The sequence below is a fragment of the Bacillus sp. AR13-1 genome, from assembly GCF_008042285.1.
In the GTDB taxonomy this organism is placed as follows: Bacteria; Bacillota; Bacilli; order Bacillales; family Bacillaceae_G; genus Bacillus_A; species Bacillus_A mycoides.
In genome coordinates this window covers 1-115,343 of record NZ_QNUA01000040.1, presented here as the reverse complement: position 1 = coordinate 115,343, position 115,343 = coordinate 1, and the positions used below count along the sequence as shown (strand labels likewise).

Here is a 115,343-nt window from a genome sequence, read left to right as displayed (position 1 = left end):
TTAATGCGCGGAGAGCACGATCCGTTTGTACAAGCTGCTAAATTAGAGAGCGGAATGACAGTATTAGATTGTACGCTCGGTATGGCATCAGATAGTATTGTAGCTAGTTATATTGTTGGTGAAAGCGGAAAAGTAACGGGACTTGAAGGCAATGAATATATGGCTTATATTATGGGAAATGGTTTAAAAACATGGTCTTCATCTGTTTCTGAAATTGATGAGGCAATGCAACGAATCGATGTGAAGCAAACGGAGCATTACTCATTTTTAAAACAATGTGAAGATAATAGTTATGATGTCGTTTACCTTGATCCAATGTTCGAAGAAACTGTCATAGAATCAGATGGAATTAAAGGATTAAAACACTTCGCTTTGTATCATGATATTACTGACGAAACAATTGCGGAAGCGAAGCGTGTGGCGAGAAAGCGTGTCGTTCTGAAAGATCATTTCCGTAGTTCTAGATTTGAAAAACATAATTTTCACGTATACAAAAGAAAAAGTGCTAAGTTTCACTTTGGTGTAATTGACCCTTGCTAATTGTTTGAAAAGATGTATAATAAGCAATAATTAATTAAATATACTGTCTGTGATGAAGAGAGTAGTCTTTTTCAGAAGGAAAGCGAGCTAGGGATGGTGTGAGCCTAGTGCAGAAGAAAAAGATGAAGCGCACTTCGGAGATGCTTCTTGAACGAATAGTAGAGTAAGCCGAGGCCCCCTGTCCTCGTTATAAACGGGAAAGTGGTTCGAAATGAACAACAAGGGTGGTACCACGGGTTAAAACTCGTCTCTTTTTTAGAGACGAGTTTTTTGTGTTTTAAAAAATAAGGAGGTTATAGTATGAATTATAAAACGCAGTTTGCGAAAAGTTTATCGAATATTTTTACGAATGAATTAACACAAAATCAAATTTTAGATTTAATCGAAACACCAAAACAAGATGAATTCGGAGATGCAGCGTTCCCATGCTTTTCACTAGCGAAGCAATATAAAAAATCACCAGCTATTATATCGAAGGAATTGGCGGAGAAATTAAATGATCCGTTCTTTACGAAAGTAGAGGCTGTTGGTCCTTATGTAAATGTATTTTTTAATCGTGAAACAGTAAGTGATGAAGTATTAAAAATAATTTTAGCGGAGAAAGAAGAGTACGGTCAAAATCACTTTGGATGTGAAAAAACGGTAGTTATCGATTATTCCTCTCCTAATATCGCGAAACCTTTTTCAATGGGGCATTTACGTTCTACAATGATTGGTAATTCGCTGAAACATATCGCCGAAAAATGTGGGTATGAAGTTGTCGGAATCAATTATATTGGCGATTGGGGCACGCAGTTTGGAAAGTTAATTACCGCATATAAAAAATGGGGAAATGAAGAGTTAGTTAAAGAGGATCCGATACGTGAGTTATTTAAGTTATATGTTCAGTTTCATGAAGAAGCAAAAGAGAACAAAGAACTAGAAGAAGAAGGACGATCATGGTTTAAAAAACTAGAAGAAGGAAATGAAGAAGCAGTCGAACTTTGGAATTGGTTCCGTTATGAGTCTTTAAAAGAATTTTCTCGTATTTATGAACTTCTCGGTGTGGAATTTACAAACTTTCAAGGAGAAGCTTTCTATAACGATAAAATGGAAGACTTTATTGGGATTTTAGAAGAGCACGATTTACTTGAAGAATCAGAAGGCGCATTAGTCGTTAATTTAGAAAAAGAAGGTATGCCGCCATGCTTAATTAGAAAATCAGATGGTGCAACTATTTACGCAACACGTGATTTAACGGCGGCTTTATATCGCCAAAACACATATGGATTTGATAAAGCACTTTATGTAGTTGGACCAGAACAAAGTTTACATTTTAATCAATTTTTCACTGTATTAAAAAAGCTAGGCTATACTTGGGTTGATGGAATGGAACATGTACCGTTCGGGTTCATATTAAAAGATGGTAAGAAAATGTCGACACGTAAGGGCAGAATTATTTTATTAGAAGAAGTGTTAGAAGAAGCTGTTGCGCTTGCGGAACAAAATATTGAAGAGAAAAATCCGAATTTAAAACAAAAAGAAGACGTGGCAAAACAAGTCGGTGTTGGAGCGGTTATCTTCCACGATTTAAAAAATGAGCGTATGCATAATATCGAATTCTCATTAGAAAATATGTTGAAATTTGAAGGAGAAACAGGACCATATGTACAGTACACACATGCGCGTGCTTGTTCAATTTTAAGAAAAGAAAGTGTAGAATTTGAAACTTGTACGTTTGCATTAAAAGATGATTATAGCTGGAGTGTCGTAAAATTACTTAATAAATTCCCGCAAGTAATTGAAGCGGCCTTCAACAAAAATGAGCCATCTACTATTTCAAAATACGTATTAGATGTAGCACAAGCGTTCAATAAATATTATGGAAATGTTCGTATATTAGAAGAGAACGAAGAGAAAGAGAGTAGACTCGCATTAGCTTACGCTGTGACGGTTGTATTAAAAGAGGGATTACGTTTACTTGGGGTAGGGGCACCTGAGGAGATGTAAATATGAAAAGAATTATTATGAACTTAGTAATAAACTGACAAACCGGGTCTAGTATGAACCTGGTTTGATTTTTTATTGGATATATAATTTTTTTGCAAAATCAATTAAAATCTATTTAGAGAGGGTGATTCATATTGATTCGAACTTTTATTTTACAAATTCCTTGTCATAGAAGATCGGAAAGAAGTTTCCTTAAACTACAAAAATACATACCTTTATGTGCGCGTTGTACAGGCATGCTTATCGGTATTTTAATGTTTCCAATTTATTTTTATATGACACCTTCGTTTCTACTTGCAATAATACTATCATTTTCCGCTCAAATTCCGTTACTTATTGATGGATTCACCCAAAAATGGAAATGGAGAAGCAGCACAAATTTACTAAGAGTAACGACCGGTTTATTAAGCGGTAATGGTATGGGGCTATTTATTGCCTCTAGCATTATATGGATAACATCTAAAAGCATATATTAATGGAAGGAGAACTTTACATGTTTTGAATTTACTCAGTTCTAATTCTTATTTCAGGAGGAAGCGGGATTAGTTTTCTCATTCATGAAAGAAATATAGAAGCAGTAATTGCTTTTGTTATTTGTACAATATTTATTGTGTTACTCTATTTTCACCTAAAAAGAAATGACGAACATAGAAACTGTGATTGCAGTACATTAGCTTGTACTGATTATACTGATTGTAATTGTTAAATTATGTGAGTGGGAAAGTTAGTGTATCGTTTAAGGTATACTAGCTTTTTTTATTAGAAGTGTAGGAATGTGACTATTAAATGGAGAACTTTAGTTTTGTATATCAAAGGAGGTGTTGGACCTGGAAGAGTATGATTGGAATAGTAAGCTAGCATATTTAAGAAATACGAGAGATTTATATTATAACGATGATTATTTAAGTTTTTTAGTCAATTCAGTTTGGAAGATTACTGATCCTATACATATTGTTGATTATGGTTGTGGATATGGTTATTTAGGTTTAATTTTGTTGCCTTTACTTCCAATTGGATCAAAGTATACAGGGATTGATAGGGGAGAAACATTAATAGCTGAAGCGAGAGAGTTGTTTCGTGCACTCCCATATGAAACAGAATTTATTGAGGGGGATGCGACAGAAATTGAATTGAAAAATAAATATGATATAGCTGTCAGTCATGCTTTCTTATTACATATGAGTTCCCCAAAAACGATGCTAGAGAAGATGATACATTCAATTAAACAAGGTGGTAAAATAATCTGTTTTGAACCACATTGGATGTCAAATATGTCTTCATACGTATTAGATGGAGAGAATCAATCGGAAATTATCCAGCTAGGTGTTTTGCAGAGATTATTTGAAAGAGATACACAGAGAAACGGTAAAGATGGAAATATCGGTATGAAAATACCTATGTATTTAAGTGAATTGGGTGTTAAAAATATTGAATGTAGAGTAAGTGATAAAGTGAATTTTTTAGATTCTAATTTAAATCAAAATGATAAGCAAGGATTATATAATTCTCTAAAAGAAGAGGGGATTGCAGGCAATCCGGGTGATAAACAGCAATTTATAGAACGTTTAATGAGTCGGGGATTAACATTTGCTGAAGCGCTCGCTCAATATGAAGCAGAACTACGATTTTTTGAAGTGTTTCATATACATGCATCTTTAGTTTATGCTCCGAATATGAAAATTACATTTGGTGAAATAAAATGTTAAATTGTAGTGATGTAATTCGAATTGCTACTTTCAATATATGGAATCACGAGAGTTTTTGGTTTGAGAGATTAGAAGCCATTTGTGAGGAGGTTCGCAATATTTCCCCGCATATTCTTGCTCTACAGGAAGTGGGAAGTTGTGCTAAGTATGAATTGAAGAAAAATGTTGCGCAGTATATAGCGGATCAATCTGGATATCCGGTCTGTGTATTTAAAGAGTATCCAGATTCTCCAGATGAAGGCTTAGCTTTTTTAAGTAAAGTTCCTATTTTAGCTGAAGAAGCTATTTGGGAAACAGATATAGAGGAATCGAATTATTGTGCCATTCGAATTATGTTAAAATATAAAGAGTATAAGCTCGGGATAACGAATGTTCATTTAAATTGGAAATCTAGTAAGGTAAGAAAAGAGCAATTGGATACGGTGAATAATTGGATTAAAAACAGAGGTAGTGGCTACGAATTATTATGTGGTGATTTTAATGATGAACCACATTCAGGGGTGCATCAATACTTAATAAGTAATCAATGGATAGACGTGGCTCAGCTTAAAGAAAATCAAGATAACATTCTTGCTCAGCCAACTTTAGATTATGGAAAGAATACAAATTTAATAGGGGATGAAAAGCAAGAAGAACGATATGATTGGATTTTGATACAAGAGAAGGATTCGTTTGAATCTCTAAATATAGAAAATGTATCTGTATTTGGAGATTTAGCATTAACTTCATCACACGTATTTCCAAGTGATCATTACGGTGTTTTTTTAGATTTAAAATTTGATAAGTGAAATAAAAGATAGGATGATTGTCATTTTTTTAGGTAAATCGATATATCTTATCAAATCGTTGATCTATTGTAAGTTACAATAGATATTCAGGAAATCGTTAATATAATTTCATCCACTGAATGAAGCCTCAAAAAAGAAGATAAAACCCATCTTCGAATAATATATGTTATTTCATCAAATTAAACAAAATAACGAGAAAAAGTATCGTTTTTAAGATATTTAGTTATAAACTTGAATAATATTAAATAATATCGTTCATTATATGAGGTTTTAGTTGAATGCATACTATATGATGTGTAAAATCTAAGCAAGTAGGTTAGAATACTGCTTGCAAATGGCAGTATAAATAATAATTTGAGGTGAATGCATGCTAGATTTTAAGCAATTAGAGATTTGTTTGAAAGAAAAGAGATTCCTAGATGGATTACATGAGATAAATAATGAAATTGCGCATATAAAAGAAACGAATAAGTTATCATACGTGAAGAACTGGCTTTCTAACGTCTCGTCACCTAAGGAGTTTGATACATTAATTCGTCTTGCTGATGAAGGTTTGATGCATCAATATAGCTCCTTTTTAATTCGTTATACTTATAAAAAATTCCCAAATATGAGAACGCTCTCTTTATATTGTGATGAATTAATTGATGAGCGTAAAATCCTTGATGCTGAACAATTGTTAAAAGATTCTTTGGAAAAGGTAAATGAAGAGGAAACTGATGCGGATGTTTTAACGAAAACATACTTTACGTTAGTTAGATGTTTGCTAGATATGAAGCGAAATGAAGAGGCCTATGCCTATATGCAAAAAGCGGAAAAGCATAGTACGCGTGCAGTTTTTGATAAATGGGGTTACTTATATATACAGACTGGTGAGTGGGAGAAGGCAGAGGAACAACTTTTATCCGGTCAGCAGCATAAAGATTGTGAAGAGTTAGCTACGTACTTATTGGCGCAATTATATGCATATAAAGGTGAACAGCAGCGAGCGTTACAACTCATTAATGATGCGATTGCAAAGTTCCCTCAAGTACCATATTTCTATTTTGAAAAAGTAAAATATTTATTAGATTTAGAGCGCTATGAAGAAATGTTAGCGGTAATAGATAAAATCAATCATATGCTTCCGCATCATGCATATACAACTTATTTTATACATTTACGTGCAGAAGCATTTTATAAAATGAATAATATTCACGATTTGCAAGCACTATTGAAAAGTGAAAAGAGTTTAAAAAATTCTCTATATCATCATATAGAAAAAAATCCTGATGGAAAAAAGGTTCGTTTACCGATAGTTCCGGTTGTACAAAAGGATAACTATTGCGTTCCGACAAGTTTGGAAATGATGTTAGGGGTATGGGGAGAAAAACGTACGCAAGATGAAATTGCACAACATATTTTTGATGTAACAGGTTCTAAGTTTTCAGATACAGTTACATATATAGAAGAGCAAGGTTACGAATATCGTTATTTTCAAGGGAATGAGGAAAATTATAAGAGATTACTCAATCAAGGTATTCCCGTTTTATTAAGTATAGATATTGAGCACGCTTCCCATGTACAAGTGCTTTCTGGTTATGACGATGTACTGCAAGCTTTTTATATTCAAGATCCGAATTTCTTGGAACCGATTCTTGTGGAATATGATAAGTTGCAAGAAAAATATCGTTATACAGATTGTTTAGCTATTACGTTTATACCAAAAGATAGAATGGAACAACTTTCATTTTTAAATGAGAAAGAACACACTTATTATAAAACAATCTTTTCTCTTACAGATCATTTAGGTGAGCAAGATAAAGAGGGAATTGAAAAGTTAGTACTATTTTTAAAAGAAACAAGTGAAAACCCAAACACTTGGTTATATACGATTAAACATTTAGATGCTGAAGTAGATAAAGATTTTATTCAGTTTTGTATAGAAAAATTAATGAAAAAGTTTCCGAGCTCTGACTTTGTGAAATTGCATAGTGCACAGTGTTTTATTCGTCTGCAGGATATGGAAAAAACAGGACAGATGCTTCAAAGTGTGGAGAAGAAAAGCAATCAAGCGTTGTATCATTTTATAAATGGACGTTATTCTTTTGAGCAAGATAATTATGAAGAATCGATTGCTAGTTTTCGTTCATCATTACAATTGGATGCAGATCAACCAGTTGCGTGGAGTTTCTTAGCATTATCATACATGTATATGGATCAATCCGAAAAGGGGCTAGAGTATTCTCTAACAGCTATAGAACGTAGTCCAGAAAGGTTTACACTTGTAAATCACGGTTTAATTTTAATAGATTTAGAACGATATGAAGAAGCATATGGATTCTTTAATGATTTATTAAAAGAATATAAATATGAAGCGCACATATGGTATGAACGTGCAAGATGTGCTCAGTATTTAGGGAAAGTGTATTTGGCGGTAAAAGGACTTAAAGTGGCGATTCAATTAGATAAAACAGCAGCCTATTTATATACGAAGCTTTCGGAAATCTATGAATCGGATTTGGATGATGAGAAAAATACGAAGGAAATTTTATTACAAGGAATTCAAAATTGTGAAGATCAGGCGTCTTTATATGTTCGTTTAGGAGATTTTCATTTTCAAAATGATGAACTTGAAGAAGCGGAAACTATATATAAGCGTTCTTTAGAAGAAAATAATGAAGATGTATATTCTCATTTCGGTTTAATTCAAGTTTATATGGCAAAGGAACAATATAAGGATGCAAAAAACTATATTGTCAGTATTAATAAGCAATTTGAAGACAATCAAGATTTCCTTATGAATGCTGGTATGGTGTTATGGGATGCTGAAATGGCATTAGGTGAGGATGAAAAAGAGTTAAAACTTGCACTTTCTAAATTAGAGAACGGTATACGAAGCGTATACGCTAATATAGCGAGCGTGTTGGATGAGTATGTAAATCGAATAAAAGACACAGCTTTTGTGCAACGAGGCATAGCATTTTTAAGAACGTTAGAAAAAGAAAAAGAGGATGTAATTGAATACGGTTGTTACGCAGGTGTTTTATATGAATCTATTGGACAGTATGATCAGGCGATAAAACGGTATAATGATGCACTTAAGAAAAAACAAGATTCATTGCCGTATTTCCGTATCGGTGAAACATTCATGGCGTTAGGGCAATTTCAAGAAGCAAAGCATGCGTATGAAACATGTTTAGAAAGGGATAAGAACTTCTTAGGTGTACATTTGCAGCTTGCTGAAATATACGAAAAAGAAGAGAATCGTTCCAAAGAACAAAAGCATATGGTCCAGGCGATGAAAGAAGAACCAATGCATATAAATATGGAATATTTAGCGCAGCTTTCAGTAGAAATGAATCTTCAGGAAGAATTGCTAGTTGAACTAGAAAAATTGGAGGAAGAAGTTCCTGAAACATGGCGTTTAGATGCGATTGCATACGTGTTTGGCGCGATGAATGACATAGATAAAGAAAAAGAATATATCGAATGCGCAATGAAAATAGATGAAGCGCATGTGGAAGTACTATATCATTATGCGAAATTGCTAGTTAAAAAGCAGAGTGCAGAAGCAATCGAAGTTGCGCTGAAAGTAATGCATAAAGATTTGGAAAGTGAACGTATTTTTGGTGTGTACGTAAAAGCAATGGAACAACATAAAAAATTATCCCAGATACGAGACGTACTTCATACGCTAAAGGTGAAAAAAGCAGAAAGAAGTACAGCGTTTATGTATGCAGCTACAGCGGTTGCCGAAAGATTAGTAGAAAGACAGCAAAATGAGCAACCGAAAAAATCTATATTTACAAGAGCATTTTATCGCATGAAAAATCGTGCGAAGGAAATTTCAATGATTACAGTTGTTATCGATTTATTTGAAATCTCCTTAAAGTTAAATCCGAAAAATAGTATGGCAGCGCAGCGTTTCGCAATATTTTATGAGAATGCGGCGATGAATGAAGAAGCTATAGAGGTTTTACAAACATCGTTAGAAAATAAGTGGGATTATGATGTAGCGAAGCAACTTGTAAATCTTTTCATTGAGTGTGAAGAAGAAGATATGTTACGAGATGCTTTTGAATTAACGAAACAAATGGTTCGCGAGCTACCGGATGATTATGATACACTTCTTCTACAAGCGAATGTATTATGTAAGCTAGGCGAAGAAAGAAAAGCCGAAAAAATTCACTTGCAATTAATTGAGAAAACGCCATTTGTAAGTAGAGGATTCCTTGCTTTAGCAGAAATATATCAAAGTCAAGAGAGAATTGAGGACTCGATTCAGTTATTAGAAGACGCTTCTGTACATCATCCAAATGAAATAGCAATTCTTCTTGCTTTAGCATCTTCGTATCATAGAGCTGGGCAAACGACAAAGGCAGAAAAAATAACAAGTGAAATATTAGCAATTGATGCTACTGACTTGCTAGCAAGATACGATCATGCTTGTTATTTAACATCATTAAACAGAAATGAAGAGGCAAGAGATGAACTTGAAATTGTGCTTCGTGAAGATGAAACAGGATTTTTCGCTGAACTTGCAGAGGAAGATGAAGATTTAGCAGGATTGCGAGAATTTGAAAAGTGATTGTATAAGAATAGAGAAAAAGGGTATAAATAAAAATATATTTCGAATTAGTTGACAATTAATTGTTTAATGGCATAAAATAACTTTTAATAAAGTATACAAATCTGAAGACGAGAAAGAGTAAAATAGTGAGCTGTTCTCCAGAGAGCCGGTGTATTGCTGAAAGCCGGTGTGCAGACGTTATTTGAAAATCATCTCCGAGGAGCCGTGGCTGAATAAAGTAAGCTCGGACGGATGTCTACCGTTACAAAGAACGCGTATATTAGTACGTTGCTAAGTGCTATTAGTGAAAAGCTAATAGAATTAGGGTGGTAACGCGGGTAAACCCGTCCCTACTTCATAGGGGCGGGTTTTTTGTGTGCTTTTAAAACATTCAAAGGAGTGATTGTACATGAAGAAAGTAGATGTAAAAGAGTCAGCTGTAGGGAGAGAAACACGTATTCGTAAGCAGTGGAACGAACAGGGCATTTTTGAACAATCAATTCAGAATAGAGAAGGCGCACAATCGTTTGTGTTTTATGAAGGACCACCAACGGCGAACGGTTTACCACACGTCGGCCATGCACTTGGTCGGGCAATTAAAGATTTAGTAGCAAGATATAAAACGATGGCTGGATATAAAGTGTTAAGAAAAGCTGGCTGGGATACACATGGATTACCTGTAGAATTAGGCGTTGAAAAACAACTTGGTATTTCAGGTAAGCATGAGATTGAAGAGTACGGCATTGAGCCATTTATTCAAAAGTGTAAAGAGAGTGTATTCACATATGAGAAGCAGTGGCGTGAATTTACGGAGAGCATTGGATATTGGGTAGATATGGATGATCCATACGTTACTCTAGAGAATCCATATATCGAAAGTGTATGGAATATTTTAGGGACGATTCATGAAAAAGGCTTGTTATATAAAGGGCATAGAGTTTCACCGTACTGTCCAAGCTGTCAAACATCGCTTAGTTCACATGAAGTTGCACAAGGATATAAAACAGTGAAAGATTTAAGCGCAACGGTTAAGTTTAAAGTAAAAGATAGTGAAAATGAATATTTCCTTGGATGGACGACAACGCCGTGGACACTTCCAGCGAATGTTGCACTTGCCGTACATCCAAATATGGAATACGTTAAAGCGAAACAAGAAGGGTATGTATACATTGTTGCGAAAGAGCGTGTACAAGAAGTACTAAAAGAAAACTATGAAGTATTATCCGTTCATAAAGGCGAAGAATTAGTAAACACATCTTATACAGCACCGTTTCCGATGAAGGAAGTTACAAATGGGTACCACGTAATTGCAGCAGATTTTGTAACTGCAGATAGTGGTACAGGACTCGTTCATATCGCTCCAGCATATGGGGAGGACGATTATAAAGTCGTTCAAAGTGAAGGATTGTCGTTCTTACATGTTGTAGATGAGAAAGGTGAGTATACGGATGCAGTACCATTTCTTAAAGGTAAGTTTGTAAAAGAATGTGACGTTGATATCGTTCGTTATTTAGCTAAAGAAGGTTTGCTATATCATAAAGAAAAATATGAACATAGCTATCCGCATTGCTGGCGCTGTGATTCACCATTACTTTATTATGCAGGAGAAAGCTGGTTAATCCGAACAACTGAGATTAAAGAAACATTTTTACGAAATAATGATTCTGTTAAGTGGTATCCAGACCATATGAAGCATGGACGGTTTGGTAAGTTTTTAGAAAACATGGTGGACTGGAATATTAGCCGGAATAGATATTGGGGAACACCGTTAAACGTATGGGAATGTGAAAGCTGCGATCATCAATTCTCACCGAAAAGCATCGCCGAATTAAGAAAGCATAGTACGAAAGAAACACCTGAAGATTTAGAATTGCATAAGCCGTATGTAGATGAAGTGCAAGTTTGCTGCGAAAAATGCGGAAGTACAATGAATCGTACACCAGAAGTAATCGATGTTTGGTTTGATAGTGGTTCCATGCCGTTTGCACAATATCATTATCCATTTGAAAATAAAGAGTTATTTGAAGAACAGTTTCCAGCAGATGTAATTGCAGAGGGAATTGATCAAACACGCGGCTGGTTTTATAGTTTATTAGCAGTATCAGCACTATATACAGGAAAAGTACCTTATAAACGAGTGTTATCACTAGGGCATGTTCTAGACGAGGAAGGACAGAAAATGTCTAAAAGTAAAGGAAATGCACTAGATCCAGTTGATTTAGTAAATCAGTTTGGTGCAGATGCTTTAAGATGGGCTCTACTTGTTGACAGTGCTCCGTGGAATGCGAAGCGTTTTTCTGAAAGAACAGTACTGGAAGCAAAATCTAAATTTGTAGATACGTTAGTCAATGTATATAGCTTCTACGTTTTATATGCAAATTTAGATGAGTATAATCCGAATGAAACCTATGATGTGAAGCGAACGAAATTGGATGAATGGGTATTATCAAGATTGCATAGCACAACGAAAAAAGTGAGAACAGCACTTGATGATTATCAATTTACGAATGCAGCTCGTGAAATCGCGGCGCTTGTAGATGAAGTGAGTAACTGGTACGTAAGACGATCACGTAATCGTTTCTGGGAATCTGGTATGAATCCTGAAAAAGCAGCTGCGTATGAAACGCTTCATGAAGTGCTTGTAACAATTAGTAAATTAATCGCACCATTTACACCGTTTGTAGCTGAGGATATTCATCTGAATTTAGAAGGAAGCAGCGTTCATTTAGCAGATTATCCGGTTGTAAACGAATCACTTATCCAGCCTGAGTTAGAAGCAGAAATGGATGCTGTTTTACAAGTTGTTGAACTTGGAAGAAGTAATCGTAATCAACATTCATTAAAAGTAAAACAGCCGTTAGCAGAACTTGTATTACTAGCGCATAATGAAAATGATATGGATTGGGAATCTTATCGTGATATCATCATGGATGAGCTAAATGTAAAAGCGTTCCATGTTGAACTCGATGAAACGAAATATACGTCCTATCAATTAAAGCTGAATTTTAAAACGGCTGGGCCGAAGTTTGGTAAAAGTGTGAATGCAGTAAATGGCTGGCTAAAACAATTATCAAAAGAAGAAGTACAACACTTTGTATCTACAGAAAGAGCAGTTTACGAAGTAGCACCAAGAGAAGAAGTAGTTGTAACAGCTGAAGATGTATTAGTAGAGAAAGTTGCGAAATCAGGATTTTCAAATACGACTAACGGTCAATATACGGTAATGTTAGATACGAATGTAACGGAAGAATTGTTACAAGAAGGAGTAGCACGTGAATTTATTCGTGCAGTTCAAGAATATCGTAAGCAGTTGAATTTACCAGTTAATTTACGAGTGGATGTAATTCTTGATACAGAAGCAGAACTACAGCAAACGTTAACGAATCATAAAGATTTATTGGAAGAAAACTTACTCGTCAAGCAATTTACATTTGGTCACTTAACGAATGAGGACGATGAACTTTCTTTAGGTGAGACAAAAATCCGAATTAAATTAAACGCGGCTAATTAAAGAAAAAAGGAAGTTGGAATCATTCCAACTTCCTTTTTTGTATGAAGATAAATTAATCAGTTATTTTCCGCATAATCCATTCGATAGGTCCTCTAGAAAAGTTCCTTCGCCATAATACGCTAAATAAAATACTGAAAATGAAAAATGCAGTAGCAAATAATAAAACGAAAAGTAGTGTTTGATGTTCCATACGATTTAATACAATCAATGCGCCAATACCGATAAATACATGACTTACATAATGCGTTAATGTTAATTGTCCTGTTTGTATAATGGAAGTAACAAACCAATTATTTTCATATTTTTCAGCAATGTAGAGGCAAATTATTAATATAGCAATAGCAGATCCTGTAGCGGATGCGACGTATAATATATTGGGCAAAATGGGTCCTGTGTTAAACAAAAATGTAGAGGCTGCTTCACCAATGTATGGGATAAAAAGGTGTGTTAACCCTTTTGATAATAGCTCTATAATTACGGTTACTGTTAAACCCAGTAAGAACAACCAATGTCTAATTTTCCTATTATGAAGATCTAACCTGCCAATTATCATACCGATTAAGAAGAAAGAAAACCATGGGAAAATAGGGTGATAGCCATTAAAAAATAAGTTGCGAAGAAAACCTGTTAAGGTCCAAAAGTCTATATAGTTTATAAATGGGATTGTGCCTCCCCATCCTTCGAAGGCGTTGAAAGTAAGTTGGAGATATTGTGCAGCAATTAAAATAATGATAGAAAGCCATATTAGTATAGTTCTTCGTACAGTAATTAGTAATGCAGCGATGAAAAGGTAAACGCCGTAGTAGTGTAAAATATCACCCGTCCATTCCATTACATACAATAATAATCCTAAAATAAATAAGAATAGTGATCGTTTCCAAATCAATATTCGGCTGGTATTGATTTTTATTTTCTCTTGGCTAGCAACAGATGATTTAGTCATTAAAGTTATGCCAATCCCAGCAAGTATAACAAACAAGGCAGAAGCTCTACCTTCAAAAAGCGTCATAAAGGTTTTTAACAGAGGAGGCCCATTTCCTTCCGCCCCTGTTATCACCATGAAATTAACTAGTAACATTCCAAACATTGCCCACGCTCTAGCAAAATCTAAGCCGAAAATTCGTTTTTTAGTTTTCATACGAATCACTTCTTTCGAATATGCTGTGGACAGCTTCAATCCATATTTGTTTATAATTCATATTTACATCAAACATCATGAAGTTTCCGATATTATCAAGTACTAATGCTAACATATGAGCTTTTGAAACTAGATTTTTATTTTGAATGAGTTGAAGTTCATTTGCTTTTGTTAGGAGTGATTCAAATCCGTTTAAATATTCTGTTTGTACAGTTAGTAATCGATCTTTGTACATATCGTTTCTTGAAGAAAGTAATACATATTCTTGTAATACACGATTAAAATAAGGATCTTTCTGTTGTTCGTTTATCATTTTAAAGCCAATTTCAACACATTTCTCAATGAAATTCTCTTTCGTAAACTCTTCTGTATGAAAGAATGAGGAGAACTGCATCGCTGCACATAATTCATTAAAAATACTTTCAATTAATGCATCTTTAGATTTAAAGTAATAATAAATAGATGGCTTGGCAATACCAACTTCTTCAGCAATCATTGTGTAGGTCGTTTTGGCAATGCCGTGTCCGGCAAATAGTCGATAACTTGCTTCGACTATGGAAGAGAGTGTTTCTTCACTTTTGCTCATGATAAGTCCTCCTAATAAAAAAGTTACATAAATCGTATCATTCATTAATATTATTTTCAACCTATCGTTAGGTAAAAAATAACTTATTTTTTTACACATTACTTTAAAAAGCATAATGTAAAGAAATTTACAAAAGAAATATATTTCTACAGTATTTTTCTCGTTTTACACATAAATATTGAGAAAATTTCACTTACCCAAAATGTAAAGGTAATAGAATTGTTTGTATAGAATTACTCGTAGATTCAATTTATCTCGTTACTTGTGGACAGTAATAGCTTTATAGGAATGGGGTAAAGGATTCAATTTATTAGGGGGAGTGGTTTTATGTTAAACAAAAAAATGGTGGCAATGGCAATGACTGTGCCATTAGTAATGGGGACGATTTCTACGGTTTCGGCATTGGAAAAACAACAGCAAGTAAAGCTAGAAGCTTATTCACCACAGAAAAAAGCAATTGAATATTTAAAAGGACATGCTACGGAATATGGATTGAAGGCAGACCTTTCAGACTTGCAATATATTTCTACAACAGAAACATCAGTAGCTTCATATGTTAGGTTCCAACAAGTGGTCAATGGTGCGCCTGTATTTTCAAAACAAATTACAGTTACTCTTAACGGAGAGGGAAAAGGCTTACTTGCGGTTTCTGATTATCAGCCTGTTACAGGTGTGAAGGAAGTTACGAAAAAAATTAGTGAAAAAGATGCAGAACAAAAATCGATGGCGTATGTTGGAGGAGAAAGTGAGCAAAACTTATGGGCTCCTACAGAAAAAGAATTCGGATATATTGTTGAAGAGGGAGTCGCTATTCCTGTATATAAAGTGGTAGTCCATTCTAATAATCCATTCGGTGCATGGGAAACATTCATTGATGCGGAAAATGGAAAGTTAATTAAAAAAGTTGATATAAACCGAAAAGCAGAAGGAACAGGAAAAGTATTTTTACCTAACCCTGTCGTATCTAGTGGAAGTTTAGCAGGGTTAAAAGATAATAATGATGCAGATTCAACAGCATTAACGAATCAATTGAAAACTGTTACGTTAAAAGGTTTAGATGGTACAGGATTTTTAATTGGTGAGTATGTTACGATTTCTTCAAAAGCGAAGACGAAATCTACAAACTTACAATTTAACTATACACGTGCAAATGATAGTTTTGAAGATGTTATGTCATATTATCATATTGATACATTACAGCGTTACATTCAAGGATTAGGCTTTCAAAATATTAATAAACGTTCGATTAAAGTGAATGTAAATGGTACAACTGACGATAATTCATTCTATTCTCCATCAACGAAAGCTTTAACCTTCGGTACTGGCGGAGTAGATGATGCAGAAGATGCTGGCATTATTGCGCATGAATATGGTCATTCTATTCAAGATAATCAAGTGCCAGGCTTCGGAAGTTCACCAGAAGGTGGAGCGATGGGAGAAGGATTTGGAGATTTCTTAGGTGCTACTTATGAAGATGCAGTTTCGACAACAGGATACGGGAAAGCATGCATTGGAGAATGGGATGCGGCTGCTTATTCTAGTTCAGATCCGACGTGCTTACGCCGATTAGATACGAATAAAGTATACCCGAAAGATATAACGAATGAAGTGCATAATGATGGGGAAATTTGGGCTCAAGGTCAATACGAAATGGCGCAATCTTTTGGACGTGATGTAGCAACAAAAATTATTTTACAATCACATTGGTCATTAACGCCAAATGCGAAATTCCGTGATGGAGCGAAAGCAATTAAGCAAGCGGATGCTCTTTTATACGGCGGACAACACGCGACTGAAATTGATCGCATTTGGGCAGCGAGAGGGATTAGTACGAATTAATATAAAAAGTCGTGGCTTTTATAAGCCACGACTTTTTTATTTGCTTAAGAACTGGTACTAGAAAATTTATTGGTAGCGGTAATAATGTACATATACCGATAAGTTCACTTTACTGCTTCTTTAAAAACAAAATGCTCTTTAAATTTTCTAGATTCAACTTTTTGACCGTTTCTCATGGAGCGGAAAGGATGTTCTTGCCACGTAATGATCACGTCAACCTTATCCGCTTTTGTAGAAACTGGAAAATTAGCGTGTTCAAATCCAGTTTTACCGCCCGCTAGACGACTTTCTTTTAGGGAAAAGAGTTCATATTTTGTTTTCGTATTTGGTTCATTCCGAAAAACTTCAACTTGTACATTATACACTTCACTTTTCCCAAGATTTTTTACAGAGAAATGATATGTTTGAAATACACCTTTTTTTGGTTGTAACAATTTTTCACTCGTTCTTTTTACTTCATCAATATTTACTTGCCATTGATCAGAATTTTGAGAGATTGGTAAAGATTTTGGTGAATAGGCATATGCTTCATTAACTACAACTAAGCATAATAATAGGAGAAAGAAACTAATTGTTTTTTTCATATGTACACCTCCGATAAAACTTTAATAATAATATGCGTGGGAAACGTGTAACTTATGTAATAAAATGAAAAAAACAAGTTCGATTGAAAGAATTTGAGAAGGATAAAACATTTCTAAGCTGTCAAATGATAATTATATAGAGTTCAATGTTCATGTTACATATCTTTAGAAGGGGCCTGTTTAGTGAGAAATCGCAATATTTTTCTAAAAGGGCTTGCGTTTTATAAAATAAAAAGATAGAATACTCTGTAAATACAAAAAGTGATGATTAGGAAAAGTACATGATGCAAGGGTCTACAGAGAGCAATCGATTGCTGGGAAGATTGCGATACCGCATGATGGAAAGACACCTGTGAGTGTTGCTTTGAACGTGATAATTAGTAAAAGCAAACGGTACCTACCGTTATCAGGGCTAAGATGGTCATTATGACAATTTGGGTGGTACCGCGGAAAAATCCGTCCCTATTTATAGGGGCGGATTTTTGTATTCTTTGAAAGGAGGTGAGTGACCGTGGATGACGACGATGACAACAATAATGTAAATAAAAATAAAACTATTGGAGGGAAATGTAATGGATCAAATAATGAAGCGTTCACTCACACGAGAATGTACGGAACATGGCGGGAAGGTTGTATTACTACAAGGATGGGTAAAAAAGATTCGTCATCTAGGGAATGTTAGTTTTTTATTATTAAGAGACCGAACGGGAGTTATTCAATGTGTATTAGAAAACAAGTTAGCCGGATACAAAGTTGATGTTGAAAGTGTGGTCCAAATAATTGGAGAAATAGTAGAGACACCGAAAACAGAATTAGGTGTTGAAATACTTGCACATGAAGTGAAAGTACTAAATGGAGCAGAATCACTCCCATTTGAAATAAATAAAAAAAAGTTACAAGTTGGCCTAGATCAATTATTGAATGAGCGAGTATTATCGTTAAGACATGAGCGAATCGCGGCGATATTTAAAGTGAAATCTATACTCGTTCAGAGCTTTAGTGAATTTCTGATAGAGAACGATTTCACACGTATATTTACTCCGAAAATTGTTTCGCAGGGGGCAGAAGGAGGCGCGAATGTTTTTAAACTTCCATATTTCCAAAAAGAAGCGTATTTAGCTCAATCACCACAGTTTTATAAACAAATGATGGTAGCCGGAGGACTCGAACGTGTTTTTGAAATTGCTCCTGTGTACCGGGCTGAACATCATAACTCTTCAAGACATTTAAATGAATATATATCGTTAGATGTAGAACTTGGATTTATTCATGATTTTCATGAAGTAATGCAATTAGAAACGGATGTTTTACGATATATGTTTCAACAAGTAGTAAAAAACTGTGAAAAAGAATTACAACTACTACAAATAGAAGTACCTGTCATTACAGAAATTCCTAAAATCACATTGGCAGAAGCGCAAGAAATTTTGAAAATGAAGTATCGGAAAGAATCTCCTGAAGGGGATTTAGATACAGAAGGTGAAAAGTTACTAGGGAAATATGTGAAAGAAACATATAATAGTGAATTTGTATTCATTACACATTATCCGAAAGAAGCGAGACCGATGTATACGATACTGAATAAAGAAAATCCAACTATTACTGATTCATTCGATTTATTATATAAAGGATTAGAAATTACATCAGGTGCACAGCGAATTCATAACTATGATATGTTACTTGCTTCTTTTAAAGAAAAAGGATTACATCCAGAGAAATTTCAATCTTATTTAAATACATTCCGATACGGTTGTCCACCACATGGTGGTTTTGGGATAGGATTAGAAAGGGTTGTATATAAACTTTTAGAGTTAACAAATGTCCGAGAGGCGAGTGCTTTTCCGAGAGATTGTACACGTCTTATACCATAAAAAAGCATCTTCGCGATTATTGCGAAGATGCTTTTTTACTGTTCTTTCATTTTTACATTGAAAGTTTATAAAAATCCTTTTCGACAAAAAAATAATATATCCCTTGACAGTTATAAATATAACCGATATACTTCATATTAATTTCAAAAGAAAATATATTCTAAATATTAAAATGTGTTGAATAGGAGTAGTAAGGTCATGTATTTGTGCAGAGAGCTATGGGTTGGTGCGACATAGTCAAATGACATCCTGAACTCGCCTAGGAGCAGTAAGGTGGAACGGAATCACATTCTTAGTAAATCTTAACGGTTAACCTTCGATATTAGGTTTGTAATCAAACGATTACTACTAAGGTGGATTCATAATGGAATCAATAAGGGTGGTACCGCGTTAAGTAAATGGCTTAGCGTCTCTTTATATAGAGACGTTGGGCCATTTTTTTATTTTATAGAAAAAGAAATGGAGGTTTTATTCAGATTGATCAATAATATTTATTTATTAATATAAAATGATTTTAACAGGAGGAAAATAGGATGAAACAGACGGAGCAATGGACTTCGAAATTAGGTTTTATAATGGCAGCAGCAGGATCAGCAATTGGACTTGGCGCAATATGGAAATTTCCTTATATCGCTGGGAAGAGCGGGGGAGGAGCATTCTTTTTAATTTTTATATTATTTACTGTATTAATTGGATTACCGTTACTTATAGCTGAATTTATGATTGGACGCAGTACACAGAAACAAGCAGTTGGAGCATTTAAAAGTATCGCACCAAATACAGGATGGCACTGGATTGGACGTCTTGGCGTTGGAACTTGTTTTATATTACTTTCATTTTATAGCGTTGTAGGTGGATGGGTTTTAATATATTTTTTCAGGGGAGTAACAGGACAGCTTATTACTCCGGGACAAAATTACGGTTCGTTATTTACTGAAACAATTGGAAATCCGCTTTGGGCTATTACTGGACATTTCGCTTTTATGTTCATTACGATATGGGTTGTATCAAAAGGTGTACAAAATGGAATTGAAAAAGCAAGTAAATATATGCTACCAGCATTGTTCGTTTTATTTGTCGCTCTTATTATTCGTTCATTAACACTGGATAATGCGATGCAAGGCGTGAAGTTTTTCTTACAACCAGATTTCTCGAAGATTACTTCAGAAAGTATTTTATTCGCAATGGGCCAATCATTCTTTGCGATTAGTATAGGGATTTCGATTATGGTTACGTATAGCTCGTATTTAAATAAAAAAGAAAGTTTACCAAAATCAGCAGTTACGATTGTCGGATTGAATTTATTCGTTTCTTTATTTGCAGGTCTTGCTATATTTCCAGCAGTATTTTCATTAGGAATGGAGCCGACAGAGGGGCCGGGCTTACTATTTATTGTATTGCCATCTGTATTTAGCCAAATTCCATTCGGAGGATTGTTCTTAACTGTATTTCTTGCGCTATTTACATTTGCCACATTAACCTCGGCATTTTCTCTACTAGAGACGGTTGTTTCAGCATTAGCAAATGGTGAACAAGAAAGAAGAGCTAAACTTTCATGGATCATCGGTTTCTGCATTTTCCTAGTAGGTATACCATCGGCCTTATCATTTGGAGTATGGAGTGATATTACGATTTTTGGGAAGAATATTTTTGATGCAGTAGACTTCTTATCTAGTAATATATTAATGCCGCTTGGAGCGCTATTCATTAGTATTTTCGTATCATTCAAGATGGAAAAGAAAGTGCTAGAAGCTGAATTTTTTGTAGGTGGAAATTACGGAAAGAAAGTATTTACTTGCTGGGCGTTTTTACTTCGGTTTGTAGCACCACTTGCAATAATTATTGTCTTTTTAAATGTAATAGGAATTATTTAACAATAAATGTTAAGATATTCAGTAAAAAAGAAGGTGATGATTATAAAGGCGAATTTGATGGAAACAGGGAAATACATGAACATTAGAGGGAAAAAGCTATACGTTGAAACACATGGAAGTCCTAAAAATAAACCAGTATTATTTTTACACGGTGGTCCAGGTGAAAGCTGTTATGATTTTTCATTTCATCAAGCGGAACGATTAAAAGATTCCTTATATGTAATTATGATAGATCAAAGAGGGGTTTGTCGGTCAGAAGGAATTACTGAGGAAGAATCTTTTGGATTAAATGATTTAGTTGAAGACTGTGAGGAAATAAGAAAACTACTACAAATTGAGAAATGGTCTGTAATCGGGCACTCTTTCGGTGGATATGTAGCATTGTTATATGCAAGGGCGTATCCAAATTCAATAGAGAAAATAATATTTGAAGGTCCGACTTTCGATTTTGCATTAACAAGTAGGGCTCTATTACAAAGGACAGGAACGTTATTAACAAAGTATGGAAAAGAAGAAGTAGCAGAAGAGTGCCTCGCTTATTCATCTAGCAATACTAGTTCAGAGGAGTTGCTAGAAACCTACATAAGATTAAGCGATGAATTAGAAGAAAAAAGAATGGAGATTTATGAAAATAAGGAGTTTAAAACTGACTATAGTTTATATAGTGATGAAGAGTGGGAAGAATTTTCAAAGCGTTCCGAAATCCATTTTGATAGATTAAAAGCAGAAAGAGCATTTCATACGTCATTATTATCAAAAATAAAAGATGTAGAAAATCCAATGTTATTAATTGTAGGAAAATATGATGTAGTAACGTGTGAAAAACAAATTGAAACATTTAATAAAGATGCTCGAAATGGGAAGCATATCATATTCGAAGAGAGTGGCCATACACCACATTATGAGGAAGCTGATCGATTTGCTGAAACAGTCATTCATTTTTTGAACTAAAAAAGAAAGAGCGCTTCGTATAATGCGAAGCGCTCTATTTTAAATTTCTGGATAAGTGATTGTAATATTGGGCCATTTACTTTGCCATTTCTTTTGATTAACTCTTTTGTTGTACATATGTATTCGTTCTTTCGTTTCAAGAAAATGAAGTGTAGGTTTCACTTGTAATGAAAGTACATCTTCAATTCCACATGGAGCTGTTAATATGACATTGTTTTGCTCGTCAAGCGTAACTCCTAAAGCGGTTGCTGTTTCAGGAAATTTAGAAATAGCATCAACAGAAGAAGAGTATGGTGGCATTCCATTCACTACATGCATGCGAGTTTGATTTTTTACTGACCAAGGGATAGAGGCATCCATATTCGCCAGCTTCTGTTTTAATGATTGTTCGTACGCCTCATCTTTATGTAATGGATCATAATAAATGACATCGACATCTGGCGTAGCCGTTCTTACTTCGTAGTTATGTAAAGTATCCCAAATTTTAGAACGGACAAACCCAGCGCAAATCCACCAATCAGGTAGCTCTAGTGATTTTGCCAATTGTAATACATTCATCATCCATTCGTCGTTTTCTATTAAGTGAATTAAATCTTGCTCTGTTTTTATATTCATTGATAAATACACCTTCCTAGTAGATTAATGCATCAGCTCAATAATCCATAAAATCCAGTGAGCACCTGGTATAAATAAAAGTTGTGCTAATAAGGTGCCGAGAAGTCTAGAAATCATTAGCCAACCATACATTTTACTCATAGATTCAGCGCCATTTTCTGATTGTAAAGCACGTTCTGTCAAAAGTGCTATACGTGGATCGAGTAACACTGTTAATAAAATTGTAGCAAAACCATTCACAAGGCCAGAAGCTGTACTTGCATTTGTTGCGTAATCTGGATTTAGAAAAGAAGCATAAAGGGCAGAAAGAACACCTGCTGTATAAATTGCAGTAGCAAACATGTTAATAAGCATAATACGCTTTGGGATACCACCGATACGCAATCTATGAATCATTTCAAATCTTGGAAAGCGCACATATTTTTTTGTGTACTTTAATTTTTGAATGTTATTTGTTTTCATCATTCGAATGAAAGAACCATCTGTTTCAAAGTTTTGAATGACATATCCAAATAGTTTTGTCAAAGTTGGATAAAGAATAATCGCAAGTAATGTACCGATGGAAGCTGATAATAGTACAAGTCGTATAGTATACTCTAAATTAATAGAAACATCTCGTTTTGCGTCATCGACAATCCCGCCAATTAAAAAGGCTTGTAGTAAATTTGACGTTCTTGAAATAAGTAATACCATTCCTACGACAGATAAGGCAACGACAATCTTTTTTAAACGAACACCAGCTAATCGAATACTATAAGAACTAGTTTCGACTGCGTGGATGACAATTGTGAAAGCCATTATAAAAATTAATGTAATTGACATTTGTTTCACCAGTTTCTATTGAATTAATTGTAACTTTTTTACTTTATCATATCTATCCGTATTTTGTAACTGAAACTATGTAACATAGAAAAAGTAATTTTTCGAAAAATAAATAATGATAGTATAGTAGAGGTAGAGTAGTAAAAAACCTTCAGTATTACATGTAAAGTAGGATGAGTGGGGGATTAAATATGTATACAACATTTTTATTTGATTTAGATGGAACAGTAACGGATCCTAAAAAGGGGATTGTAAATTCAGTTTTGTACGCGTTAGAAAAGGTTGGAATTGAAGAATTACATGTAAGTGAGTTAGATTCATTTATTGGTCCTCCTATTCAGCAATCATTCGTAGAGAGATATAATATGAATGAAGGAGAAGTTGAACGAGCTGTTTTTTATTTCAGGGAGTATTTAAAGCAACGTGGGTTGTTGGAGAATAGTGTATACGAGGGTATTCCAAATCTCCTAAAACAATTAAAAGATACCGGAAATCGTTTATTTATAGCTACTTCAAAGCCTACTATTTTTGCTAGACAAGTAATAGAGCATTTTCAACTAACGAATTATTTTGAAGATATCATTGGAAGTAATTTAAATGGAACGAGAATAAAAAAAGAAGAAATAATTGCTCATATTTTACAACAAAATGAAGGACTTAATAAAGAGGAAGTTGTCATGATTGGAGATAGAAAGCACGATATAATAGGTGCAAATCATAATGGAATTGCTTCAATTGGTGTTTTATATGGCTATGGTAGTGAAAATGAGTTGATTGAAGTTAGTGCGACTCATATAGCGAAGGATATAGAAGAACTACACCATTTTTGTATAGAAAATGGTTTAATAAAAATAGAGACTAACAATCCCTTTATAACGTATGACGATGAAATCGTTTTTGTTTAAAGGGATTTTTCATATGTAATCGAATATGTATAATTAGACATTTTAGTATGAAAAATTTGTATGAATTAGAGGAGGGATGTCAGAAATGAAAGATTAGTAGAAGTTTATCAATAAAAGATTGAATTTTCAGTTTAAAGGAGGGGTATAATTGGAGCTAGTTATTATATTATTAGCACTTAGCTTACTTATGTTTGTAGCGTATAGAGGGTTTTCTGTTATTTTATTTGCACCGATTTTTGCATTATTTGCGGTATTTTTGACAGAACCTAGTTTTGTATTACCTTTCTTTTCTAATATTTTTATGGAGAAAATGGTAGGGTTTATTAAACTATATTTCCCGGTGTTTTTACTTGGAGCAATTTTTGGGAAAGTAGTAGAAATGTCAGGAATTGCTGATTCTATTGCAAAGACGATTGTAGAGTTGGTTGGAGAAAAACGTACGATTTTAGCGATTGTTTTAATGGGTGCTATTTTAACGTATAGTGGTGTTAGTGTATATGTAGTGGTATTTGCTATATTTCCGTTTGCAGCTAAGCTTTTTCGACAAGCTAATATTCCAAAGCGCTTAATACCTGGAACGATTGTCCTTGGAGCAGTAACGTTTACAATGGATGCGCTTCCTGGATCACCACAAATTCAAAATGTAATACCTACAACATTTTTTAAAACGGACATTTATGCTGCACCGATACTTGGTATTGTAGGGGCAATTTTTGTTCTCACGTTAGGTTTATTATATTTAGAGAGTAGGCGTAAGAAGGCAAAAGCAGCAGGTGAAGGGTATTTTGGTTTTAACAATGGGAATACTGAAATGGCAGCATCTTTGGAATTAGAGCAGAAAGAAATACCGCTGTTAAATAGTTTAGAAATTACGAGGGCACAACAACTTATTGCTTTTATACCACTTATTTTAGTAGGTGTAATGAATAAAGTGTTTACTATTATGATACCGAAGTGGTATCCGAACGGTTTTGACTTTTCAGCAATTGGTATGAAAGCATTTGGAAAAGTAGAATTGAGTGCGGTAGTTGGAATATGGTCTGTAGAATTGGCACTTATAATAGGAATTTTAACAACTCTTTTATTATATTGGAAACGGGTAGTAACAGGATTTCAAGCTGGATTGAATACAAGTATTGGTGGTGCGCTACTTGCAACAATGAATACAGGAGCAGAATTTGGTTTTGGTGGTGTCATTGCAGCACTTCCAGGCTTTGCAATTATGAGAGACGGCATTTCTGCAACGTTCACAAATCCTTTAGTGAATGGAGCGGTAACGACGAATATTTTAGCCGGTATTACAGGTTCTGCATCAGGAGGAATGGGGATTGTTTTAAGTGCGATGGGGGATAAATTTATTGCAGCAGCCAATCAATTTGATATTCCATTAGAAGTTATGCACCGTATCGTATCAATGGCATCAGGAGGAATGGATACATTACCACATAACGGGGCTATTATTACTATTCTTACAGTAACAGGTTTAACACATAAACAGTCATATAAAGATATATTTGCTATTACAGTTTTGAAAACGCTTGCTGTGTTTTTAGTTATCGCATTCTATACTATTACAGGAATTTATTAATAATAGATACTATATGAATTGTAAAGATTTATTTAGTTGATATTTTATAAACTAAAACATTAATAAGGGGAAGAAGGGGTGGAGTACTTGCAAGAAGTTGCTGAGTTTCGTATGCCGAAGTCGGTACTATATGGAAGAAATTCGATTGAAAAGCTGGGGGAACAATCAAAGAAGTTTGGGAAAAGAGCTTTTATAGTTACTGATACAATTATGGAGAAATTAGGGTATGTTGAAAGGTGCATAAAACAGCTAAATAAGAAAGGTATTACTGTTATTACATATAACAAAGTGAATGCTGAGCCTACAAATTTACACGTATTAGAAGCGTTAACGATTTGTAAAGAAGGAAAGTGTGATTTTATTATCGGTATTGGTGGTGGAAGTTGTATTGATGCTGCGAAAGCAGTAGCGGTGTTACATACTAATGGTGGAGCAATTGAATATTACGTCCAAAAAGATGTTGAAATAGAAAATGATCCACTACCACTCATTGCAATTCCAACAACTTCAGGTACTGGATCAGAAGTAACAAGTGTAGCAGTAATTACGAATAAAAAAACAGATGTAAAAATGATGATGAAGCATCCGAGTTTTACCCCACAAGTAGCGATTATTGACCCGATATTAACAAGTTCGGTACCACCTCATATTACGGCAGCGACAGGTATAGATGCATTATGCCATGCAATTGAAGCATATATTTCTAAATTTTCACAACCACTTACAGATGTACTTGCTCTTTCGGCTATTGAAAGTATTATGAAATATTTACGTATTGCATATGAAGATGGAGATAATATGGAAGCAAGGGAAGCAATGATGATCGCTTCATTACAAGCTGGAATTGCATTCTCAAATGCATCAGTTACGTTAGTTCATGGTATGTCAAGGCCAGTAGGTGCACTATTTCATGTACCGCATGGTATATCGAACGCCATACTATTACCTACAGTTTTAGAGTTCACAAAAACAAGTGCAGTGAAAAGGTTAGCCGAGATTGGACGCAATTTAAACAAAGATCTCTACTCATATTCTGAGGAAGAAGTAGCGAATTACACGCTTGCTGAAATAAAGAAACTTTGTTTCGATCTTCGTATTCCAAATTTAAAAGAATATGGAATTGATGAAATTGAGTTTGAAAATGCTATTTCAAAAATGGCCTCGGATGCAATTGAAAGTGGTAGCCCAGGAAATAATCCACGAGTTCCTTCTTATAATGAAATTAAACAGTTGTATCGACAATGTTTTAATTATCAATATGAAGATTCTATAAAAACATTAGGGAATTAATTTCAGAATATTCCCATAAAATTTCCTTGGAAATATAGTTAAAACAAGACTTTATATTATAAACTTAAAGTCTTGTTTTATTGTGTATAATATACATAATAAAACATTGTTATTAGTTTAGAAAAAAGTTTAGGTAGGTGTGTTAATATGAAAACGATAGGGCTTATAGGTGGTATGAGTTGGGAATCGACTTCAGAATATTATCGAATTTTAAATGAAGAGATAAAAAGTAGATTAGGAGGATTACACTCAGCAAAATGTTTGATTAATAGTGTGGATTTTGAAGAGATTGAACGATTCCAGTCTAACGGGGATTGGGATGGAGCAGGAGAAGTATTAGGGAATGCGGCGTATTCATTGCAGAAGGGAGGAGCAGATTTTATAATCATTTGCACAAATACAATGCATAAAGTAGTGGAGAAAATAAAAGAGAATATTAACATCCCCGTATTGCATATTGCTGATACTACTGCAAAAGAAATTAAAAGAAAAGGTATTCAAACGATTGGTCTACTTGGAACAAAATATACAATGGAGCAAGATTTCTATAAGTCACGTATAGAAGAGAATAATATAAAAGTAATAGTGCCAGTAGAAAAAAATAGAGAAAAAATAAATGAAATAATTTATACAGAATTATGTTTAGGAAAAATAACATCGCAATCTAGAGAATATTATAAAAGAGTCATAGAAGAGCTAGTGCAAAAAGGAGCACAGGGAATAATTTTAGGTTGTACAGAAATAGGATTATTAATAAAGCAGGAAGACGTAGTAGTTCCGATATTCGATACAACTTTTATACATGCAATTGAAGCAGTAAATGTGGCTTTAGAAAGTAGGTTGTAATTATATTATGTAAACTTAGTTCGTGTATGTGGAAAACATTCAGAAAATATTTTATAATGTAAGTGGTTACATTCAAGGGGGAATGCGTATGTTTTTAGTTCAACCAATCGCATTTGTACATAATGAAAGAAAGGAAATAAAAGATGATGAATGGGGAGAAGTAAGATCCTGTATTACTTTAACTGAATTGTATACAGAGGAAAGTATACAAGGGATTGAAGATTTTTCTCATATTGAAGTTGTTTTTTATTTTCATAAAGTAACGGATGAACAAATTCAATATTTTGCTAGACATCCTAGAAATAATAATGATTATCCTAAAGTAGGTATTTTTGCACAGCGTGGGAAAAATCGCCCGAATCGCATAGGTGTAACAATTGTAAAAGTGATAAAAAGAGAAGGTAAATCAATTATTGTTGAGGGGTTAGATGCTATTGATGGTACCCCTATATTGGACATAAAGCCAATAATGAAAGAGTTTATGCCGAAAGAAGAAATACAACAGCCTAAATGGGTAACGGATATAATGAGAAAGTATTGGAAGGGGAATGGAGTAAAATGAGAATATATGAGGCAACAATTGCAGATTTAGATGGACTAGCATCAGTTTTTAATAACTATCGTATGTTTTACCGACAAGATTCCGATTTAGAAAGTGCAAAAGTATTTTTAAGAAATCGTATCGAGAGAAAGGAATCCGTTATTTTCGTAGCAGTTGAAGACGGTGAATATATTGGATTCACGCAATTATATCCATCATTTTCTTCCATTTCAATGAAAGAATTATGGATTTTAAATGATCTGTTTGTACAAGCGGCGAAGCGCGGATCTGGAACAGGTAAAAAATTATTAGAAGCTGCTAAAAAATTCGCATTAGAAAATGGCGCAAAAGGTGTAAAATTACAAACAGAGATTGATAATTTATCAGCACAGCGATTATATGCTGAAAATGGTTATTTGAGAGATAATCGTTATTTCCATTATGAATTAACATTTTAAAAAATGTAAGATTAAAAGAGACGTTTTCAAAATGAAAACGTCTCTTTTAAATTGTATTATAGTTGATTTAAAACCCAGTTTGTTGCATCTTCAAAGTTTTCTGCAATGTAGTTTGGCTCAATATGTGCCCACTTGTCTCGGTACGTATGTAAAGCATCGTATCCAGCGCCTGTTCGTACTAATATCGTTGTTGCATTCACTTTTTCTCCTGCCACAATATCAGTCCAACGATCACCAACTATAGCACATTCTGTTAAATCAAGCTCATGTTTTTCCGCTGCTTTAAGAAGCATGCCTGTACTTGGTTTACGGCATTCACAACCATCCCCGTGTTTATGAGGACAAACGTAAATATCATCAAAACCGAAACCTTCTAATTCTTGTACAAAATCAGCTACAGTCGCTATTCCATCCGCGATACCTGGTTGATTTGTGAAAGAGAAAATTTTTATATTTTGAGCTTTTAGTTTTTGCAGAGCTGCTTTTGTAAAGGGGAATAATGTAAAAGATCCAGGATAATGTATTGTAGTGTCGCCGCCAATTGTACCGTCACGATCAATGAAAATTGCTTTAATGTTTGTCATAGTTATAGTCCCTTCAATTAAAAAGTAGTTTAAAAATGTTTTACAAATCGATATCCATTTACTTCATAACCTAATTTTTTGTAAAAAGGATGTGCTTCCACTCTTTTTGTTCCGCTAACTAGCCATGTTCCAATGCAATTATGCTTCTTTGCTAACTGTTCTGCATAATTCATTAACACTTGTCCAATGCCTTTCCGCCGTATTGTGGAATCGACGCTAATAATTGAAATTTCTCCATAACGAGTTACATCTTCTAAATTTTCGCGTATACGAAACCCAAGTAATCCAAATATAGTTTCTTCTTCCTCATAAACATATAAAAAATCAAAAGGACTCATGTGTACGAATTGCAATCGGTTGTTCATATCTTCATAGGAAATAGAGGAACCTTTTAATTCTTTTGTTAAAGAACAAAGTGTATCTATATCATCTATCATCGCTTCACGAATTTGAAAAGGCATAGTATTCACTCCAATAAAATGTAATCAAACATTTAATATTCTGTTAAAAAATGTTTTTTCCTGCTATGAAAATAAATATTTTATAATGATATATAGATAGTGTTATTATTTTCCTTGATTGTATTGGGAATGGAAAGAAGGGGAATGTATGTTGAAGGTGAATATCCGCTCAGCTGGATATGAAATAGGTGAAAAAACAATTCATGATATTGCTTTTTCAATTGAAAAAGGTGAATTAGTTGCTCTTATTGGCGCAAATGGTGCCGGGAAAAGTACTACGATTAAAACGATGCTAGGCTTACTTGTAAATATGAATGGTGAAATATCATTTGGTGAAAAGAAAAATCCGTATGCATATGTGCCAGAACATCCAACATATTATGAGTATTTGACGCTCTGGGAACATATTGAATTATTAATGGCTGCTCGTGAGAATGAAGTAGGAAGCTGGGAAAGGGAGGCTGAAGAATTATTACATATGTTTCGAATGGATAAGCATAAGCATGAGTATTTATCAAAGTTTTCAAAAGGGATGAAACAAAAATCGATGCTTATATTGGCGTTTTTAACTAAGCCAGATTTTTATATAATTGACGAACCTTTTATCGGATTAGATCCAGTAGCTACGAAAGAGTTTTTAAGTTATTTATATAAAGAAAAAGAGCGCGGGGCAGGAATTTTACTTTGTACGCACGTATTGGATACTGCTGAAAGAATTTGCGAAAGATTTTTGCTCATTTCACAAGGTACATTAGTTGCAGATGGACATTTAGAGTCTATTCAAACGTTAGCAGAAATGCCAGGGAGTTCATTATTAGACTGTTTTGATGTAATCGTAAGGCGTGAACAGCATGATTAAAAAACAATTTTATAAAAGATTACGCCATGAACTTGAGCGGAAATGGAAGTCCATACGTTCGGTAACAGATTGGACAGTTGCGTTATATATTATTATTCCAGCACTTATATTTATGGGAATCTATTATCGATCACTATGGACGGAAACATTATCGATGGAAGAGACGGTGTATTTCGGATTAGGTTTACTCGCATTTTATCTTGTAACATATTCGAGAGGTGTACGCTCGTTTTTTGAACAAGCAGATAGTTTATTTTTAATTTCGTATCCAACTCATATGCGAAAATTAATTCAGTATGGTATGATATATACATTTATTCGAATAGCGATAACGAATGTAATGGTAGTAGTTGTTATGTTACCAGTGTTAATGAAAAGTATCGGAGCGACAAAGATACAAATCGTATTATTTTGGACATTCTTTACTGTATTTCGATTTATGTTGTCGTTGTTGACGAGATTTATTCATATACGTGTGGGGAAACGATGGCTACTATGGATTATAAAAAATGTAATATTTTCTATAAGTCTATCCTTTTTTGGATTGAGTCTGTTTCTTATTTATAAAAATCCATTTTATTCTATACTATGTATCGGTCTAGCAGTTTTTCTAATTATCGTATTGATAAAAGAAAAACTAAATTATAAAAATTGCTTTTTTAAAGAAGTTGAGAAAGAGAAAGAAGAAAGTATGCGCTGGACGAGTGGGATTATGCAAGTTGGTGGTCATGCGGCTAAACCGAGTAGTTCGAGTAAAAAACCGTGGATGTTCCCACATTCTAAAAGACTTTTAGGGAAAAAAGCTGATTCGCGTATCGTTGAATCTTTTTTGAAAGAATTTTTCCGTACAAGTAGTGCACGAATATTTTATATTCAAATTGTATGTATAAGCACGGTAAGTATTATGATGAGTCCGAGGTGGATTGCAGCTATTATCCTCGTATTTACGTTAGTTGCAATTTCTCGTTATGCACGCGATTATTGGAATGAATTTACGAAAAAAATGTTTCTACATTTATATTGTGATGAAGGCAAATTACTATTGTTAAGATGGAAGGCAGATCGCTATTTATTACTTCCAGTAATACTTTTGTATGGAATAGTTATACTTTCTCATTTTTATTTATTACCAGCTGTAATTGCCGGGATTATTTTTATAGTATGGATTGGTTGGATTGTATTTTTACCATAGAAAAAGAGCCGGAAATGGCTCTTTTTCTAGTCTGTAACACATTGGTAAATAAAATATACTAAAAGGAGTATGCTTGCGGCTGAGTACACGACATCTAAAGTCATCTGATTGTCCCCCTCATTGTTGTTGTATTTATAGTGTATGAAATCTTACAATTTCATATTCAAGTGAAAAATATGTGAACGTTAACAAAATTGTAAAGTGCAAAAATTACAATCATTTTGTATAATAGAAGAAACAACCGTTATATAAAATATAATGAGTGAAAGGGGAGGGAACATAAATGCCAAATTGGTTTAGAAAAACCTTAGTCGCATTAATTACCGTATTTACATTTGGTTTAGTGACGCCTCCTTCCATATTGCTTGATAATGCCAAAGCTGCGGACAAGCCTACGAGCACAGCTGGGCAACAAAATTTGGAAAGTACGTCCTATACATATGAAGAAGCGAATGACAGGTTAACCACCGATACTTTTATTACTTATGCAATGCAAGAAGCAGAGAAGCAGTCGATGCAAAAGTTTGGAACTAAAATTGGTCCAGTAATTGAAGATGAGTTTAAAGATGTAATATTACCGAAAATTGAAGAGGCAATTGCTGAGCTTGCCAATGATGTACCGGAGGAGTCGTTACAATCATTATCGATTTCTCAGAAACCAGCTGGTGGAAATAATGAAAAGATTTTTCACGTTTACGATACGAAATCTGGAAATGACTTACTACGATTTCATGTAAGAAGAGATCATCCACCGCAAGATGGTTATTATTTCAATTTCCACTATCATCGTTTTGATGATGGATACTCTGGACATCATGAATTAGGAAATATTTATTGGAATACGAATGTACCGCCAAAATGGCTTTCTTAAAAAGAACAAGAGAAAATCTTGTTCTTTTTTTGTTGATAAAAGGGTAAGACAACTATGTTGTTGAATAACATATGTTTAGGAAAAAGAAGCAAAGGGAGTATGGGAATGCAAAAATACATTGTTTTTGACTTTGACGGCACATTAGTAGATTCACAAAATATATTTGTACCAATTTATAACCAACTAGCTGAAAAACATGGGTATAAAACAGTAAGGGAAGAAGGAATTGAGCATTTACGTAAATTAACGATGCCAGAGAGATGTAAACAACTCGATGTACCACTGTATAAACTACCGATATTGGCGTTAGAGTTTTATAAATTATATCAACCAGCTATAAAAGATCTCGTTTTGTTCCATGGGATGAAGGATGTATTAGATGAATTACATAAAAAGGGCTACGGGATTGCGGTTATATCATCGAACTCAGAAGAACATATTCGAGCGTTTTTACACAATAATGGTATAGAAAATATTCAAGAAGTATATTGCTCTAAAAATTTGTTCGGTAAAGATAAAATGATAAAAAGGTTTTTAAAATCGAAAAAGCTAACAGAACAAGATATGTTATACGTTGGTGATGAACAGCGAGACGTAGCAGCGTGTAAAAAGGCTGGTGTGAATGTAATTTGGGTATCTTGGGGATATGATGTCATTGAAACAGTAGAAAAAGATGCACCAGATTATATGGTTCATACGCCTATGGAAATTTTACAAGTCGTACAGGGGGCACATTCTTAATATGAATACACTTCGAGCAGGTATTCATCATATTGAATTTTGGGTCGCGAATTTAGAGGAGTCTATTTCTTTTTATGATAAATTGTTTTTGATAATTGGATGGAGAAAGTTAAATGAAGTAGCATATAGTACGGGAAAAAGTGAAATATATTTTAAAGAGGTGAACGGGGAAATTGTAAGGACTTTAGGGCCTAGACATATTTGTTACCAAGCTATTCGTAGAGAAGTAGTTGATGAAGTAGCAGATTTTCTTGCTAGTACAAAAGTGAAGGTAATACGTGGTCCGATAGAAATGAGTCATTATTCGGACGGATACTATACTATTGATTTTTACGATCCGAATGGATTTATTATAGAAGTAGCGTATACACCAAATGTAGAAATGTAAGGGGAATAAACATGAAGACAATTACAGCACGGCAAAACAATATACAAATAGTAAAAGATGCAGCAAATATTGAAGAAATCTCTAAAGGTTTCTCTCCTGATAAAAAATATATCATTACGACTATTGAAGATGAAAAGTATTTGTTACGGACAGGCGATATAAAAGAGTTTGAAAGAAAGAAAATAGAGTTTCAAATTTTAAATGAAATGCAAAAACGTAGTGTGCAAGCACAAAAGCCAATTGAAATGGGTTTGTTGGAAGAAGAAGGTTTATGCTACGGTGTTTTTTCGTATATAGAAGGAGAAGATGCGAAGAAGCTATTGCCTACGTATTCACCAAAAGAACAATATAATATTGGTATAGAGGCAGGCAAAGATTTAGCAAAAATGCATACATATGAAGCTCCTAAGGATATATTTCCATGGTATGAAAGAGCAATGAAAAAACACCGGAAATATTTAGTGGCATATAAAACATGTGGAATAAAAATAAAAAATGATGATAAAATCATAAAGTTTATAGATGATAATGAAATGTATTTACAAAACCGCCCAAATCGATTTCAACACGATGATTTTCATTTAGAAAATATAATTGTGCGGGATGGGAAATATGTAGGTGTTGTTGATTTTAATGGATACGACTGGGGCGATCCACTTCATGATTTCGTGAAAATTGCACTATTTGCAAGGGACATTAGTATTCCGTATTCAATTGGACAAATAGAAGGATACTTTAATGGTAGAATACCAGAGGAGTTTTGGAAATTATATGCGGTGTACGTTGGCATGACAGTTTTCTCATCAGTTGTCTGGTCCTTACGAGCAGCACCGCATATGTTAGATGATACGTTAGAACGTCTTACTATAGTTTTAAAGGATCATAAAAACTTTGAATTATCGAAGCCGATTTGGTTTGATAGTGAAATGATAAATGAAGAATAGGAAAAGTAGGTGTGTTATCTCACACCTACTTTTTTATTATTAAAATAATTATTAAATTTTCTTAAATGTAAGCGGCTGAGTACTTAACGTAGCTGGTACATGTAACTGAAGGGATGGGAATTCACCACTCACACTCATTTCATAAGCGAATAATAAACTCATTTTCATTTGGAATAACTCAACTTCTGCGGAGAAGATGTCGTAATGATGATGCCCTAATTGAATATCCATCTCCATAAATTGTACATTTAACGAATCATCTCGCTTGTATATTTGTAATGTTCCGTATGCAGGATGTTCAAAAGTACCAGTATAATCCTCTAACTTGTGAGAAGGTGTAGTTCCTTTAATTTGTTCAGGAAGTGATTCAGTTGCTTCTTTCATCATTTCCTTCATTTTTTCAGTATCTTCTACAGCACGTTTATGCCAATCAATGGATTCTAATTCAAGTAGTTCATCATAAATTTGATTAGCGAGATAAGTAGGAAGTAATGTGCCTCCAGCATTTGTTAAAATGACAAGGCCTATGTTTTCATTTGGTATGAATGAAACGAGCGCTGAAAATCCATCAATATTACCGCCATGATGAACCACCTTATTACCACGATAAGCGCTAATAAACCAACCAAGTCCGTAACTATTTAATGGAGATTCGGGAAGTGATAAAATCGGTTGATCTGGAATTGAATTGTGTGGTGTATACATTTGTTGTAATAATTCAGAGGAGATTAATTCATGATCTCCAAACTTTCCTTCGTTTAAGTGAAGAAGTACCCAATTTGCCATATCTTCAATTGTAGAATTAATACATCCAGCAGCGCCGACTGTATCGATGTTACGGAATGGAACTTCTTTTATTTCATCTTCATTTTCAATGTAAGGTAAAGCATAATCATCTGTAGTTTGTGAATCTGTAACAGAGAAATTTGTATGTCTCATATTTAAAGGTTCTAAAATATGTTCTGTAGCGTATTGCTCCCATGTTTGATTTGTAATGTTTTCAACAATGTAGCTAATTGTTGCATACATTAAGTTGTTATAAAGAAATGCTGTGCGGAACGGTGCATCAAGTTGTAAATGTTTTATTTTTTCAACGAGATCTTTTCGAGATAAGGAAGAGCTGTACCAAAGAGCCTCATGACGACTTACCCCAGTACGATGGGAAGCCAAATCTCGTCCTGTAACTTGTGAGCTAGCAAGTAGTTCAGATAAAGAGAAGTTAGGTATATAAGACTGGACAGGAGTATCCCAATTAAACTTTTTTTGCTGTGCCAACAAGCTTAATGAAAGTGTGCCAAAAGCTTTCGTTGAGGAACCGATTGCGAACCGAGTACTCGGTGTAACAGGTTCTTTTGTTTCTATATTTCGATATCCGAAACCTTCTGAAAGAATAACTTCACCGTCTTTTATAACAGCTACAGCAGCACCAGGAACGTTTAAATCCTTCATCATTTTTTCAACCGTTGTTTGTAACGAAGTCATAACAGGAGTTTCAATTTTAGACATACTTCTAACCTCCAAATATAAATTTTGTCCTACCGCACTATACTTTCGGTAATAGAAAATGAAAACCTTTTTAAATATGGAAAGTTAATAATTTTGTAAGAATTACTGAAATAATTTTTATTTATCAAGATTATTAAATTTATTGTTTTTCATGTTATGATAAATTTCATATAAGATTGAAAGAAGGTTTTCCTACATATGAAACATGCTGAATATGAATACTTAAATTTATGCCGCCATGTAATGGAGCACGGTACGAAGAAAGAAGATCGTACAGGGACAGGAACTGTATCTGTATTTGGATATCAAATGCGTTTTGATCTGAGTAAAGGGTTTCCTTTATTAACGACAAAGAGAGTCCCGTTTCGCCTTGTAGCAAGTGAACTGCTTTGGTTTATGAAAGGTGATACAAATATTCGTTATTTATTGCAACATAATAATAATATTTGGAATGAATGGGCATTTAAGAGCTGGGTAGAAGGTGACGAATATACTGGCCCTGACATGACTGATTTTGGTCTTCGTTCACAACAAGATGAGGAATTTAAAGTGCAGTACGATGAGCAAATGGAATTGTTTAAAAAGAACGTTCTAGAAGATGATGATTTTTCGAATAAATATGGTTATTTAGGAGACGTATACGGAAAGCAATGGCGTGCTTGGAAAACGACAGCTGGTGAGACACTTGATCAATTAAAAGATGTAATTGAAATGATTAAAAAAACGCCAGACTCACGTCGCCTAATTGTTTCTGCTTGGAATCCTGAAGATGTACCAAGTATGGCATTACCGCCTTGTCATACGCTATTCCAATTTTATGTAGCGGATGGCAAACTTTCTTGTCAGCTATATCAAAGAAGTGGAGATATATTCCTTGGCATTCCATTTAACATTGCAAGCTATTCACTTCTAACACATTTAATAGCACATGAATGTGGTCTTGAAGTAGGAGAGTTTGTTCATACAATTGGTGATGCACATATTTATACGAATCATTTTGAACAAGTCGAAAAGCAGTTGGCACGTGAACCACACCCGTTCCCTAAACTTACATTAAATCCAGATGTGAAATCTGTGTTTGATTTTGAGATGGAAGATTTAACGATTGAAGGATATGATCCACACCCAGCGATTAAAGCACCGGTTGCAGTGTAATTGTAGAGGAGATGACAAGATGATTGTTTCATTTATGGTCGCAATGGACGAGAATAGAGTAATTGGTAAAGATAATAACTTACCTTGGCGTTTACCGAGTGAATTACAGTATGTAAAGAAAACGACGATGGGTCACCCACTTATTATGGGGAGAAAGAACTATGAAGCAATTGGTAGACCATTGCCTGGAAGACGTAATATTATTGTAACTCGTAATGAAGGGTATCATGTAGAAGGCTGCGAAGTAGCTCATACTGTAGAAGAAGTGTTTGAACTATGTAAAAATGAAGAAGAGATTTTTATTTTTGGCGGAGCGCAAATTTATGATCTCTTTTTACCTTATGTAGACAAGTTATATATAACAAAAATCCACCACGCATTTGAAGGGGACACATTCTTCCCAGAAATGGATATGACAAATTGGAAAGAGATTTTTGTAGAAAAAGGTTTAACGGATGAAAAAAATCCGTATACGTATTATTACCATGTATACGAGAAACAACAATAATAATAAAAATTGATGTGAGTATTCGCATCAATTTTTTTATTTGTATTTATAAATGTAAGTTTATAGAGGATATTCAATAGTGCTATAATGAAAGGTAGCATGTGAAAAATGCTAAAATTTTCAAAAGTATTAATATAGAAAGAGGAGGAGAATCAGTTGAGAAAAATATGGGGGATTCTTTTTCTTTGCTTAACATTCATGTTAGTTGGATGTGGTAAAGAAGAAAAACCACAAGAAGCGTTTGATACATATGTAAAAGCATGGAATAAACAAAAATTTGCAGATATGTACGATCAATTATCAGAAAATGCAAAAAAAGATATTTCAAAGAAAGAGTTTACTGAGAAATATGAAAAAATTTATTCTGGTATTGGAGTAAAAGACTTAAAGGTAGAAACAGGGGAAGTAAAAGAAGATAAAAAAGATGAAGGCCCTGTTCCTTTTAAAGTAAGCATGGATACAGTTGGTGGTAAAATCACTTTTGGTCATGAAGCAAAAATGGTGAAAGAAAAAGATGGAGATAAAGAATCTTGGAAAATAGATTGGACACCTGATTTCATTTTCCCTGGCATGACAAAAGATAGTAAAGTACGTATGCAAACAACACAACCAAAACGTGGTGAAATATACGATCGTAATGGAAAAGGTCTTGCGACGAATGGGAAAGCTTCTGAGATTGGAATTATTCCAGAAAAATTAGATGAAACTGCTCCGCAAACGAAAGAAGCAGTAGCGAAGTTGTTAAATATGTCTGTAGAAGAGATTGATCAAAAACTAGCTGCGAAATGGGTAAAACCAGGGTATCTCGTACCAATTGGAATTTTGCCTGAGGGAGCAACGCAAAATACGTACATCGATTTACCAGGTGTTGCAGCAAAACCTGTAAATGTTCGTACATATCCGTTAGGGGAAGCAGCAGCGCATCTTACTGGTTATATCGGAAAAGTAAATGCTGAAGATTTAAAAACGCTTCAAAAGAAAGGCTATCAAGCCGATGAACCAGTTGGTAAGGCTGGATTAGAGCAAGTATTGGAAGAACAGCTACGCGGGAAAAAAGGTGGCCGTGTCTTCATGGAAGATGCACAGGGAAAAGAAATTAAAAATTTAGCGAAAACAGATGCTGTTGATGGAGAAAATGTAACTTTAACTATCGATAGTGTTGTTCAAGAAAAAACGTATAATGAAATGAAGGGAGAAGCTGGTTCAAGTGCGGCAATTAATCCGAAAAGTGGAGAAACAATTGCTCTTGTAAGTAGTCCAGCTTATAATCCTAATTTAATTGCACGAGGAACATCAAAAGCACAACGTGAGGCTTGGAATAATGATCCGAAAAAACCGATGACGAATCGATTTACACAATTATCGGTACCAGGTTCTGTATTTAAGCCAATTACAGGTGCAATTGGTCTTGAAACGAAAACAATCGATCCAAAAGAAGAATTGAAAATTGAAGGACTGAAATGGACGAAAGATTCTTCTTGGGGCAATTATTACGTAACACGTGTAAAAGATGCGAATCCGATTGATTTTGATAAGGCAATGAAATACTCGGATAATATTTATTTCGCACAAGAAGCTTTGAAAATTGGAAAAGATAAATTTATGGCTGAGGCGAAAAAATTCGGATTTGATGAGAAATTACCAATTGAATACGGATTCCCAGCTTCTAAAATCGCAAATGATGGCATAAAAAATGATATTCAAATGGCAGATACAGGATATGGACAAGGACAAGTCTTAATGACTCCTCTTCATTTAGCTTTAACGTATGCACCGATTGTAAATGATGGAAAGATTCCGTCACCGTATCTTATTAAAACAGATAAACAACCAAAAGTTTGGAAAGAGAACGTGATTTCTAAAGAAAATCAAGATATATTGAAAACGGCTTTAACGAAAGTAATTAACGATCCAGATGGTACTGGAAAAATTGCTAAAATTGATGGTATGACTCTTGCTGGCAAAACAGGTACAGCGGAATTAAAAGTATCCAAAGAGGCCGAAGGAAAAGAACTAGGCTGGTTCGCTGCATTTGATTTAAATTCACCAGATATGGTCATTACAATGATGATTGAAGATGTAAAAGGTAGAGGCGGAAGTAACATTCCAGCTGAAAAAGTGAAACATGTTTTTCAAAAGTAGTAATTGAAGAAGACTATCTCCATGAAATATGGAGATAGTTTTTTATTTGATTAAAACCTTAATATTTATATACAAAAACTAACTGAAATAATATAACTTATTAACTTACGAAAAAAAAGTAGCTATTTTTATTGACATCCATTAAAACTTTTTGTATTATACTTACATAAGGTAAGTTATTTACTATAAAATAATAAATCTCGAATTAAAGATAAAATAGAAAAAGGGAGATAATACAATGACAAAAGTACTATTTATTACAGCAAATCCAAATTCAGCAGAAGGTTCTTTCGGTATGGCAGTAGGGGAAGCTTTCATCGAAGCATATAAAAACGAACATCCACAAGACGAAGTTGTAACAATTGATTTATTCAATACAACTGTACCAGCAATCGATGCAGACGTATTCGCTGCTTGGGGTAAATTTGCAGCAGGCGAAGGATTCGAAGCTTTAAGTGAAAATCAGCAACAAAAAGTTGCAGCAATGAACAATAACTTAGAAACATTTATGCATGCAGATCGTTATGTATTCGTGACTCCAATGTGGAACTTCAGCTACCCAGCAGTAGTGAAAGCATACTTAGATAACTTATCAATCGCAGGTAAAACATTTAAATATACTGAAAATGGTCCAGTTGGCTTACTAGAAGGAAAAAAAGCACTTCATATTCAAGCTACAGGCGGCGTTTACTCTGAAGGAGCATACGCATCTATGGACTTCGGTCGCAATCATTTAAATGCAGTATTAGGATTCATGGGTGTATCAGACACTGAATATATTGCAGTTGAAGGAATGAATGCAAATCCTGAAAAAGCACAAGACATTAAAGAAGCAGCAATTGCAAGTGCACGCGAATTAGCAAAACGTTTCTAATATAGAAAACTTCAAAATGTCCAAACACTTGTTGTTTGGACATTTTTTCTTCTTTTTCCTTCGTTTGTCTAGTATAATGAAGGTCGGAATGATAATAGGTGGGGGTTCTGTATGATTCAAACGTTTTTTAAAATCTTTTATTTAATTTTAATCGTAATTGCGATTACACCAAGGTTGTGGCGTATAAAAAGAAAAGCAAATGCGATGTCACCGCAAGAAAAAGATAGTGTTGTGTATAAAACAACAAACTGGTTTGGTAAGAAAATGGTGCGTGTAACTGGATCGACTGTAGAAGTAAAGGGACTTGAAAATGTTCCAAAAGACAAGCCGGTGCTAGTTGTAAGTAATCATCAAAGTAATATGGATATTCCTGTTTTACTAGGTTACTTAAATAAGCCAATTGGATTCGTTTCAAAAGCGGAAATTAAAAAGTTTCCGGTTGTACCAACATGGATGGAACTAATGAATTGTGTGTTTATGGACCGCAGCGATCGCCGTCAATCTCTTAAGGCAATTAAAGATGGAATTGAACTATTAAAGAATGGACATTCTATCGTAATTTTCCCTGAAGGAACGAGAAGTAAGGGTGGCGAAATTGGAGAGTTTAAAGCGGGTAGTTTTCACCTAGCAGTAAAATCTGGTGTAGCAATCTTACCTGTAACGTTAGATGGTACATATAAAATGTTTGAAGCGAATGGAAATCGTATGAAACCAGCTCATGCAACAGTAACGATTTCTAAGCCAATTACACCTGAAGAATATGCAAGTATGGATGCTAAAGAGTTAACCCAGCATACAAAAGATATTATTGCATCTCAATTACATAAGTAATAAAAAAGTTTCAGCTTAAACAAGCTGAAACTTTTTTTATGCTGCGGGTAAGACATAAAACAGTACGCAGAAAAACATCATTGTACTACCGCCTAGTACGAAGAGATGCCAAATGGCATGATTGAACGGAAGCTTTTCCCAAAGGAAGAATATAGCTCCGACAGAATACAAAATGCCTCCTATTAATAGTAGTGAGAAGCCGTGACCGGTTAAATTTTCATAAAGGGGTTTAATGGCAACGATGATGAGCCAGCCCATAATGATATAACATAATGTTGATGTTTTAATAAAGCGACGAACAAAGAAGATTTTGAAAATAATGCCACCAATCGCAAGGGTCCAAATAATTGCGAGTAAAGTCCAACCGAGCGGACCACGCAGTGTAATGAGTAGAAATGGTGTATACGTGCCGGCAATTAATAAATATATGGCGGAGTGATCTAAAATGGTAAATAACTTTTCTACTTTTGGATGATGGATACTATGTAACAGTGTAGAAAATAAGTATAGCAAGAACATGCTTACACCATAAACGGTAAAGCCAACAACAGCAGATGCTGTGCCATGTTTGGAAGCATGAATAATTAATATGATTAAGGCAGGGATGCTTAAAATGGCACCGATACCATGGGTAATTGCATTCGCAATTTCTTCTTTTACAAATTGGGTCATTCTTTTAATTTTTTGCGTCATAATGTTAATTCCTTTCACTGTATTGAGATAAGTTATATTTTCCTTAACCATATCATATACAAAAGGAATAGAAAATGATATTCAATTGATTATATTTTCGAATTTTTTTGATAAAAGACAACGGATACATTGACGTTTACGAAATTTTTTGACAAAATGAACTTATGGAATAGTAGGACAAGGAATCTACTTATGAAGGGGATGGGGAAATGTTTTCAAATATTGGCTTTCCAGGGTTAATTTTAATTTTAGTAGCAGTGTTAATTTTATTTGGCCCAAAAAAGTTACCGGAAATTGGGAAAGCTTTAGGGGAAACGTTAAAAGAATTTAAAAAATCAACAAAAGAATTGACTGATGAGGCATTTCAAGAGAAAGAAAAAAATAAATAAATAAAAGAATATGCTGAAGTTTTTCTCGGAATGGATAAATAAAGTGTGGTGAACGAGATGGAAGATCGGGAAATGAGCGTAGTAGAACATATTGTTGAGCTTCGCAAACGAGTAATATATACAGTATTATCCTTTGTATTATTTTTAATTATTGGATTTACTTTTACGAAGGATATTTATTTTTGGCTTGTAAAAGATTTACCAATGAAATTAACTGTTCTCGGTCCAAGTGATGTGTTGTGGATTTTTTTCTCGATTGCTACAGTATTTGCTATCGTTTGTACAATTCCTTTTGCTGCGATACAAATTTGGTTATTTGTAAAACCAGGTTTACATCCCAATGAACAAAAAATGACATTAATGTATATACCGGTATTGTCTATATTATTTATAGCAGGCCTATCTTTCGGTTATTTTATCGTCATGCCATTTTTATTTCATTTCCTAACTACAATTGGTAATGAGATGTTTAATACGATGTTTACAACGGAAAAATATTTTCATTTCGTATTAAATTTAACAGTTCCGTTTGCTGTTATATTTGAATTACCTGTAGTTGTTATGTTTTTAACGAGTATAGGTCTTCTAACGGCAGAATTTCTTCAGAAAATAAGAAGATATGCTTATGTCGTGTTGATTATAATTGCATCATGTATATCGCCGCCAGATTTTTTATCACATAGTTTAGTAGCGGTACCGCTTATTTGTATTTATGAAATCAGTATCGCTTTATCAAAGATAGTTAGTAAACGAAAACAGAAAAGAGAAGAAATACAGTCGAAAAGTGCCTCGTTATAAAGGCACTTTTTAATTTATTTGTTATACTCTAGCTATAATTGTATACAATATATAGAAGGAAAAAATTATAGAATCTCCAAAATTTAGACAAACTTTTCATTTTTATAAGTTTATACTGAAGTTATCAAGCTATATATGGATAATAAGACTCCCGTCTCAAAGGATATATAGGACAGGGTTCGAATTAGGTGGATATAAATGAAGTATTAACTTCTAAATGGGGCAGCTTAAGGATATTTTAGTATTCATAGGAAACCTACACTAAAAAACGTGTTAAAGAATAAAGTGGAGGAAGTTCAAAAATCCAACGAAAAAGAGGATTGATATTGTGATTACGAAAAGTTTTTATTTCACTCATGCAACAGGGAATTGTATTAAAATATTTGAAATCCCTGTCCTACAAACACAGCATCCATTAGCGTTTCTAATTCAGTCTCGTCTTCAATTGTTTATTGCGAAAATTCAAAAACATAAAAACCCAAGATTCTCGTACTCTTTCCGTGAATATTTACAAAGTTGTTTGAAGTGGAATGATTATTCAAATGTATATAAGACAAATACTCTTGAAAAGAATGCATAATACACAGCAGGGACAGAGTTAGATAGGCTCTGTCTTTTTTATTTTAGGTATAAAAATATAATTAATTTGGTGAAATTCATTCGAAATTGTTGAAAGCATCGGGAATGCTAGTATAATAACAGGGAGAGCGTATTGGAAAGGGAAGAATATAATATGCAAAAAATTAAAATTGTAACAGATTCAACGGCAGATTTATCAAAAGATATAATTGAGAAGTATGATATTCATGTTTTACCATTATCTATTTCTGTAAATGGACAAACATACTTAGATCGTGTAGATTTGCAACCGGATGAATTTATTGAAGAAATGATTAAATCAGAAGAATTACCAAAAACATCACAACCGGCTATGGGTACATTTGTAGAAATGTATGACAAGCTAGGCGAAGATGGAAGTGAAGTACTTTCCATTCATATGACAGGTGGAATGAGCGGTACTGTCGCAACAGCGAATAGCGCTGCATCAATGACAGATACAAAAGTAACAGTTGTTGATTCTCAATTTATTACACATGCTTTAGCATATCAAGTAATTGAAGCGGCAAAAATGGCAAAAGAAGAATGCTCACTAGAAGATATTTTAAAACGTATTGATGAAGTAAGAAAGAATACTCGTTTATATGTTGTCGTAGATACATTAGAAAACTTAGTAAAAGGTGGACGCATCGGTAAAGGTAAGGCACTTATTGGTTCTTTACTTAATATTAAACCAATTGCAAGTTTAGAAGGCGGCGTATATAATCCGGTAACGAAAGTACGTAGCCAAGGGCAGATTGTAAAAACGTTGGCTAAACTATTCGAGGAAGATACTGCTGGAAAAGTGGTGAAAGCTGTTGCGATTCCACATGCTAAAGCAATTCCTTTAGCAGAAAGTGTAAAAGCTGCTGTTGAAAAAGTGAATGGATTCACTCAATCAGAGATTTTCTATACAACACCAGTTATCAGTACTCATACAGGACCAGGAGCAATTGGTTTTATGTATTTAGCAGAGTAATAAAAAAGATATTTTAAGTAGCTTTTTTATTATTTCAGGACAGAAAATAAGAAATGAGAAGGGCAATACAGGCGCTACCGCTAATTATATAGCGAGTCTGTAAATAATCTTTCATGGAAAACACCCTTTTCAATTTTTTAAAGTATATGATAAATTACTCGTAAAAATTAGTACTATTATACATGAGAAGTTTCTGTGATTTTTACTGGTTCTTTAACGGGGACAATAGGGCTATAAGTGAAAGTTTGACCTAAAAAGAGAACATGTAGCTGTTCCCACGGTAGCATTCGTAAATTCCAGTTATTTCGTAGTCGTGTTACTGCTTCCCTTGGTGTTTCATCTGCTAAAGCAAAAGTACCGTAGTGCATGGGAATGAAATGTGTAGCTTTTATATCTAGATAGGCTTGCACAGCTTCTTCTGGTGAAACGTGAGACACTTTCATAAACCATTCTGGTTCATAGGCACCAATTGGCATAAGTGCAATATCGATTGAAAAACGTTTGCCGATCTCTTTAAATCCTTGGAAATAACCACTATCACCACAAAAATAAATGGTTTCTGAAGAAGTCATATTATCAATGATCCACCCTCCCCAGTGAGAGGTGTTCATATCAAATAATGTTCTTCTCGTCCAGTGCTGGGCAGGTACGAAGTGAAAAGAGACTTCATCAATTGTTGTACTTTCCCACCAGTTGTATTCTTCTACATTGGTGAATTTTTTACGAGTAAATAATTTTTTTAGCCCAATAGGAACAAGGTATAAGGCATCATCATTTAGTTGACGAAGAGATGAAAAGTCTAAATGATCGTAATGACCGTGTGAAATAAGAACGATATCGATTTTAGGTAGTTCTTTTATAGTGAGCCCTGGCTCAGTAAGTCGTGGAACTAACTTTAATTTATTTGCCCATACTGGATCTGTTAAAATATTTAAGCCGTTCGTTTGAATGAGAAAAGTTGAATGACCAATCCATGTGACAGTCGTTTTTTCAAAGTTATTTAGTAGAAATTTACTTTGTTTAACAGGTGATTGTTCTACTAGAAAAGAAAAGTCTTTTTTGTTTTGCTTTCTCTCTTTACGCCAACGTAAGAAGGAGCGAATTGATTTTTTTGTACTTGCATTATCCATATTTTCATAGCGCTTTGCCATGAACATCACCTCATTTAAAATCGTTGTAGTTGTATTGTACCGAAATGTTGTTAAGGAATACAGTGTTTAACATGGATTAATGTTTAAGCAATTGTAAAAAAATAGGGGGATTTATTTACAAATTTAACAATGAACTTCGTTTCGCAAATAATGGTTAGAGAAATAATAGTAGTAAAATATATTTTGTCTAGTAATTCGCTTGAAATAAAGAAGTAACATACGTAAATTCGTACGATTTCGTGAACAAATGATGTAAACAATTTTCTCATAGTGTTTACTTTTGTTATGATATACATAACTTACATAAATTAAGGATAGAGAAGAGAGGTTTAATAATGAAGCGTTATCAAAAGTTAATTGGTCTTATGGTTGTATTTTGTCTCTTTGTACTTGCAGGTTGTAGCAGTTCAGGGTCAAAATTACGTAAACCGTTAAACTGGGATTTAGAAACTTTCCAATTTACAAATCAAGAAGGAAAGCCGTTTGGTACAAAAGATTTAAAAGGGAAAGTCTGGGTAGCTGATTTCATGTTTACAAGCTGTCAAACGGTTTGTCCGCCAATGACTGCTAATATGGCGAAATTACAGAAAATGGCTAAGGAAGAGAAATTAGACGTTCAGTTTGTTTCGTTTAGTGTAGACCCTGAACTTGATAAACCAGAAAATTTGAAAGCATTCATTCAAAAGTTTACAGAGGATACAAGTAATTGGAACTTGTTAACAGGTTATTCACTGGAGGATATTACAAAGTTTTCAAAAGATAACTTCCAATCGCTTGTAGATAAACCAGAGAATGGGCAAGTAATACACGGTACATCATTTTTCTTAGTCGATCAAAATGGAAAAGTAATGAAAAAATATAGCGGCATTAGCAATACGCCATACGAAGATATTATACGTGATATGAAGCGATTAGCTGATTAAAAAGAAGGGTGCTAAGCACCCTTCTTTTATTAGTATTCAGTCTATGGATAATATGTCATGCTGTTGTGGTAATTTCGGTGCGCGAATTTCTAATACACCGTTTTGATAAGAAGCTTTCGTTGCTTTTTTATTAATTAAATATGGTAACTTAATAATTCTTGACGCTTCTGAAATGGAACGTTCCCGGCGATAATAGTTATGAGATGTCTGTTCTTCTTCCGTCTCTTCAAGTATATCTTCTTTTACAGAGACTTTTAAGTATTCGCTTTGTATTTCAATTTGAATTTGTTCTTTTTGTATACCTGGTAGTTCGGCTGTAACGACGAGTTCGTCACCAACTTCGTATAAATCTACTGGGAATGTTAATAAACGGTTTCCTTTTTGGAAAAAATGATTTAAATCAGCAATTACGCCACGAAGAGGTGTTTGTTCGAAAAAATCATCAATTTGTTTTAAATAATTACGAACCGGTGGGCGAGAAGAATCTTTTTTTTCTTCACTCATGGTATTACCTCCTAGAAATCAATTTGCAATATCATATGACAAAAGCGGAGAAAGGTGAGTGCCTAGTTTTCATGTTTTCATAAAAAAATGTTAAAAATGTGAAATGGAGTGAGTTTTTTATAGTTTTTGGTCGCCATATTCAGTTGATTATGCTAGTATAAATAGGGTTGATATAGTAGTATTGAGACAGAATGAAAACTGAAAGAGGGTAAGAAGTATGTGTGGTTTTGTAGGATGTTTATGTGAAAACCCTAGAGAGTTTTCAGAAACAGAAAAACATCAATTTGAAAATATGAACACGATGATTTTCCACCGCGGTCCAGATGACGAAGGATATTTTCGTGATGAACATGTACAATTTGGCTTCCGCCGTTTAAGTATCATTGACTTAGAGGCAGGACATCAGCCGTTAACTTATGAAAATGATCGATATGTAATTATTTTTAATGGTGAAATTTACAATTATGTAGAACTACGTGAAATGTTACTTGAAAAAGGTGCAACTTTTGCTACACAATCTGATACAGAAGTTATCATTGCATTGTATGCACATATGAAAGAAAAATGTGTAGACTACCTTCGTGGTATGTTCGCATTTATGATTTGGGATCGTGAAGAAAAGACACTTTTCGGTGCACGTGACCACTTCGGTATTAAGCCTTTATACATCGCACAACAAGGTGATACTACATTCTTCGCATCTGAGAAGAAAAGTATTATGCATGTAATGGAAGACAAAGGGGTAAACCCAAAGTCACTACAACACTACTTTACGTACCAATATGGTCCAGAGCCAGAAACATTAACAATTGATGTTAACAAAATTGAGCCTGGTCATTACTTCGTAAAAGAAATCGGTAAAGAGATGGAAATCCATCGCTACTGGAATCCTTATTTCAACGCTTCAAGCGCAACGAAAGAGGAGCATATCCAAGCAATTCGTGATGTATTATACGATTCTGTAAAAGTACATATGCGTAGTGATGTACCAGTAGGTTCTTTCTTATCTGGTGGTATCGATTCATCTATTATTGCTTCTATCGCAAGAGAAATGAATCCAAATCTATTAACATTCTCTATTGGTTTCGAACAACGTGGTTTCAGTGAAGTTGATGTTGCGAAAGAAACTGCTGAGAAATTAGGAGTTAAAAACCATAACGTATTCATTACAGCGCAAGAATTTATGGATGAGTTCCCAAAAATCATTTGGCATATGGATGATCCTTTAGCGGATCCAGCAGCTGTACCATTGTATTTCGTTGCGAAAGAAGCGCGTAAACACGTAACGGTTGTTCTTTCTGGTGAAGGTGCAGACGAGTTGTTTGGTGGATATAACATTTATCGTGAGCCAAACTCGTTAAAAATGTTCTCTTACATTCCTAGCCCAGGAAAGAGTGTTCTAAAGGCATTAAGTGGTGCTCTTAAAGAAGGGTTTAAAGGAAAAAGCTTCTTAGAGCGTGGATGTACGCCAATCGAAGAGCGTTACTATGGAAATGCGAAAATCTTCCGTGAAGAAGAGAAAGCTGAATTAATGAAGTATTACGATGAAAGTGTTAACTATATGGATATCACGAAACCATTGTATAACGAAATTAAAGATTATGATGATGTAAGTAAAATGCAGTACATTGATATGTTCACATGGTTACGCGGCGATATTTTATTAAAAGCTGATAAAATGACGATGGCAAATTCATTAGAACTTCGTGTACCGTTCTTAGATAAAGAAGTATTTGACGTTGCATCTAAAATTCCGACAGAATTTAAAATTGCAAACGGAACAACGAAAGCTATATTACGTGAAGCTGCTCGTGGAATTGTTCCGGATCACGTGTTAGATCGTAAAAAGCTTGGATTCCCAGTACCAATTCGTCACTGGTTAAAAGATGAAATGCACGATTGGGCTGTAAATATTATTAAAGAAAGCAAAACTGAGCATTTAATCGAAAAACAGTATGTATTAAACTTACTGGAAGCACATTGTGCAGATAAAGGCGATTATAGCCGTAAAATTTGGACTGTACTTGCGTTTATGGTATGGCATCAAATTTATGTTGAGCATAAATACGATACGAATAAGTTCCACGAAGAAACAAAGCGTGCGTATAGCTTAGTTTAATAAAAAACCTTAAGGTCGCATTCGATCTTAAGGTTTTTTTCATAAATTGCATTTATTATTGATACAATAATAGTAAAAGGATGGACAACATATGATTACGTTTGAGAAAGTAAATACAGAAAATGAAAGCGCTGTAAAAGAAATGTTTCACTCACACAGCTTAGATGAGAAAAAGGTTCAGTATTGTGTAAAGGTTGATGATACATATATTGGCGTAATAGATTATAGCGTTCAAGAAGAGAGTGCTATTTTGTCACAGTTAATTATTCATTTTGATTATCAAGGTTATGGATACGGGACAAATACGTATTTTACATTTGAAGAAATGATGAGACAGAGAAATGTGAAAGAAATAAAAGTATTGCAAGAGATGTTTACGGAACAAGCTAAATCTTTCATAGAGGGATCTGGTTTTATTGAGGAAAATGGAATATATGTAAAGAAAATATAGTGAATATTGATTAGGTGATGATATGAATATAAGGTAGGTGGACGTATGACGATAACTTCTGGTCTTGTATTAGTTGGAGGTTGTTTTATAGTAGCAGAACTATGCCAGACTTTTATTCGGAAAAGAATGTATAAGAAGAGAAGACCATATGAATTACAATATATTCCCGTATTTTTAATTTTGTTTTGTATGCTATTTGTATTGCAAAACATAACGTATTTCCCACCTCTTTTGAACATCTTTTTGAAGTTTGGGTTGCTATATAGCGGCGGTGGGATATTTCTTTTATTTCTTTTATTTTGCATACGTTACATCCATTATCAATCGTATATATTCATTTTAAATTGGCTAAAGCAAAGCGATAGAAACCGCCTTACATAAGGGGGTTTTTTTATTTGTACTTGTAACGGAACTTGTACAATTAACATAAAATAGGACGAGTAGAAATGAAAGCTTATTACAATAAAGAAAGGAACGAAAAAGATATATGAAACTTGTTATAGACGCAGGGCATGGTGGATATGATTCTGGTGCTGTTGGTAATGGGTTAGTGGAAAAAGAGTTAACACTTCAAATTGCTAGACGTGTGCGAGATATTTTATCTGCAAATTATCCAATCAATATTAAAATGACACGTGATAGTGATGTGTTTATCTCTTTATCAGAACGTGCTAATATTGCTAATTCATTTGGTGCAGATTATTTTATCTCATTTCACATTAATAGTGGCGGTGGAACTGGATTTGAAAGTTATATTTACAACGCGCTATCTAATAGTAGTTCCGCATATGAAAAGCAACAAAAAATGCATGCATCAGTCAATCCTGTATTAACAAAATACGGTCTTCGTGACCGAGGAGCCAAAAAAGCAAATTATGCGGTACTAAGAGAGACTGCAATGGATGCAATTTTAACAGAGACTGCCTTTATTGATACAACGTTTGATGCTAATTTATTGAAAAATCCACAATTTATCGAAGATCTAAGCCAAGCGTATGCAAACGGAATAGCAGCTATTTTTGGAGTAGCTCCAAATCCGAATCCTCCAAATCCACAACCAACACCACAAACGAAGGGGATTGCCTATATACTTGGGAAAAATGTGAATTTAAGAAGTGGCCCATCAACGTCTTCTTCAGTTATTCGTCAACTAAACGCCCCAGAATCGTATGTCGTATATCAGGAAAGTAACGGATGGTTAGACTTAGGAAATGGACAATGGGTGTATAATGACCCTTCGTACATTAATTTTGTAAAGACGAGCAATAGTGATGGAAGTCCAATTGGTGTCGCTTATATACAAGGAACGAATGTGAACTTAAGAAGTGGTCCATCAACATCTTCTTCAGTTATTCGTAAATTAAATAATCCAGAATCTTATTTAGTATATATTAATCAAAACGGTTGGTTGAACCTTGGTGGAAATCAATGGGTGTATAATGATCCATCATATATTAAATATAATCAATATTAGGAAATGAGTTTATAATGTAATACGAATGCGTATTTATGTATAACGTAGATACGCATTTTAAGAACGTTTATTATTTTCATACTTATACACTTTATTTTAAAAATAAACATTTGAATAGCGGATAGAATCTAAAATGTATATATTGAAAAAGTTTTCTGATATACATTGACAATGTATGTAATATACATTAATCTTTAATTGTTAATGATAATCGATTTCATCTAGGGAGGACATATGGTACATAGTAAAAAAATATTTATGTTCTGCATTATGATACTTATGGTAATAATCGCAGGGTGTAGCAAAGAAGAGAAAAAAGAAAATGATACATCGGCTAAAGCAAAAGATTCGTATACTGTAAAGCATGCAATGGGTGAAACAACAGTAAATGGTACACCTAAAAAAGTAGTTGTTTTAACAAATGAGGGTGCGGAGGCGCTTTTAGCTGTCGGAGTAACACCAGTTGGAACTACAAAACCACGTGCTGGTGATGAATGGTATCCTCATTTAGCGAAAGATTTAAAAGATACGAAAGTTGTAGGTACTGAGCGTGATATTAATTTAGAGGCAGTTATGAAGCTTAAGCCAGATTTAATTATCGGGAATAAAATGCGTCATGAAAAAATATATGAGCAATTGAACGAAATAGCGCCAACTGTGTACGCTGAAACATTGCGCGGGGATTGGAAAGAAAACTTTACACTCTATACAAAAGCTGTAAATAAAGAAAAAGAAGGGCAAAAGGCTCTTGAAGATTATAAAAAACGTATTGAAGGAATGAAAGAGAAGTTAGGAGATAAATTGAATTCTAAAGTTTCTATTATTCGCTTCGTACCAGGTGACGTTCGTATTTATCAGAAAAACTCATTCTCAGGTGCTGTTTTAAATGATATTGGATTTAAGCGACCACCACTACAAGATAAAGATGAGTTTGCGATAAAAGGAATTACAAAAGAGCAAATTCCGAATATGGATGGGGACTACATATTCTACTTCACATCTGATAAAGATGCGGATAAGAATAACGAAGGAACCACGTTAGCAAAAGAATGGACAGAAGACCCACTCTTTAAGCAGCTGCAGGCTTCTAAAGACAATAAAGTATTCCAAGTGGATGAAGTAATTTGGAATACAGCAGGCGGTATTAAAGCTGCAAACTTAATGCTAGATGATATTGAAAAATATTTTTTGAAATAAATGAATGGTTGAGTGCATCACTTTAAATAGGTGATGTACTTTTTTTGTTTAGTTAAATACAGAAAATTCCTTCTTTTAAGTGTGGATAAGTTGTACAATAAAACCAATCATGGAATAAAGGAGTGGAAAGGAATGAAAGCTACTCATAAAGATTGGATTTTGTTTAACGGAAGAATTGTAAATACGAAAGAAGAACAGCCGATGGTTGCGTTGGAAGAGCGAGGACTCCAATTTGGTGATGGTATATATGAAGTATTTAGGCTATACGATGGGAAGCCTCATTTATTAGACTTACATTTGGAACGCTTTTTTAAATCTATGAGGGAAATAAATATTGTTCCGCCGTTTACAAAGGAAGGGTTAGTTGAAGAACTTCATCAAATGATTGAAAGAAATCAATTTCAAGAGGATGGGAATGTGTATCTTCAAATATCACGTGGAGCTCAAGCTCGAAATCATGTGTATGAAAAAGATTTACAGCCAACATATTTTGCGAATATTGTTTTGTTTCCAAGACCTACCGCTACTATGGAACAAGGAATAAAGGTTACTGTAGAAGAGGATATACGCTGGAAGTTCTGTCATATAAAATCTTTAAACCTTCTACCTAATATCATGATTAAAAATAAAATAAACGAGCAAGGGTATCAAGAAGCGATATTAGTACGAGATGGAGTTGTAACAGAAGGGTGTCATTCGAATTTCTTTATGGTGAAAAATAATAAATTAATTACACATCCGGCCGATAATTTCATTCTACATGGCATTACTCGTCACTACGTTATTACATTAGCGAAAGCTTTACATATTGAAGTAGAAGAGCGTGAATTCTCATTGCAAGAAGTATACGAGGCTGACGAATGTTTCTTTACAGCGACACCACTTGAAATATTCCCTGTTGTTCAAATTGGTGATGAGAAGTTTGGAAGCGGAGAAAGAGGACCAATTACGAAAAAACTACAAGCTGCATATGAAGAAAGTATTAGTTTGTTTAAAGTGACAAATTAATAATGAGGGAAAAAGCTGGTATTCCCCCAGCTTTTTTTCATGATATAATTCAACCATAGGACAAGTTTTGAAAACGCTGTAAAAAGGGGATTTAATATATGAATTATGAAGATTTTAAAGAAGTAATTCACGGTAGACGAAGTGTTAGAAAGTTTACAGAACAAGAAGTATCCACTAGTGATATAAAAGAAATTATTGATTGTGCTCGTTATGCACCGAGTGATACGAACTCACAAACGTGGGAGTTCTTGGTCATTATGAACAGAGAGAAAATTAAAGAAATTGAACAAATGACATGGGATGCATTACATAAACTTGCGGCAAAAGCAGCAGAAAATGGAGAAGAGAAAGCAGGGAAATTACTTACACGTTCTTTCGGTCCATATGCGACAGCTTTCTCTGAGGCGCCAGTATTAATCGTATGTTTGGCAACACCATATGAATCAAAGTTTCGTGAAAAGATATTTGATCCAATTGCCTTCGTTCCTGATTCAGTATGGGAAGAGGAAGGAATTAAGAGTAGCTGTTTAGCAGCACAAAACTTAATGTTGGCTGCCCATGCGAGAGGACTAGGTACCTGTCCAATGACAGGACCTGTATTATTAGCTCAAGATGAACTGCGACAATATTTACAAATTGAGCCTCAAAAACAAATTAATATGGTAATTTCACTCGGGTTTCCGAAAGATAAGCCGAAGAAACTTTCGCGAAAAGAAGTTGATGAGATCACAACATTTATTTTCTAAATGTTATGTAGAAAAGACATTGAAATGACAATGTCTTTTTATTTTGAATGGATATTTTTTTAGTAAATTGGGCTAAAATGATGAATAGAGTGGAATTACTATTTATTTCTTTAAAAAAATTAATGTTCTTAAAATGAAAGTATGGTACAGTAATCGTGAGCAAGCTAATATTTGTTCATGAAAGTGTTAAAAACTAGTTTTAAAATCAAGAAGTTATTTTTGTATAATAAATTATAATGAAATAACAGGGGGAATGAATTTTGAAGAAATTCATAATCGCTGGATTGTCTGTATTGTTATTAGTAGGCTGTGGTACTCCAAAGGAAAAAGAGGATGCACAGTCAAACCAGGAAGAACAAGTTGTAAATGCAAGTGATGAGAATATGGTCGTATTTCCTGAAGGAGCAGTGCCAATCGGAGAAGGGAAAGTAAAAGTAACTACTCCAGATGGTACTTCTGAAAATGGCAATATACCAACTGTATTCATAAAAAAGGATACTTTAATTCAGCAAGTCGAATTAGAACTTTCCAATTTTCAAAACGATAAAGAAACATTTGTATTTGTAGATCAAATATTTGCAGATAAACATCAAGTAACTAGTACAACACAGACAACAGTACAATTAAAAGAAAAGACGCTTGAGACAGGTAGTCATACGATTACCGCAGCTCAGTTTGAAAACAATGACCCAAAAGGAAAAGTCATTAGCTTGAATCAAGCGATGTTTGAAACGAAGCCTGCGTCTTAATATGGAAAAAAGTACATTACTCAAAAGTAGTGTACTTTTTAGTTTGGATTGAATTATGTCATTGAGAATAATTTGTTTCACTTTCTAGTACGAATGAATAGAAAGAACTTATTCTTTACTATCATGTAAGAGGAAGGGATTGAAAGTTTGAAACGAGTTATTCGTATTTTCTTATTTATTATAATGTTTTCGGTCATTTGGTTTACTTTACAAGAGGCGGTTGAAGTTACGCTCAATTATCACATTCATGACTTGTTAATTGGAGCTGTATGTTTTGTCATTGTGTATCGGTTTTATCCCGCCTTAACGGACAATAAGAACCCCACCTAAAAATTCGGCACATGCGAGGAAGTTAGGTGGGAGATCAACTTGCCCGTAAAAGCCCGATTAGTGAAGGATAATACCCCCCTATGATTAAAGTTACGCTTTATGATAAACTCGGATTAAGGTAAGTATTGAGTTGGAAATGTAGGGATTTCATTTGAAATGTCGAATAGTACATACGATGTCGTAATAACAAATTTTCTATTGTTTACTGTGAAACAGAAGAAGGAGAGATTGTAGTTATGAAAAGAGCTCTTATAAATATTGATTATACATATGATTTTGTAGCTGAAAAAGGTGCTTTAACATGCGGGAAACCAGGTCAAGAAATTGAGAAGGAACTTGTAAGTGTAACGAAACAATTTATTGAAAAAGGTGATTACGTAGTATTTGCGATCGATAAACATGAAGACAATGATGTATATCATCCAGAAGCGAAATTGTTTCCGCCTCATAATATAGCAGGTACAAATGGAAGAGACTTATTTGGTGAATTACAAGATGTATACGATAAATATAAAAATGCAGAGAATGTATACTATATGGACAAAACACGTTACAGTGCTTTTGCAGGAACAGATCTAGAAATGAAGCTAAGAGAAAGAGGAATAGAAGAAGTTCATCTTGTAGGTGTATGCACAGATATTTGTGTTCTTCATACGGCAGTAGATGCTTATAATAAAGGATTTAAAATTGTTGTATATGAAAAGGCAGTTGCATCTTTTAATGCGCAAGGACATGAGTATGCACTTGGACATTTTAAATCTTGTTTAAATGCAGAAGTGAAGTGAAAAAAAGAGGCCTTCAAAAGGTCTCTTTTTCACATTTAAATAGAGACGACTTGCTGTTGAATTAACTTTTTAATGAACGGGCTAATCTTTTCTGGTAGCCCATTTAAATCAAAAAATTGTACATGTAATGATTTAGCTTCGTCTGCTTTTAACGAGGTGAGTATTGCGGACTTAAAAGAAAGTCGTTTATAAAAAATTCTATTGTAATATCCCTTTAGAGGATTAAAAAGGGTTATAGTAAATAGAAAAGAACATCTGAAGTTGAAAGATTGATTAAAGGGTTATATTGTTGAAGATGAACAATGAATACAAATACATAGTTAAGAAAGTACGATTTAAGATCAGGATAAAAGATGTTTCGAAAACAAGTGTTGAGATGATAAATGCGTATTTAAAATATAGTAGCTTTGTATGAAATTTTTATTAGTAAGGAAGTGGATGGATGAGTTTATTAACGTATACTGAAGAGTTTTTTAATTATGTAAGGGAATTTTTACTTTTAAGGTTTTTACTATTTGCTTTAGTTCTTATCATTATTTCTTTTGTTATAAATCGCATTATTGATTGGTTTTTTAGAAAATCAAGCTTTTTTGATGAAGAGGTAGAGCAGACAATTCAAAGTGTAATTCGATCTATTTTTAGGTATATCATTATCATCAGTCTTATCATATATTTAATTAGTCAATTTGTAGATATAAAAAGTATTATTGCAGGTGCAGGGATAGCGGGAGTTGTCATCGGTTTTGCTGCACAACAGATGCTAAAAGATGTAATATTAGGCTTTGCAAGATTAGCGGACAAAGAGTTCCGTGTTGGCGATTTTGTTACTTTTAACGGAACAAATTCAGGAACCATTGAGGAAATTAGTATTCGTTTTATGCAAATTCGTGAATGGTCAGGAAAACTCCTTACCATACCACACGGAGAGATTAGAACGATACAAAATTTTAATAAAGGATGGATGCGAGTTATTGAACGCATCACGGTAAGTTATCAGGAAGATCCTACAAGAGTTAAGGAATTGTTAGAAGAAGTGTGTGTTATTTGTAATGAAAAATTGGATCAAGGTCTTTATAGAGTAGATGATGAAGCTGTTGAACCATTTAAATATGTTGGAGTTACAGACTTAAATCCTAATCTTAAATATGTTGGATATGAATTTTGTATTACAGGTTTGATTAAACCGGAAGATTATTTTGAAACTTCTAGACAAGTAAGATTTGAATTAATGTCTATTTTTCATAAAAATCAAGTGCAAATGCCAGCAGCGAATATGTTCGTTAACACTGAAAGTTTACAGAATATCCATGTGGGACAATCTTTATCAGACAGTTAATGAAAACTAGCTAATTTCTGTTTTGGTTTAGAATTTAGATTTGTAAATCAGTAGATTTGAATGAACTGTATGGGATATCTCCGAAAAAAGAGCTGAAGGAATTCGGTTCTTTTTTGTTTGTAGTATTTTGAAATTTCTTAATGTTATAATGGTAGTTGGTGATGAGAATGAACATAGATGAAAAAGAGATGCATCGTTTAGAGGCATTAAAAGAAATTGCTGAGTTACTAAATGAAGCAACAAACTTACAGGAAATGTTAGGAAAAGTATTACATACATTATTACAAGTTATGAATTTACAAACAGGGTGGATATTCTTTATTGATGAAAGTGGAAAGCATCGTATACTTGTAGACCAAAACTTACCCCCAGCTCTTACGTGGCAGGAAAAGAAGCCGATGTGTGAAGGCGATTGTTGGTGTGTAGAACGTTTTGTGAATGGAAGATTGGAAAAAGCAACAAATATTATTGAATGTAAACGAATAGAGGATGCGATTGAATGTAATTGGGGCGAGACAGAAGATGTTACACATCATGCGACAATCCCGCTAAGATCTGGATCAGAGAAATTTGGTCTATTAAATGTAGCCTCGCCTCATAAAACACATTTTTCAGAGGAGGAGTTAGCGTTATTAGAAGCGATTGCATTTCAAATTGGAACGACAATACAACGTATTCAATTAGTTGAGAAAGAACGAAAATATGTAGTTGTAGCTGAAAGAAATCGATTGGCTCGTGATTTACATGATTCTGTTAAACAATTGTTATTTTCAATTATGCTAACAGCGAAAGGGACTCTAAATATGACGAAGGATAGAGACTTGCAAGAGATGTTAAGTTATATTGGAGAATTATCACAGGAAGCATTACAAGAGATGACACTTTTGATTTGGCAATTAAGGCCTGAAGGATTAGAGAAAGGTTTAGCAGAAGCGATTCAAAATTACGGAAAACTGTTAGGGATTCAAGTGGAAGTTCGAATTGATGGAATGGTTTTAATTGAAGATGAAATAGAAGAAGTTTTATGGCGTATAAGCCAAGAGGCATTACATAATTGTAAAAAACATGCCTCATGTGAAAAAGTATGTGTTCATTTAAGGATAGAAAATAATAAGTTGCATTTTTACATAGAAGATAACGGAATAGGATTTATACAGGATCAAGTAAGAGAGTCAGCACTTGGCTTGAAAAGCATGAAAGAACGAATTGAATTAATGAGGGGAATTTTTCGAATAAAAGCAGAACCGGAAAAGGGGACAAAGATAGAAATTCAATTACCGGTTTGAGAGGGAGAACGTCAGTGAAAATTAAATTATTACTTGTAGAAGATCATCATATCGTTCGAAGGGGACTCGTATTCTTTTTGAAGACGAGAGAAGAATTTGAAATTATTGGGGAAGCAGCAAATGGTGAAGAAGCATTAACATTCGTCCAAGCAGAAAGGCCAGATGTAGTATTAATGGATTTATCAATGCCGAAAATGGATGGTATTGAAGCGACAAAACGTATAAAACAATACGATGAGACAATAAAAATTCTTATGCTCAGTAGTTTTTCAGAACAAGATTACGTTTTACCAGCATTAGAAGCTGGGGCAGATGGTTATCAATTAAAAGAAGTGCAGCCAGATCAACTCGTTGCGTCAATCGTTGCGGTATATCAAGGAAATGCAAATTTTCACCCGAAAGTAACACCAGCACTATTAGGACGATCAGCAGTCAAGAAAGAAAAAGAGAATCCTTTTTCTATGTTAACAAAAAGGGAGCAAGAAGTACTTCGTGAAATTGCGAAGGGAAGAAGCAATAAGGAGATTGCAGCAGAACTTCATATTACAGAACAAACTGTGAAAACACACGTTTCTAACGTATTGGCTAAATTGGAAGTAGATGATCGTACACAAGCTGCCTTATACGCAGTAAAGCATGGGGAAAACTAGAAATAAGTATGAATAATTGTGTCATATATTACGGTAGAATACATAGGAGCAAATAAAATGTATAGAGATGCCGAATAAAGGTTTTTCTTCTTTCAATAATTAGGTACAATAAAGTGAAACTTTAATCAGTGGGGGGCCATCCCCACTGATTATTAGTTGAACCAATCGGGTTTTTACGGGCAGTTGATCTCCCACCTAACTCCCTTGCATTCATCGAATTTTGAGGTGGGAGTCTTACTGCCCGTTAATACGGGATAAAGCTACTATGGAAGGGGAAGATACGCTATGCCTGGTACAAAAAGTGGGATTGGAAAGATTCAGGCTTCGTTAAATGGTTTATCACCGAAATTACGAAGTATTGCCGAACATATTTTGAAACATCCACAAGATGTTGTACATAAATCGATTACGGAATTAGCGGAAGTTACGAATAGTTCCGAAGCAACGATATTCCGCTTATGCAAACACTTAGGTTTTCAAGGGTTCCAAGACTTGAAAATTACATTAGCTCGTGAGATTGTACATACCCCGATGCAAAATATTCATGAGGAAGTATCGGTAGAAGATAATATTGTCACTGTTGCTAAAAAAGTTTTTCATTCACATATTACAGGACTGCAAGATACATTACATTTGTTAAACGATAACGCGTTGGAACAGGCAGTAAGTGCGCTGAATGAAGCGAAACGAATTGAGTTTTATGGAAATGGTGGTTCAGGTATTATTGCGATGGATGCTTATCATAAGTTTATGAGAACGGGTATTTCTTGTATTGCTCATACGGATTCGCATTTTCAAATTATGGGAGCTGGCTTGTTGACAAAAGAAGCGGTGGTCATTGCAATTTCTCATTCAGGCAGTAATAAAGGTTTACTTGAAGCGTTAGAAGTAGCGAAAGCAAGAGGGGCCAAAATTATTGCGATTACGAGCTATCAAAAATCGGCATTAAGCCAACTTGCTCATATAACATTATATACTTCGACGCGTGAGACGGAATTTCGTACAGAAGCAAGTTCGTCACGATTAGCGCAGCTTAGTTTATTAGATACTTTGTATGTGGGATTGTCATTGCAGCGACAAGAGGAAACACTACAAAATTTACAAAGTATACGTGAAACTATTTCGATGAAGCGAATATAAAGGGCTCTTATCTATTTATATTTAGGTTAGATAGGTTAAGTAGTTGATAATAAAAGGACCACACATATTAGACATATCTAATATGTGTGGTCCTTTATTTAATTTCTTATTGAACTAACGCACTCAGTTAGCTTAACAAATAATACTCAATATTTTTAGACTATTTTGTTCTCTGTTCCATTTAGAATTCTCTTTATATTGTGTCGATGAAGAATGATTATTGATACGATTATTAGTAGAGAAAGTGCTATGATAACTTTATCTTCAAATATTAGACTATAAATAAATAATGCTATACCAGCCAACATTGAACTTAGTGATACATACTTAGTAAATAACAAAGTTAGCACAAACACAACAAAACCAACCAAAACACCTAAAGGTGACAAAAATAAAAAAACTCCAGTTGCTGTCGCAACAGCTTTTCCACCTTTAAAACTAGCAAATACAGAAAATATGTGTCCCAATATGGCTAATAAACCACATACAATAGGGTTAATCGTAGAACTAAGTATTACTGGAAGTAAACAAGCAAATGTACCTTTTAATATATCAGCAATTGCAACAATTACTCCTGCTTTTATGCCTAAAACTCTATAAGCATTAGTTGCACCAAGATTACCACTACCATAATCACGAATATCTTTCTTATAAAACATTTTACCGACTATTAAAGCAAATGAAATTGAGCCTATTAAATAACTTAAAATCAGAGTTAAAATGTTCAAAGTAGTATTATCTCCTCACTTAGTTTATTATTTTAAGTATTTCTAATTGTTGTATATTTTTTCCTGCAATCCTTCTTGCGTTAAACTGCTTGTTAGTTGAAGAAGAATTATATCCTCTTAAAGTAGTCAGTAAGCTTCTCATTTTCTTTTTCACGCAATCGCATATTTTCTTGTTCAAGAGCTTTATTCTTTTTCTCCAACTTTTCAATCCTTCTTTTAAGAGAAGCGATTACGGCGTTTTGATTATTTTCATCCCGTTTAATTCGAGAGTCTACAAATGCCTTTTCTTGTTGATTTCGTAAGAATTTAATGCGTTCTTTAAGTTCTGGGTGATTATAAAGCGTAGCTTTACTTACACCAGCTTCTTCCGCCACACTGCTAAAGTTAATTGCCTTAGAAATCTTTGCTAAGCGTTTAATAGCTTCCTCAACCTTAATTTTAGTTGTTTGCTTTCTTTTTTCGTGTAGCTGTCTTATTTGCTCTTCACGATTAAAATTATCCACGTTTAACACCTTTCCTTTTCTTGCCCTCTAGCTGTCTCTTCACACGTTCAAAACGTCCAAAAATGACATTTCCTGTTTTAATTGTTTCATAAATATTTTTGTATCTTTCTAAGTTCTTTTCATTTGCTTCGACCATATTCCTTTGAAGCTTCAATCATTTTAGTTGCACTTTCTATATGTAGTTTATATTTTTTTATATCAAAGCTTGTCATACCAACTGCTAAGTCAAAACAAGGTTTTCCATCGTTTGCTGTAAGGCAAGGGGGCTCTACTGCTAATGGACAATTACCATTAACTCGAGCACGACACGTCCCGTAAGGGTTGTCCAATACATTTAGTTTCTCGTCTTTCCACATCATATCCATAATGCCTTCCGGAATGTCCTGAGTCTCTAATACCTGATGGATTTCACCATTCAAATCAAAGCTAAAAACACCTTTTTTAACAACCTCTTCAAAAGCCTTACGCTTCGTGTCGTCTAATAAACGGGCATATCGCATTGTCATTTCGGGTGATGCGTGTGCTAATAATTCCTGAACGGTTAAAATATCAGCTCCGCCATTTAACATCTTTACTGCGTAAGTATGTCTAAACGCATGATTTTTAAAGTGGAAGATATCACCTGTTTCATCCGTGATATTCTTTTTGATTGCTAAGTCATTAAGTTTTGTTTGTACCCACCCCCGGCCAAACGGCCTTCCCTTACGGGCGCCACTATAACGGACGAAAATGTATTTATCGGGGTTATTGTCATCATTGCTGTGTTCCTCGGAATTACGGATTAAAACGGCAACTATATCGGCTAATTGTTCATCAATGGGCACTTTATGGTCTTTTACATAGGTTTTTGTAACATCTGTTTGAATCCAGTATTTACCGTTTAACTTAATCAAAGAATCTTGAGTCAAACCAAGTGTATCACCAATACGCAACCCGGTTTTATAAGCAATCCAAACGATTGGCTGAACATCTGGATGAAGTTCGTTAATGTGTGTAAACAATTGCTCCAGTACATAATCAGGAATGTAATCAATATCATCATCGGATTTCTTATCTAATTTTGGATAATCCTCGGAATAAAGTAGTCTAGAAGTGGATTTCTCAGGTGCGATACTGTATTCAAAACGTTGGGTATCCTGTAAAAAGACCTGAACACAGGTTAGATTTTCAAATATATGTCTCTTTGGATTTGCATTTTTAGATTTCAAATTATTTTTTGCATAATAATGAATGTACTCTAAATAATTCTCGATATGTTTTCTTGTAAGAGCATTTAGATTACTCCAGTTAGGTTCTAGTTGACTGATAAAATTCAGAAATTTCGTAACAGTGTTTATATAATTCATAGCTGTACTCCACGAAAATTTCTTTCCGCCTAGTAATCTAGTTTTAATATATTTTTTAAAATACTGTTTAAAAACATCGTTATGAATAGTTGTAAAATCGATATAATAATGAGTATCAGAAGCATTGTATGAGATCCCATACTTCTTATTTAGCACCCTGATATCCCATCTATCTTTTTCAAATTCTTCCCGTGTATCTGTAAGATAAAGTAATTTCTCATACATTCTTCGCAAGAAGCTTGCTTGTGGTGCTTTAATTTTATACTCGCCATACTTGAGGTTCTTTATTAATGAAGTAGTTTTCATTCCATTGTTGTCCAACCACCAAACCCACTCTTTCTCAGCTTTACCAATATTTAAATCAAGTAGGGAATGTAGTTGAGCGTATTTTTCATTTAGAAATTGAATCAAACTTTTTAAATACGTGTTGTAGGAGCCAAATATAGAGTTTAAACTTAACTCATCGTTAAAAAGGTAGCAATAGAATGCAAATTTCAACTCTTGGGATATTGTAATGCACTCAGTAGCGAACTTTAATTCTTTTCTTGGTGTCTTATATTTCTTAAAGCGTTCTTCAAAGTTAGGAATTTGACCAATATCATTCACGTTCCATATATCATTGATAATAAAATAATCATCTTTCACAAGCCTTTTTTTTACTGTTCCATCGTTGGATATTTCCTTCACCTCGTAAGAGTCGAGAGTAGAAGTGATTACGTCCCAATATTCACTTTGCGGAATTAGATGATTTGCTATATTTTTTTTCAAAGCTTTTCCTCCTACAACACTCGTCTAGTTTCAAATTAAAAAGGAAACGCTTCATCAGGGATACCTAAGGCAAAGTCGTCCTTTTGGTTACCTTTTTTTGGTCCAATTTCAAAAGCGTGAGCTGCCTTTTCCCAATCCTCTCGGATTTCATCATTAGAAGGATGAACATATAGATTAATCGTTGTTTGGACTTGCGAATGTCCCAAACGCTCTTGCACCATTTTAATGTTTTTCGTTTCGAGATAGTAAATAGTTCCGTGAGTATGACGAAATAAATGTGGGGTTATATAAATACCTGTTTTTCTCTCAATCTCTTTAAAGGTGGCATATACATCCGAATAGGTCATTGGTTCACCAGGATTCTTCCCCCAAAGCTTCACAAAAACAAAGTTATGGTCCGGGTTATAGTCATCAATCACTTCATACAAATAGTCATCATATAAGTCCATTAGTGACTGAGAAACATCTAATTCCCGGGATCCTGTTTTTAACTTACCGCCATTAGGTAAGTCCCCTCTATCTGTCAATTTGAGCTTATGTTTTCTTTGTTTGGCATCAAATTGAAAATCTTCAAGGAATAAAGAGAGAGCTTCGCCAATACGTAAACCTGTTTCAAAAAGCAAAAGAACCAGAAATCGATCTCTAATATTCGTCGTTGAATGATAGATGGTTTCAACTTGTTCTTTTGTAAATATCTTCATTTTTTCTTTGGGCTCGTTTAATTTAAGGATGTTTTTGGAGTAGGGTTTCCCCTCGTTGACGTGATGTAAAAAACTCTTGTATCCATTTCCACCGGCACCAGTAAACATCTTTTTCATTAGCTTTTCGACTATATCTGAATCGATTAGTTCGCTACGATACAAATAGTCATAAAAGTTGGTTACGGCACTGATATAGTTGTTTACTGTTTTCTCAGTTAGTTGTTTGGGCTCTTTTTCTTTATTTTGTTTTTTGGGTACTTTGTAAGGAATGACCTTGTTGTTCCTATATGGGTTTCTAAGCCAGCCCACATAGTTAGACAGAATCTCAAAATTGACTTGTTGGTAATCAATTTGTATTTGTTGTAAGTATGTAAAATAGTGTTTTAAAGCCGTACAGTAGGTCTTTAAAGTATTGCTTTTACTCTCATTGTTATAGAGATGTTTCATATACTTAGCTACTGATACAACGGGTACTCCTTCCGAATTCAGTAGAAGGTAAGCCTTTCTATTACCAATGGGTAGTTCTTGAACCCTCATTAAAACACTCTCCCGTCCTTTGTCTATCTTTAAGAGTACCTCTGATTGTTTTTTAAGGTCCTCGCACCGAGGTTTTGTCCTCCTCCCAAAACCAAACAATTCAAATTACACATCCATATTATACTGATTAAACTAAATATTCAATCTTTATTTATTTCATTCATTATGTAAATAAAAAAGGATAATCAGCCCTCATAATGGACTAACTATCCTATAAATCTTTATCTAAATTTAACAAATGAAGAGCTTTTTATATTGGCGAGTAGTCTGTTGATATACCCTCTAGATCTACTTGTTCTAAGTGTCTATAGAAGTATGCCAATTACCTATAATAATAATAATAATCTCTCATCTTTTAGACCATTCATTTTTTAAACCTCGATATTTTGCATATGAAATTTAACAAGTAGCTTGATACATCAAAATACGTATTGGGTAATAATTCAAATATTGTTCAATATTTTACAATAAGCTTATGAAATTCCATGTTATGATGAACCTGTAATGATGATTGAACACTTAAATTTGGTACAATAATTAGCCAAAATAGTGAGGACAGTAGTTGTGAGATAAACTCATTAAAACTCTAAAACACTAAAGGGGAGATCACATATGAAAGCAGTAGTAGTTAATAAAAACAGCAAAGCAAATATTGAAGTTATTGAAAAAGAATTACGTCCGTTACACTCGGGTGAAGCGCTAGTAGATGTAGAGTATTGTGGAGTTTGCCACACTGATTTACACGTTGCGAATCATGATTTTGGAAACACCGATGGCCGCATCCTTGGTCATGAGGGTGTAGGTATTGTTACTAAAATTGCTGATGATGTTACTTCACTAAAGATAGGTGACCGTGTAAGTATTGCATGGATGTTCCAATCTTGTGGACGTTGTGAATATTGCGTAACGGGGAGAGAAACATTCTGCCGTGAAGTGAAAAATGCTGGTTATTCAGTAGATGGTGGTATGGCTGAACAATGTATTGTTACAGCTGATTATGCGGTGAAGGTACCAGAAGGATTGGATCCTGCTCAAGCATCATCAATCACATGTGCGGGCGTAACTACATATAAAGCTATAAAAGTATCAGACATTAAACCTGGTCAACCTATCGTAATCTATGGTTGTGGTGGATTAGGTAACCTAGCTATTCAATATGCTAAAAACGTATTTGGTGCAAAGGTAATTGCAGTAGATATCAATGACGACAAATTAGCCTTAGCAAAAGAAGTTGGTGCTGATATGACTATCAATCCGATTTCTCAAGGTCCTGCTGATAAGATTGTGCAAGAGGAGTTTGGTGGTGCTTATGCTGCTGTAGTAACAGCAGTTTCTAAAGTAGCATTCAACTCAGCAGTTGATGCAGTACGTGCTTGCGGTAAAGTAGTTGCGGTAGGTTTACCAGTAGAAACTATGGATTTAAACATTCCACGACTTGTATTAGACGGGATTGAAGTAGTTGGTTCTCTAGTTGGTACTCGTAAGGATCTGGAGGAGGCATTTATGTTCGGCGCAGAAGGAAAAGTAGTGCCAGTTGTTCAAACGTGTTCTCTAGATAAAGTACAAAATGTATTCGAAGAAATGGAACAAGGTAGAATTCAAGGACGTATGGTAATCGATTTTAAACAGCATAATTGTGATTGTAAATAATTCATTTTAAATATAAAAAGCATGAGTCTAGCAAAGGATATGTAAAAAAGTTAGACGGCATAAAAAAGATGATCCCTCGTATTCAATAGGGATCATCTTTTTTATATTCTACTAATATCAATGCCAATTAATATTTGATTGATGAGACATGATTAAAAGTTCACTTTATTTGCAAACGAAAAAGAATCTTTATTTTTAACAAATTTTTTATGATCTGGAACGGTTTGAATTGCTACAACTTGCGAATCTCTTGCTTTCAGTGCATCTTGAATCCCGATTGTCATAAGCTTAATAAAAAGAATCGTAATAAAGAATGAAACGAGAGTATAAAAAATAATCCACCATGAAAGATGCATTTCATAACGATTTAATCCAATAAGACCTGCCCAATCATTAGATAGAGAAACAGGTTTGGGTACTCCGTCATAGAGTTCCCGCATTTGTATCCCGCCAATTACAATGTTAAGCAACGCTAAATGGATAACGAGTATGAGTGCTTGGACGATATGTTCCATGAATAACACAAATAAGCGATCAAGTAATAAGACTCGTAAATGTTTTTTGATAATATGAAAACGGCTAGCACCCAGTAATTGTGAACTTAAAATGTAATCTCGTTTCATAAATTCATCAACCTCAGAGGAGATATATAAAGAAAGTGTAGGTAGAGCGACGAAAATAAGTACGAGAACTTGATAAAACGTAAATGAAATATTTGGATCTAATCTATCAGCATTTGATGTAATTACAATATTAACGGGCGTGATGAGTATGAATGCGATAAATAGAGTTGGGATATAATAAAAAACTTCTGAGCATGCCTGGAAAAATCTCTTGAATCTTGGAGCGTATAAACTTAAGAGGATTCCTATACATGTTCCGCATAAAATTCGAAAGAAGCTAATTGCTACGGCTAATAAAATGGTGAATTTTGCTCCTTCTACAATTTGTAAGAAAACAGACTCTCCAAAACGATCAGATCCAAAAGGTGGCATTAACGATGGCGAAAAGGGGGCCTTTCCAAGTAATTCGTTATTGTCATTGTAAAGTAACTGAGGAGGTTTTGGGATGTTATCTTTAAAGAACCAACTATAAATAAAACTAGCTGAAACAAGTATGAATAGATAAGTAAACCCGATTAAAAATCGTTTTGATTTCCAAATAGATTTCATAATGCTGCTCCTTTCAATTGCTTTTGCCATCTATTCATCATGAATGAGATTATTTGAAAAATGGCATAAAACGGTAAAATAATCATAACAAGTATGATAAATGCAGCTGGAGGTGATATAAACGCCTTCTTAAATAAAAATTGAATAATGCCTTCCATATTAAAAACAAATTCTAAAATGAATAAGTTAGAAAGTAAGAAAACAAAAATCGTTTTTAAATGGTGAAAGAAGTGGATAGATATATTTTTGAATAAATGAATGCATAGTATATAACTTGATGAAAGTCCTTTTCCATATGCAACCTCTACGTAATGTTTTTCATGTTCTTCTTTTATGTATAACACCATCATCCGAAACATTTGTAATGTAGGTAAGACTGCTAAAGATAAAATAGGGAGTAAATAAGCTCGATTTTCATTAAAAGAAATAATGGTGACAGGAGATTCCCCGAATTTCTGAAGTACCCATATGAAAAATATTTGCAAACAAATCATCATCATCATATCAGGGACAGCTTCTAATATGAACACAATTCGGTTTATCCATTTTTTTATATAATCTTTTGCTAAAAAATAAAAAAATGCCATACTAGATGATAGAAAGAGTGCAAGCAAAAAGGCTATAAATAATACAGTAAATGAATATAGGTAGGGTTCTAAAACAGTTGGAAATAATGGTGTCTTTTTGAAATGACCAAATTTCGGGTCTGATCCTATAACTACTAATGATTCAGGGGAGAAAACCTGTTTTAACATAGTAACGATCTGATTAAAAAAATGAATTGGTTGAAAAGTGAATCCCTGTTGAGTGATAAATAAATAAGGTAAATTTAGTAATAGTAAGAGTGATAAAAGAATTGATGAAAGTTTTATTGTGAATTGAGATATTTTATATAACATTAAATCCCTCCGACATCTTTTTACAACATTATACAATAAAATTCATATTTTGTTTTGATTTTTCAGAAAAATATAAATACTATTAGATTTTATAGTATGGGACATATATTTACAAGGTAAAAAAGTGATAGTAGGGAGCCACGCCCTATGTCCATCAAGCTAAGAAAACGAGAACTTATATATTATTATCTTTAGGTGGAGGGGAAAGAATGTTTGATAAATTAAAAAGGTTATTTAAAAAAGATAAAGAGAATGATTAAGAAGATGAGAGGTACATTTTGGTTTGAAAAAAATTTTCTTTTCATAACTTGATTTATGAAAAAATATTTTATATACTAATTCATGTAAACGGTTTACTAGATCGTATTTTGCTAGAAACGAAGGGAAGATTCGCATGGAAACAAGGGGGAGAGTAATCGGGGTTGACATCGGTACCACAAGTACGAAAACGGTTGTATTCACTGAAAAAGGAAAAGTCGTTGCTTCACATGCAATTGATTATCCAATTATTCAACCGAAGGTCGGATGGGCTGAGCAAGATCCTGATGTAATATGTGCTGCTGTATATAAAACTGTAAGCGTTGCCATTGAAAAGGGTAATGTGTCACCGGAAGATATTTCTTCTATCGGGATTAGTACAGCGATGCATGCCTTAATTGCTGTAGATGAAAACGGTGCGCCGTTAACGCGCTCTATTATTTGGGCAGATAATAGAAGCACAAAGCAATCAGAAAAACTATTACAACAAATGAATGGTCATGACATTTATAGAAGAACTGGTACACCGATTCATCCGATGTCACCACTTTCTAAATTATTGTGGATGAAAGAAGAAGAAACGGAGTTATTCAGAACTGCTCATAAATTTATTTCCATTAAAGAGTATGTCATTTATCAATTATTTTCACGCTATGTAGTTGATTATTCTATCGCATCTGCTACAGGGTTATTTAATTTAAAAACATTAAACTGGGATGAAGATGTTTTAACTATGTTAAATATGTCACCAGAACAATTATCAACACCTGTACCAACTACATATATTTTATCGGGAATGAAGCCGGAATTAGCACAAAAGATGGGTATTAGTGAGGATACTCCAGTTGTTATTGGTGCAAGTGATGGTGTTCTTGCAAATGTAGGTGTCGGTGCAATATCACCTGGCTCAGCTGCAATTACGATCGGGACAAGTGGTGCGGTTCGAACAATTTCATCGAGTGTTAATACAGATGAAAAAGGAAGAACTTTTTGTTACGCATTAACAGATGAGCACTGGGTGATCGGCGGACCAACGAATAACGGCGGAATATTACTGAGATGGTTACGTGATGAATTTGGTAGCCCAGAGCAAGAGGTAGCAAGAAAGCTTGGAATTGATCCTTATGATTTATTAATTAAGTATGCAGAAAGTGTACCAGCTGGAGCAGATGGATTACTATTTTTACCGTTTCTATCTGGAGAACGTGCACCCTACTGGAATGCAAATGCTCGAGGTACATTCTTCGGGATAAACCTTCAGCATAAACGTGAACATTTCATACGAGCAGTTATGGAAGGTGTTTGTATGAGTGTGTATTCAGTAGCACTTGCCATTCGAGATTGTACAGGGCCACTTACTGAAATACGTGTTTCAGGAGGCTTTGCGAAATCTGCATTTTGGAGACAAATGTTATCTGACATGATGGGGAAAGAATTGCTTGTTCCAGAAAGTCATGAAGCATCTGCGCTTGGGGCAGCAGCACTTGCTTTGTATGCAATTGGGAAAATCGATTCTCTTGAAGAGGTGAAGGATTGGATTGATATTGTCCATCACCATGTACCGAATAAAGAAAATACGGCTTTATATTTAGAGATGTTTTATATGTATGAACGACTTTACAATCGTTTGAAAGAAGAATTTGATTGTATAGCTGCTTTCCAACGTAAACAATAGGGGGATTGGGAGAAATGGTAGTTGGGATCGTACTAGCGGCTGTTGTTATATTACTTTTACTAATTACGGTAGTAAAATGGCATCCATTTGTCGCGTTAATTTTAACAGCAATCGGAGTTGGGCTAGCAATGGGGATGCCCTTAATTGGAACTTCACCACAACATCCGGGGATTATCGATTCTATTAAATTAGGTCTTGGTAATACGTTAGGGTTTTTAGCGATTGTTTTAGCTTTAGGAACAATGCTTGGAAAAATGATGGCTGAGTCTGGCGGTGCTGAACGAATTGCAAACACATTAATTGGACGTTTTGGGAAAAAGCGTGTTCACTGGGCAATGATGTTCGTTGCATTTTTAGTAGGGATTCCGGTTTTTTTCCAAGTTGGATTTGTACTATTAATTCCGTTAGTATTTACAATTGCGTTAGAAACAGGGGTATCACTTATTACAATCGGAATTCCGCTAGTAGCAGGTCTTTCGGTTGTACACGGACTTGTTCCACCGCATCCAGCAGCAATGGCAGCGGTAGGTATATTTAAAGCAGATGTAGGGAAGACAATTTTATATGCATTAATTGTCGGACTTCCAACTGCAATAATTTCAGGTCCGCTTTATGGGAAATGGATCGGTGCTCGTATACATAAAGAAGTACCATTAGATATAGCGGAGCAATTTATTGAAAGAGATAAGAAGAAGGAACTTCCTAGTTTCGGAAATACATTGTTTACTATTTTACTTCCAGTATTTCTTATGCTTGGTGCGTCCATTGCGGAAGTAGCGTTAAGCAAAACGAGTCAACTTGCACAAGTATTGCACTTTATTGGAGATCCAATAGTCGCATTATTAATTGCAACGATATATTCTTTCTTTAGTCTTGGCTATGCAAAAGGATTTTCTAAAGACAAAGTCTTACAATTTACAAACGATTGCTTAGGTCCGATTGCAAACATACTGTTAGTTATCGGTGCAGGGGGCGCATTTAATAAAGTGTTATTAGATTCTGGGATCGGAACTACAATTGCGGAGATGGCGAAAGAATCGCATATTTCACCGATATTATTAGGTTGGGGAATTGCTGCACTTATCCGAGTTGCAACGGGATCGGCTACTGTTTCTATGATGACAGCAGCTGGAATTGTAGCACCGATTGCAGCGAGTACACCAGGAGTAAATGTAGAGTTACTGGCACTTGCAACAGGAGCAGGGTCATTAATTTTATCGCATGTAAATGATTCAGGATTTTGGATGATTAAAGAGTATTTCGGAATGACTGTGAAAGAAACATTATTAACATGGACTGCAATGGAGACAATATTATCTGTTGTAGCACTTGGGCTAATTTCGTTATTAAATATATTTGTATAGAATGGGAGATTGATTAATATGAAACTAGGTTTAATTGGATTAGGAAAAATGGGATTCCCATTAGCTGAACACTTACATGAAGACAAGCATGAAGTAGTTGTATACGATGTAAATAATGAGCTTGTTGAAAAGGCAGGGGAATTAGGGATTACTGCCCGTCATACGTTAAAAGAAATGATTGCTGAGCTAGAAGCACCTCGTACAATTTGGGTAATGGTACCTGCAGGAGAAGTTGTCGAGTCAGTACTAAAAGATGTATATCCATTATTAGAGGAAGGCGATATCGTTATTGAAGGCGGAAATTCATTCTATAAGGATACGTTACGCCGTGCTGAAGAAGCGAAAAGCTTTGGTTTACATTATGTAGATATCGGTACATCAGGCGGTGTGGAAGGAGCTAGATACGGTGCTTGCTTAATGGTTGGTGGAGAAAAAGAAATTTATGATCAACTAGAACCTTTATTTAAAGATTTAGCAGTAGAAAATGGTTATTCATATGCAGGCCGCGTCGGTAGTGGGCATTTCTTAAAAATGGTTCATAACGGTATTGAATACGGAATGATGCAAGCAATCGCTGAAGGATTTGAAGTACTAGATAAAAGTGATTTTGATTTCAATTATGAAGATGTTGCAAAAGTATGGGCGAACGGATCAGTTATCCGTGGTTGGTTAATGGACTTAACTGAAAAAGCATTTGCAGATGATCCAAAACTTGATGGCATTAAAGGTGTAATGAACTCTTCAGGAGAAGGGAAATGGACTGTTGAAACTGCGCTTGAATTACAAGCAGCGGCACCAGTTATCGCTATGTCATTATTTATGCGCTACCGTTCACAAGAAGATGATACATTCCACGGAAAAGTGGTTTCTGCACTTCGTAATCAATTCGGTGGACATGAGGTTGTGAAAAAATAGGAAATATTAGTTTTGTGAAACTCATACGAAAGTATGAGTTTTTTTTATTTCTCATACTATTTAATGAAAGTTTTTCCCTCTTTTTACTGTGTTTTGTATAGAAATTTCTGATAATATATAAATGTAACTTGAAAACAAAGGGGAGAAATAATTATGAAACTAGTCGTTATTAACGGTACACCAAGAAAGTTCGGTAGAACTCGCGTTGTGGCAAAATATATTGCAGAGCAATTTGAAGGGGAGTTATACGATTTAGCAGTAGCGGAATTGCCTTTATATAATGGAGAAGAATCACAACGTGAATTAGAGGCAGTAAAAAAATTAAAAGCTTTAGTGAAAGCTGCGGATGGAGTAGTACTATGTACACCGGAATATCATAATGCGATGAGTGGAGCGCTGAAAAATTCGTTAGATTACTTAAGTAGCAGTGAATTCATCCATAAGCCTGTCGCATTACTAGCAGTTGCTGGAGGAGGTAAAGGGGGAATAAACGCATTAAATAGTATGCGCACTGTCGCTAGAGGCGTTTACGCAAACGCAATTCCAAAACAAGTCGTGCTTGATGGATTACATGTGCAAGATAGTGAACTTGGAGAAGATGCAAAACCATTAATTCATGATTTAGTTAAAGAATTAAAAGCATATATGAGCGTATATAAAGAGGTGAAAAAACAATTAGGAGTTGAGTGATATGTCCTCTCTTTATCATGATTCTCGCTTGTATTACATTCTAGGCGCCAATAGTTTATCTGCTATTGGCTCTGGGATTGTTATGATAACGATTCCGTGGCTATTGATTAAGGAAAGTGGGGGAGAGACAACGTTTGGGTATATTTCTATCGTTGCAACTCTCATCATGTTTTTACTAACACCATTCATTGGGCAAAGCATTGATCGTTTTTCAAGAAAATCTTTATTGTTATGTAACGAAGGTATCGGGATAGCCATTATAGGAATGATGGCCATTTGGGGATTTGCTGGGCAATCATACAATTCTATTCATTACATTATTATTTATATAGCAGGTTCTTTCTATTATCTATTATTCTATCCCACAATATTTGCATTTAACCAAGAAATATTTCAATCAGAGCATTATAAAAGTTTAAGTGGCACGATGGAAATACAAGGACAATTAACGCAAGTTATTTCAGGTGCAGCTGCTAGCTTTTTAATTGAGATTATTTCTTTGAAATGGATCTTGTTAGTGGATATGTTAACTTTTGCAGGAGCATTTTTCCTGTTCTTATGTATACCATATGTAAAGAAAAAAGAAGTAAAAGGGAAAGTAACCTTTAAGAAGCAATTGTTCGAAGGAATTCACTTTATGAAAAAGCGCCCTAAGTTATTTTGGTTTTTACTCGCGACTTATATGCCGTTTATCGGTGTCATGATGGCAAATTATTTAATCCCAGTATATATTTCAGATATACTCAAAGCTAGTGCCTCTGTATACGCAATTGAAGGTATGATGTACGGTGTCGGAGCGGTTCTTGCAGGAATAAGTATTCCAATCATGATGAAATATGTCAAAACAGAAGTTTCAATCGTTATGACGATGTTCATTTATGTAATTTCAATTACCGTAATGATTATTGAGCCTTCCATTATGTTATTATATGGACTAGCGATTTTTCATGCGATTGGAAATGCTGGAACGAGAGTGGCGAGAAATGTATTGATGATGGAAGAAATTCCAAATGAAGTAATGGGACGTGTGGACAGCTTATTTCGATTAATTGGCACAGGAATTCGAATTGTATTATTAATGTTGTTTACGGCAGGCGTATCTAAAGCAGGGGTGATGATCCCGTTTTATGTACTGAGCTGTATATTGATCCTATCATTAGGGATTGCTTTTTATTATGTAATTTCAAAACGTAAAACGGAAGCGAATGTGTCTAATAAATCAATTGTTTAAAAAATACTTCTGCCTCCTTTTCTTTTTCTATATAATAAAAAGAAAGGGAGTGTTAACTTATTTATGAACAAATGGATATTGCTTATAATCTTATTACTACCTCCGCTATACATCATTTATATGACGTTTCGAATGAATAAAGTTGCTCGTGAAACATTGAGTAATCACTCTCCATACGTTCTTATATTAGGTGCAAAGTTATTTGGAGATAGACCGTCTTTATCTCTTCAAAATCGTTTGGATATAGCGTTGGAATATTTACATGCTCACCCTGAGGTGAAAGTAATTGTTTCAGGTGGTCAAGGGGAAGATGAAGATATACCGGAAGCTCACAGTATGAGAAACTATTTAATGGTACATGGTATAGATGAGAATCGTATTTTAATTGAAGACCGCTCTACAAATACGTATGAAAATTTAAAGTTTAGTATGGATTTATATGATGTAAAGCATGCGGTAGTTGTAAGTAATACGTATCATTTATATCGAACGAAAATAATTGCAAAGCGTTTAGGGATAAAGATGGAAGCTTTGGCTGCTGAAACACCGAGACGCTCTAAGAAAAAAGCGTATGTGCGTGAATATGCTGCAATTATGAAAACAATATTGTTCGACCGTTAGAGCTCAAATGAGAGCTCTTTTTTTGTATAATAAAGCGTATCATTTGAAATGAATGCTATATTCCATCAAAATAAAGGAAACAACATGAAAGGAGTTGTGTCTGTGATTCAATTTAATCATGTGTCAAAAGCGTATGAAGATGGCACAAAAGCAGTGGATTCATTACATTTAGAAATTAAAAAAGGAGAATTTTTTGTTCTCATTGGTCCGAGTGGTTGCGGGAAAACAACGACAATGAAGATGATTAACCGTTTAATTGAAACGACGGAAGGATCAATTTTAATCGATGGAAAAGATATTCAACAATATAACATAAACGAACTACGTTGGAATATAGGGTACGTGTTGCAGCAGATTGCGCTGTTTCCACATATGACAATTGCTGAAAATATTGCAGTTGTCCCTGAAATGAGAAAATGGACCAAAAAGGAAATAAAAGCACGTGTCGATGACTTGCTACAGATGGTTGGGCTCGATCCAGATGTATATCGTGATCGCATGCCAGATGAATTGTCGGGAGGACAGAAACAACGTGTTGGTGTCGTACGGGCATTAGCCGCAAACCCGAAAATTGTACTTATGGACGAACCATTTAGTGCGTTAGATCCGTTAAGTAGGGAGCAGCTTCAGAAGGATATCGTACAACTGCAAAAAAAGATTCAAAAAACAATCGTGTTTGTAACGCACGATATGCAAGAGGCTTTATCACTTGGTGATCGTATTTGTGTAATGAAAGAAGGAAAAGTTGTTCAATTAGATACACCAGAAGGAATTATACATAACCCGAAAAATGAGTTTGTAGAGGAGTTCATTGGAAATCGTGGACGACCTTGGTATGAGGGGAAGAGTATAGAAGAGGTATTGCCGCTAGACGAGGGTATACGAGTTGAAGGGAATGCTTTATCTTTACATTCGTCATTACAAGAAGCACTAGTCCGCTTACAAACTGAAGAGTCAGTGCCGGTTGAAGAGCATGGTCAATATGTTGGAGCGTTAACAAGTCGTCATATTGTCAATTACATTGTTGAACAAATGAAGGAAAGAGGCTAAACAGTGACTGATTTTATTCAAACGTTCCAAGAACGAAAAGTAGAATTGCTAAGTGCATTAAGTGAGCATTTACAAATATCGCTTATTTCACTATTTTTTGCAGTAATTATTGCAGTGCCGCTCGGCATTATATTAACGAGAAAAGAACGAATGGCTGAATTTATTATAGGGACTTCTGCTGTTATGCAGACAGTGCCCTCACTTGCTTTACTTGGACTATTAATTCCGTTAGTAGGAATTGGAAAACTGCCAGCTATAATCGCATTAGTTGTGTATGCACTATTACCTATTTTACGAAATACATATACAGGAATACGGGAATTAGATGAATCACTTATAGAAGCGGCGAGAGCTATGGGGATGAATAGCTGGAAAAGATTATGGAAGGTAGAGCTTCCGCTCGCATTGCCAATTATTATGGCTGGTATTCGTACAGCGATGGTATTAATTGTTGGAACGGCTACATTAGCTGCTTTAATAGGCGCTGGTGGGCTCGGTAAGCTCATATTATTAGGTATAGATCGAAATGACCATGCGCTTATCATTTTAGGGGCCGTACCAGCTGCGTTACTCGCTTTATTCTTTGATATAGTACTTCGCGTACTTGAGAGCCCGAAACGCTCTTCTAAGCGCGTTATATTGACGATATGTATAGTTGTAGTAATGATAGCTGCTCCATTTCTTTGGAATACCGAAAAGAAAGACATAGTTATTGCTGGTAAACTTGGATCTGAACCAGAAATATTAATTCAAATGTACAAGCAACTTATTGAACAGGATACAGATTTACAAGTGGAATTAAAGCCAGGCCTTGGAAAAACAGCATTTGTATTCGAAGCGTTAAAATCAGGTGAAGTAGATATATACCCAGAATTTTCAGGTACAGCTTTATCTACTTTCGTGAAAGAAGAACCGAAAAGTACAAATCGTGATGAAGTATATGAACAAGCTCGTATTGGAATGGAAAAGAAATATAATATGGTTATGTTAAAGCCAATGGAGTATAACAATACATACGCACTAGCCATGCCGAAAAAAATAGCAGATCAAAATAACATAAATACAATTTCTGATTTAGGAAAAATTGCACAGGAAGCTAAAGTAGGATTTACATTAGAATTTGCTGATCGTGAAGATGGTTATAAAGGAATGCAAAAATTATATAACTATAAGTTTTCAAATGTTAAAACGATGGAACCGAAACTGCGCTATAGTGCAATACAATCGGGAGATGTTAACGTAATCGATGCATATTCAACAGATAGTGAATTGGAGCAATATGGGCTTAAAGTGCTAAAAGATGATAAAGGACTATTCCCGCCTTATCAAGGAGCACCATTATTAAGAAAAGAGACGTTACAGAAATATCCTGAACTCGAAAAAGTATTAAATGAATTATCTGGAAAGATTACAGATGAAGAAATGAGAAAAATGAATTATGAAGTAAATGTGAATGGGAAAAGTAGCGAAGAAGTCGCAAAACAATTTTTACAAAAAGAGAAGTTACTTCGTTAATTTTACAATAAATATACAATTTTATATGTATGAAATGACCGTTCATTACAAAATGAACGGTTTTTTTGTGCATACTTATACATTTTTTCAAAAAAGTATTCCATTTTTCTTCATTTTCTTTTAGAATAAGTAATGTTTTCCTGAAAAAATATAAGAGAAACGTCTATTAGAGAAAAAGGTGACTTTAATAGTTGAACGAACATAACACCTAGAATGACAGATGGGGTGGTACAAATAGAAAAGAAGTTAGGATTTTTTCCGTTAATCGCATTAGTAGTTGGAACGATGGTTGGTGGCGGTGTTTTTAGTTTACCGCATGATTTAGCAGTAGGAGCAAATAGTGGTGCAACGATAATTGGTTGGTGTATTACAGCAATGGGAATGATTCCACTTGCGCTCGTATATCAAACGTTAGCAAGACAAAAACCGGAGCTTGAGGGCGGAATCTATAGTTATGCACGAGCTGGATTCGGTGAATATATTGGTTTTAACAGTGCTTGGGGATACTGGCTAGCAGGGATTTTAGGAAATGTTGCAACAATTATGTTACTGTTTAGTACATTAGGTTACTTCTTCCCAATTTTTAAAGGCGGAAATAATGTTGCGTCAATCGTAGGTGCATCACTTTTATTATGGACATTGCATTTTCTAATTTTATTTGGAATTCGTGAAGCCTCCATTATGAATGTTATCGCAACGATTGGGAAATTAGTTCCGATTTTATTATTTATTGTCGTGATGGTAACAGCGTTTCGCTGGGATACATTTACACATGACTTTTGGGGCGAAGGAACTATCTCAGTTTCCTCTGTACTAGGGCAAGTGAAAAATACAATGCTTGTAACCCTTTGGGTGTTCATTGGGGTTGAAGGAGCAGTTGTATTATCAGGAAGAGCTAAAAATAGTAGAGACGTTGGAAAAGCGACAGTACTTGGACTTATTTTAGTAATGTCTATTTATATTTTAATTTCTGTTCTGTCAATGGGAGCCATGACAAGAAAAGAACTTTCAGTATTAGAGACTCCTTCAATGGGACATGTATTAGAACATGTTGTTGGGCCATGGGGTGCAATGGCAATTAATATTGGATTAGTTGCGTCACTTGTAGGTACATTAATTGGCTGGTTTTTACTTGTTTCTGAAATTTCTCACGTAGCAGGAAAAGACGGCGTGTTTCCGAAAGTCTTTACGAAAACAAATAAGAAACAAACGCCGCATATGGCATTGTGGATTTCAAATATCGTTGCCCAAACTATATTTATAATCGTTTTGTTTTCACAATCGACATATCAAATTATGTATTTTATTGCGTCAACATCTATATTACTGCCGTACTTATTATCAGCGCTATTTCAATTGAAATTAGTCATCACGAAAGAGCTGAAAGTTGCGAGAGTAAAAAATGGATTGTTAGCATTAATTGCTTCCCTATACTCTGTATGGTTAATTTATGCAGCTGGTTTAAAGAATTTATTGCTTGTTTCAATCGTATATGGTATTGGGATTCTCGTGTATATGTTTGCAAGAAAAGAAAAAGGGAATCGTTGTTTTGCAGGCAAAGAGCGATATGTGATGTTGGCAATTGTTATTGCAGCTATTACATCACTTTATATGTTACTGACAGGAACTATAAAAATGTAAAAGTCCTTTTAATTTAAAGGGCTTTTTTCCTTGTCTAGAGAATATTTAATACATAAGATATTCAGGAGGGATGAAAATGGAAGAAAAAGAAAAGTTGTCTAGAATTATGGATTTAGCTAGTGATTTAAGGAAAGTATTAGTACAAGAATCTTTTTTTAATCATCATCCTGAACTTCGAGGCGTGATTGAAAATTTAGCGAGTTCTGTAGAGAATTTGGCGAGTTTGCAGCAAAATAAAGATGAAAATGCCGAAGATCGATTACGGTACGTACTTGCTAAAATGAAAATCGCTCATAATGCCATTTTACAAGAAAAAAAAGCATTTCCTTCTCATTAATATACGTTTTAATTTTGAACCTGACGGATGACGTCAGGTTTTTTATTTCTAGTTTTAGATTGTAGTTCATACAATAAGGATAGTATGAAAAAAAGAAGGTGACTACGTTGAAATTACATAAAGCTCTTCATCCAAGTTTTATAAAGCGAATGTATTATATGAGGTTTATTGGGAAGTTTGCAAAAGCTGAGGGAGAGAAGAATGGAGAAAATTTCTTTGTACAATGTCTTTCTTCAATACCTTTAACTTTACAAGAGTTATTTCCGACTGGAAAATATTTGTTTGAAGGATTATGCAGTAATAAAAAGAATGAAAAAATCTTTACTGATTTAAAGAAGCATAAATTAGAAAAGCAACTGGTTATGTTTCGTCTTTATTATGATCGTGGAAATTTATTTCTGGAATTAATATGCACAGAAGAGCCTCGGGAAATAGCATCTTCATATAAAGTGATTCCTTCACCAAAGGTCTCAAATTATAAAAAGAGAGCGTCATTGGAACGGAAGTTAAGCAACGGTTATTTATCATTTCTTATGCCTAAATTACCAAAAGACTTTGAGCCTCCAGAATTATTGTGGCATGAAGGAAGGCTATATGGAAATTTATCGTTAAAATCATCAATAAGTTCAATTTCATATTTTGAGCAAAGAAAAGAATGCAAATATATTGAAATAAACGATTGGATGAAACATGTAGAAATAGCAGTAGATGATCATTTATATTTTGTAAGTGAAAATGTGTATGACCAACTAAATAAACGAATTGCTGAAGAAGGTAAGTTAGTTGAAGTAGAAGATATTAAAATGCAAAAGGATGACTGGGAATGGGATGAGCGTGAATCCTCTTTTTTGCAGTATGTACAAAGTATGGTTCGTAATAAAGGGTTATATTTGGATGATACAGATATATATAATTTTCACATTAGTATTAAAACCAATATGTTAACAATTGTTGGTGGTATACCAGGTGTTGGGAAATCACGCTTTGTGCAAGCTTATGCAGAATCACTTGGGTTACGTTATGGGGAAGAATTAATTTGGATTCCGATTTCACCATCGTATCAAGAACCACATGATATTCTCGGTTACCTTCATCCGAATGGTAATTTTATTGAAAGTGAAACGAAGTTAGTTCGGACATTGTTAAAGGCTAAAGAAAATCCAAATCAATTGTATATAATTGTGTTCGATGAAATGAACATGTCACATATTGAGCATTGGTTTACTCCGTTTCTATCCGTTCTTCAACTTGAAAAGAAAAATCGTATTTTGAGTTTGTATGAGAAAGTACAAGAAATAGAAAATCAAATTCCACCTTCAGTGGAAATTGGTGAGAATATTATTTTCGTAGGCACTGTAAATTTTGATGAAACGACGAAAGAGCTTTCCGATCGATTATTAGATCGAACAAATTTGATTACATTACAAAAAATTCCGTTTTGCGAGATGAGTATAGAACATGAGAAAGTTGTTCAGCAACCTCCGCTGAAAGTAACAACGGGAGAATTTCGACTCAATTGGTTTAGGAATAAAGAGATGATCGAAGTGTATACTGAAGAGGAATTAGAGTTATTGGATAAGTTACATGATGTATTATCATCACACGATATATCAAAAGGAATTTCTTTCCGATGTGCAAGCGCAATCGCTACGTATTTGCAAAATATACCGTTCCAAAATAATCAGTCTTATATGATTAGCAGGGAAGAAGGTTTTGATTTGCAAATAAAGCAGCGTGTATTAACGAAATTAAGGGGGACAGAAATGACAGTGGGCCCTCTACTTTCTGAAGAAGCAAAAAGGGGAGCGACATTGATACCACTTTTACAGTCTCCGCTTGCAAATCGTGTATCTACATTTGAACATTCTTTAGCTTATATAAGACAAAAGCGTAGAGAACTGGAGCTGTATGGCTATGCAAAATGAGGAGCGTTATGAAACAGCAATCGTCGATACGAAAGAAACGCTCCCGTTTGTATTGAAGCTAATTATTGGTACTGAGGGGAAAGGCGATTTTATCCTTTTAAACCGGCTTTGTACGTCTACTACAGCATTAGTTCAATGTATTTATAAAGTACAGGAATTAAAACCACTGAAATTACATTTCCATTATCAAAATCCAATGGATATTACATTCATATGGAATAAAGTATATGAGGGACAAAAGAATATAAAAGAGTCACAATATGAATTAAATGAAAAAAAACAAAGAGTATTAGTGTATGAACATGGAAAAACTGAATTTTTTTATCCGTGGCGCTGTGGCTTATACCATTTTGAAGTGCGTATAGAAGATAAAACTTATTATGGTGCGTTTCAAGTTGTTCCTAAAAACTTTTTTGATGACCAATTTGAAATGATTCAAGATTATGTGAAGTCAATTTTAAACGAGTTAATTTTAGATAGAGGTTATTACAAGAAAACTTTCTCAGCACTTAGCGATATTGAAGATTCTTCTTATTTGGTATTGTTAAGAAAGTTGCCACAAAAAATGAAAAGAATAAAACAAATTTTTAAGAAAGTAGAATCGAATGCGGAATTTGTACACGAATATGAATGGGAAACGAAAGCGCGGAAGGCAACGAGAAAAACTGCCATTATGACAGAAAGAAAGCTTTATGCGAAATATTACAACCGTAAATTTAAGGAGCAAAAAAATAGTATTGAAAATGCATTTCTTAAATTTAAAACGATGCAATTCTATTATTATTTACTTGAAGCAGAAATTTTTGTACGTAAAACTATTGAAATACTAGAAGGAGAAAAGAAGAAAAAGTCAGATGAATTTCAAGCTGTTAAAACAATTATGAAAACGATTGAACGAAATGGATCCGTGACGGATAGGGAAAAACAAAAATATAGAAATCTACATTTACTGAAAGAAGCAGATTTACGGAAAAGTTCTGTGAAAATACAAGAATATAAAATATTAGCTCATATCGTATATGAAAGTGTGCAATACTTTCGAAATTTATTGTATTCTCCATTTTGGAGGGAAGTTTCTGAAACAGCTACCATTAATTCGAACACTTTATCTATACCGCATCAACAATTAATCCACCATTTAGAATTGTTACCGCAACATACGGAGCAACCTCCATCTTTATTATTCGTATATAAACCAACGTTTTTAGTGTATGAGTATTACGCTTTTTTTATCGTTATTTCTATATTAGAACAAATCGGATTTGAAGATAAGAATCCTATCCGTGAACAAATACAAGAACATTTTTATTTAGACGGATTACAAGATGGAACGACAGTGATTTTACATCGAGATGATATAAAAGTGCACGTCGCATTTAATGATTTAATTGAAACACACCCTCTTATTGCACTAAGCAAAGGAAGTAATTTTTATAACGGAGAGGACACAAAGAAGCCGGATATTCGTTTAGATTGTTATGTAAAGGAAGAAGAGAAGTATGTATATAAATCTTCTATTATTATCGAAGTGAAATATAGTCCTATGTACAATATTTTTCAGCCTGTAGGTAATACGAAAGCAACGGAGCAAATGTATAAATACTGGTCTATTAAGTATGTAGAAGAACAGGATGGTAAACGAATTTTTAAGCGAAGAGCGATTTATGAAGTGGTTTGTGTATATCCAGGTAGCCATATGCATAGTAAAAAAATTGAATCTGGATGTGGAGTGTTTTTACAACTATATCCATATAAAACGAAACAAGGAGAAGAGAAGTTGGCTGGGAAGCATGGGATGATTCAAATTTTTGAGAAATGGTTAAAAAGTAATAAAATGTAAAAGGAATCCTTTTTAATGAAGGATTTCTTTAGGTTAAGAAGAATTATATGCAGTACGGAAAGACACATTATACGGTTCGAACTTGATAGTGATTATTATTTTTTATTAGAGTAATTGAATCTTTTTATGTTTGTAATAGTATGGGGAATTAAGGGTTTTTACATGTGCATGAATGACTAATAAGTAGGAATTTAATTCATTTTGCAGAATATAATAAGACATAAATATTTTTAGTTGCATACGAAGATTTGTTCTTATATGATAGTAAGTGAAAGCGTTATCAAAAACAGAGCGGCGATGGGAAAGGCGGTTAAATATGTTCCAGCGTGTTCAAACAAAGGAAGAGCATTTTTGGTTCGAGCAACTGTGGGGAGATTTTTGTGAAGAAAGAAACTTAATGTTTGTAGAACGTAATTTAAATCCATCACGATTTTTATTAATAGAAGATGAACATCATATTGGTACAGTAGAATGTATTAAGTTTACAGTACCTGAACAATCAAATTCTGAGTTTTTCTATCCGTTTTCTAAAAATGATTTAGTGAAAGATTTGAAAAATGTGTATGAAATAGGAAAGTTAAGTATTGCGAAAACGTCTCGGGGGAGAGGACATTTCAAAAGGCTGGCAGCTATTTTATTTATGCATGCGTTAGAGACGAAAGCGGAATGGTATATTGCAGCAGTTACAAAAAGAATGTATATGTATTTACTTACACTCGGTTTTCCAATCGAACCGATAGATAGTCCATTCCAGTTTCATGATACTTTACAAGGTGTACCAGTGCGAATTCATGCTCGAAAAGGGGCTACACATCTGTATTCTTTGAAAGAATTCCGTGATATTATTCAAGGGAATGCTCATGCGCAGGCACTTATTGCAGAATACAGTAAAAATATTATGTTAACAAAATGAAAATATATGAATATGTATAGTATGAAGAAGAGTTACTTATTACGGGCATCTGTTTTCATACAAAAAGTAGACCCTTATTCTCAGAATAAGGGTCTAAAATATTATAGTCCAAATATACTAAAAATCATTTTACGACGCTTCGGTTTCTTTTCTCTTTCATATGTTGGTTTTGCATCAGGAGTAATGTATATTGGTTCTTCTTTTTTTAGGGCAGCTTCTAGTTTTTGAATTCGTTCTAACATTTCCTCTATTTCGCGGCGATGTTGTAAAAGTTGGTATGTAACGACATCATTTGCTTTATCTTGCATTTGTTCTTCCATTCGATCTAGTCTTCTCGTAATTGTGGTAAATTGAGCTGTTAATTGCTCAAAATCATTCGATGATGTGTTTTGAACAATTGTGTTTACTTGAGTTTTTAATTTTTCTACATCATTTGAAGATGGTTTTTGAGTAGTTTGAGAGTTTTGAGGCTGGTCCATTTGAGAGCGATGGTATTCTAACATTAGATCTAAATCACCTTGTGTGAAAATAAAATGACCATATTTATTTTTTTTAATCGTAAGATTTAATTGTTGTGCAATCCGGACAACAGCCTTTGGGCTAACACCTAATTTCTTTGCGATAAATGGTGTTTTATATTCCAAAATAATCCCTCCTATATATATCCTGTTGAATGATTTCTAGTTATGTAGCAAGTTCCCTTCAGGTGTGACAAAAGAAGTGTGGAATCGGCAAAGAAAGTGTTTTTTCACGAAGTTCAGCTGTTTAGCACATACTATTTATATAAATCATTTTTAGTTATCGGAAAATTGGGCTTATTATAGTTTGACGATAATAAGCTAATTAGATTATCATAATTATAAATATCTTTTTTATGTATGCATATAATATATAAAAAGGTGGTTACTAATGTAGAATTTTATTAGAGTATAAGAATGCTTACTTCACTTGAATAAATTTAAGTAGGAGGTGGCTTCCTTGCTTACACTGTAAGTAAGGAAAAGTATTTGGACATATATAGTATAAGTATAGTGATTGTTTTAATTGCCTTAACGGCATTTTTCGTTGCAGCAGAATTTGCAATTGTTAAAGTGAGGAGTTCACGAATTGACTATTTAATTGCAAAAGGAAATAATCGTGCAATATCTGTCAAAACAATCATTACAAACTTAGACGAATATTTATCAGCTTGTCAATTAGGAATAACTGTTACAGCTCTTGGGATTGGGTGGTCTGGTAAACCTGCGCTAAAGCACATGTTTGATGTGTTGTTTGCAAATTGGAACGTCCCTACTCAACTCGCAGACATTTTAGCTATAATTTTAGTATTTTTGTTTATCACATTTTTCCATGTGGTAGTAGGAGAGTTAGCTCCAAAAACATTTGCGATTCAAAAAGCAGAACAAGTGAGTTTCTTTGTTGCTAAGCCACTCATTTTGTTTTATCGTATTGCATTCCCATTCATTTGGATTTTAAATGGATCAGCTCGGTTAATTACAAAGTTTCTTGGGTTGAAACCACCAAAAGGGCATGATGAAGTGCATTCAGAAGAAGAATTGCGGTTGTTAGTTTCAGAAAGTTATAAAAATGGTGAGATTAATCAATCTGAATATAAGTATGTGAATAAAATATTTGAATTTGATGATCGTATTGCGAAAGAAATAATGGTACCACGAACAGAGATGAATATTTTAAATAAAGAAATGCCTGCTGAAGAGGCTTTACAAAAAATGTCTCATGAAAAATATACGAGGTATCCGGTTGTTGATGGTGATAAGGACCATGTAATAGGCTTTGTGAATTTTAAAGATATATTTACAGATTTTGTGAAGCACCGAGTTGTTAGTGAAAAAACAGTGGAGCAATATATTAGGCCAATTATTTTAGTTATTGAATCTATCCCGATTCATGATCTATTTTTAAAAATGCAAAGAGAAAGAACACATATCGCTATATTAATTGATGAATATGGTGGTACATCAGGTCTTGTAACCGTTGAAGATATTTTAGAAGAAATTGTAGGGGATATTCAAGATGAGTTCGATACTGATGAACAACCGGAAATCCAACAAGTTAGTGAGACGAAAACGATTTTAGAGGGAAAAGTACTTGTTAGTGAAGTGAACGCATTATTAGGTTTGACTATTGACGACGATGATGTCGATACGATTGGCGGTTGGATCCTAACAAAAAATATTGAGATTTCCGAGGGTGATACCATTGAGATTGAAAATTATAAATTTTGCGTAAAAAAATTAGATGGACACTATATTAAGAGATTAGAAGTAACGAAACCTTCAGAATCGATTGTTATTGTAGGAGATGAAAAAAAGATTTCGCTCCAAGAACAAATTAGTTCGTAAACTCTGCTTTGTAGCAGAGTTTTTTTGAGCAAAATGTTTTTTGATGTATTAGGGCTATGATACAATTACACAAGTCAGACCTTTCACTAGGTGAAATAAATGAAATGTATTATTGTATACATATATTCGGAAGGAGAACCACTATGAAAAAGCATTTATATATAAATGGGGTATGGAAATCAGTAGAGACGTATAAACCATTGTATGCACCATATTCTGAAGAAACATTAGCGGAGATTGCGCAAGGTACAGAAGATGACGTTAAGGAAGCAATAGTTTCGGCCAAAAATGCAATGAAAGAAATGAAAAAATTATCCGCATACGACCGTGCAACTATTTTAGAAAAGGTTGCACAAAAAATGGATGAGAGAAGAGAAGAGTTTGCAGAGATTATCGCAAAAGAAGCTGCAAAACCAATTCGTGCTGCACGGGGAGAAGTAGATCGCACTGTTCAAACATATAAGTTTGCAGCTGAAGAAGCGAAGCGAATATATGGTGAGACGTTACCATTAGATGCTGCACCAGGAGCAGGTGGCCGTATAGCGTATACAATTCGACAACCAATCGGGGTTATTGGTGCTATTACACCGTTTAATTTTCCACTTAATTTAGTAGCACATAAGGTAGGCCCAGCAATTGCGGCTGGAAATACTATTGTGCTAAAGCCTGCCGACCAAACGCCACTTTCTTCGTATGCATTGGTAGAATTATTTGAAGAAGCTGGTTTACCAAAGGGAGCTTTCAATATAATTTCTGGACCTGGATCTGTTGTAGGTGAGGCATTAGTAAAAGATGAGAACGTTGCTAGTATTACTTTTACAGGAAGTCCGAAAGTAGGTATTGGAATTAAGGAAAAAGCCGGGTTGAAACGAGTGACGTTAGAATTAGGATCGAACGCTGCAGTAATTATTGATGAAGATGTTGAATTGACAGACGAAATAATTGAACGTGTAAAATGGGGCGCGTTTGTGAATAATGGACAAGTTTGTATTTCAGTACAACGTGTTTTTGTGCATGAACGCAAAATGGAAGAGTTTATTACAAAATTAACGAAAGCAATGGAAAACGTTGTAGTAGGAGACCCGCTTCATGAAGAAACAGATGTATCAGCACTTATTTCAAAAAAAGATGTAGAACGTATAAATTCATGGGTGGAAGAGGCAGTTAAGGAAGGAGCTAATGTTGTATACGGTGGTAACAAACGTGATGCAAGGATTTTTGAACCAACTGTATTAACAAATGTTCCAGATTATGTATCTGTTCAGTGCCAAGAAGTATTTGGTCCACTTATGACTGTAAATACATTTAAAGAATTTGATGAGGCTTTAGAACAAGTAAATAATTCACGTTATGGATTACAAGCAGGTGTATTTACAAACAATCTATGTAAGGCAATGCGTGCAATTGATGAATTAGAAGTCGGTGGTGTCATGATTAATGATATTCCAACGTTCAGAGTAGATCATATGCCCTATGGCGGTGTGAAAGAGAGTGGCACAGGCCGTGAAGGGATTAAATATGCAATAGAAGAAATGACAGAAATGAAATTAGTGTGTATTAAAAAATAAAGTAGATCGAGCTTAAACACCGCAATAAAAAACGAGCAGGAAATGTTTACGATTCCATACTCGTTTTTTATTGTTTGTTTTACGTTTCTCGGAACGATTTCATTTAATCAAGTGTACCTTTTACTTCATTTCTTGTTTGAAAATATCATCTTCGACATAAATATGTTCTTTATCTACAGCAGTGCTATGAGAGAGTACTAAACCGATTGGTGTTTCAGTACCTTTATTTTGAACAATTGTAAAATGAATATTTTTTTCAGTTGCTAATTTAATGTATTTTGATAAATGTGGGTAAGCAATGCTTCCATTTAGGAATAGTTGTAATGATTGAGAAGAACGTATGTTACCCGTTACTTCTGTATACACATTACTTTGCATTACTTGACCGATTGTTAAAGCGATTTCTACACGCTCACGTAATGTAGTTAAGTACATATTACGTTCTTCTGGTTTGTTTTGCTTTTGGCCATATATGCCTTCTTGGAGATAGTCTTCCACATTTTTATTTACCATATTTTTCACACCTTTCACTTCTTATTGTACGCAAGAATTAAAAAGGATGCAAAAAAAAGTAGTTTTGAACAGGAAAATAATTAAAAAAATGAGAAGAGAAAAGGGATATATGAATAAAACTTATTTAAATAAGAAGGGAAAAATAAATTTTATCAACAGAAATTAACAAAATGTGACAACAATCTATTAACGAAATGTATTTTTTGTGTTAATATTCAAAATATAAAGGGTATTCGTCGTATGGAAATGGAGGGAATGGAGGTTTTTCCAATCGATAAGGATATTAAAGAAGTATTTTGTTCGCACTTGAAAAACAACAGGCACCAATTCGTAGAGAACTGGAAAAACAAAATGATAATTTCCGAAAAAGATCCATTTAAACAAGAGGTAGTTCAAAATGGATCGAATTTATTAGAGTTAATTATCGAACTTATTATGGAAGATAAAGACATTAATTATCTTCAGCCATTATGTGAGAAAATTGCCATTGAGCGTGCAGGGGCAGATGTGAATATTGGAGATTTTGTTTACAATGCAAATGTGGGAAGAAATGAACTTTTTGAAGCAATGTGCGAATTGGATGTAAGCGCTCGTGAACTGAAACCGATTATGGCCAAAATACATACTTGTTTTGACAAATTAATTTATTATACCGTTTTAAAATACTCAGAAATTATATCGAGAAATTTAGAAGAAAAACAGCAATATATAAATGAAACACATAAAGAAAGGCTTACGATTCTAGGGCAAATGTCGGCTAGTTTTGTGCATGAATTTCGTAATCCGCTAACTTCGATTATGGGATTTGTAAAGTTATTGAAGACAGATCACCCTAATCTATCGTATTTAGATATTATTTCACATGAATTAGATCAATTAAATTTTAGGATTTCGCAATTTTTACTTGTATCGAAAAAAGAAATGTGGAATGAATCTGAACGTTTTTTGGTAAATGACTTATTTCAAGATATTATACAATTCTTATATCCAAGTTTAGTTAATGCAAATGTTTTGATTGAAAAGAATTTGCCGTATCCTATTCCACTCGTTGGTTACCGGAGTGAAGTGAAGCAAGTAGTTTTAAATATTTTAATGAATTCGATTGATGCTCTTGAATCGGTGAAAGAAGAGCGAAAAATTATCATTGATGTATTTGAAGAGGATCAGGCTGTTTGCATTGTTATAAAAAATAATGGACCTATGATTCCAGCAGACAATGTAGAGACTATTTTTGAGCCATTTGTAACTACTAAAAAGCTAGGAACTGGTATTGGACTATTTGTATGTAAACAAATTGTAGAAAAACATAAAGGATCCATATTGTGTCGTTCGGATAACGATTGGACAGAATTTCAAATTACGTTTCAAAAGTAAACAGTCTACACCATGCGAATGGTGTAGACTGTTTTAATTTGTAAGTATAACGGTCTCTAATTTTGGATCCTCAGTTGAATAACCAACTATTGAAATTGTGTAAATTGTATTTGGTTCAACGTTGAATTTTGGAATGGTTAATAGTACTTTTTTTGTATCAGCAAGTGAAACTTCAATATCTGCTGTACCAGGGCTAACTTGTAAAAAATCTGTTATTTGCTTAAAGAGTACATTTTCAAATAAATGATCCCCATCTTTTAAATTTACATTTACAACTGGAGTGTCTGGTGAAAAATGTGCAAACCGTATTTTTGCTTGACCAGATGGTAAATGAGTATTATCAAGAATGGGTTGTAATTGGAGATGATTATCGCTATTGACCGCTGCAAGGGTATAAGTGTGATTCCCCATTATTGGTACTAATGCCGAAAATATTGGAGTTTCGTTTCCGACAGGGACAATATCAATACGGTATTTACCTTGCACTAATGATAAATACGGACTGAATTGTTTAAAAGAAATATTTTTAATAACCTTTTGTCCGTTTATTATAATATCAACTGCTGGTGTATGGGGAGCTGTGTGGAAGATTCTCATATGTGACGGTAAAGTCGCTTCTTGTGAATCTCTCTTTTCATATGCTTGTACAAGTTTTGTAATTGCATCATAGTATTTCATATAGAGTTCTACATATCTTTTAGGATTGCTATATTGATAGTAACGAGCGAGCTGTTCGTAACGTGCAGCTTCTTGGCCGTATTTTTCAATTTCGGATTGAGTCATGAACATTCCTCCTTTATCATCATTACAAATATATGCGAAGCTAGAAAGAGGTTATGCAAAAAACTTGCCTTTCTAGAAGGAAAAGTTAAAATGGGGATTTTTTTATTTATAGGCAAACACACATACAAATCGATAATTGTCCTACATAAATTATAAAGGAAAGGTAGTTTGACTTTGATGGAAGGAGTGGAACCATTGGGATGGGGATATCCCCATAGTTATTGGGAATGAAGTTATGGAGGATTTGGTGCTATAGGCTGTGGGACGAATTATGGATTTGTATTATGAGTATTTCTATTAATTTTAGTGATGCGTTGGATAAGGTAATACCGATAAAAGAGCGTCGTGCCGAACTGATTAATGTGGTTAATCGGTTCTTTTTTTATTGTTCTAAACAGGTGGTACTATTTGTTAAGAAATAGTTATGATAAATGAGGCGAAGTAAAATGTCGAATTTTGTTTGAAAATATGCAATATAAAGTAGGATAATAGGAAGGAGAATAACGGGAGTTCCGTCGAAGTTTACACAATGTCAGCAATTGAGGAAAGTTGATATTATATTAAAAAAATATTCAATTTGCTGTTATCTTAAATCAGGAAGGGGTATTTAAGCGTATAGGTAAGATTGGTCTTCATTTTAAGTTCTGAATTTTCTGTTTTTAAAATAATATTTAGCAGTCATTTGTATATTTTATAATAGTTTTTTGATAAATTCACTGCTTTTGCAGAGGATTCTTTTTTATGAAAGAAACGTCAATTTTCTTCATATACATATACAAATTGGAGAAATGGGGGAGCGCTATGCGCGATTACTTAATTAAACCACTTGTTGGTCAGCCGTATCCGATGATTTCACATGGAAAAGGTGTGTATTTGTATGATCAAAACGGAAATAAATATTTTGATGGTTCGTCTGGAGCGATTACGGCAGGTATTGGACATGGCGTAGCAGAGATAGCAGAAGTTATTAAAAAACAGGCAGAGGAGATCGCTTTCGTTTATAGATCACAGTTTACGAGTGAACCAGCTGAAAAATTAGCGAAGAAGTTAAGTGATTTATCTGTAGGAGATTTGAACTGGAGCTTTTTTGTGAATAGTGGTACGGAAGCAAATGAAACAGCTATGAAAATCGCAATTCAGCATTTTCAGGAGCGTGGCATTCAAGGGAAACATAAAATTTTGTCACGGTGGATGAGCTATCACGGGATTACAATGGGAGCTTTATCTATGTCTGGGCATCCACTGCGCAGACAACGTTTCGTTTCTATTTTGGAAGATTATCCGACTATTCCAGCTCCATACTGTTTTAGATGTCCTGTACAAAAGGTATATCCAACATGTCAACTTTCTTGTGCGACTGAACTAGAAAGAGCGATTGATCGAATTGGTGCAGAACATATTGCAGCTTTTATTGCTGAACCGATTATCGGAGCTGCTGGAGGCGCGGTTGTCCCGCCGAAAGAATACTATAAAGTAATTAAAGATATTTGTAGTCATTACGATATATTATTTATTGCGGATGAAGTAATGACTGGACTTGGTCGTACTGGTGCATGGTTTGCTATGGAGCACTGGGGTGTAGAACCGGATATTATGACCCTTGGTAAGGGGCTAGGAGCGGGTTATACACCAATGGCAGCGACAATAGTAAGTGACCGTGTTATGGAGCCGATTTTACGTGGATCACGTTCTGTAATGAGCGGGCATACGCTTAGTGCAAATCCATTGTCTGCAGCAACGGCTTTAGCAGTTATTGAATATATGGAGAAACATAATTTACCTGAAAAAACAGCAGAAAAGGGAGAGTATTTATTAAAAGGTTTGCAGAAAGTTCAGCAACAATCGACAATCATTGCCGATGTGCGTGGAAAAGGATTGCTAATTGGAATAGAATTGCAACCGTTTACAAAAGCGTCGGAGCTTATTTCAGTTGCTGCTAAAAATGGACTGCTCTTATACCAAGCTGTTTCAGGGCAAGCAGGAAAAGAGGATAGTGCACTGCTTGTTGCACCACCAATGACAACTACATATTCCGAGTTAGATGAATTACTTTCAATTTTTGTAAAGAGCGTGGAAGAGATGATGCAAAAAGGAGGGCATAGTATCGCATGACAACTATTACAAATACATTCGGTAAATTAAAAGAAATAGAGGAAGTAATTTCTTTGTTCCATGATGATATGACATTAATGTTTGGGGGATTTGGAGGAATCGGATCACCTCCATCTTTAATTCAAGCTGTTTTAGATAAAGGCATTACAAATTTAAATTTAATAGGAAATGATACTGGATTTCCTGATGTAGGAATCGGTCGTCTTGTTACGAATGAAAGGGTTAAATCTTTAGTTACTTCTCATATTGGGTCAAATCCAAATGCGGGAAGACAATTAAATGAAGGAAGATTGCAAATTGAATTCTCTCCGCAAGGAACACTCGCAGAGCGTATTCGCGCTGGTGGTGTAGGGCTTGGTGGTATTTTAGTTGATGTTGGTGTTGATACGATTGTAGAAGAAGGAAAGCGTACAGTTGAAATGAATGGAAAGACATATTTAGTTGAAACAGCTTTAACGGCTGAAGTCGCAATTGTATATGCGAAAAAAGCGGATCCGTTTGGCAATCTTGTATTTGATAAAAGCGCTCGTAATATGAATCCACACGTAGCTATGGCTGGTGACATAACGATTGTAGAAGCAGAAGAAATTGTTCCACTTGGAAGTTTAGATCCAGAAGAAATCGTCGTCCCAGGTGTATTTGTAAATTATATCGTGCCATCGGAAGGAGTGAATTGGAAATGGGTATGGGCGTAGAAGTAAGAGATAAGATTGCAAGACGTGCAGCGAAAGAAATTCAGAATGGTATGCTTGTAAATTTAGGTATTGGAATTCCATCGCTTGTACCGAATCATTTGCCAGAAGATATGAATGTTATGTTTCATGCGGAAAACGGTATTGTTGGTATGGGACCAACGCCAAGTAAAGGGAATGAAGATGAGAATTTATGTAACGCAGCTGGTTTACCAACATCTCTTATTACAGGAGCAAGTTATTTTGATAGCTGCATGGCGTTTGGCATGATTCGAAAAGGATTACTTGATGTTACGATACTTGGTTCGTTACAAGTAAGTGAAAATGGTGATTTAGCGAACTGGATTGTACCAGGAAAACGCGTTCCAGGTATTGGAGGAGCGATGGATTTAGCGCAAAAAGCGAAGCGGGTCGTTGTTGTGATGAATCATGTTGATAAATACGGAAATGCAAAGATTGTTTCGGAATGTACATTGCCATTAACTTCGAAAAAATGTGTAGATTTAATTATTACAGACATGGCTGTCATGGAAGTAACCCAAAGAGGACTTGTCTTACAAGAATTAATGAGTCCATATACTGTAGAAGATGTAAAACGACATACGACAGCTGATTTTCATATAAGCTCAAATTTACTAGTAATTGAATGAGGGGAGTTGTAATATATGGAGCAATTAAAAAAACAAGTTTGTGATTATATTGAGGGTCATGAAGAAGAGAGTGTAAAATTTTTAACACGATTAATTCAAGAAAAGAGCGTATCTGGTGATGAAAGTGGTGCACAGGCAATTGTTATTGAAAAGTTGCGTGAGTTAGGTCTAGATCTTGATATTTGGGAGCCTGCTTTTAAGGAAATGAAAGATCACCCTTATTTCGTATCACCTCGTATAAGTTTTACAGATAGCCCGAACATTGTAGCGACTTTAAAAGGAAGTGGCGAAGGGAAATCTATGATTTTAAACGGGCATATTGATGTCGTGCCAGAAGGGGATGTAAATCAGTGGGACCATCATCCATATAGTGGAGAGAAAATAGGAAACCGCATATATGGACGTGGAACAACAGATATGAAAGGCGGCAATGTCTCACTTATGCTTGCGATGGAAGCGATTATTGAATCTGGTATTGAACTAAAAGGTGATATACATTTTCAAAGTGTAATAGAAGAAGAGAGCGGTGGGGCAGGAACATTAGCCGCTATTTTACGAGGATATAAGGCAGATGGCGTTATTATTCCTGAGCCGACGAATATGAAGTTTTTTCCGAAACAACAAGGATCAATGTGGTTTCGTCTACATATAAAAGGAAAAGCAGCACACGGTGGTACACGTTATGAAGGAGTAAGTGCAATTGAAAAAAGTATGTTTGTTGTAGAGCATTTGAGAAAATTAGAAGAGAAGAGAAATGGTAGAATTACAGATCCGTTATTTAAGGGGATTCCGATTCCAATTCCAATTAACGTTGGGAAAATTGAAGGGGGAAGCTGGCCAAGTTCTGTTCCCGATTCATTAATTTTAGAAGGAAGATGTGGTATTGCGCCGAATGAGACTATAGAGGCAGCAAAAGAAGAGTTTGAGGGCTGGATTGGTGAATTAAAAGATGTGGATAGTTGGTTTGTAAAAAATCCTGTAGAAGTAGAATGGTTTGGGGCTAGATGGGTTCCTGGTGAACTAGAAGAAAATCATCCACTTATTACAACGCTTCAACATAACTTTGTTGAAATCGAAGGGAACGAGCCGATTATAGAAGCTTCGCCATGGGGAACAGATGGAGGTTTGTTCACACAAATAGCTAACGTACCCACGATAGTATTTGGTCCAGGAGAGACGAAAGTAGCACACTATCCAAACGAATATATAGAAGTTGATAAAATGATTGCTGCCGCAAAAATAATTGCATGTACATTACTAGATTGGTGTGAGGTGAAAAAATGAAATACTATGAATCTTTTAGTGAACAGACAAAGCATTATACAGTAGAAGGGGTTTTAGATTATTTTAATAAACGTATTAGAATTGATCACTATACAGGAAATGTTGAAAGCATCATACAAACAATCGATGAATTAGCAAAGAAACATTCTTTCACTAAATGTATTATTAAAGGAAAGGGAGAGCATGTTTCAACATGGCTCTCTTTCGGTTTCTTACTGGAAGCAACAATACCTCATTATTTTCAAGGGCACGATGCGCACTTCTTCGTGAAATATCATAATGATGAAAGACGAAATAGTATTCATTGGACTGAGGAAGATACTATTTTAAGTGGTGTAAAAGAAAAAGAAGTGAAAGAAAAAATAGTCCCAGAGGAATTTGTGTTAAGAAAAGCGACAGAAGAGGATGCGGAAGAATTAGCAATTGTCTTTGGAAAAGTATTTGAAGTTTATCCGACACCTTTAAATGATGGGAATTATGTAAAGCAGACGATGAAGGAAGACGATACAATTTACTATGTTTATGAATTCGAGGGGAAAATTATTAGTACAGCATCTGCTGAAATGAACGTGAAAGAAGGTAATGCAGAATTAACGAATTGTGCTACATTACCTGAATATCGAAAACATGGTTTCATGAAAAGTCTGTTAATTAAATTGGAGGAAGAGCTCCAAGAAAAATCTATTTTTTGTTCTTATACAATTGCTCGCTCGCTATCTTTCGGTATGAATGCAGCCTTTCATCAATTAGGCTATACATATACGGGAAGGCTTGCGAATAATTGCTACATTTTTGATAAGTTGGAAGATATGAATATATGGGTGAAAGATTTATCCAGCTATTCGAAAGCAGTAAGACTCCCGCCTCAAAATTCGGCTGTAAAGCAAAGAAGTTAGGTGGGAGTCGGGTTAATAATAAAGCCCCACTGATTAAAGTTTCACTTAACCATAAATAAGCAATAAAAATATATACACATTTCATCAAAATAATAGAACGGAATCGTCATGCTTATAATCGCACAGAGGGTGCCGAAAATTCGGCGTTGAATTTGCTGGATTTTCGGCAAAAGGGGGGATGACATTGCTAGCAGTTTCGACACAGGAAGTCATTGAAGCGATTTTGGGCAGTATAGATGAGGCCATACATGCAGTAGATGAAAATGGGATTACAATATTTTATAATACAGTTGCTGCAAAACATGATGGATCTAAAATTGAAAATGTGCTAGGAAAGCATTTATTAGAAGCATTCCCGTCATTATCCAGAGAAACAAGTACATTGATGAAAGTATTAGATACAAAAAAACCAATCGTACACCAAGTTCAACATTACCAAAATTTAAATGGGGAAGACGTTTGTACGGTCAATACAACGTTACCTATTTTAATAGATGGAAATATTGCTGGTGCTGTAGAAATTGCGAAAGATTATTCTACTATTCAAAAGCTTACTGATACGATTGTAGATCTACAATCGAAAATAAAACGATCGACTAGCAAAAAAACGGTGAAAAAGCATGTTGCATTCGAGACAATTGTAACTGATGATTCCCGCTTTAAACAGACGAAAGAGTTAGCACAAAAAGTAGCGCCAACCGATGCGAATGTTTTAATATATGGTGAAACTGGAACGGGGAAAGAGCTATTTGTGCAAGCGATTCATGAAGCTTCTAAACGAAAAAATAAGCCGTTTATTGCACAAAACTGTGCAGCTTTGCCAGAGTCGCTATTAGAAAGTTTGCTGTTTGGCACGACAAAAGGTAGTTATACAGGGGCAATCGAACGAGCAGGATTATTTGAACTTGTAGATGGAGGGACATTATTTTTAGATGAACTGAATTCAATGCCGCTTGATTTACAAGCAAAAATGCTACGTGTATTAGAAGATGGAGTTATTCGTCGCATTGGTGATAATAAGACGAGAAAAGTAGATGTTCGCGTTATTACTGCAATGAATCAGCCTCCAGAAGTATGTTTAAGAGAAAATAAAATTCGCACTGATTTATACTATCGATTAAATGTATTTTCATTATATATCCCGCCGCTTCGCGAAAGAACTGAGGATGTACTGTTATTAGCGTCTTACTTTTTGAAAGAATATAATAAAAGTTATAAAAAAGGTGTACTTCAAATTGATAAGGAAGCGAAAGAAAGATTACAAGCTTATCAATGGCCTGGAAATGTTCGTGAGTTAAAGCATACGATTGAACATGCTGTCATTATTACAGAAGGGAATTCGTTAACAGCAAATTGCTTGCCACGAACATTTCGGAAAGAGAAACTTCCGAAGAAGAAAAGTATATTACCGCTTAGGGAAGCTCTTCATCAAACGGAAAAGGAATTAATAGATCAAGCGTTAATTGAAACGGAAGGGAATATTTTGCAAGCAGCAAAAATGTTAGGTATTCCTCGTCAAACGCTTCAATATAAACTGAGCAAGTACGACAAAACCGCCGAATAATCGGCGGTTTTTGTGTGTTTGCACCAATAAAAGAGCGTTTACATATATAACAAGTAATGAATATGATAGTAAATATCGTTTTAGTACAGCACTTAAAAATATTTATTCTCTTATATAATAGGGTATTTCTCGCATTTACTTATCAAGAATATGAAGTTGGCATAATTATTGCTTATATAAAGGATGAGCGTATAAAAAGGGGGAATAGCAATGTTACATGATGTATACAAACCAAATCGTCACTGGAAGGATATTGAATTATGGAAAGATGTTACAGAAGAACAATGGAATGATTGGGTTTGGCAATTAACGAATACGATCAAAACTTTAGATGATTTAAAGAAAGTAATTAACTTAACACCTGACGAAGAAGAAGGCGTTAAAATTTCAACGAAAACGATCCCGTTAAACATTACACCGTACTATGCTTGGCTAATGAATCCTGATGACCCACGCTGTCCGATTCGGATGCAATCAGTACCGATTTCGGAAGAGTTATATAAAACAAAATATGATTTAGAAGATCCTCTTCATGAAGATGAAGATTCACCAGTTCCAGGATTAACTCATCGTTATCCAGACCGTGTACTATTTTTAGTAACGAATCAATGTTCTATGTATTGTCGTTACTGTACACGTCGTCGTTTTAGTGGACAAATTGGAATGGGCGTACCGAAAAAGCAATTAGATGATGCGATTGCTTATATTAGTGAAACACCACAAGTACGTGACGTTTTAATTTCTGGCGGTGATGGACTTCTAATTAATGATAAAATTTTAGAATATGTATTAAAGAATTTACGAGCAATCCCGCATGTTGAGATTATTCGTATCGGAACGAGAGCACCAGTTGTATTCCCACAGCGTATTACAGAAAACCTGTGTAACATAATTAAAAAATACCATCCAGTATGGTTAAATACTCATTTTAACACTTCTATTGAGATTACAGAAGAATCGAAACTAGCATGTGAAATGCTTGCAAATGCAGGTGTTCCAATTGGAAACCAAGCTGTAATTTTAGCTGGAATTAATGACAGCGTTCCAATTATGAAAAAACTTATGCATGATTTAGTGAAAATTCGTGTTCGTCCATATTACATTTATCAATGTGATTTATCAGAAGGTATCGGTCATTTCCGTGCACCAGTTTCGAAAGGTCTTGAAATTATTGAAGGCTTACGTGGACATACGTCTGGTTATGCAGTACCAACTTTCGTTGTCGATGCACCGGGTGGAGGCGGAAAAATTGCGCTTCAGCCAAACTATTTAATTTCACAAAGTGCGGATAAAGTTGTTCTTCGTAACTTTGAAGGGGTTATTACAACGTATCCAGAACCAGAAAACTATATCCCAGGAAGAGCAGAAGGCTACTTTAAAGAAATTTATCCGACTTATGAAGAGAAACGTTCTGATATCGGCGTTGCAGGATTGATGAGTGATAAGAAATTTAATCTTGTTCCAGATGATTTACAACGTATGAATCGCCGCAAAGATTATGAAGTCAATGAAACGCATGCTTCTTTAAAAGATAAACGTGATAAGCGTGATCAATTAAAAGATAAAAAATATCAAGCACAAATAGCAAAGTTAGATGATGACAAAAAAAATGAGGGTGACGTAGTATGAATTGTATGTGGTGTGACAGTACAGAAGCGAAAGAAAGCTTGAATACTGTATATTGGGAATTACCAGATGGTACGAAAGCCATTGAAATCCAAGAGACACCATGTATTACTTGTTCCTCATGTGGAATGGACTATCAAGCAGACCATACTGTAAAAGAAATTGAAGATCAGTTGTTTTTAATTTATACGAAAGATTTGCCAAAACAACTAACATACGAAGAGTTGATGGGAAGACCACGTTTATTAAAAAGGAATTATTTCGACTTTTAACCAGCTTTTATGCTGGTTTTTTTCTTTTTTGCCTTGTATAATGTACCCAAGTTAGAAAGGTAGGGAATATTTTTGAAAAAGACATTTTACCATTATATGATGAAGCACCGTGCAGCTTTATTTAAAAATGAAATATCAGATTTAGCAGAGGCGATGTATGATGATTTAAGTTTTCCGAAGCAATCTGAAGACTATGATGTAATTAGTTCATACTTAGAGTTAAGTGGAATGCTAGAAAGTATGTCTATATTTGATGATGCATGGGATTTATATATACAAGAGAGATAACGATATGAAGTTTTAGGAAAATGAAAGCATAATGAATACATTACTTTGAAAGAAGTGAAGTATTCATTATGCTTTTTTATTTACAATACGTCTTGCTGTTAGAACATAAATAAAAAGTGAAAGCTAGTTTAAATACTAGCTTTTTTAAGTTATATACAAATTCTACTTTTTTATTGAAAAAATTTATGAATATAAGCTTCTGTGATAAGCGTTTTTATGTAGGTTGCATATACTGTTATCAAAATCACGACGTTTAAAAAAGGAGAGATATTGATGGCAAGGAAAAAACAACCTAAATATAACGTAGGGGACATAGTCGTGATTACGCTATATGGAACCGTTGGGAAAGTTACAAATATGAAAGTTTTAGATGGAGTTTACGTATACGAAGTAAATAATCACGATGGATTTTATGTAGAACAAACTTTGCAGCATGTTACAGAGCAAGAAATGAAAAAGGGCGACACAGAGTGGATTGAATTAAATTATAACTTTACGTTTGGTGATCTCGTGCAAGTAACTGGATATGATAAAGATGTTTTTCGTATTGTTGGTTTTCGTACAGAAGTATGGAGATATAAAAATGATGCATGGGAAGATACTATATATGAATTGTCACGAATTACTGATGGTGAATGGTTAGAAGCTGATGAATCAGATTTAACATTACTTGCCAATGCACAAACGGCAAATGCAATTTTGAAGAAAATGAAACAAGATAAAGCTGGTATGAATAAATTAGATTTAGGAAAATTGAAGTCAATTAACAATTCGAAAAAAGTAAGTGTAAAGACGAATCGCCAAGAAATTATTGATGGGTTATTAGATATTTATAATGATTATCATTTATTGTTCGATACATTTAAAGATGAAGAATATAAAATTGTTATGGATGTTGTTCAAAATTATTTAGTTAAATTGACAGAGAAAAAATAGTTAACTAGAAAGAGAGAATAAATTGAACAACAACATATGCAGTATAAGGTATGCCTACAATTATTAAAAAAATAAAAAGCCATTTAATAAGAGAGTCTGCCCATTGATCTTCATGCATGAACTCTTCTTTTGTTTGCTCTACTTCGTATTGGTATTCCATTATTATTTCCCCCTTTGGATAGCTTGTACTAACATCGTATGCCCTTTACCTACATGATATGACTTATAAAAAAAGAAAAACTATTTTTCTAATCTCATATACATAATTTTGAGATTTTTTCATAAAACAGAAATAAAGGAGTGATGCTCATGAAGGAAATTGAAGTCGTAATTGACACGGAAGAGATTGCGGAGTTTTTTTATGAGCGACTAATTGAAAGAGGGTACGTTCCAAAAAGAGAAGAAATTGAGGACCTGGCAGATATTACATTTGAGTATTTATTAGAGAAATGCATGATTGATGAAGTTTTTGATGAAGAGGAAGATTGAAAGTAACGGCGGGCTTAACTCGTCGTTTTTTACTCTTTACAAACTTGTCACAAATATAGACAAGAATTGTTGGTATAATTAAAAGAAAATTTTATACAAGAGGTGAAGGAATGTTCAAAAAAATTATTGATTCTTTATTAGGAAAGAAAAAACATCGTTCGTATTCAAGTAGTGATTATCGTCATAGAGGGCGCTCGTATTCAAGTAGCGACTATAAACGACGTTCATCTGGTTATGGGCATCAGCATTATAAAAGAAAACGTAAAAGCCGTAGCTTCTTTTCAAGTAGCTGATGAAATGGCGTCGTATACTAGCTTTATTTGATAGACCACTGCGAAAAAATACAATCGTTGCAGAGCGTTATAAGATTGAATCAGTAATTGGAATGGGCAGTTATGGGGTTACATATGTCGTTAATGATTTACAAATAAATAAATATAAAGTCTTAAAACAATTAAGGAAAAGTAAACAAAGATATGAGTCTGGTAGAAAATCATTTGAGCAAGAGAAAGTGATTTTACAAACATTAAATCATGCGTCAATTCCTAATCTACATGATCATTTCATATGGGAGAAAAAGAACTTTTTTGTGATGGAGTATATGCCGGGGGAAAATTTCGAAGATCATATTTTCTTAGATGGGCAAGTATATGATGAACGTGAAGTTTTTGAAATTTTATATGAAGTACTAGGAATTGTTTCGTATTTTCATAGTAAAGGTATCATTCACCGAGATTTACGTATTCCAAACATATTAATGAAAGAAAATCAGATTAGTATTATTGATTTTGGATTGGCTAAATTGAAAGGTGAGGGTGATGAGCGTGCTATAACTTATGAAGGTGAACAAGCTTTGATGCGAGAAGTTCACTTTCGTAGCGACTTTTATGCGCTCGGTCATTTCGTATTATTTTTATTGTATGCTAGTTATCAATCGACTGAAAAAAAGGAAAAACCTTGGTATGAAGAGTTAGTGCTGGAAGAATATAATCGCGACATGCTGATGCGAATGTTACAAATGAAAGCGCCATACTATGAAAATGTACAAGATTTGAAAAAAGATGTAGCTTACGCTTTAGAAAGGATGGAGACCCCATGTTTCAAAAGTTTTTAGCAAGTGTTGGTATTGGTAGTGCAAAAGTAGATACCGTTCTTGAAAGAGATGAGTATACAGTTGGAGAAGAGATAGTAGGGAAGGTTCATATAACTGGAGGTTCAGTTAGCCAAGAAATTGAAAGCATTTACTTAACGTTGTCGACGTCATATGTAAGAGAAGTGGATGATAAAAAAGTAACTGCATCGTATGATTTAGAGCGAGTTCGTTTAACAGATCCATTTTCTGTAGAGCCAAATGAAAAAGTGGAAATTCCATTTTCGTTTTTAATGCCAATTGAAGCACCACTAACACTTGGAATGAAAACGGTTTGGGTTCATACAGGTCTTGATATTAAACGTAGTATTGATCCAAGTGACCGTGATTATATTCAAGTATTGCCGAATGCGCTATTGAACAGTGTATTAAATAGTGTAAATCAATTAGGTTTTAAAGCGCGTCATATAGAATGCGAAGAATTACCGTATCGATTACGTAAGCAAGTTCCATTCGCGCAAGAATTTGAGTTTATTCCAGTTTCCGGAGAGTATTATGGGAAATTAGATGAATTAGAATTATTAATTTTGCCAAGTGCCCACGATCGATTAGAAATTATTATGGAAGTAGATAGAAAATCACGTGGATTGGCTGGTTTATTCGCAGAAGCGCTTGATCTTGATGAGAAGGTTATTCGCTTTACAGTAACAAGCGAAGATATTCCAACGATGCAGCAAAAAATTAATAATAATATTTTTTAATAAACTATGCATAAAAAAGAAATGGAGAGGAAAACTAAAACAACCGCTCCATTTTTTTGCATAGTGAGGTTATGTATGTGAAACGATACCGACATTTATACTTGTTAAGTTGTACACTACTCATTTGTTTTGTCGCACTATCACTTTCGTATCATACCGCTTGTATTGAAAAATTTGATAATGTAGTCGCACACTTTATTCAAAGTTTCCGAAACGAGTATTTGACAACCTATTTTACTTGGGTGTCCTTTATCGGTTCAAAAAGAATATATTTCCCGTTACTCATTATACTTGTAATGTATTTTCTTCTTAGAAAAAAAATATTAAGTGCATTACTTCTAACAATTAATTATTACGGATCACGTTATTTGAACAGTATGCTCAAACTATGGTATGAACGAGCACGACCTGATGTGACGCAGCTTGTTACAGCAACTGGATATAGCTTTCCGAGCGGTCATACGATGAATGCTACTGCTTTTTTAGGATTTATTGCATACGTCACAATTACAGAAGATCGTATTTCATTGCATAAAAAGTTGCTGATTATTTTTATAGCAAGCTTCGTTGTATTATCTATTTCAGTTAGCCGAATTTATCTTGGCGTACACTATCCATCTGACATATTAGCCGGATGGGCAGCGGGCGGTAGCTGGCTCGTTTTATGTATTATATTTCATAAGGCGTTCATTAAAAAAGAACCTATGTCATAATAGGTTCTTTTTGCATGGGCTCCACATGAATATGAGCATGGTAAATTCCGAATTTTTTTCGAAGCATATCTTCAATATTGTCAGTAATACAATGGCTTTCGCTAACATCCATTCGAGCATCTACTTCAATTGTAATATCCACATACGTTTGGTTCCCATACATACGAGCACGAATATCTACAATATGTTCTACACCTGAAATATGCCCTATAGCATCAGCGTATTCATCCATTTTTTCAGGATCAATTCCATCCGTTAGCATATGAGAAGCTTCTACGAAAATTTCCCACGCGGTCTTACAAATAATAAGACCGACAAGTAAAGCAGCAATAGGGTCCAAAATAGGCATTTGGAACTGTGCTCCGACTATACCTACTACTGTACCAATACTTACAAGAGCATCTGATAAATTATCTTTTGCAGCAGCCTCTAATGATTTACTTTTTGTTCGCATTGCAATCTTTTTCGTATACTTGTATACACCGTACATAACGACAGCAGAAAATAAAGCCACCCATGCAGCAAGTACATTAGGTGCTGCTTGTTTCGGATTGAAAAACGATTGAATTGCACTAATAACAACTTCTAATCCGACCGTTGCCATAATAAAGGAAGCAACAAGTGATGCGATTTGTTCTGCACGCGAATGCCCATATGGATGATCTGGGTCACGAGGCTTACGAGAAATTTTCAGGCCAATTAATATTGCTAAAGAAGCACCAATATCCGTTAAGTTATTCAAACCGTCAGCACGTAATGCGCTAGAGAGGGTAATATAACTGATGATGATTTTCATAGAGGATAAAAATATGTAGGCTATAATGCTGACAATAGCACCTTTATCAGCTTCTTTATGAGAAAGAGAATCCATTTTAATCACTCGCCTTTCTACAAGGAATTTCTTTCTATACATAGAGTATCAAACGAAACTCGTGTGGGTCTATACAAACATTGTTGACGTTTTATAGCTTTTTAAGAAGGGGATAACAAAGTTTCGTTAAGGAAAAATATGTTGAAAAGTACAAAGTGGAAATTTATTAAACAATTAATGATGATTATGGCAAATGGAAAGAGGGCGAGAATAATGATTCTCAAAATTTTTTTCATATATATTTTTCGCAAAATGACTCTTTGTAATTCCTCATGTGAGTAATATATAAGAAATGATAACAAAATTCTTCAATAAGAAGAGGAGAAAGCATTATAATATTCACTTTCCAGAAAGAGACAAAGGCAAAGAACAATTTGAAAACGAAAAAAACCTCTGATGATTTTTCAGAGGTTTTTCGTTTCTTAGTATGCTTCTAAAAACTCAGTAACTTGCTCTTCCGTTTTTGCATTTGCACTATGTAAGTGACCTAACTTTTCGCCATTTTGATATACAAGTAGGCTTGGAATACCCATTACTTGATACTCTTCAGCAATACTTGGGAACTCATCTTTATTAATAGAATACCATTCAAATTTATTGAACTCTTCCATTACATCTCCGATAAAGTTGTCCATACGCACGCAATCTGGGCACCATGTAGTAAAGAACTTAACAACTACTGGCTCCTCGCTTGCGATGATGTCTTTGAATTCTTGTTCAGCTTTGATTTCTTTCATGTTTTTGACTCCTCTCAATGTCACACGGATAAGCTAGTATTTTTATGCAAAATCCGTGTTTGCAAACATTAGTGTTTTTGAAATAGGTTGTTTGCAAAATCCTCGACTGCTTTTTCTTGTAGGCCTGGTACAACATGTGAGTAGGTGTCCAAGGTGATACCTACTTTTTTATACCCCAATCGTTCACTCACAATCTTCGGATGTATACCTTGCTTTAACATAATCCTCAGAACATGGAACCGAATATCAGGAACCTCACTTTTCTTTATAAGCTTTTTCCAGAGCTGTGTCAAACTTCTGAAACGGCAGACCAAATCGTAGTCATTATAGCTTTCATCATATCGCTCTTTTTCCTCAGAGATTTTTTGCAGATGGTCATTTAGTGCCATTAAAGTAATGTCAGGTAAAATCAGCAATCTTTTTCCATTGTAGACCTAAGATTTCACCTTTACGCATTCCACATGTAATAGCAAGAAGATAAGCGATATAATAACGGTTTTCTTTTGCATGTTCTAAAAAACGAAGATCTTCTTCATCGGTTAAAAAACCAGGGGGTTAACGCTGATTTAGTGGAGAGAGCTCATTATATCACTCTTTCGGAGGAGGTGAGTTAGGATGCGGAAATGGTTAAAGAAACTATTTTCGAAAAAACGCCCACCCTGCATTGTTTGTGAGGAACAAGAAGGTGAGCTTCAATTAAACGAAACTGATAGGATCTGTGAAAATTGTGCCCAAATTATGCATGGAAAAGGTATTGAAAGAGATGAATAGTACTCTTTACATCTTATTCCATATATAACAAAGCTGGTTAGCTTCTGATTCAAGCGCTATTAAATGATCATTATTAATAGAGTTATTCGTATACATTCTGTTCTTTTGGATGTTAAGAACCGTATAATTCACATCGTTATGTTCATTTGAAAATGTCGATTCGTTTAATAATGTCAGCGTTGAGTTGATGTTGTATTTATCAATTCGCTCTTTTTTTCCTTTGAAAAACAGTTTGATAAGATGCGGCTCATCATTAATGAGCAAACCGAGTTCAGGTGATGAGCGGACGATTAAATCATCTGATATCCAATGTGATTTACCTGGATCGAACCAAGAGACGTCTTTGTTTTTAATAAATTTTTTGTACTGTTTTATGACATCAATATAGTTTTGCTTTTTCTTCTGATCAACCGTTTGCACTAATGTTTCGAAACATTCAAAAGGTAGTTCGTTTTGATGAAATTTAATAACAGTATCTCGTAATTGTTTCCAGTAATCAAAAGCTGGTTGGTATTCCGGTTGAGATTTTAGATTTTTTACAAAGTTTGTTTTAGCTGCACTACTTTTCAGTGTGAAGTCTAAAAATTGTGTAAGTCCTACTTTAATTTCTGCCATATTACACCCCCTTTTCAAACATTACTAATTCGATAATGGAAAGGAAAATCCTGCATTTTTTAAGGAGGTGAGCTAGATGCTAGAAAACCCGATGTCCATGCACAATGGCTATGGTAAAGCTGATCCACAGGAGCAAGAAGGTATCATGACAACGTCTATCGATGCCGAAAAGTTACAAGATGCCATAAGTCGATTCCAAGCGTACGGGATTTAAAGGTACAACGCAGAAATGCAATCCTGCAGCATCCTGAATACCCGTGGATGCTTGCAAATGTAGACCGATTGATTGTCGGTGAAAAGATTAGCCTTGAATGCGAAAAATCGCCGGAATATTTCGGGAAAGAGTGAGGGTCAAAAGAAGGAAGGTGAACAAAAACGCTATTTGAATAAAAGCTAGTGGACTAGTTTTTAACACTCACTGAAATTAAGAATCATAACATACTTTGTAATAACTTATATGGAAGTGAGTTGAATAATAATGTTTTATTCATATTTTGATACCCGAGATAGAATGCGTCCGTATGGTACGGCGGGTATTACGTATAGCGGAGCACAAACTACAATTCAAGCTGTTCAACAAGCGTTACAAGCACAGCAGCAAATGCAACAAATACAGCAAGGCATACAACCGTACTATCCATCTATGGAGTATTATTACCCAATGCATCATATTACACCATACGGAATTTCTGTTTCAACAATTCCATATGGAACTGTATACAATTTATAAAAATATGCGGGGGAATAAATTTAAGTATTTATATAAGAGCGCAAGTACAGAGCGCCCTTATAAGAAATGATTCGTATCTAGGGAACAATTATAAAATTTTAGATATTGGAATGAGAATGTTACAACCTCATGAGTTATATACAACGCAAGGATTCTTAAGTGGGGGATATTATTTTTCCAAAATGAAAGGTGACGATAAGAATGATGAGAGAGGAATTTGGCAAAAATTATTGCCAACCGTCTATAAATTTTGGGTGTTTTACTATAAAAAAATATGAAAAAAGGCCCTGTTGTCTCCAACAGGGCCTTTCCTAAAATGGCAAAGAGTAACTCTTACCTTACTCCTTGTCCATAGAATACACAAAAATTATACGTTTGTACAGGTCAATAATTTACAATAATAATATTTGAATATAATGCTTACAGGTAATTCTGAAGGGTGAAAAAGTATTTGCTATAGAGTAAGTGTTGATTTTAAAGTGTTTTTAAGAGAATGTTTACAACTCAACGATAATAAAGGAATATTGAAATAATAAAATATGAAATATTGCATATCTCACTTAACAATATAATCTATTCAATAATAATAAAATCGTACAGAGGAGTTTTTTCTGAAAATCCGAGTTGATGAAACTAGATAATTTGTATTACTGATTTAACCAGAATATTACATGAGTGCTTTGTTTTTAAAAGTTATACTTTCTCTTCGCTCTGCCTTATGGTGGAGCATTTTTATTTTTGTAATCGCAATAACCTGTCCAAACTTTCCAAGTCTAGCATACATATTATGCAGTAGTAGATTAGAAAGGAGCACTATATATGTCTTGTTATTACTACTGTAAGAATTGTGAGAGTTACCAAAAGAAAAATCATGATTGCTGTAAAAAAAGAAGTGATTATTATAATAAGTGCGGTAAAAGATGTGATGACTGTTCTTGCGATCATAAGGAGAATAACCTTGTAAGAGCATCTGCTTTTAGAGCTGTAAATACAGTTAATCAAAACCTTCCAGCTAATACTTTTGTTAAAGTATTATTTCAAAATGAACAATTTGATTTAGCGAACGAATATAACCCAGCAACATCAGATTTTACTCCGAAGACTAGAGGAGTTTATTCCGTAATTGGGACGATTGGTTTCTTTCCGAACGATACAAATTTAAATTATAGAGCGCGTGTAGAAGTTCGAGTGAATGGAAATGCGGCAATTGCTATAGATAACGACTTTTTTGGTCCAATAAATTTCGGTAATGTCGTAAGTGTTTCAACAATACTTCAATTACATGCAGGTGATATTGTCGAGATTTTTGCACAAAGTAGTATAGATGGGGTTATTAGTAGTACAGAAGACGGTTCTCATTTTGAGGCTGCAAGATTCCCATCTCCAATAAAATAAAAGACATGTTTGTGATTTATGGACTATTTTTTTGAAAAAGGCTCTACCTTATGGTAGGGCCTTTTAGTTAAAGGTGTTAAATTGGTAATATATTAAAATAAGTTCATAAACACTTGATAAGCAACACCTAGAGTTAATACGATAGCTAACAGTTTTGCTACCCATCTCGGTGCATTTAAATTTAGTAAAAGGGAATGACATATACTAAATGTAATGCCGAGTGTTAAAAGAATTGCGATAAGATATAAAATTAATAGGAATAAAGGTTGCTCTATGGAGCCGAAGTCAATTTTGGATGGATTCATGTAATATGTACCTCGTTTTTTATTAATATATTAATGAAATAATGAAGAATACAAGGAATTGGAAGAGTAATGTAATAAATACTATAAAAGTAAATTTGAAGTTATGGATGGAGTAGATAAAATAATCTTTGAACGACTATTCAAAGCCAACATTTGTTTAAGTTTAATATACAAGAACGAATGTTCTTGGTATACTGGAAAATAAAAAAGGTGCGTTTACATGACGAATTTTGGTAATATAATTGAAAAACTAGATGAAATGATTTACAAACCTAATAATCTATTAATTACTAAACGAAAAGAAGAAAAGCAAAATTCAGAATATGCAGGAGGGGTATTCCAGCTAAATAATAGAAGCATCCGATTTAGGGTATCAAAAATTACGCCTAATAAGATTGGACAATTTGTTTCTTTTTGGGAGAAGAATGCCTCTATGAGCAATCAGGCATTTTCTTATGATTCAGCTCCTAACCTTTTAGTTATCACTTGTATAGCGGATAATAAACTAGGACAATTTATTTTTCCAAAAGAGATTCTTCTAAAAGAAAAAATATTAAAAACTCAAAATCAAAAAGGGAAAATGGCTATGAGGGTTTACCCTATTTGGGATAAACCTATTAGTAATCAAGCTAAGAAGAGTCAATTGTGGCAACTTCATTATTTTGTCGATTTAAGTGATACTGAAAATGTAGCTACAGATAAATTATTAAACTTATATTCATAGCACATAATAAGAAAGAATTGAAATATTCAATGTTCGTTCAGATGATATTTGGAAATATTAACAGGGTAAGCCGTTAAGTAAAGAATAAAAAAGGAGCATACAAATAAAGTATGCTCAAAAAAAGATAGGTTTTATGAGTGGAGAATCTCCATACGATAATATATGCGCATTTCATTAATATGTGTAAAATATCAATAAAATATCAATAAAATATCAATAAAATATCAATAAAATATCAATAAAATATCAATTAATGAGTTATTTTAGTTTTTTAATGAAGTCATGTTTTGTGAAATGAAAAAGAGCCGTTTCTTTTGAAAGATGCGGCTCTTTTTATTATTTTGTTATCGTACTGTTCGAAATGATAAATCATAAAATTATACGATTAACAATTTGATAATGATCGGACTTCAGTTATATATTTCTTGAAGTCTGGATATTGAGATACAGTTTGGCAGGTAGGGGTGAGTAGTTGATTAATTAAAGATACATTTGTAATTACTTCGTTACAAGGACCATAGAATGTAACTTTTAGCTTTGAATTCGGGGGAACTTTGAATACGATAGGGATTTTTTTCATTAAATAAACTCCTTACATAACAGAGGTTATATGTTTATTTCCTTTTAATTAGGAAGACATATTAATATAATATGTAATTTTTATTGTAGTTGATTATTACATATACTGTATGAGTTGATGTAATTTCTATTACGTATCAAAATAGTGTTGTGAAAAAATATATATCATGTTTATAAAAAGCTTAAAAACAGACTAATATGAGGGAATAAGCGTTAATTAACTTGTCTCTATATAATAAATTGTAAAAAGGCAGCTTTTTTTAGCTGCCTTTTTACAGGGAGATTGAAAAATCTTGGAGGTCATTCATGAGTATAAGCAAAAATTGCTTATATGTAGTATGTACATTATTTATAGTTTTATCTCAATATTTAGTATGAAATAAACGCAAGTTTATCGTTTACAAATGAAAAAAAGAAGGACTTATTTATTATGGATAAAAAGAAATTATTTAGTTTTAAAAAATGATGAAAATATATTTATTTGTCTTATAGAAGCTTGCTATTAGGCGTATGGGTCTAGCAATAAAACAAGCTTTGAATAAGATAATAAAAAGGAGTTGATTAGTAATGGGTTATATTGTAGATATTTCGAAATGGAATGGAAATATTAATTGGGATATTGCAGCGTCTCAGCTAGATTTAGTTATTGCTAGAGTTCAAGATGGTTCGAATACGGTCGATTTTATGTATCAAGGTTATGTGAAAGAAATGAAGAAACGTAGTATCCCATTTGGGAATTATGCATTTTGCCGTTTTATATCTATTTCAGATGCAAAAAAAGAAGCGCAAAATTTTTGGAATCGTGGCGATAAAAACGCTAAATTTTGGGTGGCAGATGTAGAAGTTCAAACAATGGTAGATATGCAAGGCGGGACTCAAGCATTTATTGATGAATTACGCCGATTAGGTGCAAAAAAAATTGGTTTATATGTAGGACATCACACGTATGTATCATTTGGATCTCGCAATATTGATGCTGATTTTATTTGGATTCCTCGTTATGGAGGGAATAAACCAGCATATCCTTGTGATATTTGGCAATATACTGATTCAGGAAATGTTCCTGGTATTGGAAAATGTGATTTGAATCAATTAATTGGGAATAAAAATCTTTCTTGGTTTATAGGTTCAAATCAAACAAATCAATCTAGTATTGGAGACAGTAAGCAACCAAATGGAATTGGTATTGCAGTTTCAAAATATGATGATGGATACGGAATTAATTTATATGAAAATCCTGCGAATCCGCAATTTATAGGAAGACTTACGAAAAAAATCCCATATTTAATCTATAAAGGTTATTGGGGAGGTGGCGAAAAAGATATGATTTGTTTAGGTGGTGAACAACAGTGGGCTAAGTTAGAACATTTTAATGTACAATGGTTTTATGCATATTCAAAGTACACACCTGGATATGAAATTAGAACGTACGATGGGCCAAACGGGAATGATACAGGTGCGGTCGATGGGAAGGTCCCTTATCGTATTTGGAATCGTCAAGATGGATATATAGATATAGGTGGGAACAAATGGATCAAAGAAGAACATGTGCAGATTAAATAAAAAAGTTGGCTTTATGCCGGCTTTTTTATTTAATAAAGCTTGTCTCTGGCATGAAGAGAAATACTTGCAGAAAACACATTGATTTCACAATAGCGCTGTATAGTTCCTAATATACATTTATCAAAGTGAGGTATTTGAATTGAAAAAGAAAAAGCTATTTATGGGAACTATTATTGCATGTGTGGCGCTAACATTGTCTGCGTGTGGTTCCTCAGAAAATGTTGCAACATCAAAAGTAGGAAACGTGACAGAGAAAGAGTTAAGTAAAGAATTAAGGCAAACATATGGAAAAAGTACTTTATCTCAAATGATGTTAAATAAGGCATTGCTAGATAAATATAAAGTTTCAGATGAAGAAGCTAAAAAACAAGTAGAAGCAGCGAAGGAACAAATGGGTGACAAGTTTAAAGTTGCTTTAGAGCAAGTAGGATTAAAGAATGAAGATGAATTAAAAGAGAGAATGAAGCCAGAAATTGCACTTGAGAAAGCGATTAGAGCGACTGTCACAGATAAAGATGTGAAAGATAACCATAAACCTGAAATGAAGGTAAGTCACATTTTAGTGAAAGATGAAAAAACTGCGAAAGAAGTAAAAGAGAAAATAAATAATGGTGAAGATTTTACTGCTTTAGCGAAACAGTATTCGGAAGATACTGGTTCAAAGGAACAGGGCGGAGAAATAGCTGGTTTTGCTCCTGGTCAAACTGTGAAAGAGTTTGAGGAAGCTGCGTATAAATTAGATGCAGGACAAGTAAGTGAGCCAATAAAAACATCTTATGGTTATCATATAATAAAAGTGACGGATAAAAAAGAATTGAAACCATTTGATGAAGTAAAAGATACGATTCGAAAAGATTTAGAACAACAAAGACTGCAAGATGCGACAGGTAAATGGAAACAACAAGTAATCAATGATCTATTGAAAGAAGCAGATATTAAAGTAACAGATAAAGAATTTAAAGATACATTTAAATTCTTAGATGAGAAATAAGGTTTAGAAGAAAAACAGAGATTTAGCATAATGCTATATTTCTGTTTTTTTGTTTTCAATAGAAAAGGGAACTCATATAGAGTTCCCTTTTCGCGTTAGTGTGTGAGTTATAAATAGATAGTAAGACAATACAATATTACATTTAAATATTAAGAATTACAATAGGAAAATTTGGATGTAGATAAAAGGAATAAGCAATTAAATTCGTAAAATATTGAAATGATAATGTTTTAGTTAATTAATTTTGTTAAATATAAACTAAATATATTTTCGTGGAGAGTGAATTGAGGACATAATTTAAAGAATGGTACATATCATATTTATTGGAGTATAAATTAACTTTATAGGAAGTGACATGTTGAACATTTAGTACAAAAGGATGTTCTTAATGATGATAAGAATTATTTATCCCGCTATTTGTGGGAGTCTTACTGCTCGTAAAAGCCCGATTGGT

At 34.2% G+C, this 115,343-nt stretch carries 112 protein-coding genes, 3 pseudogenes and 4 other annotated features (1 of these 119 running past the window's edge); of the genes and pseudogenes, 87 read left to right on the top strand and 28 right to left on the bottom strand.

What is annotated here, in order from left to right; all coding sequences use genetic code 11:
• The 7 genes from DN408_RS25365 to ileS form a co-directional block, all read left to right on the top strand.
• Positions 1–540: the 3' portion of a class I SAM-dependent methyltransferase gene (locus tag DN408_RS25365; RefSeq protein ID WP_002127165.1), read on the top strand. It extends 237 nt beyond the left edge of the window; only the last 540 of its 777 coding nucleotides appear in the window; its start codon lies beyond the left edge, outside the window; it ends in the stop codon at positions 538–540.
• A gap of 40 nt (positions 541–580) precedes the next feature.
• Positions 581–795 (top strand) — a binding site (T-box leader).
• A 45-nt stretch (positions 796–840) separates the two neighbouring features.
• Entirely contained in the window at positions 841–2,529 is a 1,689-nt protein-coding gene (argS, locus tag DN408_RS25360; protein ID WP_078178563.1) for an arginine--tRNA ligase, read from the top strand.
• A 134-nt stretch (positions 2,530–2,663) separates the two neighbouring features.
• Entirely contained in the window at positions 2,664–3,005 is a 342-nt protein-coding gene (locus DN408_RS25355) for a DUF2085 domain-containing protein (protein WP_002127167.1), read from the top strand.
• 345 nt (positions 3,006–3,350) lie between these two features.
• On the top strand, positions 3,351–4,235 hold the full coding sequence (locus DN408_RS25345; RefSeq protein WP_002127168.1) for a class I SAM-dependent methyltransferase: 885 nt from the start codon (positions 3,351–3,353) through the stop codon (positions 4,233–4,235).
• Positions 4,229–5,023, top strand: coding sequence for an endonuclease/exonuclease/phosphatase family protein (locus DN408_RS25340; protein WP_078178562.1), 795 nt, complete (start codon positions 4,229–4,231; stop codon positions 5,021–5,023). The genes DN408_RS25345 and DN408_RS25340 overlap by 7 nt, the downstream gene beginning before the upstream one ends.
• Positions 5,024–5,390: 367 nt before the next feature.
• On the top strand, positions 5,391–9,593 hold the full coding sequence (locus DN408_RS25335; protein ID WP_078178561.1) for a bacteriocin-processing peptidase family protein: 4,203 nt from the start codon (positions 5,391–5,393) through the stop codon (positions 9,591–9,593).
• A 98-nt stretch (positions 9,594–9,691) separates the two neighbouring features.
• Positions 9,692–9,930, top strand: a binding site (T-box leader).
• A 54-nt stretch (positions 9,931–9,984) separates the two neighbouring features.
• Complete coding sequence (gene ileS, locus DN408_RS25330; protein WP_078178560.1) at positions 9,985–13,086, top strand: isoleucine--tRNA ligase; 3,102 nt, start codon at positions 9,985–9,987, stop codon at positions 13,084–13,086.
• A gap of 52 nt (positions 13,087–13,138) precedes the next feature.
• On the opposite strand, the gene DN408_RS25325 is transcribed toward ileS, so the two are convergent.
• Together DN408_RS25325 and DN408_RS25320 are read right to left on the bottom strand one after the other, a co-directional pair.
• Positions 13,139–14,224, bottom strand: a complete 1,086-nt coding sequence (locus DN408_RS25325; protein ID WP_002165899.1) for a DUF418 domain-containing protein — start codon at positions 14,222–14,224, stop codon at positions 13,139–13,141.
• Positions 14,214–14,810, bottom strand: coding sequence for a TetR/AcrR family transcriptional regulator (locus DN408_RS25320; protein ID WP_002127173.1), 597 nt, complete (start codon positions 14,808–14,810; stop codon positions 14,214–14,216). The genes DN408_RS25325 and DN408_RS25320 overlap by 11 nt, the downstream gene beginning before the upstream one ends.
• A 327-nt stretch (positions 14,811–15,137) precedes the next feature.
• Between DN408_RS25320 and DN408_RS25315 the strand changes: the two genes are divergently transcribed.
• Entirely contained in the window at positions 15,138–16,649 is a 1,512-nt protein-coding gene (locus DN408_RS25315; protein WP_002127175.1) for a M36 family metallopeptidase, read from the top strand.
• A 104-nt stretch (positions 16,650–16,753) separates the two neighbouring features.
• Here the strand turns inward: DN408_RS25315 and DN408_RS25310 are convergent, their stop codons facing one another.
• Positions 16,754–17,233: a hypothetical protein gene (locus DN408_RS25310; protein WP_002065155.1), complete on the bottom strand. Its 480-nt coding sequence runs from the start codon at positions 17,231–17,233 to the stop codon at positions 16,754–16,756.
• Positions 17,234–17,488: 255 nt separating this feature from the next.
• Positions 17,489–17,700: a binding site (T-box leader), on the top strand.
• 105 nt (positions 17,701–17,805) lie between these two features.
• On the opposite strand from DN408_RS25310, the gene aspS reads away from it, so the two are divergent.
• The 3 genes from aspS (at position 17,806) to DN408_RS25295 (ending at position 21,929) form a co-directional block, all read left to right on the top strand.
• Entirely contained in the window at positions 17,806–19,104 is a 1,299-nt protein-coding gene (gene aspS / locus DN408_RS25305) for an aspartate--tRNA(Asn) ligase (protein WP_050000700.1), read from the top strand.
• Between the two features lie 168 nt (positions 19,105–19,272).
• Positions 19,273–19,521 (top strand) — a binding site (T-box leader).
• A gap of 116 nt (positions 19,522–19,637) precedes the next feature.
• Positions 19,638–20,978, top strand: a complete 1,341-nt coding sequence (locus DN408_RS25300; protein WP_002165897.1) for a sodium-dependent transporter — start codon at positions 19,638–19,640, stop codon at positions 20,976–20,978.
• 36 nt (positions 20,979–21,014) lie between these two features.
• Entirely contained in the window at positions 21,015–21,929 is a 915-nt protein-coding gene (locus tag DN408_RS25295) for an alpha/beta fold hydrolase (protein WP_033708122.1), read from the top strand.
• 39 nt (positions 21,930–21,968) lie between these two features.
• Here DN408_RS25295 and DN408_RS25290 read toward each other — a convergent pair whose 3' ends face one another.
• Complete coding sequence (locus tag DN408_RS25290; RefSeq protein ID WP_002127181.1) at positions 21,969–22,544, bottom strand: nucleotidyltransferase family protein; 576 nt, start codon at positions 22,542–22,544, stop codon at positions 21,969–21,971.
• A 24-nt stretch (positions 22,545–22,568) separates the two neighbouring features.
• Positions 22,569–23,366, bottom strand: coding sequence for a lipid II flippase family protein (locus DN408_RS25285; protein WP_078179048.1), 798 nt, complete (start codon positions 23,364–23,366; stop codon positions 22,569–22,571).
• A gap of 191 nt (positions 23,367–23,557) precedes the next feature.
• Here DN408_RS25285 and DN408_RS25280 point away from each other — a divergent pair, with 191 nt between their 5' ends.
• From DN408_RS25280 to DN408_RS25255, 6 genes are all read left to right on the top strand, one after another.
• Positions 23,558–24,271: an HAD family hydrolase gene (locus tag DN408_RS25280; protein ID WP_078179047.1), complete on the top strand. Its 714-nt coding sequence runs from the start codon at positions 23,558–23,560 to the stop codon at positions 24,269–24,271.
• Positions 24,272–24,419: 148 nt separating this feature from the next.
• Positions 24,420–25,859: a GntP family permease gene (locus DN408_RS25275; RefSeq protein WP_002127185.1), complete on the top strand. Its 1,440-nt coding sequence runs from the start codon at positions 24,420–24,422 to the stop codon at positions 25,857–25,859.
• 87 nt (positions 25,860–25,946) lie between these two features.
• On the top strand, positions 25,947–27,149 hold the full coding sequence (locus tag DN408_RS25270; RefSeq protein ID WP_002168486.1) for an iron-containing alcohol dehydrogenase: 1,203 nt from the start codon (positions 25,947–25,949) through the stop codon (positions 27,147–27,149).
• Between the two features lie 147 nt (positions 27,150–27,296).
• Positions 27,297–27,995 carry an aspartate/glutamate racemase family protein gene (locus DN408_RS25265; protein ID WP_002168485.1) on the top strand — a complete coding sequence of 233 codons (699 nt, stop codon included), beginning with the start codon at positions 27,297–27,299 and terminating at the stop codon, positions 27,993–27,995.
• An 88-nt stretch (positions 27,996–28,083) separates the two neighbouring features.
• Positions 28,084–28,557 (top strand): SAM-dependent methyltransferase, encoded by a 474-nt coding sequence (locus DN408_RS25260; protein WP_002168484.1) that lies wholly within the window; start codon positions 28,084–28,086, stop codon positions 28,555–28,557.
• Complete coding sequence (locus DN408_RS25255) at positions 28,554–28,994, top strand: GNAT family N-acetyltransferase (protein WP_033713296.1); 441 nt, start codon at positions 28,554–28,556, stop codon at positions 28,992–28,994. Before DN408_RS25260 ends, DN408_RS25255 begins: the two co-directional genes overlap by 4 nt.
• Before the next feature lie 56 nt (positions 28,995–29,050).
• Here DN408_RS25255 and DN408_RS25250 read toward each other — a convergent pair whose 3' ends face one another.
• Together DN408_RS25250 and DN408_RS25245 are read right to left on the bottom strand one after the other, a co-directional pair.
• Positions 29,051–29,578: an HAD-IIIA family hydrolase gene (locus DN408_RS25250; RefSeq protein WP_002185960.1), complete on the bottom strand. Its 528-nt coding sequence runs from the start codon at positions 29,576–29,578 to the stop codon at positions 29,051–29,053.
• A 29-nt stretch (positions 29,579–29,607) separates the two neighbouring features.
• A complete protein-coding gene (locus DN408_RS25245) occupies positions 29,608–30,039 on the bottom strand; it encodes a GNAT family N-acetyltransferase (RefSeq protein WP_002168481.1) in 432 nt (143 codons plus the stop codon).
• Positions 30,040–30,187: 148 nt separating this feature from the next.
• Here DN408_RS25245 and DN408_RS25240 point away from each other — a divergent pair, with 148 nt between their 5' ends.
• From DN408_RS25240 to DN408_RS25215, 6 genes are all read left to right on the top strand, one after another.
• Entirely contained in the window at positions 30,188–30,898 is a 711-nt protein-coding gene (locus DN408_RS25240) for an ABC transporter ATP-binding protein (protein ID WP_002168480.1), read from the top strand.
• The gene (locus DN408_RS25235) at positions 30,891–32,090 is read left to right on the top strand and encodes an ABC transporter permease (protein WP_078178919.1); all 1,200 of its coding nucleotides are present in this window, start codon (positions 30,891–30,893) and stop codon (positions 32,088–32,090) included. The genes DN408_RS25240 and DN408_RS25235 overlap by 8 nt, the downstream gene beginning before the upstream one ends.
• Positions 32,091–32,373: 283 nt before the next feature.
• Complete coding sequence (locus DN408_RS25230; protein WP_002127196.1) at positions 32,374–32,961, top strand: YpjP family protein; 588 nt, start codon at positions 32,374–32,376, stop codon at positions 32,959–32,961.
• Positions 32,962–33,066: 105 nt separating this feature from the next.
• Positions 33,067–33,702 carry an HAD family hydrolase gene (locus DN408_RS25225; RefSeq protein WP_050000704.1) on the top strand — a complete coding sequence of 212 codons (636 nt, stop codon included), beginning with the start codon at positions 33,067–33,069 and terminating at the stop codon, positions 33,700–33,702.
• A gap of 1 nt (position 33,703) precedes the next feature.
• Complete coding sequence (locus DN408_RS25220; RefSeq protein WP_078178917.1) at positions 33,704–34,090, top strand: VOC family protein; 387 nt, start codon at positions 33,704–33,706, stop codon at positions 34,088–34,090.
• A gap of 11 nt (positions 34,091–34,101) precedes the next feature.
• A complete protein-coding gene (locus DN408_RS25215) occupies positions 34,102–35,034 on the top strand; it encodes an aminoglycoside phosphotransferase family protein (protein ID WP_078178916.1) in 933 nt (310 codons plus the stop codon).
• A 51-nt stretch (positions 35,035–35,085) separates the two neighbouring features.
• Here the strand turns inward: DN408_RS25215 and DN408_RS25210 are convergent, their stop codons facing one another.
• The gene (locus DN408_RS25210) at positions 35,086–36,540 is read right to left on the bottom strand and encodes a serine hydrolase (protein ID WP_002127199.1); all 1,455 of its coding nucleotides are present in this window, start codon (positions 36,538–36,540) and stop codon (positions 35,086–35,088) included.
• 198 nt (positions 36,541–36,738) lie between these two features.
• On the opposite strand from DN408_RS25210, the gene DN408_RS25205 reads away from it, so the two are divergent.
• From DN408_RS25205 to DN408_RS25185, 5 genes are all read left to right on the top strand, one after another.
• A complete protein-coding gene (locus DN408_RS25205; protein ID WP_002127201.1) occupies positions 36,739–37,695 on the top strand; it encodes a thymidylate synthase in 957 nt (318 codons plus the stop codon).
• A 19-nt stretch (positions 37,696–37,714) separates the two neighbouring features.
• Positions 37,715–38,203: a dihydrofolate reductase gene (locus DN408_RS25200; protein WP_000637202.1), complete on the top strand. Its 489-nt coding sequence runs from the start codon at positions 37,715–37,717 to the stop codon at positions 38,201–38,203.
• A gap of 156 nt (positions 38,204–38,359) precedes the next feature.
• Positions 38,360–40,345 carry a penicillin-binding protein 3 gene (gene pbpC, locus DN408_RS25195; protein WP_078179175.1) on the top strand — a complete coding sequence of 662 codons (1,986 nt, stop codon included), beginning with the start codon at positions 38,360–38,362 and terminating at the stop codon, positions 40,343–40,345.
• Between the two features lie 238 nt (positions 40,346–40,583).
• Positions 40,584–41,219, top strand: a complete 636-nt coding sequence (locus DN408_RS25190; RefSeq protein ID WP_012260865.1) for an FMN-dependent NADH-azoreductase — start codon at positions 40,584–40,586, stop codon at positions 41,217–41,219.
• A 111-nt stretch (positions 41,220–41,330) separates the two neighbouring features.
• Positions 41,331–42,050 carry a lysophospholipid acyltransferase family protein gene (locus DN408_RS25185; RefSeq protein WP_002185951.1) on the top strand — a complete coding sequence of 240 codons (720 nt, stop codon included), beginning with the start codon at positions 41,331–41,333 and terminating at the stop codon, positions 42,048–42,050.
• 36 nt (positions 42,051–42,086) lie between these two features.
• On the opposite strand, the gene trhA is transcribed toward DN408_RS25185, so the two are convergent.
• Positions 42,087–42,743, bottom strand: coding sequence for a PAQR family membrane homeostasis protein TrhA (gene trhA, locus DN408_RS25180; RefSeq protein WP_002085872.1), 657 nt, complete (start codon positions 42,741–42,743; stop codon positions 42,087–42,089).
• Positions 42,744–42,952: 209 nt separating this feature from the next.
• Here trhA and DN408_RS25175 point away from each other — a divergent pair, with 209 nt between their 5' ends.
• From DN408_RS25175 to DN408_RS25160, 4 genes are all read left to right on the top strand, one after another.
• Complete coding sequence (locus DN408_RS25175; RefSeq protein WP_002012719.1) at positions 42,953–43,132, top strand: twin-arginine translocase TatA/TatE family subunit; 180 nt, start codon at positions 42,953–42,955, stop codon at positions 43,130–43,132.
• Between the two features lie 57 nt (positions 43,133–43,189).
• Entirely contained in the window at positions 43,190–43,930 is a 741-nt protein-coding gene (gene tatC / locus DN408_RS25170) for a twin-arginine translocase subunit TatC (RefSeq protein ID WP_033708120.1), read from the top strand.
• Positions 43,931–44,258: 328 nt separating this feature from the next.
• Positions 44,259–44,510 (top strand): DUF2535 family protein, encoded by a 252-nt coding sequence (locus tag DN408_RS25165; RefSeq protein ID WP_002012715.1) that lies wholly within the window; start codon positions 44,259–44,261, stop codon positions 44,508–44,510.
• Between the two features lie 153 nt (positions 44,511–44,663).
• Complete coding sequence (locus DN408_RS25160) at positions 44,664–45,506, top strand: DegV family protein (protein WP_033707617.1); 843 nt, start codon at positions 44,664–44,666, stop codon at positions 45,504–45,506.
• A 176-nt stretch (positions 45,507–45,682) separates the two neighbouring features.
• On the opposite strand, the gene DN408_RS25155 is transcribed toward DN408_RS25160, so the two are convergent.
• A complete protein-coding gene (locus DN408_RS25155) occupies positions 45,683–46,657 on the bottom strand; it encodes an MBL fold metallo-hydrolase (RefSeq protein WP_002065197.1) in 975 nt (324 codons plus the stop codon).
• Positions 46,658–46,992: 335 nt separating this feature from the next.
• Here DN408_RS25155 and DN408_RS25150 point away from each other — a divergent pair, with 335 nt between their 5' ends.
• A complete protein-coding gene (locus DN408_RS25150) occupies positions 46,993–47,580 on the top strand; it encodes an SCO family protein (RefSeq protein WP_002012710.1) in 588 nt (195 codons plus the stop codon).
• 36 nt (positions 47,581–47,616) lie between these two features.
• On the opposite strand, the gene DN408_RS25145 is transcribed toward DN408_RS25150, so the two are convergent.
• The gene (locus tag DN408_RS25145; protein WP_002012708.1) at positions 47,617–48,084 is read right to left on the bottom strand and encodes an Hsp20/alpha crystallin family protein; all 468 of its coding nucleotides are present in this window, start codon (positions 48,082–48,084) and stop codon (positions 47,617–47,619) included.
• A gap of 217 nt (positions 48,085–48,301) precedes the next feature.
• Here DN408_RS25145 and asnB point away from each other — a divergent pair, with 217 nt between their 5' ends.
• The 10 genes from asnB (at position 48,302) to DN408_RS25095 (ending at position 56,943) form a co-directional block, all read left to right on the top strand.
• Positions 48,302–50,203, top strand: a complete 1,902-nt coding sequence (asnB, locus tag DN408_RS25140; protein WP_002012706.1) for an asparagine synthase (glutamine-hydrolyzing) — start codon at positions 48,302–48,304, stop codon at positions 50,201–50,203.
• 91 nt (positions 50,204–50,294) lie between these two features.
• On the top strand, positions 50,295–50,654 hold the full coding sequence (locus DN408_RS25135) for a GNAT family N-acetyltransferase (RefSeq protein WP_033730134.1): 360 nt from the start codon (positions 50,295–50,297) through the stop codon (positions 50,652–50,654).
• Positions 50,655–50,699: 45 nt separating this feature from the next.
• A complete protein-coding gene (locus DN408_RS25130; protein ID WP_012260872.1) occupies positions 50,700–51,035 on the top strand; it encodes a hypothetical protein in 336 nt (111 codons plus the stop codon).
• A gap of 106 nt (positions 51,036–51,141) precedes the next feature.
• Positions 51,142–52,128: an N-acetylmuramoyl-L-alanine amidase gene (locus tag DN408_RS25125; protein ID WP_078178588.1), complete on the top strand. Its 987-nt coding sequence runs from the start codon at positions 51,142–51,144 to the stop codon at positions 52,126–52,128.
• A 234-nt stretch (positions 52,129–52,362) separates the two neighbouring features.
• Positions 52,363–53,325: an ABC transporter substrate-binding protein gene (locus tag DN408_RS25120; RefSeq protein WP_002127211.1), complete on the top strand. Its 963-nt coding sequence runs from the start codon at positions 52,363–52,365 to the stop codon at positions 53,323–53,325.
• A 132-nt stretch (positions 53,326–53,457) separates the two neighbouring features.
• A complete protein-coding gene (gene dat / locus DN408_RS25115) occupies positions 53,458–54,333 on the top strand; it encodes a D-amino-acid transaminase (RefSeq protein ID WP_078178587.1) in 876 nt (291 codons plus the stop codon).
• Positions 54,334–54,431: 98 nt separating this feature from the next.
• Positions 54,432–55,079 carry a nitroreductase family protein gene (locus tag DN408_RS25110; protein ID WP_002012699.1) on the top strand — a complete coding sequence of 216 codons (648 nt, stop codon included), beginning with the start codon at positions 54,432–54,434 and terminating at the stop codon, positions 55,077–55,079.
• Between the two features lie 260 nt (positions 55,080–55,339).
• The gene (locus DN408_RS25105; protein WP_078178586.1) at positions 55,340–55,828 is read left to right on the top strand and encodes a putative periplasmic lipoprotein; all 489 of its coding nucleotides are present in this window, start codon (positions 55,340–55,342) and stop codon (positions 55,826–55,828) included.
• A 147-nt stretch (positions 55,829–55,975) separates the two neighbouring features.
• Positions 55,976–56,158: a hypothetical protein gene (locus DN408_RS25100; RefSeq protein ID WP_235713853.1), complete on the top strand. Its 183-nt coding sequence runs from the start codon at positions 55,976–55,978 to the stop codon at positions 56,156–56,158.
• 236 nt (positions 56,159–56,394) lie between these two features.
• Positions 56,395–56,943 (top strand): cysteine hydrolase family protein, encoded by a 549-nt coding sequence (locus tag DN408_RS25095; RefSeq protein WP_078178585.1) that lies wholly within the window; start codon positions 56,395–56,397, stop codon positions 56,941–56,943.
• Positions 56,944–56,978: 35 nt separating this feature from the next.
• On the opposite strand, the pseudogene DN408_RS25090 reads toward DN408_RS25095, so the two are convergent.
• Positions 56,979–57,098 (bottom strand): annotated as a pseudogene (locus tag DN408_RS25090) (NUDIX hydrolase); the annotation flags it as partial.
• Positions 57,099–57,385: 287 nt separating this feature from the next.
• Between DN408_RS25090 and DN408_RS25085 the strand changes: the two are divergent.
• The 4 genes from DN408_RS25085 (at position 57,386) to DN408_RS25070 (ending at position 61,355) form a co-directional block, all read left to right on the top strand.
• Positions 57,386–58,279 (top strand): mechanosensitive ion channel family protein, encoded by an 894-nt coding sequence (locus DN408_RS25085; protein ID WP_002127215.1) that lies wholly within the window; start codon positions 57,386–57,388, stop codon positions 58,277–58,279.
• A 167-nt stretch (positions 58,280–58,446) separates the two neighbouring features.
• Positions 58,447–59,565 carry a GAF domain-containing sensor histidine kinase gene (locus DN408_RS25080; RefSeq protein WP_078178584.1) on the top strand — a complete coding sequence of 373 codons (1,119 nt, stop codon included), beginning with the start codon at positions 58,447–58,449 and terminating at the stop codon, positions 59,563–59,565.
• 14 nt (positions 59,566–59,579) lie between these two features.
• A complete protein-coding gene (locus DN408_RS25075) occupies positions 59,580–60,215 on the top strand; it encodes a response regulator (RefSeq protein WP_002127217.1) in 636 nt (211 codons plus the stop codon).
• A 285-nt stretch (positions 60,216–60,500) separates the two neighbouring features.
• Positions 60,501–61,355, top strand: coding sequence for a MurR/RpiR family transcriptional regulator (locus DN408_RS25070; protein ID WP_002012688.1), 855 nt, complete (start codon positions 60,501–60,503; stop codon positions 61,353–61,355).
• 155 nt (positions 61,356–61,510) lie between these two features.
• On the opposite strand, the gene plsY is transcribed toward DN408_RS25070, so the two are convergent.
• From plsY to DN408_RS25050, 4 genes and pseudogenes are all read right to left on the bottom strand, one after another.
• Positions 61,511–62,083: a glycerol-3-phosphate 1-O-acyltransferase PlsY gene (plsY, locus tag DN408_RS25065; RefSeq protein WP_001024064.1), complete on the bottom strand. Its 573-nt coding sequence runs from the start codon at positions 62,081–62,083 to the stop codon at positions 61,511–61,513.
• 107 nt (positions 62,084–62,190) lie between these two features.
• On the bottom strand, positions 62,191–62,586 hold the full coding sequence (locus DN408_RS25060) for a DUF6262 family protein (protein ID WP_078178583.1): 396 nt from the start codon (positions 62,584–62,586) through the stop codon (positions 62,191–62,193).
• A pseudogene (locus DN408_RS25055) lies at positions 62,579–64,700 on the bottom strand (tyrosine-type recombinase/integrase). Before DN408_RS25055 ends, DN408_RS25060 begins: the two are co-directional and overlap by 8 nt.
• Before the next feature lie 35 nt (positions 64,701–64,735).
• Positions 64,736–65,938: a tyrosine-type recombinase/integrase gene (locus tag DN408_RS25050; RefSeq protein ID WP_001265875.1), complete on the bottom strand. Its 1,203-nt coding sequence runs from the start codon at positions 65,936–65,938 to the stop codon at positions 64,736–64,738.
• Between the two features lie 612 nt (positions 65,939–66,550).
• On the opposite strand from DN408_RS25050, the gene adhP reads away from it, so the two are divergent.
• Positions 66,551–67,588 carry an alcohol dehydrogenase AdhP gene (adhP, locus tag DN408_RS25045; RefSeq protein WP_002012687.1) on the top strand — a complete coding sequence of 346 codons (1,038 nt, stop codon included), beginning with the start codon at positions 66,551–66,553 and terminating at the stop codon, positions 67,586–67,588.
• Positions 67,589–67,740: 152 nt separating this feature from the next.
• Here the strand turns inward: adhP and DN408_RS25040 are convergent, their stop codons facing one another.
• Together DN408_RS25040 and DN408_RS25035 are read right to left on the bottom strand one after the other, a co-directional pair.
• The gene (locus tag DN408_RS25040) at positions 67,741–68,760 is read right to left on the bottom strand and encodes an ABC transporter permease (RefSeq protein WP_002127221.1); all 1,020 of its coding nucleotides are present in this window, start codon (positions 68,758–68,760) and stop codon (positions 67,741–67,743) included.
• A complete protein-coding gene (locus tag DN408_RS25035) occupies positions 68,757–69,659 on the bottom strand; it encodes an ABC transporter permease subunit (protein WP_002127222.1) in 903 nt (300 codons plus the stop codon). Before DN408_RS25035 ends, DN408_RS25040 begins: the two co-directional genes overlap by 4 nt.
• Before the next feature lie 394 nt (positions 69,660–70,053).
• Between DN408_RS25035 and gntK the strand changes: the two genes are divergently transcribed.
• The 13 genes from gntK (at position 70,054) to DN408_RS24975 (ending at position 85,634) form a co-directional block, all read left to right on the top strand.
• Complete coding sequence (gene gntK, locus DN408_RS25030) at positions 70,054–71,592, top strand: gluconokinase (protein ID WP_044441885.1); 1,539 nt, start codon at positions 70,054–70,056, stop codon at positions 71,590–71,592.
• A 14-nt stretch (positions 71,593–71,606) separates the two neighbouring features.
• Positions 71,607–72,956, top strand: a complete 1,350-nt coding sequence (locus DN408_RS25025) for a GntP family permease (protein ID WP_078178581.1) — start codon at positions 71,607–71,609, stop codon at positions 72,954–72,956.
• 18 nt (positions 72,957–72,974) lie between these two features.
• Complete coding sequence (gene gnd, locus DN408_RS25020; protein ID WP_002127226.1) at positions 72,975–73,871, top strand: phosphogluconate dehydrogenase (NAD(+)-dependent, decarboxylating); 897 nt, start codon at positions 72,975–72,977, stop codon at positions 73,869–73,871.
• 153 nt (positions 73,872–74,024) lie between these two features.
• A complete protein-coding gene (locus DN408_RS25015; protein ID WP_002031805.1) occupies positions 74,025–74,561 on the top strand; it encodes an NADPH-dependent FMN reductase in 537 nt (178 codons plus the stop codon).
• Position 74,562: 1 nt separating this feature from the next.
• Positions 74,563–75,792 (top strand): MFS transporter, encoded by a 1,230-nt coding sequence (locus DN408_RS25010; RefSeq protein WP_002127227.1) that lies wholly within the window; start codon positions 74,563–74,565, stop codon positions 75,790–75,792.
• Positions 75,793–75,855: 63 nt separating this feature from the next.
• Positions 75,856–76,413, top strand: coding sequence for a YdcF family protein (locus DN408_RS31645; RefSeq protein ID WP_002127228.1), 558 nt, complete (start codon positions 75,856–75,858; stop codon positions 76,411–76,413).
• A 102-nt stretch (positions 76,414–76,515) separates the two neighbouring features.
• Positions 76,516–77,463, top strand: coding sequence for an ABC transporter ATP-binding protein (locus DN408_RS25005; protein WP_033709046.1), 948 nt, complete (start codon positions 76,516–76,518; stop codon positions 77,461–77,463).
• 3 nt (positions 77,464–77,466) lie between these two features.
• The gene (locus tag DN408_RS25000) at positions 77,467–78,978 is read left to right on the top strand and encodes an ABC transporter permease/substrate-binding protein (RefSeq protein ID WP_078178973.1); all 1,512 of its coding nucleotides are present in this window, start codon (positions 77,467–77,469) and stop codon (positions 78,976–78,978) included.
• Between the two features lie 213 nt (positions 78,979–79,191).
• Entirely contained in the window at positions 79,192–80,619 is a 1,428-nt protein-coding gene (locus DN408_RS24995) for a basic amino acid/polyamine antiporter (RefSeq protein WP_002189509.1), read from the top strand.
• Between the two features lie 76 nt (positions 80,620–80,695).
• Entirely contained in the window at positions 80,696–80,956 is a 261-nt protein-coding gene (locus DN408_RS24990; protein ID WP_078178974.1) for a LemA domain protein, read from the top strand.
• A gap of 107 nt (positions 80,957–81,063) precedes the next feature.
• Positions 81,064–82,881 carry an AAA family ATPase gene (locus DN408_RS24985; protein WP_002012669.1) on the top strand — a complete coding sequence of 606 codons (1,818 nt, stop codon included), beginning with the start codon at positions 81,064–81,066 and terminating at the stop codon, positions 82,879–82,881.
• Positions 82,871–84,721: a hypothetical protein gene (locus tag DN408_RS24980; protein ID WP_002141656.1), complete on the top strand. Its 1,851-nt coding sequence runs from the start codon at positions 82,871–82,873 to the stop codon at positions 84,719–84,721. Before DN408_RS24985 ends, DN408_RS24980 begins: the two co-directional genes overlap by 11 nt.
• A gap of 316 nt (positions 84,722–85,037) precedes the next feature.
• On the top strand, positions 85,038–85,634 hold the full coding sequence (locus DN408_RS24975) for a hypothetical protein (RefSeq protein WP_002085820.1): 597 nt from the start codon (positions 85,038–85,040) through the stop codon (positions 85,632–85,634).
• A gap of 101 nt (positions 85,635–85,735) precedes the next feature.
• Here DN408_RS24975 and racA read toward each other — a convergent pair whose 3' ends face one another.
• The gene (racA, locus tag DN408_RS24970; RefSeq protein WP_002012665.1) at positions 85,736–86,278 is read right to left on the bottom strand and encodes a chromosome-anchoring protein RacA; all 543 of its coding nucleotides are present in this window, start codon (positions 86,276–86,278) and stop codon (positions 85,736–85,738) included.
• 363 nt (positions 86,279–86,641) lie between these two features.
• Here racA and DN408_RS24965 point away from each other — a divergent pair, with 363 nt between their 5' ends.
• Positions 86,642–87,997 carry a hemolysin family protein gene (locus DN408_RS24965; protein WP_002127238.1) on the top strand — a complete coding sequence of 452 codons (1,356 nt, stop codon included), beginning with the start codon at positions 86,642–86,644 and terminating at the stop codon, positions 87,995–87,997.
• 143 nt (positions 87,998–88,140) lie between these two features.
• Positions 88,141–89,565 carry an aldehyde dehydrogenase family protein gene (locus DN408_RS24960; protein WP_002085816.1) on the top strand — a complete coding sequence of 475 codons (1,425 nt, stop codon included), beginning with the start codon at positions 88,141–88,143 and terminating at the stop codon, positions 89,563–89,565.
• A gap of 120 nt (positions 89,566–89,685) precedes the next feature.
• On the opposite strand, the gene DN408_RS24955 is transcribed toward DN408_RS24960, so the two are convergent.
• A complete protein-coding gene (locus DN408_RS24955) occupies positions 89,686–90,078 on the bottom strand; it encodes a YueI family protein (protein WP_002141658.1) in 393 nt (130 codons plus the stop codon).
• A gap of 240 nt (positions 90,079–90,318) precedes the next feature.
• Between DN408_RS24955 and DN408_RS24950 the strand changes: the two genes are divergently transcribed.
• Positions 90,319–91,452, top strand: a complete 1,134-nt coding sequence (locus tag DN408_RS24950; protein WP_370458399.1) for a BA2291 family sporulation histidine kinase — start codon at positions 90,319–90,321, stop codon at positions 91,450–91,452.
• 33 nt (positions 91,453–91,485) lie between these two features.
• Here DN408_RS24950 and DN408_RS24945 read toward each other — a convergent pair whose 3' ends face one another.
• A complete protein-coding gene (locus DN408_RS24945; protein ID WP_002012659.1) occupies positions 91,486–92,235 on the bottom strand; it encodes a DUF4397 domain-containing protein in 750 nt (249 codons plus the stop codon).
• An 801-nt stretch (positions 92,236–93,036) separates the two neighbouring features.
• Here DN408_RS24945 and DN408_RS24940 point away from each other — a divergent pair.
• The 10 genes from DN408_RS24940 to DN408_RS24895 all read left to right on the top strand — a co-directional run bounded on the left by DN408_RS24940 (position 93,037) and on the right by DN408_RS24895 (position 102,555).
• Positions 93,037–94,347 carry an aspartate aminotransferase family protein gene (locus DN408_RS24940; RefSeq protein WP_002185938.1) on the top strand — a complete coding sequence of 437 codons (1,311 nt, stop codon included), beginning with the start codon at positions 93,037–93,039 and terminating at the stop codon, positions 94,345–94,347.
• Positions 94,344–95,042: an acetate CoA-transferase subunit alpha gene (gene atoD / locus DN408_RS24935; RefSeq protein WP_002085805.1), complete on the top strand. Its 699-nt coding sequence runs from the start codon at positions 94,344–94,346 to the stop codon at positions 95,040–95,042. Before DN408_RS24940 ends, atoD begins: the two co-directional genes overlap by 4 nt.
• Positions 95,027–95,689 (top strand): CoA transferase subunit B, encoded by a 663-nt coding sequence (locus DN408_RS24930; RefSeq protein WP_002127246.1) that lies wholly within the window; start codon positions 95,027–95,029, stop codon positions 95,687–95,689. Before atoD ends, DN408_RS24930 begins: the two co-directional genes overlap by 16 nt.
• Before the next feature lie 15 nt (positions 95,690–95,704).
• Positions 95,705–96,973: a peptidase gene (locus tag DN408_RS24925; protein WP_002127247.1), complete on the top strand. Its 1,269-nt coding sequence runs from the start codon at positions 95,705–95,707 to the stop codon at positions 96,971–96,973.
• Complete coding sequence (gene ablB, locus DN408_RS24920; RefSeq protein WP_002127248.1) at positions 96,970–97,869, top strand: putative beta-lysine N-acetyltransferase; 900 nt, start codon at positions 96,970–96,972, stop codon at positions 97,867–97,869. Before DN408_RS24925 ends, ablB begins: the two co-directional genes overlap by 4 nt.
• A 178-nt stretch (positions 97,870–98,047) precedes the next feature.
• Positions 98,048–99,433 carry an arginine utilization transcriptional regulator RocR gene (rocR, locus tag DN408_RS24915; protein WP_003189045.1) on the top strand — a complete coding sequence of 462 codons (1,386 nt, stop codon included), beginning with the start codon at positions 98,048–98,050 and terminating at the stop codon, positions 99,431–99,433.
• A 210-nt stretch (positions 99,434–99,643) separates the two neighbouring features.
• Positions 99,644–101,062: a lysine 2,3-aminomutase gene (kamA, locus tag DN408_RS24910; RefSeq protein ID WP_002012651.1), complete on the top strand. Its 1,419-nt coding sequence runs from the start codon at positions 99,644–99,646 to the stop codon at positions 101,060–101,062.
• On the top strand, positions 101,059–101,331 hold the full coding sequence (locus DN408_RS24905; protein WP_002085797.1) for a YokU family protein: 273 nt from the start codon (positions 101,059–101,061) through the stop codon (positions 101,329–101,331). The genes kamA and DN408_RS24905 overlap by 4 nt, the downstream gene beginning before the upstream one ends.
• A gap of 72 nt (positions 101,332–101,403) precedes the next feature.
• Positions 101,404–101,619, top strand: coding sequence for a YozE family protein (locus tag DN408_RS24900; protein ID WP_002085796.1), 216 nt, complete (start codon positions 101,404–101,406; stop codon positions 101,617–101,619).
• 273 nt (positions 101,620–101,892) lie between these two features.
• Complete coding sequence (locus tag DN408_RS24895) at positions 101,893–102,555, top strand: hypothetical protein (RefSeq protein WP_002012647.1); 663 nt, start codon at positions 101,893–101,895, stop codon at positions 102,553–102,555.
• A 4-nt stretch (positions 102,556–102,559) separates the two neighbouring features.
• Here the strand turns inward: DN408_RS24895 and DN408_RS24890 are convergent, their stop codons facing one another.
• Positions 102,560–102,715: a DUF3930 family protein gene (locus DN408_RS24890; protein WP_002018281.1), complete on the bottom strand. Its 156-nt coding sequence runs from the start codon at positions 102,713–102,715 to the stop codon at positions 102,560–102,562.
• A 149-nt stretch (positions 102,716–102,864) separates the two neighbouring features.
• Between DN408_RS24890 and DN408_RS24885 the strand changes: the two genes are divergently transcribed.
• From DN408_RS24885 to DN408_RS24865, 5 genes are all read left to right on the top strand, one after another.
• Positions 102,865–103,044 carry a YozD family protein gene (locus DN408_RS24885; RefSeq protein ID WP_002012644.1) on the top strand — a complete coding sequence of 60 codons (180 nt, stop codon included), beginning with the start codon at positions 102,865–102,867 and terminating at the stop codon, positions 103,042–103,044.
• 110 nt (positions 103,045–103,154) lie between these two features.
• Complete coding sequence (locus DN408_RS24880) at positions 103,155–103,337, top strand: hypothetical protein (protein WP_000473368.1); 183 nt, start codon at positions 103,155–103,157, stop codon at positions 103,335–103,337.
• Entirely contained in the window at positions 103,337–104,158 is an 822-nt protein-coding gene (locus tag DN408_RS24875; RefSeq protein WP_002127253.1) for a serine/threonine protein kinase, read from the top strand. Before DN408_RS24880 ends, DN408_RS24875 begins: the two co-directional genes overlap by 1 nt.
• Positions 104,140–104,895 carry a sporulation protein gene (locus tag DN408_RS24870; RefSeq protein ID WP_002127254.1) on the top strand — a complete coding sequence of 252 codons (756 nt, stop codon included), beginning with the start codon at positions 104,140–104,142 and terminating at the stop codon, positions 104,893–104,895. The genes DN408_RS24875 and DN408_RS24870 overlap by 19 nt, the downstream gene beginning before the upstream one ends.
• 77 nt (positions 104,896–104,972) lie before the next feature.
• Entirely contained in the window at positions 104,973–105,608 is a 636-nt protein-coding gene (locus tag DN408_RS24865) for a phosphatase PAP2 family protein (RefSeq protein ID WP_002127255.1), read from the top strand.
• Here DN408_RS24865 and DN408_RS24860 read toward each other — a convergent pair.
• From DN408_RS24860 to DN408_RS24850, 3 genes are all read right to left on the bottom strand, one after another.
• Entirely contained in the window at positions 105,598–106,479 is an 882-nt protein-coding gene (locus tag DN408_RS24860) for a cation diffusion facilitator family transporter (protein WP_002085782.1), read from the bottom strand. The genes DN408_RS24865 and DN408_RS24860 overlap by 11 nt on opposite strands.
• A gap of 422 nt (positions 106,480–106,901) precedes the next feature.
• Entirely contained in the window at positions 106,902–107,216 is a 315-nt protein-coding gene (locus tag DN408_RS24855) for a thioredoxin family protein (protein WP_002012639.1), read from the bottom strand.
• Positions 107,217–107,284: 68 nt separating this feature from the next.
• Positions 107,285–107,632, bottom strand: a complete 348-nt coding sequence (locus tag DN408_RS24850; protein ID WP_002127257.1) for a site-specific integrase — start codon at positions 107,630–107,632, stop codon at positions 107,285–107,287.
• Positions 107,633–107,831: 199 nt separating this feature from the next.
• Here DN408_RS24850 and DN408_RS31640 point away from each other — a divergent pair, with 199 nt between their 5' ends.
• Entirely contained in the window at positions 107,832–107,987 is a 156-nt protein-coding gene (locus tag DN408_RS31640; RefSeq protein ID WP_002127258.1) for a hypothetical protein, read from the top strand.
• Between the two features lie 6 nt (positions 107,988–107,993).
• Here DN408_RS31640 and DN408_RS24840 read toward each other — a convergent pair whose 3' ends face one another.
• Positions 107,994–108,602, bottom strand: coding sequence for a hypothetical protein (locus DN408_RS24840; RefSeq protein ID WP_002012636.1), 609 nt, complete (start codon positions 108,600–108,602; stop codon positions 107,994–107,996).
• Between the two features lie 76 nt (positions 108,603–108,678).
• Here DN408_RS24840 and DN408_RS31635 point away from each other — a divergent pair, with 76 nt between their 5' ends.
• The 4 genes and pseudogenes from DN408_RS31635 to DN408_RS24825 all read left to right on the top strand — a co-directional run bounded on the left by DN408_RS31635 (position 108,679) and on the right by DN408_RS24825 (position 110,727).
• A complete protein-coding gene (locus DN408_RS31635; RefSeq protein WP_002127259.1) occupies positions 108,679–108,816 on the top strand; it encodes a hypothetical protein in 138 nt (45 codons plus the stop codon).
• Positions 108,813–108,947, top strand: a pseudogene (locus DN408_RS32560) (YqaJ viral recombinase family protein); the annotation flags it as partial. The gene DN408_RS31635 and the pseudogene DN408_RS32560, both read left to right, overlap by 4 nt.
• 133 nt (positions 108,948–109,080) lie before the next feature.
• On the top strand, positions 109,081–109,332 hold the full coding sequence (locus DN408_RS24830; RefSeq protein WP_002127261.1) for a DUF3947 family protein: 252 nt from the start codon (positions 109,081–109,083) through the stop codon (positions 109,330–109,332).
• 819 nt (positions 109,333–110,151) lie between these two features.
• Positions 110,152–110,727, top strand: coding sequence for a C1q-like domain-containing protein (locus tag DN408_RS24825; protein WP_002127263.1), 576 nt, complete (start codon positions 110,152–110,154; stop codon positions 110,725–110,727).
• Positions 110,728–110,819: 92 nt separating this feature from the next.
• On the opposite strand, the gene DN408_RS24820 is transcribed toward DN408_RS24825, so the two are convergent.
• Complete coding sequence (locus tag DN408_RS24820; RefSeq protein ID WP_002012629.1) at positions 110,820–111,032, bottom strand: hypothetical protein; 213 nt, start codon at positions 111,030–111,032, stop codon at positions 110,820–110,822.
• 220 nt (positions 111,033–111,252) lie between these two features.
• On the opposite strand from DN408_RS24820, the gene DN408_RS24815 reads away from it, so the two are divergent.
• Positions 111,253–111,756 (top strand): MepB family protein, encoded by a 504-nt coding sequence (locus tag DN408_RS24815; RefSeq protein WP_002127264.1) that lies wholly within the window; start codon positions 111,253–111,255, stop codon positions 111,754–111,756.
• 385 nt (positions 111,757–112,141) lie between these two features.
• Here DN408_RS24815 and DN408_RS24810 read toward each other — a convergent pair whose 3' ends face one another.
• The gene (locus DN408_RS24810; RefSeq protein WP_002085768.1) at positions 112,142–112,336 is read right to left on the bottom strand and encodes a hypothetical protein; all 195 of its coding nucleotides are present in this window, start codon (positions 112,334–112,336) and stop codon (positions 112,142–112,144) included.
• 566 nt (positions 112,337–112,902) lie between these two features.
• On the opposite strand from DN408_RS24810, the gene DN408_RS24805 reads away from it, so the two are divergent.
• Positions 112,903–113,898, top strand: a complete 996-nt coding sequence (locus DN408_RS24805; protein ID WP_078179239.1) for a glycoside hydrolase family 25 protein — start codon at positions 112,903–112,905, stop codon at positions 113,896–113,898.
• Between the two features lie 139 nt (positions 113,899–114,037).
• Positions 114,038–114,889: a peptidylprolyl isomerase PrsA gene (locus DN408_RS24800; protein WP_002031835.1), complete on the top strand. Its 852-nt coding sequence runs from the start codon at positions 114,038–114,040 to the stop codon at positions 114,887–114,889.
• Positions 114,890–115,343: the final 454 nt, after the last annotated feature.

Excerpts from the sequence above, each read along its gene's own strand:
- ileS (WP_078178560.1), top strand. The coding sequence starts at position 9,985 with ATGAAGAAAGTAGATGTAAAAGAGTCAGCTGTAGGGAGAGAAACACGT.
- tatC (WP_033708120.1), top strand. The coding sequence starts at position 43,190 with ATGGAAGATCGGGAAATGAGCGTAGTAGAACATATTGTTGAGCTTCGC.
- DN408_RS24945 (WP_002012659.1), bottom strand. The coding sequence starts at position 92,235 with ATGACTCAATCCGAAATTGAAAAATACGGCCAAGAAGCTGCACGTTAC.
- DN408_RS25315 (WP_002127175.1), top strand. The coding sequence starts at position 15,138 with ATGTTAAACAAAAAAATGGTGGCAATGGCAATGACTGTGCCATTAGTA.
- DN408_RS25120 (WP_002127211.1), top strand. The coding sequence starts at position 52,363 with ATGGTACATAGTAAAAAAATATTTATGTTCTGCATTATGATACTTATG.
- DN408_RS24995 (WP_002189509.1), top strand. The coding sequence starts at position 79,192 with ATGACAGATGGGGTGGTACAAATAGAAAAGAAGTTAGGATTTTTTCCG.
- DN408_RS25025 (WP_078178581.1), top strand. The coding sequence starts at position 71,607 with ATGGTAGTTGGGATCGTACTAGCGGCTGTTGTTATATTACTTTTACTA.
- DN408_RS25185 (WP_002185951.1), top strand. The coding sequence starts at position 41,331 with ATGATTCAAACGTTTTTTAAAATCTTTTATTTAATTTTAATCGTAATT.
- DN408_RS25125 (WP_078178588.1), top strand. The coding sequence starts at position 51,142 with ATGAAACTTGTTATAGACGCAGGGCATGGTGGATATGATTCTGGTGCT.
- DN408_RS25325 (WP_002165899.1), bottom strand. The coding sequence starts at position 14,224 with ATGAAAACTAAAAAACGAATTTTCGGCTTAGATTTTGCTAGAGCGTGG.
- DN408_RS25320 (WP_002127173.1), bottom strand. The coding sequence starts at position 14,810 with ATGAGCAAAAGTGAAGAAACACTCTCTTCCATAGTCGAAGCAAGTTAT.
- DN408_RS24880 (WP_000473368.1), top strand. The coding sequence starts at position 103,155 with ATGTTCAAAAAAATTATTGATTCTTTATTAGGAAAGAAAAAACATCGT.
- DN408_RS25145 (WP_002012708.1), bottom strand. The coding sequence starts at position 48,084 with ATGAGTGAAGAAAAAAAAGATTCTTCTCGCCCACCGGTTCGTAATTAT.
- DN408_RS24855 (WP_002012639.1), bottom strand. The coding sequence starts at position 107,216 with ATGAAAGAAATCAAAGCTGAACAAGAATTCAAAGACATCATCGCAAGC.
- argS (WP_078178563.1), top strand. The coding sequence starts at position 841 with ATGAATTATAAAACGCAGTTTGCGAAAAGTTTATCGAATATTTTTACG.
- DN408_RS25190 (WP_012260865.1), top strand. The coding sequence starts at position 40,584 with ATGACAAAAGTACTATTTATTACAGCAAATCCAAATTCAGCAGAAGGT.
- DN408_RS25255 (WP_033713296.1), top strand. The coding sequence starts at position 28,554 with ATGAGAATATATGAGGCAACAATTGCAGATTTAGATGGACTAGCATCA.
- DN408_RS25220 (WP_078178917.1), top strand. The coding sequence starts at position 33,704 with ATGAATACACTTCGAGCAGGTATTCATCATATTGAATTTTGGGTCGCG.
- DN408_RS24870 (WP_002127254.1), top strand. The coding sequence starts at position 104,140 with ATGTTTCAAAAGTTTTTAGCAAGTGTTGGTATTGGTAGTGCAAAAGTA.
- DN408_RS25015 (WP_002031805.1), top strand. The coding sequence starts at position 74,025 with ATGAAACTAGTCGTTATTAACGGTACACCAAGAAAGTTCGGTAGAACT.
- DN408_RS25160 (WP_033707617.1), top strand. The coding sequence starts at position 44,664 with ATGCAAAAAATTAAAATTGTAACAGATTCAACGGCAGATTTATCAAAA.
- DN408_RS25035 (WP_002127222.1), bottom strand. The coding sequence starts at position 69,659 with ATGTTATATAAAATATCTCAATTCACAATAAAACTTTCATCAATTCTT.
- DN408_RS24820 (WP_002012629.1), bottom strand. The coding sequence starts at position 111,032 with ATGAATCCATCCAAAATTGACTTCGGCTCCATAGAGCAACCTTTATTC.
- DN408_RS24895 (WP_002012647.1), top strand. The coding sequence starts at position 101,893 with ATGGCAAGGAAAAAACAACCTAAATATAACGTAGGGGACATAGTCGTG.
- DN408_RS24830 (WP_002127261.1), top strand. The coding sequence starts at position 109,081 with ATGTTTTATTCATATTTTGATACCCGAGATAGAATGCGTCCGTATGGT.
- DN408_RS24905 (WP_002085797.1), top strand. The coding sequence starts at position 101,059 with ATGAATTGTATGTGGTGTGACAGTACAGAAGCGAAAGAAAGCTTGAAT.
- DN408_RS25080 (WP_078178584.1), top strand. The coding sequence starts at position 58,447 with ATGAACATAGATGAAAAAGAGATGCATCGTTTAGAGGCATTAAAAGAA.
- gnd (WP_002127226.1), top strand. The coding sequence starts at position 72,975 with ATGAAACTAGGTTTAATTGGATTAGGAAAAATGGGATTCCCATTAGCT.
- DN408_RS25085 (WP_002127215.1), top strand. The coding sequence starts at position 57,386 with ATGAGTTTATTAACGTATACTGAAGAGTTTTTTAATTATGTAAGGGAA.
- DN408_RS25310 (WP_002065155.1), bottom strand. The coding sequence starts at position 17,233 with ATGAAAAAAACAATTAGTTTCTTTCTCCTATTATTATGCTTAGTTGTA.
- DN408_RS25110 (WP_002012699.1), top strand. The coding sequence starts at position 54,432 with ATGAATTATGAAGATTTTAAAGAAGTAATTCACGGTAGACGAAGTGTT.
- DN408_RS25155 (WP_002065197.1), bottom strand. The coding sequence starts at position 46,657 with ATGGCAAAGCGCTATGAAAATATGGATAATGCAAGTACAAAAAAATCA.
- DN408_RS25175 (WP_002012719.1), top strand. The coding sequence starts at position 42,953 with ATGTTTTCAAATATTGGCTTTCCAGGGTTAATTTTAATTTTAGTAGCA.
- DN408_RS25210 (WP_002127199.1), bottom strand. The coding sequence starts at position 36,540 with ATGTCTAAAATTGAAACTCCTGTTATGACTTCGTTACAAACAACGGTT.
- DN408_RS24890 (WP_002018281.1), bottom strand. The coding sequence starts at position 102,715 with ATGGAATACCAATACGAAGTAGAGCAAACAAAAGAAGAGTTCATGCAT.
- DN408_RS25200 (WP_000637202.1), top strand. The coding sequence starts at position 37,715 with ATGATTGTTTCATTTATGGTCGCAATGGACGAGAATAGAGTAATTGGT.
- DN408_RS25050 (WP_001265875.1), bottom strand. The coding sequence starts at position 65,938 with ATGAGGGTTCAAGAACTACCCATTGGTAATAGAAAGGCTTACCTTCTA.
- DN408_RS24815 (WP_002127264.1), top strand. The coding sequence starts at position 111,253 with ATGACGAATTTTGGTAATATAATTGAAAAACTAGATGAAATGATTTAC.
- DN408_RS25070 (WP_002012688.1), top strand. The coding sequence starts at position 60,501 with ATGCCTGGTACAAAAAGTGGGATTGGAAAGATTCAGGCTTCGTTAAAT.
- DN408_RS24885 (WP_002012644.1), top strand. The coding sequence starts at position 102,865 with ATGAAGGAAATTGAAGTCGTAATTGACACGGAAGAGATTGCGGAGTTT.
- DN408_RS25205 (WP_002127201.1), top strand. The coding sequence starts at position 36,739 with ATGAAACATGCTGAATATGAATACTTAAATTTATGCCGCCATGTAATG.
- DN408_RS25265 (WP_002168485.1), top strand. The coding sequence starts at position 27,297 with ATGAAAACGATAGGGCTTATAGGTGGTATGAGTTGGGAATCGACTTCA.
- DN408_RS24810 (WP_002085768.1), bottom strand. The coding sequence starts at position 112,336 with ATGAAAAAAATCCCTATCGTATTCAAAGTTCCCCCGAATTCAAAGCTA.
- DN408_RS25260 (WP_002168484.1), top strand. The coding sequence starts at position 28,084 with ATGTTTTTAGTTCAACCAATCGCATTTGTACATAATGAAAGAAAGGAA.
- kamA (WP_002012651.1), top strand. The coding sequence starts at position 99,644 with ATGTTACATGATGTATACAAACCAAATCGTCACTGGAAGGATATTGAA.
- DN408_RS24875 (WP_002127253.1), top strand. The coding sequence starts at position 103,337 with ATGAAATGGCGTCGTATACTAGCTTTATTTGATAGACCACTGCGAAAA.
- DN408_RS25295 (WP_033708122.1), top strand. The coding sequence starts at position 21,015 with ATGATTATAAAGGCGAATTTGATGGAAACAGGGAAATACATGAACATT.
- rocR (WP_003189045.1), top strand. The coding sequence starts at position 98,048 with ATGACATTGCTAGCAGTTTCGACACAGGAAGTCATTGAAGCGATTTTG.
- DN408_RS25280 (WP_078179047.1), top strand. The coding sequence starts at position 23,558 with ATGTATACAACATTTTTATTTGATTTAGATGGAACAGTAACGGATCCT.
- DN408_RS24805 (WP_078179239.1), top strand. The coding sequence starts at position 112,903 with ATGGGTTATATTGTAGATATTTCGAAATGGAATGGAAATATTAATTGG.
- DN408_RS25130 (WP_012260872.1), top strand. The coding sequence starts at position 50,700 with ATGACGATAACTTCTGGTCTTGTATTAGTTGGAGGTTGTTTTATAGTA.
- DN408_RS25040 (WP_002127221.1), bottom strand. The coding sequence starts at position 68,760 with ATGAAATCTATTTGGAAATCAAAACGATTTTTAATCGGGTTTACTTAT.
- aspS (WP_050000700.1), top strand. The coding sequence starts at position 17,806 with ATGGATCAAATAATGAAGCGTTCACTCACACGAGAATGTACGGAACAT.
- DN408_RS25095 (WP_078178585.1), top strand. The coding sequence starts at position 56,395 with ATGAAAAGAGCTCTTATAAATATTGATTATACATATGATTTTGTAGCT.
- DN408_RS25135 (WP_033730134.1), top strand. The coding sequence starts at position 50,295 with ATGATTACGTTTGAGAAAGTAAATACAGAAAATGAAAGCGCTGTAAAA.
- DN408_RS25340 (WP_078178562.1), top strand. The coding sequence starts at position 4,229 with ATGTTAAATTGTAGTGATGTAATTCGAATTGCTACTTTCAATATATGG.
- DN408_RS24980 (WP_002141656.1), top strand. The coding sequence starts at position 82,871 with ATGCAAAATGAGGAGCGTTATGAAACAGCAATCGTCGATACGAAAGAA.
- DN408_RS24860 (WP_002085782.1), bottom strand. The coding sequence starts at position 106,479 with ATGGATTCTCTTTCTCATAAAGAAGCTGATAAAGGTGCTATTGTCAGC.
- ablB (WP_002127248.1), top strand. The coding sequence starts at position 96,970 with ATGAAATACTATGAATCTTTTAGTGAACAGACAAAGCATTATACAGTA.
- asnB (WP_002012706.1), top strand. The coding sequence starts at position 48,302 with ATGTGTGGTTTTGTAGGATGTTTATGTGAAAACCCTAGAGAGTTTTCA.
- DN408_RS24925 (WP_002127247.1), top strand. The coding sequence starts at position 95,705 with ATGGAGCAATTAAAAAAACAAGTTTGTGATTATATTGAGGGTCATGAA.
- DN408_RS25235 (WP_078178919.1), top strand. The coding sequence starts at position 30,891 with ATGATTAAAAAACAATTTTATAAAAGATTACGCCATGAACTTGAGCGG.
- DN408_RS24960 (WP_002085816.1), top strand. The coding sequence starts at position 88,141 with ATGAAAAAGCATTTATATATAAATGGGGTATGGAAATCAGTAGAGACG.
- DN408_RS25245 (WP_002168481.1), bottom strand. The coding sequence starts at position 30,039 with ATGCCTTTTCAAATTCGTGAAGCGATGATAGATGATATAGATACACTT.
- DN408_RS25335 (WP_078178561.1), top strand. The coding sequence starts at position 5,391 with ATGCTAGATTTTAAGCAATTAGAGATTTGTTTGAAAGAAAAGAGATTC.
- DN408_RS25285 (WP_078179048.1), bottom strand. The coding sequence starts at position 23,366 with ATGTCAATTACATTAATTTTTATAATGGCTTTCACAATTGTCATCCAC.
- DN408_RS31640 (WP_002127258.1), top strand. The coding sequence starts at position 107,832 with ATGCGGAAATGGTTAAAGAAACTATTTTCGAAAAAACGCCCACCCTGC.
- DN408_RS25225 (WP_050000704.1), top strand. The coding sequence starts at position 33,067 with ATGCAAAAATACATTGTTTTTGACTTTGACGGCACATTAGTAGATTCA.
- DN408_RS25150 (WP_002012710.1), top strand. The coding sequence starts at position 46,993 with ATGAAGCGTTATCAAAAGTTAATTGGTCTTATGGTTGTATTTTGTCTC.
- DN408_RS25250 (WP_002185960.1), bottom strand. The coding sequence starts at position 29,578 with ATGACAAACATTAAAGCAATTTTCATTGATCGTGACGGTACAATTGGC.
- DN408_RS24950 (WP_370458399.1), top strand. The coding sequence starts at position 90,319 with ATGGAAATGGAGGGAATGGAGGTTTTTCCAATCGATAAGGATATTAAA.
- DN408_RS24825 (WP_002127263.1), top strand. The coding sequence starts at position 110,152 with ATGTCTTGTTATTACTACTGTAAGAATTGTGAGAGTTACCAAAAGAAA.
- DN408_RS24975 (WP_002085820.1), top strand. The coding sequence starts at position 85,038 with ATGTTCCAGCGTGTTCAAACAAAGGAAGAGCATTTTTGGTTCGAGCAA.
- DN408_RS24840 (WP_002012636.1), bottom strand. The coding sequence starts at position 108,602 with ATGGCAGAAATTAAAGTAGGACTTACACAATTTTTAGACTTCACACTG.
- DN408_RS25230 (WP_002127196.1), top strand. The coding sequence starts at position 32,374 with ATGCCAAATTGGTTTAGAAAAACCTTAGTCGCATTAATTACCGTATTT.
- dat (WP_078178587.1), top strand. The coding sequence starts at position 53,458 with ATGAAAGCTACTCATAAAGATTGGATTTTGTTTAACGGAAGAATTGTA.
- DN408_RS25215 (WP_078178916.1), top strand. The coding sequence starts at position 34,102 with ATGAAGACAATTACAGCACGGCAAAACAATATACAAATAGTAAAAGAT.
- DN408_RS24955 (WP_002141658.1), bottom strand. The coding sequence starts at position 90,078 with ATGGTAAATAAAAATGTGGAAGACTATCTCCAAGAAGGCATATATGGC.
- DN408_RS24990 (WP_078178974.1), top strand. The coding sequence starts at position 80,696 with ATGGAAGAAAAAGAAAAGTTGTCTAGAATTATGGATTTAGCTAGTGAT.
- adhP (WP_002012687.1), top strand. The coding sequence starts at position 66,551 with ATGAAAGCAGTAGTAGTTAATAAAAACAGCAAAGCAAATATTGAAGTT.
- DN408_RS25010 (WP_002127227.1), top strand. The coding sequence starts at position 74,563 with ATGTCCTCTCTTTATCATGATTCTCGCTTGTATTACATTCTAGGCGCC.
- DN408_RS31635 (WP_002127259.1), top strand. The coding sequence starts at position 108,679 with ATGCTAGAAAACCCGATGTCCATGCACAATGGCTATGGTAAAGCTGAT.
- DN408_RS24930 (WP_002127246.1), top strand. The coding sequence starts at position 95,027 with ATGGGTATGGGCGTAGAAGTAAGAGATAAGATTGCAAGACGTGCAGCG.
- trhA (WP_002085872.1), bottom strand. The coding sequence starts at position 42,743 with ATGACGCAAAAAATTAAAAGAATGACCCAATTTGTAAAAGAAGAAATT.
- DN408_RS25240 (WP_002168480.1), top strand. The coding sequence starts at position 30,188 with ATGTTGAAGGTGAATATCCGCTCAGCTGGATATGAAATAGGTGAAAAA.
- DN408_RS24940 (WP_002185938.1), top strand. The coding sequence starts at position 93,037 with ATGCGCGATTACTTAATTAAACCACTTGTTGGTCAGCCGTATCCGATG.
- DN408_RS25300 (WP_002165897.1), top strand. The coding sequence starts at position 19,638 with ATGAAACAGACGGAGCAATGGACTTCGAAATTAGGTTTTATAATGGCA.
- atoD (WP_002085805.1), top strand. The coding sequence starts at position 94,344 with ATGACAACTATTACAAATACATTCGGTAAATTAAAAGAAATAGAGGAA.
- gntK (WP_044441885.1), top strand. The coding sequence starts at position 70,054 with ATGGAAACAAGGGGGAGAGTAATCGGGGTTGACATCGGTACCACAAGT.
- DN408_RS25290 (WP_002127181.1), bottom strand. The coding sequence starts at position 22,544 with ATGAATATAAAAACAGAGCAAGATTTAATTCACTTAATAGAAAACGAC.
- DN408_RS31645 (WP_002127228.1), top strand. The coding sequence starts at position 75,856 with ATGAACAAATGGATATTGCTTATAATCTTATTACTACCTCCGCTATAC.